This window comes from Pseudomonas gessardii (genome assembly GCF_001983165.1).
GTDB classification, from domain to species: Bacteria; Pseudomonadota; Gammaproteobacteria; order Pseudomonadales; family Pseudomonadaceae; genus Aquipseudomonas; species Aquipseudomonas gessardii.
In genome coordinates this window covers 56861-159533 of the sequence record NZ_MNPU01000009.1, presented here as the reverse complement: position 1 = coordinate 159533, position 102673 = coordinate 56861, and the positions used below count along the sequence as shown (strand labels likewise).

91 protein-coding genes, 1 tRNA gene and 1 pseudogene (1 of these 93 only partly in view) are annotated in these 102673 nt (G+C 62.0%); 42 read left to right on the top strand and 51 right to left on the bottom strand.

The genetic code is table 11. The features are described from left to right. Positions 1-151: 151 nt before the first annotated feature. The 10 genes from BLL38_RS09500 to betI form a co-directional block, all read right to left on the bottom strand. Positions 152-1330, bottom strand: a complete 1179-nt coding sequence (locus BLL38_RS09500) for a BaiN/RdsA family NAD(P)/FAD-dependent oxidoreductase (protein WP_076962327.1) — start codon at positions 1328-1330, stop codon at positions 152-154. A 142-nt stretch (positions 1331-1472) separates the two neighbouring features. Then, complete coding sequence (dbpA, locus tag BLL38_RS09495) at positions 1473-2810, bottom strand: ATP-dependent RNA helicase DbpA (RefSeq protein ID WP_232243967.1); 1338 nt, start codon at positions 2808-2810, stop codon at positions 1473-1475. A gap of 130 nt (positions 2811-2940) precedes the next feature. Continuing rightward, entirely contained in the window at positions 2941-4368 is a 1428-nt protein-coding gene (mdtD, locus tag BLL38_RS09490) for a multidrug transporter subunit MdtD (RefSeq protein WP_076962325.1), read from the bottom strand. A 35-nt stretch (positions 4369-4403) separates the two neighbouring features. Beyond that, on the bottom strand, positions 4404-5294 hold the full coding sequence (locus tag BLL38_RS09485; RefSeq protein ID WP_076962324.1) for an alpha/beta fold hydrolase: 891 nt from the start codon (positions 5292-5294) through the stop codon (positions 4404-4406). 164 nt (positions 5295-5458) lie between these two features. Then, positions 5459-6775 carry a TldD/PmbA family protein gene (locus BLL38_RS09480; protein WP_076962323.1) on the bottom strand — a complete coding sequence of 439 codons (1317 nt, stop codon included), beginning with the start codon at positions 6773-6775 and terminating at the stop codon, positions 5459-5461. Beyond that, positions 6775-8217 carry a TldD/PmbA family protein gene (locus BLL38_RS09475; protein ID WP_076962322.1) on the bottom strand — a complete coding sequence of 481 codons (1443 nt, stop codon included), beginning with the start codon at positions 8215-8217 and terminating at the stop codon, positions 6775-6777. Before BLL38_RS09475 ends, BLL38_RS09480 begins: the two co-directional genes overlap by 1 nt. A 106-nt stretch (positions 8218-8323) precedes the next feature. Continuing rightward, entirely contained in the window at positions 8324-9019 is a 696-nt protein-coding gene (locus BLL38_RS09470) for an RraA family protein (RefSeq protein ID WP_029297314.1), read from the bottom strand. A 246-nt stretch (positions 9020-9265) separates the two neighbouring features. Then, the gene (gene betA / locus BLL38_RS09465) at positions 9266-10966 is read right to left on the bottom strand and encodes a choline dehydrogenase (protein WP_076962330.1); all 1701 of its coding nucleotides are present in this window, start codon (positions 10964-10966) and stop codon (positions 9266-9268) included. A gap of 132 nt (positions 10967-11098) precedes the next feature. Further along, positions 11099-12571 (bottom strand): betaine-aldehyde dehydrogenase, encoded by a 1473-nt coding sequence (betB, locus tag BLL38_RS09460; RefSeq protein ID WP_076962321.1) that lies wholly within the window; start codon positions 12569-12571, stop codon positions 11099-11101. Between the two features lie 94 nt (positions 12572-12665). Next, a complete protein-coding gene (gene betI / locus BLL38_RS09455) occupies positions 12666-13259 on the bottom strand; it encodes a transcriptional regulator BetI (RefSeq protein ID WP_032858683.1) in 594 nt (197 codons plus the stop codon). A gap of 378 nt (positions 13260-13637) precedes the next feature. Between betI and BLL38_RS09450 the strand changes: the two genes are divergently transcribed. Continuing rightward, entirely contained in the window at positions 13638-15575 is a 1938-nt protein-coding gene (locus BLL38_RS09450) for a BCCT family transporter (protein WP_236309905.1), read from the top strand. Positions 15576-15694: 119 nt separating this feature from the next. Here BLL38_RS09450 and choV read toward each other — a convergent pair whose 3' ends face one another. The 3 genes from choV to BLL38_RS09435 form a co-directional block, all read right to left on the bottom strand. After that, complete coding sequence (choV, locus tag BLL38_RS09445) at positions 15695-16873, bottom strand: choline ABC transporter ATP-binding protein (RefSeq protein WP_076962319.1); 1179 nt, start codon at positions 16871-16873, stop codon at positions 15695-15697. Then, positions 16870-17715, bottom strand: a complete 846-nt coding sequence (gene choW, locus BLL38_RS09440; RefSeq protein WP_076962318.1) for a choline ABC transporter permease subunit — start codon at positions 17713-17715, stop codon at positions 16870-16872. Before choW ends, choV begins: the two co-directional genes overlap by 4 nt. Before the next feature lie 67 nt (positions 17716-17782). After that, entirely contained in the window at positions 17783-18730 is a 948-nt protein-coding gene (locus BLL38_RS09435; protein ID WP_076962317.1) for a choline ABC transporter substrate-binding protein, read from the bottom strand. Positions 18731-19157: 427 nt separating this feature from the next. Here BLL38_RS09435 and BLL38_RS09430 point away from each other — a divergent pair, with 427 nt between their 5' ends. Both BLL38_RS09430 and gbdR read left to right on the top strand, forming a co-directional pair. Beyond that, on the top strand, positions 19158-20534 hold the full coding sequence (locus BLL38_RS09430; RefSeq protein ID WP_076962316.1) for an L-serine ammonia-lyase: 1377 nt from the start codon (positions 19158-19160) through the stop codon (positions 20532-20534). A gap of 484 nt (positions 20535-21018) precedes the next feature. Further along, on the top strand, positions 21019-22122 hold the full coding sequence (gene gbdR, locus BLL38_RS09425) for a choline metabolism transcriptional regulator GbdR (protein WP_076962315.1): 1104 nt from the start codon (positions 21019-21021) through the stop codon (positions 22120-22122). Between the two features lie 254 nt (positions 22123-22376). Here gbdR and BLL38_RS09420 read toward each other — a convergent pair whose 3' ends face one another. From BLL38_RS09420 to BLL38_RS09400, 5 genes are all read right to left on the bottom strand, one after another. Continuing rightward, positions 22377-22640, bottom strand: coding sequence for a hypothetical protein (locus tag BLL38_RS09420; RefSeq protein WP_076962314.1), 264 nt, complete (start codon positions 22638-22640; stop codon positions 22377-22379). Between the two features lie 247 nt (positions 22641-22887). Further along, on the bottom strand, positions 22888-23361 hold the full coding sequence (locus BLL38_RS09415; RefSeq protein WP_076962313.1) for a thioesterase family protein: 474 nt from the start codon (positions 23359-23361) through the stop codon (positions 22888-22890). Between the two features lie 117 nt (positions 23362-23478). Further along, on the bottom strand, positions 23479-24444 hold the full coding sequence (locus BLL38_RS09410; RefSeq protein WP_076962312.1) for an L-carnitine dehydrogenase: 966 nt from the start codon (positions 24442-24444) through the stop codon (positions 23479-23481). 142 nt (positions 24445-24586) lie between these two features. Next, positions 24587-25474, bottom strand: coding sequence for a 3-dehydrocarnitine:acetyl-CoA trimethylamine transferase CdhC (gene cdhC / locus BLL38_RS09405; protein WP_076962311.1), 888 nt, complete (start codon positions 25472-25474; stop codon positions 24587-24589). Positions 25475-25552: 78 nt separating this feature from the next. Further along, a complete protein-coding gene (locus BLL38_RS09400; protein ID WP_076962310.1) occupies positions 25553-26491 on the bottom strand; it encodes a choline ABC transporter substrate-binding protein in 939 nt (312 codons plus the stop codon). 193 nt (positions 26492-26684) lie between these two features. Here BLL38_RS09400 and BLL38_RS09395 point away from each other — a divergent pair, with 193 nt between their 5' ends. Further along, positions 26685-27629: a GlxA family transcriptional regulator gene (locus BLL38_RS09395; RefSeq protein ID WP_076962309.1), complete on the top strand. Its 945-nt coding sequence runs from the start codon at positions 26685-26687 to the stop codon at positions 27627-27629. Positions 27630-27791: 162 nt separating this feature from the next. Here BLL38_RS09395 and BLL38_RS09390 read toward each other — a convergent pair whose 3' ends face one another. Together BLL38_RS09390 and BLL38_RS09385 are read right to left on the bottom strand one after the other, a co-directional pair. Continuing rightward, positions 27792-28199 carry a DUF3010 family protein gene (locus tag BLL38_RS09390; protein ID WP_076962308.1) on the bottom strand — a complete coding sequence of 136 codons (408 nt, stop codon included), beginning with the start codon at positions 28197-28199 and terminating at the stop codon, positions 27792-27794. A gap of 42 nt (positions 28200-28241) precedes the next feature. Further along, positions 28242-28643 (bottom strand): lysozyme inhibitor LprI family protein, encoded by a 402-nt coding sequence (locus BLL38_RS09385; protein ID WP_076962307.1) that lies wholly within the window; start codon positions 28641-28643, stop codon positions 28242-28244. Between the two features lie 220 nt (positions 28644-28863). On the opposite strand from BLL38_RS09385, the gene BLL38_RS09375 reads away from it, so the two are divergent. The 6 genes from BLL38_RS09375 to etfB all read left to right on the top strand — a co-directional run bounded on the left by BLL38_RS09375 (position 28864) and on the right by etfB (position 36646). After that, the gene (locus BLL38_RS09375; protein WP_032858660.1) at positions 28864-29841 is read left to right on the top strand and encodes a dipeptidase; all 978 of its coding nucleotides are present in this window, start codon (positions 28864-28866) and stop codon (positions 29839-29841) included. 69 nt (positions 29842-29910) lie between these two features. After that, a complete protein-coding gene (locus BLL38_RS09370; RefSeq protein WP_076962305.1) occupies positions 29911-30441 on the top strand; it encodes a 4-vinyl reductase in 531 nt (176 codons plus the stop codon). Positions 30442-30456: 15 nt separating this feature from the next. Beyond that, positions 30457-32517, top strand: coding sequence for a dimethylglycine demethylation protein DgcA (gene dgcA, locus BLL38_RS09365; protein WP_076962304.1), 2061 nt, complete (start codon positions 30457-30459; stop codon positions 32515-32517). 185 nt (positions 32518-32702) lie between these two features. Further along, a complete protein-coding gene (gene dgcB, locus BLL38_RS09360) occupies positions 32703-34640 on the top strand; it encodes a dimethylglycine demethylation protein DgcB (RefSeq protein WP_076962303.1) in 1938 nt (645 codons plus the stop codon). Continuing rightward, entirely contained in the window at positions 34640-35860 is a 1221-nt protein-coding gene (gene etfA / locus BLL38_RS09355) for an electron transfer flavoprotein subunit alpha (protein ID WP_076962302.1), read from the top strand. The genes dgcB and etfA overlap by 1 nt, the downstream gene beginning before the upstream one ends. 15 nt (positions 35861-35875) lie before the next feature. Beyond that, positions 35876-36646, top strand: a complete 771-nt coding sequence (gene etfB, locus BLL38_RS09350; RefSeq protein WP_076962301.1) for an electron transfer flavoprotein subunit beta — start codon at positions 35876-35878, stop codon at positions 36644-36646. 869 nt (positions 36647-37515) lie between these two features. Here the strand turns inward: etfB and gbcA are convergent. Next, complete coding sequence (gbcA, locus tag BLL38_RS09345; protein WP_076962300.1) at positions 37516-38811, bottom strand: glycine-betaine demethylase subunit GbcA; 1296 nt, start codon at positions 38809-38811, stop codon at positions 37516-37518. A 281-nt stretch (positions 38812-39092) separates the two neighbouring features. Here gbcA and gbcB point away from each other — a divergent pair, with 281 nt between their 5' ends. After that, positions 39093-40193: a glycine-betaine demethylase subunit GbcB gene (gene gbcB / locus BLL38_RS09340; protein ID WP_076962299.1), complete on the top strand. Its 1101-nt coding sequence runs from the start codon at positions 39093-39095 to the stop codon at positions 40191-40193. Positions 40194-40488: 295 nt separating this feature from the next. Here the strand turns inward: gbcB and BLL38_RS09335 are convergent, their stop codons facing one another. The 3 genes from BLL38_RS09335 to BLL38_RS09325 all read right to left on the bottom strand — a co-directional run bounded on the left by BLL38_RS09335 (position 40489) and on the right by BLL38_RS09325 (position 42551). Further along, positions 40489-41022: an REP-associated tyrosine transposase gene (locus BLL38_RS09335; RefSeq protein WP_076962298.1), complete on the bottom strand. Its 534-nt coding sequence runs from the start codon at positions 41020-41022 to the stop codon at positions 40489-40491. A 73-nt stretch (positions 41023-41095) separates the two neighbouring features. Then, positions 41096-41296 carry a hypothetical protein gene (locus BLL38_RS09330; protein ID WP_076962297.1) on the bottom strand — a complete coding sequence of 67 codons (201 nt, stop codon included), beginning with the start codon at positions 41294-41296 and terminating at the stop codon, positions 41096-41098. Positions 41297-41510: 214 nt separating this feature from the next. Then, positions 41511-42551 (bottom strand): threonine aldolase family protein, encoded by a 1041-nt coding sequence (locus BLL38_RS09325; RefSeq protein ID WP_076962296.1) that lies wholly within the window; start codon positions 42549-42551, stop codon positions 41511-41513. 90 nt (positions 42552-42641) lie between these two features. Between BLL38_RS09325 and BLL38_RS09320 the strand changes: the two genes are divergently transcribed. The 8 genes from BLL38_RS09320 to fdhA all read left to right on the top strand — a co-directional run bounded on the left by BLL38_RS09320 (position 42642) and on the right by fdhA (position 52474). Next, complete coding sequence (locus BLL38_RS09320) at positions 42642-43370, top strand: TraX family protein (protein ID WP_076962295.1); 729 nt, start codon at positions 42642-42644, stop codon at positions 43368-43370. Positions 43371-43544: 174 nt separating this feature from the next. Beyond that, on the top strand, positions 43545-44798 hold the full coding sequence (locus BLL38_RS09315) for a serine hydroxymethyltransferase (protein ID WP_076962294.1): 1254 nt from the start codon (positions 43545-43547) through the stop codon (positions 44796-44798). A 22-nt stretch (positions 44799-44820) separates the two neighbouring features. Continuing rightward, positions 44821-46071, top strand: a complete 1251-nt coding sequence (locus tag BLL38_RS09310) for a sarcosine oxidase subunit beta (protein ID WP_076962293.1) — start codon at positions 44821-44823, stop codon at positions 46069-46071. A gap of 15 nt (positions 46072-46086) precedes the next feature. Beyond that, positions 46087-46389, top strand: a complete 303-nt coding sequence (locus tag BLL38_RS09305) for a sarcosine oxidase subunit delta (protein ID WP_076962292.1) — start codon at positions 46087-46089, stop codon at positions 46387-46389. Further along, a complete protein-coding gene (locus tag BLL38_RS09300; protein ID WP_076962291.1) occupies positions 46386-49403 on the top strand; it encodes a sarcosine oxidase subunit alpha in 3018 nt (1005 codons plus the stop codon). The genes BLL38_RS09305 and BLL38_RS09300 overlap by 4 nt, the downstream gene beginning before the upstream one ends. 132 nt (positions 49404-49535) lie before the next feature. Further along, the gene (locus tag BLL38_RS09295; RefSeq protein WP_076962290.1) at positions 49536-50168 is read left to right on the top strand and encodes a sarcosine oxidase subunit gamma; all 633 of its coding nucleotides are present in this window, start codon (positions 49536-49538) and stop codon (positions 50166-50168) included. A gap of 69 nt (positions 50169-50237) precedes the next feature. Next, on the top strand, positions 50238-51095 hold the full coding sequence (gene purU / locus BLL38_RS09290) for a formyltetrahydrofolate deformylase (RefSeq protein WP_029296961.1): 858 nt from the start codon (positions 50238-50240) through the stop codon (positions 51093-51095). Between the two features lie 179 nt (positions 51096-51274). Continuing rightward, complete coding sequence (gene fdhA / locus BLL38_RS09285) at positions 51275-52474, top strand: formaldehyde dehydrogenase, glutathione-independent (RefSeq protein WP_076962289.1); 1200 nt, start codon at positions 51275-51277, stop codon at positions 52472-52474. 291 nt (positions 52475-52765) lie between these two features. Here fdhA and BLL38_RS09280 read toward each other — a convergent pair whose 3' ends face one another. Beyond that, positions 52766-53224, bottom strand: a complete 459-nt coding sequence (locus BLL38_RS09280; RefSeq protein ID WP_076962288.1) for an anti-sigma factor domain-containing protein — start codon at positions 53222-53224, stop codon at positions 52766-52768. 182 nt (positions 53225-53406) lie between these two features. On the opposite strand from BLL38_RS09280, the gene BLL38_RS09275 reads away from it, so the two are divergent. Next, positions 53407-53976 (top strand): DUF2780 domain-containing protein, encoded by a 570-nt coding sequence (locus BLL38_RS09275; protein WP_076962329.1) that lies wholly within the window; start codon positions 53407-53409, stop codon positions 53974-53976. 140 nt (positions 53977-54116) lie between these two features. Further along, a complete protein-coding gene (locus tag BLL38_RS09270) occupies positions 54117-54365 on the top strand; it encodes a hypothetical protein (RefSeq protein WP_076962287.1) in 249 nt (82 codons plus the stop codon). Between the two features lie 39 nt (positions 54366-54404). On the opposite strand, the gene BLL38_RS09265 is transcribed toward BLL38_RS09270, so the two are convergent. Continuing rightward, positions 54405-55283 (bottom strand): 1-acylglycerol-3-phosphate O-acyltransferase, YihG family, encoded by an 879-nt coding sequence (locus tag BLL38_RS09265; protein WP_076962286.1) that lies wholly within the window; start codon positions 55281-55283, stop codon positions 54405-54407. A gap of 175 nt (positions 55284-55458) precedes the next feature. On the opposite strand from BLL38_RS09265, the gene rloA2 reads away from it, so the two are divergent. The 4 genes from rloA2 to creD are packed head-to-tail and all read left to right on the top strand — an operon-like array spanning position 55459 to position 59544. Next, a complete protein-coding gene (gene rloA2 / locus BLL38_RS09260) occupies positions 55459-55959 on the top strand; it encodes a retropepsin-like aspartic peptidase RloA2 (RefSeq protein WP_076962285.1) in 501 nt (166 codons plus the stop codon). 58 nt (positions 55960-56017) lie between these two features. Further along, positions 56018-56695: a two-component system response regulator CreB gene (creB, locus tag BLL38_RS09255; RefSeq protein WP_076962284.1), complete on the top strand. Its 678-nt coding sequence runs from the start codon at positions 56018-56020 to the stop codon at positions 56693-56695. Further along, the gene (gene creC / locus BLL38_RS09250; RefSeq protein ID WP_076962283.1) at positions 56695-58134 is read left to right on the top strand and encodes a two-component system sensor histidine kinase CreC; all 1440 of its coding nucleotides are present in this window, start codon (positions 56695-56697) and stop codon (positions 58132-58134) included. The genes creB and creC overlap by 1 nt, the downstream gene beginning before the upstream one ends. Positions 58135-58185: 51 nt before the next feature. Beyond that, on the top strand, positions 58186-59544 hold the full coding sequence (gene creD, locus BLL38_RS09245; protein WP_076962282.1) for a cell envelope integrity protein CreD: 1359 nt from the start codon (positions 58186-58188) through the stop codon (positions 59542-59544). 141 nt (positions 59545-59685) lie between these two features. Here creD and BLL38_RS09240 read toward each other — a convergent pair whose 3' ends face one another. The 8 genes from BLL38_RS09240 to BLL38_RS09205 form a co-directional block, all read right to left on the bottom strand. Beyond that, a complete protein-coding gene (locus BLL38_RS09240) occupies positions 59686-60315 on the bottom strand; it encodes a glutathione S-transferase family protein (protein ID WP_076962281.1) in 630 nt (209 codons plus the stop codon). Between the two features lie 164 nt (positions 60316-60479). Next, positions 60480-60659 (bottom strand): hypothetical protein, encoded by a 180-nt coding sequence (locus BLL38_RS09235; RefSeq protein WP_076962280.1) that lies wholly within the window; start codon positions 60657-60659, stop codon positions 60480-60482. Next, positions 60656-61759 (bottom strand): PepSY-associated TM helix domain-containing protein, encoded by a 1104-nt coding sequence (locus tag BLL38_RS09230; protein ID WP_076962279.1) that lies wholly within the window; start codon positions 61757-61759, stop codon positions 60656-60658. The genes BLL38_RS09235 and BLL38_RS09230 overlap by 4 nt, the downstream gene beginning before the upstream one ends. A gap of 63 nt (positions 61760-61822) precedes the next feature. Beyond that, on the bottom strand, positions 61823-64261 hold the full coding sequence (locus BLL38_RS09225) for a TonB-dependent siderophore receptor (protein WP_076962278.1): 2439 nt from the start codon (positions 64259-64261) through the stop codon (positions 61823-61825). A gap of 197 nt (positions 64262-64458) precedes the next feature. Continuing rightward, positions 64459-65439: a FecR domain-containing protein gene (locus BLL38_RS09220; protein ID WP_076962277.1), complete on the bottom strand. Its 981-nt coding sequence runs from the start codon at positions 65437-65439 to the stop codon at positions 64459-64461. Continuing rightward, on the bottom strand, positions 65436-65954 hold the full coding sequence (locus tag BLL38_RS09215) for an RNA polymerase sigma factor (RefSeq protein WP_076962276.1): 519 nt from the start codon (positions 65952-65954) through the stop codon (positions 65436-65438). The genes BLL38_RS09220 and BLL38_RS09215 overlap by 4 nt, the downstream gene beginning before the upstream one ends. A gap of 97 nt (positions 65955-66051) precedes the next feature. Further along, positions 66052-66759: a 3'-5' exonuclease gene (locus BLL38_RS09210; RefSeq protein WP_076962275.1), complete on the bottom strand. Its 708-nt coding sequence runs from the start codon at positions 66757-66759 to the stop codon at positions 66052-66054. Then, positions 66756-68678, bottom strand: a complete 1923-nt coding sequence (locus tag BLL38_RS09205) for a putative nucleotidyltransferase substrate binding domain-containing protein (protein WP_076962274.1) — start codon at positions 68676-68678, stop codon at positions 66756-66758. The genes BLL38_RS09210 and BLL38_RS09205 overlap by 4 nt, the downstream gene beginning before the upstream one ends. 248 nt (positions 68679-68926) lie before the next feature. Here BLL38_RS09205 and BLL38_RS09200 point away from each other — a divergent pair, with 248 nt between their 5' ends. Both BLL38_RS09200 and BLL38_RS09195 read left to right on the top strand, forming a co-directional pair. Beyond that, positions 68927-69373, top strand: a complete 447-nt coding sequence (locus tag BLL38_RS09200) for a response regulator (protein WP_076962273.1) — start codon at positions 68927-68929, stop codon at positions 69371-69373. Between the two features lie 131 nt (positions 69374-69504). Next, positions 69505-69903 carry a hypothetical protein gene (locus BLL38_RS09195; protein WP_076962272.1) on the top strand — a complete coding sequence of 133 codons (399 nt, stop codon included), beginning with the start codon at positions 69505-69507 and terminating at the stop codon, positions 69901-69903. A gap of 68 nt (positions 69904-69971) precedes the next feature. On the opposite strand, the gene BLL38_RS09190 is transcribed toward BLL38_RS09195, so the two are convergent. Then, the gene (locus tag BLL38_RS09190) at positions 69972-72149 is read right to left on the bottom strand and encodes a malate synthase G (protein WP_076962271.1); all 2178 of its coding nucleotides are present in this window, start codon (positions 72147-72149) and stop codon (positions 69972-69974) included. Positions 72150-72594: 445 nt separating this feature from the next. On the opposite strand from BLL38_RS09190, the gene BLL38_RS09185 reads away from it, so the two are divergent. Beyond that, a complete protein-coding gene (locus BLL38_RS09185; protein WP_076962270.1) occupies positions 72595-73113 on the top strand; it encodes a glycine cleavage system transcriptional repressor in 519 nt (172 codons plus the stop codon). Between the two features lie 110 nt (positions 73114-73223). Here the strand turns inward: BLL38_RS09185 and rarD are convergent, their stop codons facing one another. The 4 genes from rarD to BLL38_RS09165 form a co-directional block, all read right to left on the bottom strand. Further along, complete coding sequence (gene rarD / locus BLL38_RS09180; protein WP_076962269.1) at positions 73224-74108, bottom strand: EamA family transporter RarD; 885 nt, start codon at positions 74106-74108, stop codon at positions 73224-73226. Positions 74109-74230: 122 nt separating this feature from the next. Then, positions 74231-75205: a serine/threonine protein kinase gene (locus BLL38_RS09175; protein WP_076962268.1), complete on the bottom strand. Its 975-nt coding sequence runs from the start codon at positions 75203-75205 to the stop codon at positions 74231-74233. 119 nt (positions 75206-75324) lie between these two features. Further along, the gene (locus BLL38_RS09170) at positions 75325-76089 is read right to left on the bottom strand and encodes a TOBE domain-containing protein (RefSeq protein WP_076962328.1); all 765 of its coding nucleotides are present in this window, start codon (positions 76087-76089) and stop codon (positions 75325-75327) included. Positions 76090-76153: 64 nt separating this feature from the next. Then, positions 76154-76891: a ComFC family protein gene (locus BLL38_RS09165; protein ID WP_076962267.1), complete on the bottom strand. Its 738-nt coding sequence runs from the start codon at positions 76889-76891 to the stop codon at positions 76154-76156. A 91-nt stretch (positions 76892-76982) separates the two neighbouring features. Here BLL38_RS09165 and bioB point away from each other — a divergent pair, with 91 nt between their 5' ends. From bioB to BLL38_RS09110, 10 genes and pseudogenes are all read left to right on the top strand, one after another. Continuing rightward, positions 76983-78038: a biotin synthase BioB gene (gene bioB, locus BLL38_RS09160; protein ID WP_076962266.1), complete on the top strand. Its 1056-nt coding sequence runs from the start codon at positions 76983-76985 to the stop codon at positions 78036-78038. A 156-nt stretch (positions 78039-78194) separates the two neighbouring features. Further along, entirely contained in the window at positions 78195-79373 is a 1179-nt protein-coding gene (gene bioF, locus BLL38_RS09155; protein WP_076962265.1) for an 8-amino-7-oxononanoate synthase, read from the top strand. Continuing rightward, positions 79366-80097, top strand: coding sequence for an alpha/beta fold hydrolase (locus BLL38_RS09150; protein WP_076962264.1), 732 nt, complete (start codon positions 79366-79368; stop codon positions 80095-80097). The genes bioF and BLL38_RS09150 overlap by 8 nt, the downstream gene beginning before the upstream one ends. After that, positions 80090-80902, top strand: coding sequence for a malonyl-ACP O-methyltransferase BioC (gene bioC, locus BLL38_RS09145; RefSeq protein WP_076962263.1), 813 nt, complete (start codon positions 80090-80092; stop codon positions 80900-80902). The genes BLL38_RS09150 and bioC overlap by 8 nt, the downstream gene beginning before the upstream one ends. Then, positions 80899-81579, top strand: coding sequence for a dethiobiotin synthase (bioD, locus tag BLL38_RS09140; RefSeq protein ID WP_076962262.1), 681 nt, complete (start codon positions 80899-80901; stop codon positions 81577-81579). The genes bioC and bioD overlap by 4 nt, the downstream gene beginning before the upstream one ends. Positions 81580-81686: 107 nt before the next feature. Continuing rightward, entirely contained in the window at positions 81687-81968 is a 282-nt protein-coding gene (locus tag BLL38_RS09135; RefSeq protein ID WP_076962261.1) for a pyrroloquinoline quinone biosynthesis protein PqqE, read from the top strand. 241 nt (positions 81969-82209) lie between these two features. Beyond that, positions 82210-84015, top strand: a complete 1806-nt coding sequence (locus tag BLL38_RS09125; protein WP_029296902.1) for a phenylacyl-CoA dehydrogenase — start codon at positions 82210-82212, stop codon at positions 84013-84015. A gap of 208 nt (positions 84016-84223) precedes the next feature. Then, positions 84224-85516 carry a GGDEF domain-containing protein gene (locus BLL38_RS09120; RefSeq protein WP_076962259.1) on the top strand — a complete coding sequence of 431 codons (1293 nt, stop codon included), beginning with the start codon at positions 84224-84226 and terminating at the stop codon, positions 85514-85516. A gap of 91 nt (positions 85517-85607) precedes the next feature. After that, positions 85608-85789 (top strand): annotated as a pseudogene (locus tag BLL38_RS09115) (acyl-CoA dehydrogenase); the annotation flags it as partial. Positions 85790-85999: 210 nt separating this feature from the next. After that, positions 86000-87778 carry an acyl-CoA dehydrogenase C-terminal domain-containing protein gene (locus BLL38_RS09110; RefSeq protein WP_076962258.1) on the top strand — a complete coding sequence of 593 codons (1779 nt, stop codon included), beginning with the start codon at positions 86000-86002 and terminating at the stop codon, positions 87776-87778. A 227-nt stretch (positions 87779-88005) separates the two neighbouring features. Here the strand turns inward: BLL38_RS09110 and BLL38_RS09105 are convergent, their stop codons facing one another. Continuing rightward, positions 88006-88926 carry a LysR family transcriptional regulator gene (locus tag BLL38_RS09105; RefSeq protein WP_057960806.1) on the bottom strand — a complete coding sequence of 307 codons (921 nt, stop codon included), beginning with the start codon at positions 88924-88926 and terminating at the stop codon, positions 88006-88008. A gap of 206 nt (positions 88927-89132) precedes the next feature. On the opposite strand from BLL38_RS09105, the gene BLL38_RS09100 reads away from it, so the two are divergent. The 4 genes from BLL38_RS09100 to BLL38_RS09085 all read left to right on the top strand — a co-directional run bounded on the left by BLL38_RS09100 (position 89133) and on the right by BLL38_RS09085 (position 91564). Next, entirely contained in the window at positions 89133-90404 is a 1272-nt protein-coding gene (locus BLL38_RS09100; RefSeq protein ID WP_076962257.1) for an aminotransferase class III-fold pyridoxal phosphate-dependent enzyme, read from the top strand. A gap of 234 nt (positions 90405-90638) precedes the next feature. Further along, entirely contained in the window at positions 90639-91004 is a 366-nt protein-coding gene (locus tag BLL38_RS09095) for a type II toxin-antitoxin system RelE/ParE family toxin (RefSeq protein ID WP_076962256.1), read from the top strand. Beyond that, complete coding sequence (locus BLL38_RS09090) at positions 90988-91308, top strand: helix-turn-helix domain-containing protein (RefSeq protein ID WP_076962255.1); 321 nt, start codon at positions 90988-90990, stop codon at positions 91306-91308. Before BLL38_RS09095 ends, BLL38_RS09090 begins: the two co-directional genes overlap by 17 nt. A 97-nt stretch (positions 91309-91405) precedes the next feature. Next, on the top strand, positions 91406-91564 hold the full coding sequence (locus tag BLL38_RS09085; RefSeq protein ID WP_076962254.1) for a YqaE/Pmp3 family membrane protein: 159 nt from the start codon (positions 91406-91408) through the stop codon (positions 91562-91564). A gap of 4 nt (positions 91565-91568) precedes the next feature. Here the strand turns inward: BLL38_RS09085 and pqqE are convergent, their stop codons facing one another. The 11 genes from pqqE to BLL38_RS09030 all read right to left on the bottom strand — a co-directional run. Continuing rightward, a complete protein-coding gene (gene pqqE, locus BLL38_RS09080) occupies positions 91569-92699 on the bottom strand; it encodes a pyrroloquinoline quinone biosynthesis protein PqqE (RefSeq protein WP_154220470.1) in 1131 nt (376 codons plus the stop codon). After that, positions 92692-92967: a pyrroloquinoline quinone biosynthesis peptide chaperone PqqD gene (pqqD, locus tag BLL38_RS09075; protein WP_076962252.1), complete on the bottom strand. Its 276-nt coding sequence runs from the start codon at positions 92965-92967 to the stop codon at positions 92692-92694. The genes pqqE and pqqD overlap by 8 nt, the downstream gene beginning before the upstream one ends. Then, positions 92964-93716, bottom strand: coding sequence for a pyrroloquinoline-quinone synthase PqqC (pqqC, locus tag BLL38_RS09070; protein ID WP_076962251.1), 753 nt, complete (start codon positions 93714-93716; stop codon positions 92964-92966). The genes pqqD and pqqC overlap by 4 nt, the downstream gene beginning before the upstream one ends. 10 nt (positions 93717-93726) lie before the next feature. After that, positions 93727-94638: a pyrroloquinoline quinone biosynthesis protein PqqB gene (pqqB, locus tag BLL38_RS09065; protein ID WP_076962250.1), complete on the bottom strand. Its 912-nt coding sequence runs from the start codon at positions 94636-94638 to the stop codon at positions 93727-93729. Positions 94639-94713: 75 nt separating this feature from the next. Continuing rightward, positions 94714-94788: a pyrroloquinoline quinone precursor peptide PqqA gene (gene pqqA / locus BLL38_RS09060; RefSeq protein ID WP_003194766.1), complete on the bottom strand. Its 75-nt coding sequence runs from the start codon at positions 94786-94788 to the stop codon at positions 94714-94716. Between the two features lie 168 nt (positions 94789-94956). Then, positions 94957-97341, bottom strand: coding sequence for a pyrroloquinoline quinone biosynthesis protein PqqF (pqqF, locus tag BLL38_RS09055; RefSeq protein WP_076962249.1), 2385 nt, complete (start codon positions 97339-97341; stop codon positions 94957-94959). Positions 97342-97391: 50 nt separating this feature from the next. Continuing rightward, complete coding sequence (locus BLL38_RS09050; RefSeq protein ID WP_076962248.1) at positions 97392-98186, bottom strand: carbon-nitrogen hydrolase family protein; 795 nt, start codon at positions 98184-98186, stop codon at positions 97392-97394. A gap of 11 nt (positions 98187-98197) precedes the next feature. Further along, a complete protein-coding gene (locus tag BLL38_RS09045) occupies positions 98198-99889 on the bottom strand; it encodes a flavin monoamine oxidase family protein (protein WP_076962247.1) in 1692 nt (563 codons plus the stop codon). A 146-nt stretch (positions 99890-100035) separates the two neighbouring features. Beyond that, positions 100036-100497, bottom strand: coding sequence for an Lrp/AsnC family transcriptional regulator (locus tag BLL38_RS09040; protein WP_076962246.1), 462 nt, complete (start codon positions 100495-100497; stop codon positions 100036-100038). Between the two features lie 112 nt (positions 100498-100609). Further along, a tRNA-Ile gene (locus BLL38_RS09035) sits at positions 100610-100686 on the bottom strand. Positions 100687-100701: 15 nt separating this feature from the next. Beyond that, positions 100702-102673 carry the 3' portion of an EAL domain-containing protein gene (locus BLL38_RS09030; RefSeq protein ID WP_076962245.1) on the bottom strand. The gene runs 1772 nt beyond the window's last position, so 1972 of the gene's 3744 nt are visible here — the last part of the coding sequence; its start codon lies beyond the right edge, outside the window; the stop codon is at positions 100702-100704.

Below are 102673 nucleotides of genomic sequence, written 5' to 3'. Positions count from 1 at the left end.
ACGACTCAAGCCCTGGTCATCATTGGTCGCAAGCTGGCGCGTATCGCCTTTTCGCTCATGAAAAATCTGAGCGAATACCAGTCAAAAGCGGTTTTGGGGGCTTCCCCAAAACCATAGAATCTCCCACATTTTTACCGCGTACACCCTTGGTTCAGGCGTACTGCGCTGCCGCATACCCTGAAGCCCAGGCCCACTGGAAGTTGAACCCGCCCAGGTGCCCGGTCACGTCCAGCACTTCGCCGATAAAATACAGGCCGGGGCTTTTCAGCGACTCCATGGTCTTGGACGACACTTCCCGCGTATCCACCCCGCCCAGGGTGACTTCGGCGGTGCGGTAGCCTTCGGTGCCGGCCGGGACCAGTTGCCAGTTGCCCAGCTGGGTGGCGATGTCTGCCAGTTCGGCGTGGGTGTACTGCTTCATCGGCTTGGACACAAACCACGTCTCGGCCAGCAGGTTGGCCATCTTCTTGGTGAAGATCTCGCCCAGCAGGGTCTTGAGCTCGCTGTTGGGGCGCTCGGCCTGTTGCTGTTGCAGCCAGGCGTGGGCGTCGTGGTCGGGCAGCAGGTTGATCTCTACCGTGTCGCCGGGCTCCCAGTACGAGGAAATCTGCAAAATCGCCGGCCCGCTCAGGCCGCGATGGGTAAACAGAATGTTCTCGCGAAAGCTCTGCCCATTACAGCTGACCAGGCAATCGACTGAGGTTCCGGACAGCTCGCCACACAGCGCCTTGAGCTGATCGGTGATGGTAAACGGCACCAGCCCGGCGCGGGTCGGTAGCAGCTCATGGCCGAACTGCTTGGCCACCTGGTAGCCAAAGCCGGTGGCGCCCAGGGTGGGAATCGACAGGCCGCCGGTGGCGATCACCAGGGACTCGCAGCGCAATTCGCCGAGGGTGGTCTGCAACTGATAGCCGCTGTCGAGTTTGCTGATCGCCTGGATCGAGGTGTCCAGGTGCAGGCTCACGCCGGTCTGGATGCACTCGTCGAGCAGCATGCCGAGGATGTCGCTGGATTTGTTATCGCAAAACAGCTGGCCGAGTTTTTTCTCGTGGTACGGCACGCCATGCTTGGCCACCAGGCCGATGAAATCCCACTGGGTGTAGCGGGCCAGGGCGGATTTGCAAAAGTGCGCATTGTGCGAGAGAAAGTTGGCCGGCTCGGTGTACATATTGGTGAAGTTACAGCGGCCACCGCCGGACATCAGGATCTTCTTGCCGGCCTTGTTCGCGTGGTCGATCAACATCACCTTGCGCCCACGCCCGGCGGCGGTCAGCGCGCACATCAAGCCTGCGGCGCCAGCGCCAATGATCACAACTTCGGTCGAGCGCACAGCAATGTCCTCACAAAACCTGATGATCGTTCCCACGCTCTGCGTGGGAACGCCTCATGGACGCTCTGCGTCCGCTTGATGACGCAGAGCGTCACGGGATGCGCTCCCACGCAGAGCGTGGGAGCGATCGGGAGTGGTGTGCTTACAGGATCCGCACGCGCAACGAACGGCCCTTGATCTTGCCGTCGTTCAAGCGCTGCAGCGCCTGCTTGGCGACGCTACGCTCCACCGCCACGTAGGCCTGGAAGTCAAAGATCGCGATCTTGCCGACCTGGGCGCCCGGGATCCCGGCTTCACCGGTCAGCGCGCCGAGGATGTCGCCTGGGCGAACCTTGTCTTTACGGCCGGCAGCAATGCACAGCGTGCTCATCACCGGCAGCAGCGGCGCGCCGCCCTGGGATTTGAGGTTGCTCAGTTGGTCCCAGTTCAGCGGGGCCTTTTGCAGCAGTTCGATGGCCTGGGCGCGGTGCGCCTCGGACGGTGCCACCAGGCTGATGGCGATCCCGGTCTCACCGGCACGACCGGTACGGCCCACGCGGTGGATGTGGATTTCCGAGTCGCGGGCCAGTTCGACGTTGATCACCATGTCCAGCGAGTCGATGTCCAGGCCACGGGCCGCCACGTCGGTGGCCACCAGTACCGAAGTACTGCGGTTGGCAAACATCGCCAGCACCTGGTCACGGTCGCGCTGTTCCAGGTCGCCATGCAGGCCGACCGCAGAAATGCCCTTGGCGGTCAGGTGATCCACGGTTTCTTGCACTTGCTGCTTGGTAAAGCAGAAGGCCACGCAAGAGGCGGGACGGAAGTGCGACAGCACCTTGGTCACCGCGTCCATGCGTTCATCCGGGGAGATTTCGTAGAAACGCTGCTCGATCTGCTCGTCGGAGTGGAACGCTTCGGCCTTGACCTGCTGTGGCGCGCGCATGAATTTGGAGGCCAGTTGCTTGATGCTCACCGGGTAGGTGGCCGAGAACAGCAGGGTCTGGCGACGGGCCGGGGTCTTGCTGATGATGTCTTCGATGGCGTCGTAGAAACCCATGTCGAGCATGCGGTCGGCTTCATCGAGGATCAGCGTGTTCAAGCCGTCCAGCACCAGCGAACCCTTGCGCAGGTGTTGCTGGATGCGGCCCGGGGTGCCGACGATAACGTGGGCGCCATGCTCCAGGGAGGCGATCTGCGGGCCCAGGGACACGCCGCCGCACAGGGTCAGCACCTTGATGTTGTCTTCGGCGCGGGCCAGGCGGCGGATTTCCTTGGCCACCTGGTCAGCCAGCTCGCGGGTCGGGCACATCACCAGGGCCTGGCAACCGAAGTAGCGCGGGTTGATCGGGTTCAGCAGGCCGATACCGAAGGCGGCGGTCTTGCCGCTGCCGGTCTTGGCCTGGGCGATCAGGTCCAGCCCCTTGAGGATCACCGGCAAGCTTTGCGCCTGGATCTGCGTCATCTCGGTATAACCCAGCGAGTCGAGGTTAGCCAGCATGGCGGCGGAGAGCGGCAAAGTATTAAAAGCGGTGGCGATGGTGGTCACGGGACTGGCTCTGCAAAACAAAATGTCGCGCAGTGTACCAGTCCCGTGGGAATTTCCCTGCAAGTTCTAGACGAGTCGCTGCTTAAGGCTCAATGTCGTGCTCGCGGCTGACCACCCGTTTGCCATCTTTTGGCGACAATTGCAGGAAGATCGCCGCCGCCAGCATCGCCATGATGCCCACGGTCAGGAACGTCAACTGGAACGCCTCAAGCACCGTATTGACTCCATCGTTACCGGCTTGGGCAGTAAACCCGCCGAGCAGGGCGCCGGCACAGGCCACCCCCAGGCTCAGGGCCAGTTGTGCCACCACCGACAGCAGGCTGTTGCCGCTGCTGGCCTGGGCGTCGTCGAGGTCGATCAGGGTCACGGTGTTCATCGCGGTAAATTGCAGGGAGTTGATCGCCCCCAGCACGGCGAGCATCGCCAGCAGCAGCGGGTACGGCGTCTGTTCGCTGACCAGGCCCATGCTCGCCAGCATGATGCCCAGCGCCAGGGTGTTGCCGGTGAGCACGAGGCGATAGCCCAGGCGTTCGATCAGCGGCCGGGCGATGGACTTGGCAACCATCGCCGCCGCCGCCAGGGGCAGCATGCTCATCCCGGCCTGGGACGGCGAGTAGCCCAGGGCGATCTGCAGCAGCAAGGGCACGAGGAACGGCAGGGCGCCGCTGCCCAGGCGCGCGAACAGGTTGCCGAGAATGCCCACGGCAAAGGTGCGGGTCTTGAACAGCACCGGCGAGAACAAGGGGTTGTCGACATGCCCGGCGCGCAGCCAGTAGGCCGCCAGGCACGCCATGCCGCCGAACAGCAGCAACATCACGCGCAAGTGCGGCAGGTGCAGCTCGCCCAGGCCTTCCATGGCAATGGTGATCAGTACCATCGCTGCGCCAAACAGCAAAAAGCCCAGGCTGTCGAAGCGTGTACGCTCGCTGCCGCGCAGGTCGGGGATGAATTTCCACACGGCGTAGCAGCCGATCATGCCCACCGGCAGGTTGATCAGGAAGATCCAGTGCCAGGTCAGGTACTGCACCATCCAGCCACCCATGGTCGGGCCGAGCAGGGGGCCGAGCAGGCCGGGAATGGTGATAAACCCCATGATCCGCACCAGCTCTGAGCGCGGGTAGGCGCGCAGCACCACCAGCCGGCCCACCGGCAGCATCAGCGCACCGCCCAGGCCCTGGATCACCCGTGCACCCACCAGCATGCTCAGGCTGCTGGACAGGGCGCACAGCAGCGAGCCGATGCTGAACAGCATGATCGCGCCAAAGAAAATCTTCTTGGTGCCGAAACGGTCGGCGATCCAGCCCGAGGCCGGGATCAGCAAAGCCACGGTAAGCATGTAGGCGATGATCACGCCCTGCATGCGTAGCGGGTTTTCTGCCAGGTCTTCGGCCATGGCGGGCAGTGCCGTGTTGAGAATCGTGCCGTCGAGCGATTGCATGAAGAAGGCAATCGCGACCACCCAGGGTAACCAGCGGGCGGTCTTGGCATCGAGCACGACACGATTGGGCATGGGATCCCTTTTGTTAGCAGGCTATGTGTTGCCGATTATGCGCCAACCTCTGCCGGTTTTCCCACTGGCGGTTCGTCTATATCGGCGATGGCCACGTCCTGGCCCACCAGGAAGTCGATCAGCGCCCGATGCACCGCCAGCGCCGCCTCCCGCGACTCCAGGTCGAGCAAATGGCCGGTGTGCTCGGCGCTGGCGAAGCTGCTGCGGCCCACGTACTGTTTGAACAGTTGGGCTTCATTGGCCGGGGTGTATTCGTCCAGGGTGCCGTTGAGAAAGTGCACCGGGGTTTCGATCTGGCGCAATTGCGGCAGGTAGTTACCATCACCCAGGGCCAGTACCTGGTGAATATGAAAGCGCGCCTGGCGGTATTCGGTGGTGGCCATGGTCGACAAGTGCCGATGGTTATTGCGCTTGAGCCGGCTGGAGAGGAATTTGCCGACCGTCTCATTGAGCAAGTGGCCGACGGCGGACTTGTCATCGGCCTCGATCAGCACCCGCACGCGCTCCACATATTCGAGCATCGCCGGGTTGAGGTTGGGCGCCAGGGCCATGACCACCGAGCTTTCGATGGACGGCGGGTTGCGCGCCAGGGTCAGCAGGGTCGAGATGCCGCCCCAGGAGGCCGACACCAGGTGGTTGACCTGGAAGCGTTCCACCAGCGCCCGCAGGATCTCGACTTCGTCGTCCTTGGTCACCAGGTCCAGGTCGGTGTTGTAATGGCGCGAATAGCCGGAAAACGGTAGGTCGAACATCAACACATTGAAGTGCTCGGCCAGGCACTTGCTGGTGCGGGCGAATGAGCGGGTGGTGGACAGCGCGCCGTTGACCAGCAGCACGGTCTTGCGTTGCGGATCGTTGCCCAGTTGCTCTACGTGAACGTTGTAGTGCTTGAACAACTTATCAATGACAAAACTTCCTTGGTACATGTCAACGCTCCGGCTCGCCCTATCCCGGGCGAGGTCATGCATCATTTGCGAACAAATGGGTTGAGAGTGGCGGGATGCCACTAACCTTTATAACGAGGTTTTGGAGTGTCGACAACAGCCCGCCAGACAATGGGATTTTTCATCAAGATGCAGGGCGCTTACTCCTACAACGTTAGTGTGAGGCGTTTTACCAACGCGCCGGGCAGCAAGTTGGACGAGGTGTTGCGCTCGCCATAGGTGCTGGCCGACAGCAGCAACTCGCGCTCGGCCGTCAGCGCTTCCAATTGCGAACCCAACAGGTGATATACGCTGTCATCAAAACGCATGGTGCTGACCGGCGCCTTGATCTTGCCGTCTTCCACCCAGAAGGTGGCGAAACGGGTCATGCCCGTCAGGCGCGCCGCCGGTTGGTCGGAGTAGTTCAGGTACCACAGGTTGCTGATATACAGGCCGGTGCCCAGTTGCTTGAGGATATCGGCCTGGGCCAGGTTGCCGGCCGCCATCTGCAAGGCGCTGGGCGACTCATCGCCGCTGGCGCCGTTGGTGCTCAAGCCGTATTCGGCGGCGCTGCGCGAGTTGACCAGTTGCCCTTGCGCCTGGCCCTTGGCGATCAAGGTCACGTCGCTGCGCGGGTAACCGTCCCGGGAAAACGCCGGGCTCAGGGAGGTCGTGATCTGTTCGCCCAGGCCCACCAGCGGGCTTAGCGCCTGGTCGCCGGCATACAGGCGCTGCAACGGGCTGCCCTTGCTGGCGATGGCCTGTGCAGAAAAACCACCCCAGGCCAGCAGGCCGATGATTTCTTCCATGGCCGCCGGTGCCAGGTAGGCGCGGTATTGGCCGGGCGCCAGGGGGTGTAACGGCCGGCCAAGGAACGCCAGTTGTTCGCGGGCTTGCTGCAAGCGCTGGGCAAAGGCCGCGCTGTCCCAGGCAGCGCCGGCGTAGCTGGCCTTGACCGCTTCGCCATTGGCATGGAATAGGCTGAAATCAAAGTTGAAGCTATTGGCCTGGTGCCAGCCAAAAGCCCCCGCCGAGCTGGCGAACCCACGGCTGATTGGCCCGGCGGCATAAATGCCGACCAGGTCGAGCCCTTGGGCGCCCTGGCTGATGTCGGACAGCACCTGATCGAGGGCCGGCAGTGCCTGGGCCTGCTCGCTGGTGGTTTGCCAGGCCGTGCGGTTGAGCAGCAGGTAAGGATCCCTGGGCAGCAACGGCAAGGTGTCGCGCAGTTGTTGCAGGCCCTCGGCCAGGCGCTGGCGGTCCACCTCGGGGGTGCCAGCCAGGGTGATAGCGAGGTCGGCGTGCCGGCCATCGTTGATCAGCTTGAGGTTGAGGCTGGCCTGCTGCACCTGGCCGGCCTGGCGTACTTTGGCGTGGTTGAAACGCACGAATTCGGACGACTCCGCTGCGTAGCCCAGGTGAAACTGTTCCTCGTCGGTGATGGCCTGCTGGAGCCACTGCACCAGGTCCTTGAAAGCCTTCATCAGGCGTCTCCTCCAAACACATCCACATTGCTGAAGACACACGCCGGCGAGGCATGGCCGACGCGGATCACCTGGTTCGGCTCGCCCTTGCCACAGTTGGGCGTGCCCAGCACCTTGAAGGTACTGGTATCGCCCACGGCACTGAGCTTGCGCCAGAACTGCGCGGATATCGCCCGGTAGTTGGGGTTCTTCACCACGTCCTTGAGCTCGCCGTTCTCGATCAACCGGCCCCATTCGCAGCCGAACTGGAACTTGTTGCGGGCGTCGTCGATGGACCAGGAACGGTTGGTCGACATCAGGATGCCGTGTTCGATGCCGCCGATCAGTTGCCCCAGGCTCTGGTCGCCAGCCTCGATATTGAGGTTGGCCATGCGGTCGATGGGGGCGCGGTTCCAACTGCTGGCACGGCTGTTGGCCACGCCGCCCAGGCCTGAGCGGTATTGCGACAGCGCCCCGCCCAGGGGCCTGAGCAGCAGGCCGTTACGGATCAGGAACTGCTTGCTGGCGGGCGTGCCGTCATCGTCGTGGGCGTAACTGGCCAGTTGCTCGGGGATATCCGGGTCGAAGGTCACGTTCAGCAGATTGGAGCCGTATTGCAGATGGCCGAAGTCGCTGGCCTTGACGAAGCTGGTGCCGGCGTAATTGCGCTCGTCCCCGAGGATGCGGTCCAGCTCCAGCGGGTGGCCGATGGATTCGTGGATCTGCAGGATCATCTGGTCGGGCATCAGCAGCAGGTCGCGCGGGCCCTGGGGTGTGTTGGGGGCCAGCAGCAGTTGCAGGGCCTCGTCGGCCACCCGTGGCGCGGCGCCTACCAGGCCGAAGCGGCTGATCACATCAAAGCCGCCTTGCTGGCCAAAGTTGCTGCCGCCCAGAGTGCGGGTCTGGCTGTCGGTGCCGTCGTAGGCGGTCACGTTGACGCCGGGGAACATAAAGCGTTGGGCCTGGCGCAACTCGGCGCCAGCACTGTTGAGGTAGATCTGTTCAACATGGGTGGTGCCCAGGCTGACTTCCCAGCTCACCAGGCGCTCGTCCTTGGGCACGGCGGCCGATTCGGCGCCGAGCAGTTGGTAGCAGTCGCTCAGGGACGGGAAGGGTTGGTCGAGCTCTGGCGACAGGTAGTCGGCAATGTCACTGGACACCGGCTGGTCGCGCAGGTCGAGCAGGGCATGGGGCCTGATCCGCCGGGCTTGCTGTTCGGCGCGCTCCAGGGCGGCTTGCAGGCCGGTCAGGGAAATATCGTGAGTGGCCGCGTAGGCTTCGACACCGTTGAGGCGCACGGTGAGCATGGCGCCTTCGTCACGGCTCAGGTGCGGCGGTTCGGCGACGTTCTTGCGCACCGACAGGTACTGGCCGGACTCGCGCACGTAGCGCAGGGAGAAGAATTCGGCGCGGGTGCGCAGGGCGGCGAAATGTTGTTTGAGTTGCGGGTGTTTGTCGAACATGGGGACCTCCTTGTTGGCCTTGAGGGCCCCATCGCGGGCAAGCCCGCTCCCACAGGGGGAACGCATTCCAAATGTGGGAGCGGGCTTGCTCGCGATGCTTTTGGCTTTAGACCGGGCAACCCTTGGCGCGCAGGATGGCGTCAAAGCGATCAGGGTCCAGGGTGCCGGCTTCGATGGCGGCCAGTGTGGCTTTCTCGCGGGCCAGCAGGTCATGGCAGCGCACCAGCAATTCCGGCAGTTCGCTGCGCGAAGCGGCGACCACGCCGTCACCATCGCCGATCATCAGGTCGCCAGGGGCAACCAGCATGCCGGCGCAGGAGATCGGCACGTTGATCTCGCCACCGCCGTCCGTGCTCGGGCCACGATGCACGCCGCCGATGGCGTAGGCCGGCAGTTCGCCGGTCTGCCATTCGTCGAGGTCGCGCAGGGCGCCGTTGATCACCACGCCCACAATGCCGGCCTTCAGGGCCATGGCGCGCATGATGCCGCCGAACACGGCGCGGGTCAGGTCGGCGCTGCCGTCGATCACCAGCACATCGCCCGGGCGGGCCATCTGCATGGCTTTGAGAATCATCAGGTTGTCACCGGGGCGCACCCGCACGGTCAGGGCGCTGCCGAGCATCGGTGCATTGCCGTGGAAGGCCTTCAGGCCCAGGCCACCGACGTTACGGCCCAGGCAATCGCTGACGGCCGCGGCCGGGATCTTGCTGAATTCCTTCAGCCATTTTGGATCCAGCGGTTCAACGTTTGGATTGATCAGGAAGCCGGTAGGCCATTTGCTCGAAGAAACGACATCAAACATGAGAAAGCCTCGTGGCCAGGCAGAAGCCGGCGTGTCGGTAGGAAGGTGAAACGTTTGCGCGAGGGGCTAGATTAGGCCGGCGCGGGGGGTGGGATCAAGGGCGGGGCGGTGTAGGAAGAGTCTGGGAAGATGTGTGTTGGCTGGTCGGGCCTTATCGGGAGCAAGCCCCGTCCCACATTTTGCTGTGTGAATACATTCAAATGTGGGAGCTGGCTTGCCTGCGATAGGAGCGCCGCGGTGTAACGGTTACTGCGCGGTAGGACCCACTTCACGCAACGGCTTGCCACGCACCGGCGCATCGCCAGCCACGTAGTAGTCCGCGGTGCTGCGCGGCAACTGGCGGCCACGCATCTTGTCGGCGATTTTCTCGGCGATCATGATGGTGGGCGCGTTCAGGTTGCCGGTGGTGATGATCGGCATGATCGACGCATCGACCACCCGCAGGCCCTGCATGCCATGCACGCGGCCTTCGCCATCGACCACCGCCATTTCGTCGGTGCCCATCTTGCACGAGCAGGACGGGTGGAACGCGGTTTCGGCGTGCTCGCGGATGAACTTGTCCAGTTGCTCGTCGGTTTGCACCTCGATGCCCGGGCTGATCTCGCGGCCACGGTAGGGGTCCAGTGCCGGCTGCTGCATGATTTCACGGGTCAGGCGGATGCCATCGCGAAATTCCTGCCAGTCCTGCTCGGTGGCCATGTAGTTGAAGAGGATGCTCGGGTAGTCCCGTGGGTTCTTCGACTTCAGCTGGATGCGGCCACGGCTCGGCGAGCGCATGGAGCCCATGTGCGCCTGGAAACCGTGCTCTTTTACACCGTTGCTGCCGTTGTAGTTAATCGCGACCGGCAGGAAGTGATACTGGATGTTCGGCCACTCGAACTCTTCACGGGTACGGATAAAACCGCCCGCCTCGAACTGGTTGCTGGCGCCGATGCCGGTGCCGTTGAACAGCCATTCGGCACCAATGGCCGGCTGGTTGTACCAGAGCAGCGACGGGTACAGCGAGACCGGCTGGGTGCAGGCGTATTGCAGGTACAGTTCCAGGTGGTCCTGCAGGTTTTCACCGACGCCCGGCAGGTCGTGGACCACCGGGATGTCGAGGCTTTCCAGGAGTTTGGCCGGGCCCACACCGGAACGTTGCAGCAGTTGCGGCGAACCAATGGCGCCGCTGCAGACGATGACTTCCTTGCGAGCACGGGCTTCAACGCGCTCTTCGGCAGCGCCGATCAGGTAACGCACGCCGACTGCGCGCTTGCCTTCAAACAGCACTTTGTCGCTGAGGGCATGGGTGACGATGGTCAGCGTGGAGCGCTGTTTGGCGGTGTCCAGGTAGCCACGGGCGGTACTGGCGCGACGGCCTTTGGGCGTCACAGTACGGTCCATCGGGCCGAAGCCTTCCTGCTGGTAGCCGTTCAAGTCTTCGGTGCGTGGGTAACCGGCCTGCACGCCGGCTTCAACCATGGCGTGGAACAGCGGGTTATTCCCGGCTTTAGGCGTGGTCACACTGACCGGGCCGTCGCCACCGTGGTAGTCGTTGGGGCCGATGTCGCGGGTTTCGGCCTTGCGGAAATACGGCAGGCAGTCGAGGTAGCTCCAGTTTTCCAGGCCTGGCAGTTTCGACCAGTTGTCATAGTCCATGGCGTTGCCACGGATGTAGCACATGCCGTTGATCAGCGACGAGCCGCCCAGGCCCTTGCCGCGCCCACATTCCATGCGGCGGCCGTCCATATGTGGCTCTGGATCGGTTTCGTAGGCCCAGTTGTAGCGGCGGCCTTGCAGCGGGAACGCCAGGGCGGCTGGCATCTGGGTACGGAAATCGAAACGGTAGTCCGGGCCGCCGGCTTCCAGCAGCAAAACGGTGACGCCTTCGTCTTCGGTCAGACGGGTCGCCAGGGTGTTACCGGCGGAGCCGGCACCCACAATGATGTAGTCGTATTCTTGGGACATAAATGCACCCTCTTTGGAGTTGGTCAGGTCGGGGCCCATCGCGGGCAAGCCCGCTCCCACAGGGGAACGCATTCCAATGTGGGAGCTGGCTTGCCTGCGATGGCGGCCCCGCAGGCAATACAGAACCCGGGTTTAGAACACCGAGGCGTAGTCGCCCAGCTCAACCTGTACCGATTTGATGCGGGTGAAGTTGTTCAGCGAACTGATGCCGTTTTCACGGCCCACACCCGACTGCTTGTAGCCGCCCACTGGCATCTTGGCGTCGGACTCGCCCCAGGCGTTGATCCAGCAGATACCCGCTTCGAGCTGGTGAATCACGCGGTGGGCGCGGTTCAGATCCTTGGTGACCAGGCCCGCGGCCAGGCCGAAGTCGGTGTCGTTGGCGCGACGGATCACTTCTTCTTCAGTCTCGTAGGTGAGGATGCTCATCACCGGGCCAAAGATTTCTTCACGCACGATGGTCATTTCGTCGGTGCAGTCAGTGAACACCGTCGGTGCCACGAACGCGCCCTTGGCGAAGTCGCCAGTGGTCAGGCGGTCGCCGCCACACAGCAGGCGTGCGCCTTCTTCCTTGCCCTTGGCGATGTAGCCGAGCACGCTTTCCATGTGGGCGAAGCTGACCAGTGGGCCGAAGTTGGTGTTTTCGTCTTCTGGGTTGCCGACGCGGATGCGCGCAACACGCTCGACGATCTTGGCTTCAAAGGCGGCCTGCAAGTGCTTTGGAATAAACACACGGGTGCCGTTGGTGCAGACCTGGCCGGAGCTGTAGAAGTTGGCCATCATCGCGGTGTCGGCGGCGCGATCCAGGTCGGCGTCGTCGAAAATGATCAGCGGGGACTTGCCGCCCAGTTCCATGGTCACGTCTTTGAGCGAGGAGCTCGAAGCGCTGGCCATGACCTTCTTGCCGGTGTCGGTGCCGCCGGTGAAGGAGATTTTCTCGATGCGTGGGTGCTCGGTCAGCCAGGTGCCGACTTCACGACCGCTGCCGGTCAGGACGTTGAACACACCATCCGGTACGCCGGCTTCGGTGTAGATCTCGGCCAGTTTCAGGGTGGTCAGCGACGTCACTTCACTTGGCTTGAAGATCATGGCGTTGCCGGCAGCCAGGGCTGGAGCGGACTTCCACAGGGCGATCTGGATCGGGTAGTTCCACGCGCCGATACCGGCGACCACACCCAGCGGCTCGCGGCGGGTGTAGACGAACGAGGTGGTGCGCAGCGGAATCTGCTCGCCTTCGATGGCGGGCACCAGGCCGGCGTAGTATTCCAGCACGTCGGCACCGGTGACGATGTCGACGTACTTGGTTTCGGAGAAGGATTTACCGGTGTCCAGGGTTTCCAGGGCGGCCAGTTCATCGTTGCGCTCGCGCAGGATTTCCACGGCGCGACGCAGGATGCGCGAACGCTCCATGGCGGTCATCGCGGCCCAGATTTTCTGGCCTTTTTCGGCGCTGACCACGGCACGCTCAACGTCTTCAAAAGTAGCGCGTTGCACATTGGCGAGAACTTCACCGTTAGCCGGGTTGATGGCCTCGAAGGTGGCATCGCTGCCAGCGTCGCTGTAGCGGCCGTCAATGTAGAGTTTTTGCAGGTCGAAACGGGCCATAAAGTCCTCGCAAGTGCATAAGTGGTTGGCGTTAACCACTGAAGGGGCGTAGCCCGCTCAGTAGCCGTTCAGGGGTTGAGCGTTTATGTGTGCTCTAACTCACCTGCTTGGCCAATTGGAAATCCATGTATTCGTAAGCGATCCGTTGCGCCTGCTCCGTGTCGAAAGCGTCTCCCGACAGGGCGCCGCGCAACCACAAGCCGTCGATCAGGGCCGCCAGGCCTCGGGCTGCGCTGCGTGCATCTTCCAGCGGCAGCACACGGCGGAACTGGCAGCACAGGTTGGAATACAGGCGGTGATCGTTGATCCGCTGCAACCTGTGCAAAGACGGGTGGTGCATGCTGGTGGCCCAGAAGGCCAGCCAGGTTTTCATTGCCGGGCCATTGACCTGGCTGGCGTCGAAGTTGCCGCCGATAATCACTTGAAGGTGGGCCCGTGGGCTGTCTTCCTTCAAGGCCTGCCGGCGTTCATGGACGTTCTCGATCAGCACATTCATCAGGTACCGCATCGTGGCGGCGATCAGGCCATTCTTGTCCTGAAAGTAGTGACTGATGATGCCGTTCGAGACACCGGCCAGACGGGCGATCAGCGCAATGCTGGCATCCCCCATCCCGACCTGATCGATGGCCGTCAATGTGGCTTCGATCAACTGCTGGCGGCGTATGGGTTGCATACCGACCTTGGGCATGTAGCACCTCTCCTTAGGCCTGCCGACGGGCGTAAACGCTCGTCGGCTTGAGGGCCAGTCTATTTTGTTTTGATTGAACGTTCAATCAACAAAGAATAAGATCTGCGGCAAATGGTCGCTGCCTACAGGTATTTCCTACATGGCGGCAGGCACATCTGACATCCATAAAAACCCTTGAAACAGCCCATGACAGCGCGTCGCTGGGGTGCGGGGATTTTCGGGATGTCTTTATAACACCCGTCCGTCGACTGCCGAAAAATCGATGGCGCGGGTCAAGCGCTGCCTTGTGTCCCCTCTCGCACTGCCCGGAGCCTCTGTGCCATGAGTTCTGCCTCTCTTATAAAGACCCCACCGGAAAAGGTGCGGGTCAACGGTTGGGTGTTCTACACCTCCACCGCGCTGATCCTGCTGTTGACCGCCATTCTGATCATCGCCCCGCAAGAGGCCGGCAGAATGCTGGGAGTCGCCCAGACCTGGCTCTCGAAAAGCTTTGGCTGGTACTACATGGTGGTCATCGCCGCCTACCTGGTATTCGTGGTGGGGCTGGCGTTTTCGTCCTACGGCAAATTGAAGCTGGGCAGCAAGGCCGATACCCCGGACTTCAGCTACGGCGCCTGGGCCGGCATGTTGTTTTCCTCGGGCATCGGCATCTCGTTGCTGTACTTCGGCGCGTCCGAACCGCTGGACCACTACTTCAACCCGCCTGAAGGCGCCGCCGCTACCCAGATGGCCGCGCGCCAGGCGTTGCAGCTGACCTTCCTGCACTGGGGCCTGCATGGCTGGGCGATCTATGCGCTGGTCGGCCTGGCCGTGGCGTACTTCGCCTACCGGCATAACCAGCCGCTGGCCCTGCGCTCGGCCCTGTACCCGCTGATGGGCGAGCGTTGGGTCAAAGGCGCGGCCGGTCACGCGGTGGACGGCTTCGGCATGTTCGTGACCCTGCTGGGCCTGGTGACGAACCTGGGGATTGGTTCGATGCAAGTGTCGTCCGGGCTGGAAAACCTGTTCGGCATGGAGCACAGCAACACCAACCTGCTGATTGTGATCATCGTGATGAGCACCGTGGCGACCATCGCCGCTGTGTCGGGCGTGGAGAACGGCATTCGCCGCCTGTCCAACCTCAACATCGTGCTGTTCAGCGGCCTGCTGATTTTCGTGCTGCTGTTTGGCCCGACCTTGCACCTGCTCAACGGCTTTGTGCAGAACATCGGCGACTACATGAACGGCCTGGTACTCAAGACCTTCGACCTGTACGTGTACGAAGGCGATGGCGAGAAGTCCGAGCGCTGGATGGGCCTGTGGACCCTGTTCTACTGGGCCTGGTGGATTTCCTGGGCGCCATTTGTGGGCATGTTTATCGCGCGTATTTCCCGGGGCCGTACCGTGCGTGAACTGGTAGCGGGCGTGCTGCTGATCCCGTTGGGCTTTACCCTGGCGTGGCTGTCGATCTTCGGTAATTCGGCCCTGGACCTGGTGCTCAACCATGGCGCCGTGGAGCTGGGCAAGACCGCGCTGGAGCAGCCCTCCATGGCGATCTACCAGTTGCTGGAGTACTACCCGGCGTCGAAAGTGGTGATCGGCGTGTCGATCTTTGTCGGCTTTGTGCTGTTTTTGACGCCGGCGGATTCCGGCGCGGTGATGATGGCCAACCTGTCGTGCAAAGGTGGCAATGTGGATGAAGATGCGCCGCACTGGCTGCGGATCTTCTGGTCGGCGGTGATCACCCTGGTGACCATCGGCTTGCTGTTTGCCGGCAACTTTGAGGCGATGCAGACCATGGTGGTACTGGCGGGCCTGCCGTTCTCGGTGGTGCTGATCTTCTTTATGTTCGGTTTGCACAAGGCCATGCGCCAGGATGTGGCCATCGAACAGGAGCAGGCGCAATTGGCCGAACGTGGCCGTCGCGGTTTCAGCGAGCGCCTGAGCGCCCAGGACCTGCAACCGAGCCAGGCCGTGGTACAGCGCTTTATGGACAAGAAAGTCACCCCGGCGCTGGAAGAAGCGGCCGTGGCATTGCGCGCCCAAGGGCTGGATGTGCAGACGCTGCTGGGTAAATCCAAGCGCTGCATTGGCGTGCGGATCGAGATGGAAGGCAACCCGTTTGTCTACGAGGTAAGCCTGGATGGCTACCTGGCGGCGCCGAGCGAGTCGATCGAGGCCGAGGAGGAGCGTGCGCGCTACTACCGCGCTGAGGTCTACCTGCACAACGGCGGTCAGGAATATGACCTGATGGGCTTCACCCAGGAGCAGATCACCCGGGATGTGCTCGATCAGTTTGAAAGCCATCGGCAGCTCCTTGGCCGTGTCTATAGCTGACAGTGAATGATCGTTCCCACGCTCCGCGTGGGAACGCCTCCTGTGACGCTCCGCGTCACGCTTTGGGACGCAGAGCGTCCAGGGCTGCATTCCCACGCAGAGCGTGGGAACGATCAGTCTTAGCCCAGGTTCTTGCCCAGCAGGGCGTGGTACAGCTCGCTGTCCCCCAGAATCCCCACCACCTTGTTGTTGTCGTGCAGCACCAGCTTGTTGCCGGTCTGGTAGCGAATCTGCAATGCATCGCGCATGCCGATATTGGAGTCCACCAAGGTCGGCAGCCGCCCCAGGCCTTCCACGGCTTGCCCCGGTGCCCAGTTCTGCAGGTTCATCGCCACGCCATTTTGCCGCGCGCCCTGGATGGTGTTGCCTTCGGCCAGATCCAGCCACGAGTCGCCGCCCGGGTCCAGGCACACCGAGCCGTTGACCCGCTTGCAGTTGTCCAGGGTGCGCATCAGGCTGCGGCCGCACAACACGTTCAGCGGGTTGGTATGGGCGACGAAGGTGCGCACATAGTCATCCGCCGGGTTCAGCACAATTTCTTCCGGCACGCTGTACTGGATGATCTTGCCGTCCTTCATGATCGCGATACGGCTACCGAGCTTGAGCGCTTCATCCAGGTCGTGGCTGACGAACACAATGGTCTTGCTCAGCTTGCGTTGCAGCTCCAGCAACTCATCCTGCAGGCCTTGGCGGATCAGGGGGTCGAGGGCGGAGAAGGGTTCATCCATCAGCAGGATATCGGCGTCCATCGCCAGGGCGCGGGCCAGGCCGACACGCTGTTGCATGCCGCCCGAGAGCTCGTCGGGCTTCTTGTTGCGCCATTGGGTCAGGCCCACCAGCTCCAGCTTCTCGTCTACCAGCTTGCGCCGTTCCTTTTCGGGGCGGCCCTGCATCTCCAGGCCAAAGCTGATGTTTTCCCGCACCGTCAGCCAGGGCATCAGGGCGAACTTCTGGAACACCATGGCGATGCGCTGGGTGCGCATCATTTTCAACTCTGCCGGGGTGCACGAAGCAATGTCGATTTGCCGACCTTCATGCTCGACAAACAACTGGCCACGGCTCACGGTGTTAAGCCCATTGATACAGCGCAACAGGCTCGACTTGCCGGAGCCGGACAGGCCCATCAGCACGCAGATCTCGCCTTTCTCGATATCCAGGCTGGCCTTTTCCACACCGACGATCTGCCCGGTCTTTTTCAGGATTTCGTTGCGGTGCATGCCCTCGTCCAGCAGCTTGAGGGCTTCGCGTGGGTCTTTGGAGAAGATCACATCGACATTGTCGAATCGGATAATGCTCATGCATCACCCCCTACTTTGGCGTCGGGTTGTTTGCAAATGCGGTCGAGCATGATGGCCAGCAGCACAATCGCCAGGCCGGCTTCAAAGCCCAGGGCGATGTCAGCGGTGTTCAGCGCGTTGACCACGGGTTTGCCCAGGCCATCGGCGCCCACCAGGGCCGCGATCACCACCATCGACAACGACAGCATGATGCATTGGGTAATGCCGGCAGCGATGCTCGGCATGGCGTGGGGCAGTTCGATGCGCGAGAGCAGTTGGCGGCGCGAGCAGCCAAAGGCCTTGCCGGCATCCATCAACTCTTGCGGTACATCGCGGATGCCCAGGTAGGTCAGGCGGATCGGCGCGGCAATCGCGAACACCACCGTGGAGATCAGGCCGGGCACCACACCCAGCCCGAAGAGGGTCAGGGTCGGGATCAGGTAGACGAAGGTCGGCACGGTCTGCATCAGATCGAGCACCGGCCGCATCATGGTGTAGAACATCGGTTTGTGCGCGGCAACAATGCCCAGCGGCACACCGATCACCACGCAGACCAGGGTGGCGAACAGCACCTGCGCCAGGGTCTCCATGGTTTCTTGCCAGTACCCCAGGTTGAGGATCAGCAGGAAGGAGGCAATCACAAAAACAGTCAGCCCCCATTTACGTTGAATGAAGTGAGCAAGCAGCGCAATCAGACCGATCAATGCCAGCGGATTGAACCAGGTCAGCGCAAACGTCACGCCATGGATCATCGTTTCCAGTGTCGATGCGATCGCGTCGAAATAATCGGCGCCATTCTGCGTCAACCATTCGACGAAGGCAGCGATGTACTGGCCTAGGGGGATTTTCTGTTCAGTCAGCATGGTAGTGAATGTCCACATGCGAAGAGGGAAAACATCCCGGGCCGGCACGCCGGCCCAGGGTCAGCGGTTACTTGTCGAGGTAGGCTTTCACGGCGGCAAGTCCTGGTTGGCCATCAACGGTGGTGACCCCGGCGAGCCAGGTGTCGAGCACTTGCGGGTTCTTCTTCAGCCAGGCCTTGGCGGCGGCGTCGGGCTTCATCTTGTCGTCGAGGACGTTGCCCATCAGGGTGCTTTCCATGTCCAGGGTGAACGACAGGTTTTTCAGCAGTTGGCCGACGTTGCTGCATTCCTGCACGTAGCCCTTGCGGGTGTTGGTGTAGATGGTGGCCTGGCCGTAGTTGGGGCCGAATGAAGTGTCCCCGCCGGTCAGGTACTTGAGTTTGAAACGGGTGTTCATCGGGTGCGGCTCCCAGCCGAGGAACACAATGGCCTGGTCCCGTTTGGTGGCACGTTCCACTTGCGAGAGCATCCCGGCTTCGCTGGACTCGACCACCTTGAAACCGGCGTCCTTCAAGCCGAACTGATTCTTGTCGATCACGCTCTGGATCGTACGGTTGCCGTCGTTGCCCGGCTCGATGCCATAGATCTTGCCGCCCAGCTCCTTCTTGAACTTGGCGATATCGGCGAAGTCTTTCAAACCCTTGTCGTACAGCGCTTGTGGCACTGCCAGGGTGTACTTGGCGTTTTCCAGGTTGGCGCGCACGGTTTCCACGGTGCCGGCATCACGGTACTGCTTGATGTCGTTTTCCATGGTCGGCATCCAGTTGCCGAGGAAGATATCCATGTTCTTGCCATCGGCCAGGGACTTGTAGGTCACAGGTACGGAAATCATCGTGGTGCGGGGCTTGTAGCCCAGGCCCTTGAGGACTTCGCTGGTGGCGGCGGTGGTGACGGTGATATCGGTCCAGCCGACATCGGAGAAGTTGACGGTGCTGCATTGCTCAGGCTCTGCAGCGTGGGCCGCAAGGGGAAGACTCAGCATGGCTGCCAACAACAACGGGGGGGAACCTTTCATGGGTTTGGACTCCTGGTGTTTTTCCGGCGGTGCTTGACCGCGCTTATAAGTGTTGCAGTTGGGGCGTGCGAGTGACGCGCAACCTCGGTGCCTTGCAAACGAGTCGAGACTGATCATGTACCAGTGAAAATCTGACGCCTACAGGGTGGGTCGTATCCAGTACAGGGATGGTCGTATCCAGTGTCGGTGACGTCGCATACAGGTTTTTCCACAGGCAAAACTGCACTTTTTCTCGATCTGCACCGCAAAAAACGGCGATTACGCCCCATTGCACGGGGACGACGCTGGTGAGCATGGGTATGTCGGTGTCAGACGCCGGACGGCGCAACGAAAGCTTGATGATGCCGCCATCTGGGCGACTTGAGCGTAGCAGCTCCGCCACCAGGCGTTATTGCGCCTGGCCTGTGCTATCGAGGAGTTTCGCACAATGGCTATCAGCGTTTTCGACCTGTTCAAGATTGGCATCGGGCCGTCCAGTTCCCACACCGTCGGGCCCATGCGCGCCGCGGCGTTGTTCGTCCAGGGCTTGCGTGAACGTGCTCTTTTGGAACAGGTGCGGCGCGTCGAAGTTCAGCTGTATGGCTCGTTATCGGCCACTGGCATCGGGCATGGCAGCGACAACGCGGTGATCATGGGGCTGATGGGCGAGTGGCCGGACGCGATTGATCCGTCGCAGATCGGCCGGCGTATCGAGACCCTGCGCCAGACGCAGACACTGCTGCTGGACAACCGTGTGCCGGTGCCCTTTGTGTGGTCGCGGGACATGCGCCTGATCGACGAAAACCTGGCGTTCCATCCCAATGCCATGACCCTGGTGGTGTATGGCGCCCAGGCCGAGTTGCACCGCGATACCTACTATTCGGTGGGCGGCGGTTTTGTGGTGGATGAAGCCCAGGCGCGCAGCGGCGTGGCCGATCTGGATCGCACCGAGCTGCCTTATGATTTTTCCAGCGCGGTGGAGTTGTTGCAGTTGTGCAAGCGCCACAACCTGCGCGTCGCCGACCTGATGCTGGCCAATGAAAAGGTGTGGCGCACCGAGGAAGAAATCCGCAGCGGCCTGATGACACTCTGGCGCGCCATGCAGGACTGTGTCGAGCAGGGCCTCAAGCACGAAGGCATCCTGCCCGGCGGCCTGAACGTGCGCCGCCGCGCCGCCAAGTTGCACCGCAGCCTGCAGGAGTTGGGCAAGCCCAATGTGATCGGCTCGACCTTGAGCGCCATGGAGTGGGTCAACCTGTTCGCCCTGGCCGTCAACGAAGAAAACGCCGCCGGCGGGCGTATGGTCACCGCCCCGACCAATGGTGCGGCGGGGATCATCCCGGCGGTGCTGCATTACTTTATGAAGTTCAGTGAGGTGGTCACCGAGGCCAATGTGGTGGACTACTTCCTGGGCGCGGCGGCCATCGGCATCTTGTGCAAGAAGAATGCTTCGATCTCCGGTGCCGAAGTCGGTTGCCAGGGCGAAGTCGGCTCGGCCTGCGCCATGGCGGCGGCGGGGCTGGCAGAGATTCTTGGCGCGACCCCGGAGCAAGTGTGCAACGCCGCCGAAATCGGCCTGGAACACAACCTGGGCCTGACCTGCGACCCGGTGGGCGGCCTGGTGCAAGTGCCGTGCATCGAGCGTAATGCGATTGCGGCGGTCAAGGCGATCAATGCGGCGCAGATGGCGTTGCGTGGCGACGGCCAACACTTTATCTCCCTGGACCGGGTGATCCGCACCATGCGCGATACCGGGGCGGACATGCATGACAAGTACAAGGAGACCTCGCGGGGTGGGTTGGCGGTGAGTGCTGTCGAGTGCTGAGACCGCATCGCAGGCAAGCTCCCACATTTGAAGGTATTCGCAGCTCAAAATGTGGGAGCTGGCTTGCCTGCGATAGCTATGGGGCAAACACCACTGCGCATAAAGTGAACACCCCAACCAAAATCGCCACCTTTTAGCGCGTCGCAAACAGATAAGTAGCCCCCAAACGATCTCCCTCCCGACCCCCCGTCGCCCGTGCGTGCGGTGACACCCGTTTCCTACGCCCTGAAAGCGCCTTCCCACAAGTGCTACCGATCTGCTCACGGACCTTGAGCGTAGGCTTTTTCCGAGGCATATCCTCACGCCGGGCGCGGGCTTATATAGACACCTCAACAGGTCGTTTTCAGGAGTTATTGAATACCTATTCAACTTTAGGCATGGCATTTGCTCTGTCAATTCAAAGCCTCTCTCCTGATGGATGAAGAGTGCAATAACAAGAGCCTCGCCTGAGGCCATCCACTGCTTTGTGTGAGGAGATACCGCGATGACGTCGTTCAACTCCGGGGCCCAGCCCCAGAACCGTGCGCCTCAATCCATCGGCTTTTTGCTGCTGGACAATTTCACGCTGATTTCCCTGGCGTCCGCAGTCGAACCGCTGCGCATGGCCAACCAGTTGTCCGGCCGCGAGCTGTATCGCTGGAGCACCTTGAGCGTTGACGGCAACCAGGTCTGGGCCAGCGATGGCCTGCAAATCACTCCCGATTGCTCCATGCACAAAGCCCCGGCCCTGGACACCGTGATTGTCTGCGGTGGCGTGGGTATCCAGCGCACCGTGACCCGCGAACATGTGTCGTGGCTGCAAAGCCAGGCGCGCCAGTCCCGCCGCCTTGGCGCGGTGTGCACCGGCAGTTGGGCCCTGGCCTGCGCCGGCCTGCTCGACGGGTTTGATTGCAGCGTGCACTGGGAATGCCTGGCGTCGATGCAGGAAGCCTTCCCACGGGTGTCGATGAGCACGCGCCTGTTCACCCTCGACCGCAACCGCTTCACCAGTTCCGGTGGCACCGCGCCGTTGGACATGATGCTGCACCTGATCAGCCGCGACCACGGCCGTGAATTGTCGGCGGCGATTTCCGAGATGTTCGTGTACGAACGTATCCGCAACGAGCAGGACCACCAGCGCGTGCCACTCAAGCATATGCTCGGCACCAACCAGCCGAAGCTGCAGGAAATCGTCGCGTTGATGGAGGCCAACCTGGAGGAGCCGATCGACCTCGACGAACTGGCGGTCTACGTCGCCGTCTCGCGGCGCCAGCTGGAGCGGCTGTTCCAGAAATACCTGCACTGTTCGCCGTCGCGCTATTACCTCAAGCTGCGCCTGATTCGCGCCCGGCAGTTGCTCAAGCAGACGCCGATGTCGATCATCGAAGTGGCCTCGGTGTGCGGGTTTGTGTCCACGCCACACTTCTCCAAGTGCTACCGCGAATACTTCGGCATCCCGCCACGGGATGAGCGCGTAGGCTCCAACACCACCCAGCAAGTGGCGATGCTGCCGATTCCGCAGGCGCTGGTGTTGTCACCGTTGGCGGGGCCGCTGTCGGCGTTGAGCCAGGCGCGTAATGAGTCGACGTTTGCCAGCGTAAGGCTGTAGACCGAGGCGCCTGCATCGCAGGCAAGCCAGCTCCCACATTTGCAATGCATTCCCCTGTGGGAGCGGGCTTGCCCTAATGCCAGTCAGTTAAGCCTTTTTGTAGGAGCGAGCTTGCTCGCGAAGAACTTGAGAGCGCCGCGTTTACCTAGCAAACACGCGTTATCGTTGACGTCCTTCGCGAGCAAGCTCGCTCCTACAGAAAGCAGAATCCGCTTAACTGACTGGCATTAGGGCTTGCCCGCGATAGCGATCTATCAGGCCCCGGAATTCTGTTTGAACTGCATCAGGGCCGGCAACAACTGCTTATCAATCGCCTGGCGCACCGCCGGCAGAATCGTCGCGCTGCTGGTGTACATCTGTTCAACCATGCCCTTGAGCGCCTTGGCCCGCGCTTCACTCAACCCGCGCACCGCGCATTCACAGGCCTGTTCGGCGGTGGCGTCGCTGGCTACTTCAAAACCCAGGGAGCGCAGCTGGCTCAGCAGGTCATCCTGATCAATCAAATCCGCGTGCATCATGATGTTCATCCTGGCTAGGGGAGACTTCGATCAACCTCGATTCTGGTGGGCCGTCAGCGGGTCGGCAAGGCCTGAGTGGCACAATGGCTGGAACGACTATGAACAGGTCGTTTTCGGGCCAGTTGTCGAAGGTGGTTGCGGGCACACTTAGGTTCAAGCAGGCAGATTGAAGGTTTGGTCACCCTCGGCCCGCACGCTCGCACAAAGCACTCTGCCCCGATCCTGTCACGGCTTGATCGGGGCTTTTTTATTGGGCGGGCAGGCCGATGACGCGACCGAGCAACGCGGGCCTGGGCAAGTCGGACTGCCCGGCACTGATTGCCGCCAAACGCTGGGCAACCCCTTCGCTGAACGGTGTCGAGTGTGGCCCGGCGAGATCGACATGCAGCAGCATCTGTTCATTGCCCGCCAGCTCCCGTGCTGCGCCGACCAGATGCAGGCTGTGATACAGATGCAGGCGTTTGCTGTCATGGGCGATCAACTGGGTGTGCACCTCGACCTCGGCGCCCAGCTTCACTTCGTGTAGGTAATTGAGGTGCAGTTCCAGGGTGAACAGCGAATGGCCGCTGGCCTCGCGGTTATCGCTGTCCAGGCCCAGGGTGTCCATCAGCGCATCGGTGGCGTAGCTGAAGATCAGCAGGTAGAACGCATCGCGCAGGTGGCCGTTGTAATCGACCCAGTCGGGGAGGATGTGGGTGGTGTAGGTGGTCAGCGTCGGCACTTCATAAACTCCATATCTGTACTCGGTCAACTGTGGGAGCTGGCTTGCCTGCGATGGCGGTGTTGGATTCACCACCGCCATCGCAGGCAAGCCAGCTCCCACAGAAATCAACAGCTGTTATTCGGCGAAGCTCATGCCGTGTTTTTCCTTGGTGGTCTTCACCGCTTCCAGCACCGCCAGCAGGCAATCATCACGATAGCGCTCCAGCGCCGCAATGCTATGGCTGCCCAACTGCTCACGGGTGCCATCGACCACATCATCAATCAGCTTGTCCGTCAGTTCCGGTGCCGGCAGATACGTCCACGGCAGTTGCAACGCCGGGCCGAACTGCGCCATGAAATGCCGCATCCCGGCGTCGCCGCCGGCCAGGGTATAAGTGAGGAAGGTGCCCATGAACGACCAGCGCAACCCGGCGCCAAAGCGGATCGCATCGTCGATCTCGCCGGTGGTGGCCACACCGTCGTTGACCAGGTGCAGTGCCTCGCGCCACAGCGCCTCAAGCAAGCGGTCGGCGATAAAACCGGGGACTTCCTTGCGCACATGCAGCGGGCGCATGCCCAGGGCTTGATACACCTTGATCGCCGCCTGGATCGCTTCGGGCGCGGTGTGTTTACCGCCGACCACTTCCACCAGCGGCAGCAGGTACACCGGGTTGAACGGGTGGCCGACCACGCAGCGTTCCGGGTGTGTAGAGCCTTCATAAAACTCACTGGGCAATAGCCCCGACGTGCTGGAGCCGATCAAGGCATCGGGCTTGGCCGCCGCGCTGATCTTGCTGTGCAGTTCCAGCTTCAGCTCCAGGCGTTCGGGGGCGCTTTCCTGGATGAAATCGGCGTCTTGCACGCATTCTTCGATGGTCGCGACAAACCGCAGACGGTCCTGGGAGGCGCCCGGTGCCAGGCCCTGCTTTTCCAGGGCGGCCCAGGCATTGGCGACACGCTTGCGCAGGGCCGCTTCGGCGCCGGGCGCCGGGTCCCAGGCCACCACATCCAGGCCATGGGCGAGGGCGCGGGACACCCAGCCGCTGCCGATAACACCGCTGCCCAGGGCGGCGAAGGTTTTGATTTCGGTGATAAAGCTCATTTCGGTAATTTCCAGTGCTAAAGAGGTTCATTGTGGGAGCTGGCTTGCCTGCGATAGCGGTGTGCCAGTTGATGCATTTGGCACTGACACACCGCTATCGCAGGCAAGCCAGCTCCCACATTTTTTGATCCGGTTTCGACAGTTAGCTACGTTTGGTCAGGCCCATTTTTACTCGGCCTTCAGCCGGGCTCAGAACCCGCGCCCCCAGGCGGCTGAGGATTTCCCCGGCACGCTCCACCAGTTGCCCATTGGTCGCCAGCACGCCCTTGTCCAACCACAAGTTGTCTTCCAACCCAACCCGCACGTTGCCGCCCAGCAGCACTGCCTGCGCCGCCATCGGCATCTGCATGCGGCCGATGCCAAAGCCGGCCCACACCGCGTCGGCGGGTAAGTTATCGACCATGGCTTTCATGGTGGTGGTGTCGGCCGGCGCGCCCCAGGGGATGCCCAGGCACAGCTGGAACAACGGGTTGTCGAGCAGGCCTTCCTTGATCATTTGCTTGGCGAACCACAAGTGGCCGGTATCGAAAATCTCCAGCTCGGCCTTCACCCCCAACTCTTGGATGCGCTTGGCACCCGCCCGCAACTGGGCCGGGGTGGACACATAAATGGTGTCGCCATCGCCGAAGTTCAGGGTGCCGCAGTCCAGGGTGCAGATTTCCGGCAGCAGTTCTTCGACGTGGGCCAGGCGGGTCAACGGGCCGACCAGGTCGGTGTTGGGGCCGAACGCCATGGGATTCTCGCCGCCGCCGATTTCCAGGTCGCCGCCCATGCCGGCGGTGAGGTTGACGATGATGTCGATATCCGCCTCGCGGATGCGCTCCATCACTTCGCGGTACAGCGCCACATCGCGGCTGAACTTGCCGGTGTGCGGGTCACGCACATGGCAATGCACCACAGTGGCACCGGCTTTGGCCGCTTCTACTGCTGCCGCGGCGATTTGCTTGGGGGTGACCGGCACGTGCGGGCTTCTGGCGGTCGTGTCGCCAGCACCGGTGAGTGCGCAGGTGATGATGACGTCGTGGTTCATGGGACGGGTTCCTTACAGGCAGGCGTAGTGATGCCGTTCGCAGCCGGTATCAGCTGCGAAGCGGTGCTTTGAAAGAGGTTATTTGCGGCTCAGTTGCAGGTTTTCCGCCGCCGGCTTGCCATCGAAGGTGGTCACACCTTCCAGCCAGCGCTGCTGATCCTGGGGGTGATCCTTGAGCCATTGCCGGGCGGATTCGAGCGCGTCCTTGTGCTCGAGCAGCGGTTGCATCATCCGGCTCTCGTCGGCGGCGGTGAAGGTCAGGTTGGTCAGCAACCTGTGCACATTCGGGCATTGCTCGGCGTAGGTCGGCGTGGTGACGGTCCAGACCGTGGCCATGCCTTCGTTGGGGCCCAGGGCGTCCTCGCTGCCGGACAGGTAAGTCATCTGCACATTGACGTTCATCGGGTGCGGCGCCCAGCCGAAGAACACCACGGCCTCCTTGCGGCGCACGGCGCGGTCCACGGCGGCGAGCATGCCGGCCTCGCTGGACTCCACCAGTTGGAATTTGCCCAGGCCGAACTGGTTCTTGGCGATCATCGCCTTGATCTGGATATTGGCCCCTGAACCGGGCTCGATCCCGTAGATCTTGCCGCCCAGCTCTTTCTGGAACCTGGCGATGTCGGCGAAGGTTTTCAGGCCCTTGTCGGCGAGGTAGGTCGGCACCGCGAGCGTGGCGCGGGCATCTTTGAGGCTGGGTGAGTCGAGGACTTTTACCTGCCCGGCGTCGACGAACGGGGTGATGGTCTGGGTCATCAACGGGTTCCAGTAGCCAAGGAACAGGTCCAGGCGCTGGTCGCGAATGCCGGAAAAGATGATTTGCTGGGATGCGCTGGTTTGCTTGGTGCTGTAGCCGAGGCCGTCGAGCAGCACCTGGGTCATGGCGCTGGTGGCGATCACGTCGGTCCAGTTCACCACGCCCATGCGCACGTTCTTGCAGGAGGCGGCATCGGCGGCCCAGGCGCTGGTGCTCAACATGGCGCTGAGTGCGAGCACACAGCGGCTGATCAGTCGGTTCATGATGGATCCCTCGGCAGGTCGTTATTGTGGGTTCCGGCGTCTTTGTGCGCCGTGCCGCCAAGTTACCCAGCTTGCTGCCCGGCAAAACGCACGGCGGCGACCCACTTTTGCACTGGTGCGACCTGCGCCCTTGAATGGGCGCTGGAACTGGCGTATCACAGGGGCCACGCTGCCCGTCCCGCGAGTGCGCACCATGTCCCAGGATTTCTACTTTCTGTTGATGCCGGGGTTCTCGGCCATCGGCTTTATCTCGGCCATCGAACCGTTGCGCGTGGCCAACCGTTTTCGCGGCGAGCTGTATCGCTGGCACGTGCTGAGCGCCGATGGCGGCGCGGTGCTGGCGAGCAATGGCATGTCGGTCAATGCCGACGCCGGGCTGGAGCCCCTGAAAAAAGACGCGACCTTGTTGGTAGTGGCCGGTTTTGAGCCGCTGGAGTGTGCGACGCCGGCCCTGGAGCACTGGCTGCGCCGCCTCGACCATGACGGTGTGACCCTTGGCGGCATCGACACGGGCAGCTTCGTCCTGGCCCAGGCCGGCCTGCTCGACGGCTACCGCCTGACCCTGCACTGGGAAGCCATCGATGCCTTCAAGGAGTCCTATCCCGCTCTGACGGTGACCCAGGAACTGTTCGAGATCGACCGCCGGCGCATCACTTGCGCCGGTGGCACCGCGTCCATCGACCTGATGCTCGACCTGATCAGCCAGGCCCACGGCCCGGAACTGGCGATCCAGGTGTCCGAACAGTTCGTACTGGGCCGCATCCGCCCGCGCAAGGATCACCAGCGCATGCAGATTGCCACGCGCTACGGCATCAACAACCAGAAGCTGGTGCAGGTGATTGGCGAGATGGAGCAACACACCGAGCCGCCCCTGAACACCCTGGCGCTGGCGCAGATGATCAAGGTCACACGGCGCCAGTTGGAGCGCCTGTTCCGCCTGCATCTGAATGACACCCCAAGCAACTTCTACCTCGGCCTGCGCCTGGAAAAAGCCCGGCAGCTATTGCGCCAGAGCGGCATGAGCGTGCTGGAAGTGAGTATCGCGTGTGGGTTTGAGTCGCCGTCGTACTTTACCCGCAGCTACCGGGCGCGATTTGCCAAGTGCCCACGGGAGGATCGGCGGCGGGAGGTGGTGTAAGTCTATTGGGCATACGCCGACCCCATGTGGGAGCTGGCTTGTGTGGGAGCTGGCTTGCCTGCGATGCAAGCACCGAGGTGTGTCAGTCACACCGCAGTGATGCTATCGCAGGCAAGCCAGCTCCCACACAAGCCAACTCCCACATTGGATTTGTGGTGGGGCTTACTTTTTTACCAAGGCCGAACATGCCGCCTTGAAGGCTTCATGCTGATACTTGTTCAGCGTCGCCGGCAACGCAAAGTCATGCTTCTTGTTCTGCGCATTGATGGTCTGCGGCGACAGCAGCGTCACTTCAACACCATCGAGCAACTGCAGCACCCCTTCAATCTTGAACGTGGTCGGGCCACCGGCGAATTCGCCTTTTTTGCTGCGTTTTTTGATTGCAATGCGGGTGATGCCGTTGTCGCGTACAAACGCCGCCACTTGGCTGGCGAAGGCTTTGACGTTGGCCGCCTCGTCATCGTCCTCGAGGGCGATTTTCTTGGTGGCCAGGGCGATGTGGGTCAGGTCCGGGGCGGCAACGGCGATGATGGCTTCGCTGCCTTTGATTTCGATGCCGCAGAGCGTCATGGGGTGGCCTTGGTTCAGAGGAAAGAAGGGCGCGATTGTCGCTTATTCCTGGCCAATCGACTCCAAAAACTCCGACCGCTCATCACTCATCCGCGCCAGGCAGTCATTTTGCGCAATGGCGTAGGCCTTGGTGCCGGTGACTGCCGGGAAGGTGTCCACCGCGCAATCGGCATCCCGCAGTTTTTCCCACTTCTGCTGGGCATCCTTCAGACGAGCGGTGATGTCCGCCAGCTGCGCCTTGTTGCTGGCGTAGGTAGAACCCATGCGTTCCAGCAGGCCCTGGTAGTTATCCTTGAGCAGCTGTTCGGCGGTGGTTTTGTTGTAGGCGGCGCATTCGATGGTCTGTTTGTCGTTTTCGATGCCATCACACGGGGTGCTGTCGGTGTCTTCGGCCGCGTGGACGCCGGTGGCGAGGAGTGCCAAAGCCAGGAAAATCGGTTTCATTGCGCCTTCTCATATCAGTGGATGGGTCGAATTCTGGCTCAAGCGTAGGCCAAAGAACAGATGCAGAACAGACACGTCCGTGCACCCTTTGTCGTGGATTGACGCTTTCGGCAATTCCCCTGTCGTTTTTGCACCCGGCTCCGTCAGCCCCTGGGCATATGCTGGCCCCAAAGCGCCGGCAGACGATTCGGCGCATGAATCGCCAATAAGGGGACGCCTGATGAGCCCAGCCGAACTGCACGCCGACAGCATCGTTATCGACGGGCTGATCATTGCCAAGTGGAACCGCGACCTGTTCGAGGACATGCGCAAGGGTGGCCTGACCGCCGCCAACTGCACGGTGTCGGTGTGGGAAGGCTTCCAGGCCACCATCAATAACATCGTGGCCAGCCAGACCCTGATCCGCGAGAACAGCGACCTGGTGATCCCGGTGAAGACCACCGCCGATATCCGCCGCGCCAAGGAGCAAGGCAAGACCGGCATCATCTTCGGCTTCCAGAATGCCCATGCCTTTGAGGACCAGCTTGGCTATGTGGAGATCTTCAAGCAGCTCGGCGTCGGTGTGGTGCAGATGTGCTACAACACCCAGAACCTGGTGGGCACTGGCTGCTACGAGCGCGATGGCGGCCTGTCGGGCTTCGGGCGCGAGATCGTCGGTGAGATGAACCGTGTCGGCATTATGTGCGACCTGTCCCACGTCGGCTCCAAGACCAGCGAAGAAGTCATCCTCGAATCGAAGAAACCGGTGTGCTACTCCCACTGCCTGCCGTCGGGCCTGAAAGAACACCCGCGCAACAAATCCGATGCCGAACTCAAGTTCATTGCCGACCACGGCGGTTTTGTCGGCGTGACCATGTTTGCGCCGTTCCTGGCCAAGGGCATCGACTCGACCATCGATGACTACGCCGAAGCCATCGAATACACCATGAACATCGTTGGCGAAGACGCCATTGGCATCGGCACCGACTTCACCCAGGGCCATGGCCAGGATTTCTTTGAAATGCTGACCCATGACAAGGGCTATGCCCGCCGCCTGACCAGCTTCGGCAAGATCATCAACCCGCTGGGCATCCGCACCGTGGGCGAGTTCCCCAACCTGACCGAGACCCTGCTCAAGCGCGGCCACAGCGAGCGCGTGGTGCGCAAGATCATGGGCGAGAACTGGGTCAACGTCCTCAAGGACGTCTGGGGCGAATAAGCCCTGCTTTCTTTCCCGCTGCCATCCGTGTGGCGGGCACTAAACCGAATTTTCTGGAGTTGAGTTTCCATGGCCAAGATCGCCCCGCAATTGCCTATCGAAGTCGACAGCGAAACCGGTGTCTGGACTTCCGACGCCCTGCCGATGCTGTACGTGCCGCGTCATTTCTTCGTCAACAACCACATGGGCATCGAAGAGGTGCTGGGCGCTGATGCCTACGCCGAAATCCTCTACAAGGCCGGCTACAAATCCGCCTGGCACTGGTGTGAAAAAGAAGCCGAATGCCACGGCCTGGAAGGCGTCGCGGTGTTCGAGCACTACATGAAACGCCTGTCGCAACGCGGCTGGGGCCTGTTCAAGATCCAGGACATCGACCTCGACCAAGGCACCGCCAGCGTCAAGCTCGAACACTCGGCCTTTGTCTATGTGTACGGCAAGGTCGGGCGCAAAGTGGACTACATGTTCACCGGCTGGTTTGCCGGCGCCATGGACCAGATTCTGCAAGCGCGCGGCAGCAACATCCGCACCGTCGCCGAACAAGTCTACGGAGGCTCCGAAGAGGGCCACGACGACGGTCTGTTCATCGTCAAGCCGTTGTAAGCCGAGGACCGTGCCATGGCTTTTGAAGCAATGTTTGCGCCGATCCAGATCGGCAAACTGACCATCCGTAACCGCGTGCTCAGTACTGCCCACGCCGAGGTCTATGCCACCGACGGCGGGATGACCACCGAGCGCTACATCAGGTATTACGAAGAGAAAGCCAAGGGCGGCATTGGCCTGGCGATCTGTGGCGGCTCCTCGGTGGTGGCGATCGACAGCCCGCAGGAGTGGTGGAGTTCGGTGAACCTGTCCACCGACCGCATCATCCCGCACTTCCAGAACCTGGCCGATGCCATGCACAAGCATGGCGCCAAGATCATGATCCAGATTACCCATATGGGCCGCCGCTCCCGCTGGGACGGCTTTAACTGGCCGACGTTGATGTCGCCCTCCGGCGTGCGTGAGCCGGTGCACCGTGCCACCTGCAAGACCATCGAGCCGGAAGAAATCTGGCGGGTGATCGGCAACTACGCCAGCGCCGCCGCCCGGGCCAAGGCTGGTGGCCTGGATGGCGTGGAACTGTCGGCGGTGCACCAGCACATGATCGACCAGTTCTGGAGCCCACGGGTCAACAAGCGTACCGACGAATGGGGCGGCAGCTTCGAGGGGCGGATGAAATTCGGCCTGGAAGTACTCAAGGCCGTACGCGCCGAAGTCGGCCCGGATTTTTGCGTGGGCATCCGCCTGTGCGGCGACGAGTTCCACCCCGATGGCCTGTCCCACGAGGACATGAAGCAGATCGCCAAATACTACGACGACACCGGCATGCTCGACTTTATCGGCGTGGTCGGCTCGGGGTGCGACACCCACAACACCCTGGCCAACGTGATCCCCAACATGAGTTTCCCACCGGAGCCGTTCCTGCACCTGGCCGCCGGGATCAAGGAAGTGGTCAAGGTCCCGGTGCTGCACGCGCAGAACATCAAGGACCCGAACCAGGCCACACGCATCCTCGAAGGCGGCTACGTGGACATGGTCGGCATGACCCGCGCACACATGGCCGACCCGCACCTGATCGCCAAGATCAAGATGGGCCAGATCGACCAGATCAAGCAGTGCGTCGGCGCCAACTATTGCATCGACCGCCAGTACCAGGGCCTGGACGTGCTGTGTATCCAGAACGCGGCAACCTCCCGTGAATACATGGGCGTGCCGCACATCATCGAGAAATCCACCGGGCCCAAGCGCAAAGTGGTGGTGGTCGGTGCCGGCCCGGCCGGGATGGAAGCGGCGCGGGTGGCTGCCGAGCGCGGCCACGACGTGACCCTGTTGGAGAAAAAAGACTTTATCGGCGGGCAAATCACCACCGCCTCCAAGGCACCGCAGCGCGACCAGATCGCCGGTATCACCCGTTGGTTCCAGCTGGAACTGGCGCGGCTGAATGTCGACCTGCGCCTGGGCGTGGCGGCGGATGCCGCGACCATCCTCGATTTGCGCCCCGATGTGGTGGTGCTGGCGGTGGGCGGGCATCCGTTTATCGAGCAGAACGAACACTGGGGCGCGGCCGAAGGCCTGGTGGTCAGCAGCTGGGACGTGCTCGACGGCAAGGTGGCACCGGGCAAGAACGTGCTGGTGTACGACACCATCTGCGAATTCACCGGTATGTCGGTGGCCGACTTTTTGGCCGACAAGGGCTGCCAGGTGGAGATCGTCACTGATGACATCAAGCCGGGCGTGGCCATCGGCGGGACGTCATTCCCGACCTACTACCGCAGCATGTACCCCAAGGAAGTGATCATGACCGGCGACATGATGCTGGAGAAGGTCTACCGCGAGGGCGACAAGCTGATCGCGGTGCTGGAGAACGAATACACCGGCGCCAAGGAAGAGCGGGTGGTGGACCAGGTGGTGGTGGAAAACGGCGTGCGTCCGGATGAAGAAATCTACTACGCCCTCAAGCAAGGGGCGCGCAACAAGGGGCAGATGGACGTCGAGGCGCTGTTCGCGATCAAGCCGCAACCGTGCCTGAGCGAGCCGGGGGAAGGGTACTTGCTGTTCCGCATCGGTGACTGTGTGGCCCAGCGCAATACCCACGCTGCGATCTACGACGCCCTGCGCTTGTGCAAGGATTTCTGACCCAACACCGAACCAATGTGGACTCGGTCAAAAATGTGGGAGCTGCTTTATGTGGGAGCCGGGCTTGCCCGCGATGCAGGCAACTCGGTCTTGAGTGAGACCTGGGTGAGGCCATCGCAGGCAAGCCAGCTCCCACATTGAGCCGGGTCCCACGCGAGACTTGCGTGGTCTGTGGGAGCTTCACCATGTTGAACACCTTGCTTGCTGTTCTTTTGTTCGCAGCGATAGGCCTGGCCGTCCTCGGCGCTGTGCGCCGGATGAACATGTGGCGCCGTGGCCGTGCCGCCAAGGTCGACCTGCTGGGCGGCCTGCTGGCCATGCCCAAGCGCTATAGGGTCGACCTGCACCACGTGGTCGCCCGCGACAAATACATCGCCAACACCCACGTCGCCACGGCCCTGGGATTTTTGTTGTCGGCGTTGCTGGCGCTCCTGGTCCACGGCTTTGGCCTGCATAACCGTCTCCTCGGCTACGCCTTGCTGCTGGCCTCGGTGCTGATGTTTGTGGGTGCCATCTTCGTCTATCTGCGCCGGCGCAACCCGCCGTCGCGGCTGTCCAAAGGCCCCTGGATGCGCCTGCCGAAAAGCCTGATGGCGTTCTCGGTAAGCTTCTTTGTGCTGACGTTGCCGGTGGCCGGGATCCTGCCCGCCGACTTCGGTGGCTGGCTGCTGGCCGCGCTGCTGGGTGTGGGGGTGCTGTGGGGCGTGTCGGAGATGTTCTTCGGCATGACCTGGGGCGGGCCAATGAAACATGCGTTTGCCGGTGCCCTGCACCTGGCCTGGCACCGCCGCGCCGAGCGCTTTGGCGGTGGCCGTTCCACCGGTCTGAAGCCACTGGACCTGAGCGACAAACGCGCGCCCCTGGGCGTGGAAAAACCCACGGATTTCACCTGGAACCAACTGCTGGGCTTCGACGCCTGCGTGCAGTGCGGCAAGTGCGAAGCCGCGTGCCCGGCGTTTGCTGCCGGCCAGCCACTGAACCCGAAAAAGCTGATCCAGGACATGGTGGTCGGCCTGGCCGGTGGCACCGATGCCAAGTTCGCCGGCAGCCCTTACCCGGGCAAGGCCATCGGCGAGCACAGCGGCAACCCGCACCAACCGATCGTCAATGGCCTGGTGGACGCCGAGACCTTGTGGTCGTGCACCACCTGCCGCGCCTGTGTCGAAGAATGCCCGATGATGATCGAGCACGTAGACGCCATCGTCGATATGCGCCGCCACCTGACCCTGGAAAAAGGCGCGACCCCGAACAAGGGCGCCGAAGTCCTGGAGAACCTGATCGCCACCGACAACCCCGGCGGGTTTGCCCCGGGTGGGCGGATGAACTGGGCGGCGGACTTGAACCTGCCGCTGCTCGGCGATAAAGGCAGCACCGACGTGCTGTTCTGGGTCGGCGACGGCGCCTTCGACATGCGTAACCAGCGCACCCTGCGCGCCTTCGTCAAAGTGCTGAAGGCGGCCAAGGTCGACTTCGCCGTACTGGGCCTGGAGGAGCGTGACAGCGGCGACGTGGCCCGGCGTCTGGGCGATGAGGCAACGTTCCAGCTGCTGGCCGCGCGCAATATCCAGACCCTGGCCAAGTACCGCTTCCAGCGCATCGTCACCTGCGATCCCCACAGTTTCCATGTGCTGAAAAACGAATACGGCGCCTTCGACGGCCACTACCAGGTGCAGCACCACAGCACCTACATGGCCGAGCTGATCGACGCAGGCCTGCTGAACCTGGGCCAGCACAAGGGCAACAGCGTGACCTATCACGACCCGTGCTACCTGGGCCGCTATAACGGCGAGTACGAGGCACCGCGCCAAGTGCTGCGGGCGCTGGGGATCGAGGTCAAGGAGATGCAACGTTCGGGTTTCCGTTCCCGTTGCTGCGGTGGCGGGGGCGGCGCGCCGATCACCGATATTCCCGGCAAGCAGCGCATCCCCGATATGCGCATGGACGACATCCGCGAGACCGGCGCCGAGCTGGTGGCCGTGGGTTGTCCACAGTGCACGGCGATGCTCGAAGGGGTGGTCGAGCCCCGCCCACTGATCAAGGACATTGCCGAGTTGGTGGCGGACGCCTTGCTCGAAGAGGCGGCACCGGCCAAGAACACACGTGTACCTGCGGAGGTTCACTGATGAGCGACATTATCCGCCGCGACCCACGGGCCGAATGGATCGCCCGCAACCGCTTGCACCCGCTGCATGCGGCGATGCAACCAGAGCAGCACAGTTGGATGGGGCCTAACGGCATCCTGCGTAAAAATGTGCATGGCATCGGTTTTATCGGCCCCAACGGCATCAAGCGTATCGACCGCAGCGGCGCCCAGCAGGGCGGCGCGAGCAAACGTACAGCAGCGGTGCAAGTGCAGTTGCCGCTGCACCAGGTGCCCGCCCCGGCGTTCTACATCAACGTGGTGCCGGACATGGTCGGCGGCCGCCTGAGCAGCCACGACCGCGACTTGCTGGGCCTGGCCCGGCAACTCGCTGGCAGCGACGGCGCGGTGCTGGCGGTGGTATTTGGCGAGCATAAGGAGAGTGCCTTCGACACGGCCGGCGTGGACCGTCTGCTGGTGCTGGAGGGCAACGAATTCGACGGTTATTCACCGGAGCAGCGGGTGCAAGGCCTGCGGGCTGTGGATAACCAGTTCCGCCCGCGCCATTGGCTGCTGCCCGACAGCCGCAGCGGCGGTGGCGAACTGGGACGACGCTTTGCCGCCAGCCTCAAGGAACGCCCGGCGACCCGGGTGTGGCAGATCAAGGGCCATGAGTGCATCGGCCGTGCCGGTGCGGGCCAGCAAGACCTGGCGCGAGCGCTGCCACGGCTGATCCTCGCGGCGGTGGAATGTGCCGATCCGGTCAGTGAGACGCGCCATGCCGTGTTGCCGGTGGAGTTATCCACAACCCTGGCGCGCAGTTTGCCGCGTATCGAGGATTTGGGCGCGGTGGCGGTGGATCCCGGTGCGATCCCCATGGCCGAGGCCGAGTTTATTTTCTCCGGCGGCAATGGGGTCAAGGACTGGGACCTGTTCCACCAGACCGCCGCCGCCCTGGGTGCTACCGAAGGTGCGTCGCGGGTGGCGGTGGATGATGGCTTTATGGCCCGTGATCGCCAGGTCGGCGCCAGTGGTATCTGGGTCACCGCGCGGGTGTACGTGGCAGTGGGGATTTCCGGGGCGATCCAGCACCTGCAAGGCATCGGCGCCTGCGACAAGGTGGTGGCGATCAACCTCGATCCGGGTTGCGACATGATCAAGCGCGCTGACTTGTCGGTGATCGGCGACAGCGGTGACATTCTCCGGGCCTTGATCGCGGCGGTCCAGGCCCACCGCAACGGCGCCAAGCGCGATGCGGCTTAAACAAAGGATATGGCCATGACCACCCATGTAATCAGCCTGGTCTCCATAGGCGCCCACCCGACCTCCGGCCGGCCGCGCCGCGCCGAACAGGATGCCCGCGCCGTCGAGCTGGGGTTGCAACTGGCTGGGGATAACCTGCAAGTGCTACATGCCGGCGATATCGCCGAGCCGACCCTGCGCGCCTACCTGGGCATGGGGCTGGCGCAGTTACACGTGTTGGAACAACCGGCCGGCGCCGATGCCCTGCCAGTGCTCGGCGACTACCTGCGGGACGCTGGCGCCCAGGTGGTGCTCACCGGCAGCCAGGCCGAAACCGGCGAGGGCTCGGGCATGTTGCCGTTCCTGCTGGCCGAGCAGTTGGGCTGGCCGCTGATTGTCGGCCTGGCCCAGGTGGAGTCCATCGACAGCGGCGTAGCCCAGGTACTGCAAGCCCTGCCGCGCGGTCAGCGGCGGCGCCTGAAGGTACGCCTGCCGTTTCTGGCCACGGTGGATAACGCCGGGCCCAAGCCACGGCAAAGCGCCTACGGCCCGGCCCAGCGTGGCGTGTTGCAGGAGCACGAGGTGCAGGTGGTGGACGATGAGTTATTCACAGGCGCCGTGCTGCAACCGGCCAAGCCTCGGCCCAAGCGGCTCAAGGTGATCAAGGCCAAGAGCGGCGCCGACCGCATGAAAGCTGCCACGGCCAAGGCCAGCGGCGGCGGGGGGCAGGTGCTCAAGGGGGTGAGCTCTGAGGCGGGGGCCGAGGCGATTCTCAAGCTGTTGGTCGAAGAGGGCGTGGTGCGCTGACCCTGTGGGAGCTGGCTTGCCTGCGATGCAGGCACCGCGGTTTTTCAGTTACACCCAGGTGATGCCATCGCAGGCAAGCCAGCTCCCACAGGGTTTACGGTGTTACCCACAATCCCTGTTAACCCACCTGTGGATAACCTGTTCGCGGCTGTCCACACCCCATGTAAATCGTGCCCTGTAGCCCTCTGTACGAAAAACAACCAACCTAAGCGACGGTTTTTACTGGGCTTTTTCTGTGGATAAGGAAAAAGCCCGGGCCAGAGTTGCCCCCAAAGTCTGTTGGTGCTTCTGTGGATAAGATGTTCGCTACCCGCTACAGGCCATGTGGATAGAGGCTTGTAGTGAATTGGTTGAAATATGATCAATATCGCCATTTCAATCGCTTTACGCGCGTAAAGCCTCGATTTTGCTCGGTTGCAGACGGTTTTCCACAGAACGGCCAAAGTTGCCCCCAAAGTCTGTTGGCGCTTCTGTGGATAAGGTGTTTGCGATCCTCTGGAGGCCATATAGAACGTGGTTTTCAAGCTAATGATTAAAAATTGATCAATGTTGGATAAAACCCGGTGCTTTGAATAAGTCACGGATTTTCTTGGTTTTATTTCGAGGGTAAAGGGGAGTTGCGCACAATTACTGTGGGTGGCTTTGTGGATAAGTTGTTGGGGGATGGCTGGAGGGCAGGACAGTAGTGGGCTGGAGCAGTGATGATCAATTTATGAACAGATAAAGAACCGATGTGGGAGCGGGCTTGCCCGCGATTACGGTGGGTCAGCCAACAAATCTGTGACTGATACACCGCAATCGCGGGCAAGCCCGCTCCCACACAAGCCCACTCCCACACAAGCCCCACAGTTTGATCTCTGGTGTGTCCGTTATTCGTGTGCGGCGACACCTTTAAGGTACGGCGCCGGTGCCGCCCCCAGGTTGTTGAGCATGCGCTCGCTGTACCAGTCCACAAAATTCACCACGCCAAATTCATAGGTCTTGGAGTAGGGCCCGGGCTGGTAAGCGGTGGAGTTGATCCCGCGCTGGTTCTCTTCGGCCAGGCGCCGGTCCTGGTCGTTGGTGGCGTCCCACACCTGGCGCATGCGCTCGACGTCGTAGTCCACACCTTCCACGGCGTCCTTGTGCACCAGCCACTTGGTGGTGACCATGGTTTCCTGGGCGCTGATCGGCCACACGGTGAAGACGATGATGTGATCGCCCATGCAGTGGTTCCACGAGTGCGGTAGGTGCAGGATGCGCATCGAACCCAAGTCGGGGTTCTGGATGCGGCCCATCAGTTTCTTGCAGCCCTGCTTGCCATCCAGGGTCATGGACACGGTGCCCTTGAGCAGCGGCATGCGCACGATGCGGTTGCGCAGGCCGAAGCTGGCGTGGGCGTAGGGGATCTTCTCGGCGTCCCAGGCGGCGGCGGACGCGGCCACATGGTCCTTGAAGGCCTGGTCGGCCCGGGGGTCGGTGACGTCGTCCCATTCCAGCAGGGTTTTCAGCAATTCGGGGTGCGAGGCGTTGCAGTGGTAGCACTCGCGGTTGTTTTCCAGCACCAGTTTCCAGTTGGCTTTTTCAAACAAGGTGGTCTGGATCGCCACCTTGGTGTTTTCCATGTCATAGGGTTCCATGTAGTGGTTGAGCGTCGACAAAAAGTCATCAATGGCCGGCGGGTTCTCGGCCAGGCTGATGAAGATGTAGCCGCCGGCGGTCTTTACGTTCACCGGTTTTAGGCCGTACTGCTTCATGTCGAAGTCGGCGCCCATCTCGGTGCCGGCGAACAACAGGCGCCCGTCCAGTTCGTAGGTCCACTGGTGGTAATGGCACACCAGCTTGGCGACCTTGCCCTTGTCACTGGTGCACAAGCGCGAGCCGCGGTGGCGGCAGACGTTGTGGAAGGCATGCACCACGCCTTCGGCGCCACGGATCACGATGATCGGGTTCTTGCCGATCTGCAGGGTCAGGTAGTTGCCCTTGCTGGGGATTTCGCAGGTCATGCCGGCGATCAACCATTCCTTCTGGAAGATCTCCTGCATATCGATATCGAACAGCCGCTGGTCCGAGTAAAACGGCTGGGGCAGCGAGAAAGTGCGCTCACGCTCTTGCAGCATTTGCGCGGTGGCCTTGCGTGCGGGTTCCAGCGGATCGCCCAAGCTCAAGGTTGCGGTGACGTCCATCGTGTGTGTCCTCAAGGCCATTCTGTGTGGCCGCGATAAGTGGCTGATCAGGTTTGCAGCAAGGCGTAAAGAAAGCGTCGTTGTTGGCTGCGAGTGTGGGCCCGGCGATGCCCGCAACCTTATCCATTAACGACATGGCCCACTCTGTTCCCGACGCGCAACCCCAGTGGCATGGGGGCTGGTCGCGATAAGTATGCGAATGTCGCAGATAGGTAAATGGCAGGTGGCGGCCTTACGCAGAATCGCCAGCATCAAGCCGAACTACGGCCGTGGAGAACAGCATGTCCAACAGCTTCCTGAATCCTGTCACCACCCAGACCTGGGCCAATGGTCGGCACATTGTCCGTTGCGTCAAAGTCATCCAGGAAACCTGGGATGTGCGCACCTTCTGCTTTATGGCCGACCAGCCGATCCTGTTCTTTTTCAAGCCGGGGCAGTTCGTCACCCTGGAACTGGAGATCGACGGCCAACCGATCATGCGTTCATACACTATTTCCAGCTCGCCGTCGGTGCCCTACAGCTTTTCGGTGACCATCAAGCGCGTGCCGGGCGGTAAGGTTTCCAACTGGCTGCACGACACCCTGCATGAAGGCCAGGAGCTGGCGGTGCACGGGCCGGTCGGGCTGTTCAATGCCATCGACTTCCCAAGCCCGAAGGTGCTGTACCTCAGCGGCGGTGTCGGCATCACCCCGGTGATGTCCATGGCGCGCTGGTTCTACGACACCAACGCCAACGTTGACATGACGTTTATCCACAGCGCCCGTTCGCCCAAAGACATCATCTACCACCGCGAGCTGGAGCATATGGCGTCGCGGATCGATAACTTCAGCTTGCATCTGATCTGCGAGAAGCACGGCCTGGGCGAACCCTGGGCCGGTTATCGTGGGTACCTGAACCACAAGATGCTGGAATTGATGGTGCCGGACTTCCTTGAGCGTGAAGTGTTCTGTTGCGGCCCCACGCCGTACATGAATGCGGTCAAGCGCCTGCTGGAAGCCAATGGCTTCGACATGAGCCGTTACCACGAGGAGTCTTTCGGCGCCACGCCACCGGAAGCTCGGGCCGATGCGGTAGAACAGGCTGAGCAAGCTGCGGATGCGCCGGAAATCGACCTGGCGGATTTGCACCAGGTGGAATTTATCTCGTCGGGCAAAAGCATTCGTGTGGCGCCCGGGGAAACCGTGCATGCGGCGGCGGCCAAGCTCGGCCTGCTGATTCCCAAGGCCTGCGGGATGGGCATTTGCGGCACATGCAAGGTGATGAAGCTGGGTGGGGAAGTGGAGATGGAGCACAACGGCGGGATTACCGAGGAAGACGAAGCCGAAGGCTACATCCTGTCGTGCTGCAGTGTGCCGAAGGGTGATGTGCGGATCGAGTTCTAACCCCCCTGATGATCGTTCCCACGCTCCGCGTGGGAATGCCTCCTGGGACGCTCCGCGTCCCTTATGCGTGATGTGACGCGGAGCGTCACGGGCTGCGTTCCCACGCGGAGCGTGGGAACGATCTTCAAAGGCGATGTACGGATCGAGTTCTGCCCCCCCCCCTGACAATCGTTCCCACGCTCTGCGTGGGAATGCCTCCTGGGACGCTCCGCGTCCCTTATGCGTGATGTGACGCGGAGCGTCACGGGCTGCATGCCCACGCAGAGCGTGGGAACGATCTTCATCTTCACGAGCTTCAGGACCAGCGCTGGATATCGATCAACCCCTCCATGCCCACATAGTTACGAGCACTGGAGTACCTCCAGTGTTCAGCAAGGTCCACATAACCCCGCTTCACCGGGTTGTGGTGGATGTAATCAAGCTTCTGGCGCATCACCGCCTCGCTGTACACCAACTCGGCATGTGAGCCTTCCTGCCAGAGTTGATAAACCCGATCTACCTTGTGTGCACGTTTGCAAAAGCGCAGGCGGTGTAATACCCGTTCAGCGCCTTTGCGGTGCAGGTCATCGATGATGGTTCGAGCGGTGAAGGATTTGAATTGGCTGACGCATTTGTTCAGGTCAGGCGCCTGAGCGATGAAGTGCAGGTGGTTTTCCAGGACGACGTAGCCATACAGGCTAAGGGCATGGTGGTTTTGTTGATATCGCCAACAATCCAGGAGATGGCTGACGAGGTAGTCACGGGTGAACAGTGGTAGCCATTCCATGACGGTACACGTCAGGAAGTGTGGTTTTTCGGGTTCGGTGATGACGTAGCGGCTTCTACCCATAGGCTCATCCTTGAGGGACGCGGAGCGTCCTGAGAGGCGTTCCCACGCGGAGCGTGGGAACGATCATTAGGGGTTAGCGAGCGTAGATATGAATTGCGAACTGTTCGCCTGAAGCTGTCGGTTCAAAGACTTTTTCGGTGATTCTCAAAGCCCTGCCAGGTTCCTGGATGATGTCACCGACTTTTGCCAGTTTCCTGAACTCATCCCAGCCGACGAGGGTGGTCGAGAGTGGGGTGTCACTTTGCAGGATGTTACCGAAGCTTTGATTTTCCATGATGTAGCCCTCTGCTGGATTTCCGTTTCCGGCCGATTATTCGGCAGGCAGTATGGCCCGGAAGGTGGCCTCTGCAGCGGCCATTTCCTTCCGGGTTCCAAGAGGCTAGACCATACAGTCCGGGTTTGAGGCTGTCAGAAATATCAAAAAACAGTCTCGGCAATCCGCCAGTATCCGTGGCCGGATCAGGGGCAGGTCGGCCACCCGGATGAGATCAGGCGCCCATCACCTCACGAATATCCGCCGCCAGCTCACGCACCCGCTCTTCCTCGGTGTCCCACGCGCACATGAAGCGCGCGCCGCCCTTGCCGATGAAGGTGTAGAAGCGCCAGCCCTTGGCCGTCAAGGCGGCGATGGCCGGTTCCGAGAGTTGCAGGAACACGCCGTTGGCCTGCACCGGGAACATCAATTCCACACCCGGAATATCCGCCACCAGGCTGCTGAGCAACTGGGCGCAGTGGTTGGCGTGGCGCGCATGTTTGAGCCAGGCGTCGTGTTCCAGCAGGCCCACCCACGGTGCTGACAAAAAGCGCATTTTCGACGCTAACTGGCCGGCCTGTTTGCAGCGGTAGTCGAAGTCTTCCGCCAGCTTGTGGTTGAAGAACAGGATCGCTTCACCCACCGCCATGCCGTTTTTGGTGCCGCCAAAACACAGCACGTCCACGCCGGCTTTCCAGGTCAGGTCCGCTGGCGAGCAGCCGAGGAAGGCGCAGGCATTGGAGAAGCGTGCGCCGTCCATATGCAGGTTCAGCCCCAGTTCCTTGCAGGTGGCGCTGATGGCGCGGATTTCAGCCGGGGTGTACACGCTGCCCACTTCGGTAGCCTGGGTCAGGGTCACGACGCGCGGCTTGGGGTAGTGGATATCCTGGCGCTTGAGGGCGATCTCGCGGATCGACTCGGGGGTCAGCTTGCCGTTTTCGGTGCGGGCGGTGAGCAGCTTGGAGCCGTTGGAGAAAAACTCCGGCGCGCCGCATTCGTCGGTCTCGACGTGGGCGGTTTCCGAGCAAATCACGCTATGGTAGCTCTGGCACAGGGAGGACAGGGCCAGGGAGTTGGCCGCTGTGCCGTTGAAGGCGAAGAATACTTCACAGTCGGTTTCAAACAGTTTGCGGAAACCGTCGGCGGCGCGGTGGGTCCATTCATCGTCGCCATAGGCGCGCTGATGGCCCTGGTTGGCGAGTTCCATGGCGGCCCAGGCTTCCGGGCAGATACCGGAATAGTTGTCACTGGCAAATTGTTGGCTCTTGTCGGTCATGGCCCGTTCCTGTGGTCGATGTTGGTGCGCACTGTAACCAAGAATATCCGGCGGGCGCACGCACTGTTAATGCAAAGTCACTGGGGAATTATGCACGGTACTGAAACGATTCCTGTAAGGCGCGTGCGCGACGGCGCCCTCGACCTGCTCAAATGGCTGGCGCTCTTGAGCATGGTGCTGGACCACCTGCGCTATGTCGGTTTGAGCCTCGATGGCCTGTACGTGCCGGGGCGCCTGGCGTTCCCGTGGTTTTGCCTGGCGATTGCAGCCAATTTGCAGCGGGTCCGGGGTGCGCCTGTCACCGGGCAGTGGCGTTACCTGGGGTGGTTGTTGCTGTTTAGCGTGATCAGCGAGGTGCCGTATCGGCTGTTTATCGAGGATGCCGATACATTGAATGTGCTGCCGACCCTGGCGTTGGGTTTACTGGTTGCCCGGGGATGGCAGCAGAAGACGCTGTTTGATCGTGGATTGGCGCTGATTGCCTTGTTATTGGCGGCGCTATTTTCGTCGAATCTGATGTTCGGTTTTTTTGGTGTATTGCTGCCGTTGGCGATGCTGTTGGTGTTCAGTCGCCCCTGGTATTTCAGCGTGTTGCCGGGGTTGGTGTGTGTGGCGGCCAATCAATGGCAGGTATTGCTCGATAGCGGCAACCTCGTGGCGCTGCTCGGGTTGGCTACATGCCTGATTGCGCCATTGGCTGGGCTGGTCTTATTGCGACATGCCCAAGGCGCCTCGCCCCCGGCCATGCGCCGCTGGGCCTACGCCCTTTACCCCCTGCATTTCCTGCTGCTGCTACTCGTGCGCCAGATCATCGCCTAATCCTTGTGGGAGCAGGCAAGCCAGCTCCCACATTTGTTCAGTGGCGCTCATGCAATGTCGTAAACGCACCTTTGCGTGGCGTGCGCAGGCATTTGGTCGATTTGCGCCAGCCCTACCATCGCATCAAAGGGCCCTGCACGGGCCTCAACAATACGAAAGGCTGGGAGAGACGCGATGTTCAGCAAACAAGACCAGATCCAGGGATATGACGATGCACTGCTGGCGGCCATGAATGCCGAGGAGCAGCGCCAGGAAGATCATATCGAGCTGATCGCGTCGGAGAACTACACCAGCAAGCGCGTGATGCAGGCCCAGGGCAGCGGCCTGACCAACAAATACGCCGAAGGCTACCCGGGCAAGCGCTACTACGGTGGCTGCGAGCATGTGGATAAAGTCGAGGCCCTGGCCATCGAGCGCGCCAAGCAGCTGTTCGGCGCCGATTACGCCAATGTGCAGCCGCACTCCGGCTCGTCCGCCAACAGTGCGGTGTACCTGGCGCTGCTGAACGCCGGTGACACCATCCTCGGCATGAGCCTGGCCCACGGCGGCCACCTGACCCACGGCGCCAAGGTGTCGTCCTCGGGCAAGCTGTACAACGCGGTACAGTACGGCATCAACACCGACACCGGGCTGATCGACTACGACGAAGTCGAGCGCCTGGCCGTGGAGCATCAGCCGAAGATGGTCGTTGCCGGCTTCTCCGCCTACTCCAAGACCCTGGATTTCCCACGCTTTCGCCAGATCGCCGACAAGGTCGGCGCGCTGCTGTTCGTCGATATGGCCCACGTCGCCGGCCTGGTGGCGGCGGGCCTGTATCCGAACCCGCTGCCCTACGCCGATGTGGTCACCACCACCACCCACAAGACCCTGCGCGGCCCCCGTGGCGGGCTGATTTTGGCCAAGGCCAACGAAGCGATTGAAAAGAAACTCAACGCCGCCGTATTCCCCGGCGCCCAGGGCGGCCCGCTGATGCATGTGATCGCCGGCAAGGCGGTGTGCTTCAAGGAAGCCCAGGAGCCTGGCTTCAAGGCCTACCAGCAACAGGTGATCGATAACGCCCAGGCCATGGCCGAGGTGTTTATCAAGCGCGGCTACGATGTGGTGTCCGGCGGCACCGATAACCACCTGTTCCTGGTCAGCCTGATCCGCCAGGGCCTGACCGGCAAGGACGCGGACGCCGCCCTCGGTCGCGCCCATATCACCGTCAACAAGAACGCCGTGCCCAATGACCCGCAGTCGCCGTTCGTGACCTCGGGCCTGCGTATCGGCACCCCGGCGGTGACCACCCGTGGTTTCAAGGTGGCGCAATGCGTGGAGTTGGCTGGCTGGATCTGCGACATCCTCGACAACCTCGGCGACGCCGATGTCGAGGCCAACGTGGCCAAGCACGTGTCTGCCCTGTGCGCGGATTTCCCGGTTTATCGCTGAGCGCGGTTTTGGAGTAATGCCTATGCAACGCTACTCGGGCTTCGGCCTCTTCAAACACTCCCTCAGCCATCACGAAAACTGGCAGAAGATGTGGCGCACGCCGACCCCGAAAAAGGTCTACGACGTGGTCATCGTCGGCGGTGGCGGGCATGGTCTGGCCACTGCTTACTACCTGGCCAAGGAACACGGCATCACCAACGTGGCGGTGGTCGAGAAAGGCTGGCTGGGCGGCGGTAACACCGCGCGCAACACCACCATCGTGCGTTCCAACTACCTGTGGGATGAGTCGGCGCACCTCTATGAGCATGCGATGAAGCTCTGGGAAGGGTTGTCCCAGGACCTGAACTACAACGTGATGTTCTCCCAGCGTGGCGTGTACAACCTGTGCCACACCCTGCAGGACATCCGCGATTCCGAGCGCCGTGTCAGCGCCAACCGCCTCAATGGCGTGGATGGCGAGCTGCTCAATGCCAAGCAGGTCGCGGACGAGATCCCGTACCTCGACTGCTCGAAAAACACCCGCTACCCGGTACTGGGTGCCACCGTGCAACGGCGCGGCGGCGTGGCCCGTCATGATGCCGTGGCCTGGGGCTTTGCCCGTGCCGCCGACGCTCTGGGCGTGGACCTGATCCAGCAGACCGAAGTCATCGGCTTTCGCAAGGACAACGGCGTGTGCATCGGCGTGGAAACCAACAAGGGCTTTATCGGCGCCAAGCGCGTCGGGGTGGTCACCGCCGGTAACTCCGGGCACATGGCCTCGCTGGCCGGGTTCCGCCTGCCGATCGAGTCCCACCCGCTGCAAGCGTTGGTGTCGGAGCCGATCAAGCCGATTATCGACAGCGTGATCATGTCCAACGCCGTGCACGGTTACATCAGCCAGTCCGACAAGGGCGACCTGGTGATCGGCGCCGGTATCGACGGCTATAACGGCTACGGCCAGCGCGGCTCGTACCCGGTGATCGAACACACCATCCAGGCCATCGTCGAGATGTTCCCGGTGCTCTCGCGGGTGCGCATGAACCGCCAGTGGGGCGGTATCGTCGACACCACGCCGGACGCGTGCCCGATCATCTCCAAGACCCCTGTGCCGAACATGTTCTTCAACTGCGGCTGGGGCACCGGTGGCTTCAAGGCCACCCCCGGTTCCGGCAACGTATTTGCCGCGAGCCTGGCCAAGGGTGAGATGCACCCGCTGGCGGCGCCTTTCTCCATCGACCGTTTCCACAACGGTGCGTTGATCGACGAACACGGCGCTGCGGCCGTCGCCCACTAACAGGAGAAATTCCCTATGTTGCATATCTTCTGTCCTCACTGTGGCGAACTGCGCTCCGAAGAGGAATTCCACGCTTCCGGCCAAGCGCATATCCCGCGCCCGCTGGACCCCAATGCCTGCACCGACGAGGAGTGGGGCGACTATATGTTTTTCCGCGATAACCCCCGTGGCCTGCACCACGAACTGTGGATCCATGCCGCCGGTTGCCGCCAGTACTTCAACGCCACCCGCGACACCCTGAGCTACGAAATTCTTGAAACCTACAAGATCGGCGAGAAGCCGCAATTTACCGCCAAGGCCTCTGGAGAGAAGGTATGAGCCAGATCAATCGCCTGTCCAACGGTGGCCGCATCGACCGTAATAAAGCCCTGACGTTTACCTTCAACGGCCAGAGCTACAAAGGCTTTGAAGGCGACACCCTGGCCGCTGCCCTGCTGGCCAATGGCGTGGATATCATCGGCCGCAGCTTCAAGTATTCGCGCCCGCGCGGCATCTTCGCCGCCGGCGCCGAAGAGCCGAACGCGGTGCTGCAGATCGGTGCCACCGAAGCCACGCAGATCCCCAACGTGCGCGCCACGCAACAGGCGCTGTACCAGGGCCTGGTCGCCACCAGCACCAACGGCTGGCCAAGCGTGAACAACGACATGATGGGCATCCTCGGCAAGGTCGGCGGCAAGCTGATGCCGCCGGGTTTCTACTACAAAACCTTCATGTACCCGCAATCGTTCTGGATGACCTACGAAAAGTACATCCGCAAGGCCGCCGGGCTGGGCCGCTCGCCGACCGAGAACGACCCGGACACCTATGACTACATGAACCGCCATTGCGATGTGCTGATCGTCGGCGCCGGGCCTGCGGGCCTGGCGGCGGCGCTGGCCGCTGCGCGCACTGGGGCGCGGGTGATCATCGCCGATGAGCAGGAAGAATTCGGCGGGTCGCTGCTCGACTCGCGCGAAAGCCTCGACGGCAAGCCGGCGGCCGAGTGGGTCGCCAGCGTGGTCGCTGAGCTCAAGGCCCTGCCGGACGTGGTGTTGCTGCCTCGCGCCACTGTCAATGGCTATCACGACCATAACTTCCTGACCCTCCACGAGCGCCTCACCGACCACCTCGGCGACCGTGCGCCGATTGGCGTGGTGCGCCAGCGTATCCACCGGGTGCGTGCCAAGCGTGTGGTGCTGGCGACCGGCGCCTGCGAGCGTCCGCTGGTGTACGGCAATAACGATGTGCCGGGCAATATGCTCGCGGGTGCGGTCTCGACCTATGTGCGCCGTTATGGCGTGGCGCCGGGTAAAAAACTGCTGCTGTCGACCAACAACGATCACGCCTACCGTGTGGCGCTGGACTGGTTTGACGCCGGCCTTAGCGTGGTCGCGGTGGCCGATGCACGCCACAACCCACGCGGTGCGCTGGTGGAAGAGGCCCGCGCCAAAGGCATTCGCATCCTTACCGGCAGCGCCGTGATCGAAGCCCGTGGCAGCAAGCACGTCACTGGCGCCCGCGTGGCGGCCATCGACGTCAAAGCCCACACAGTCACCAGCCCTGGCGAGTGGCTGGACTGCGACCTGGTGGCCAGCTCCGGTGGCTACAGCCCGGTGGTGCACTTGGCTTCGCACCTGGGCGGCAAGCCGACCTGGCGTGAAGATATCCTCGGGTTTGTACCGGGCGAGGCACCGCAGAAACGCGTGTGTGTGGGCGGTATCAACGGTGTCTACGGCCTGGGTGATTCCCTGGCCGATGGTTTTGAAGGTGGCGTGCGCGCCGCCAGCGAAGCCGGGTTTGCCCCGGTGGAAGGCACGCTGCCCAAGGCCCTGACGCGCCTGGAAGAGCCGACCCTGGCGCTGTTCCAGGTGCCCCACGAGAAAGCCACTGCCCGGGCGCCCAAGCAATTTGTCGACTTGCAGAACGACGTCACCGCCGCCGCCATCGAACTGGCGACCCGCGAGGGCTTCGAGTCGGTGGAACACGTCAAGCGCTACACCGCGCTGGGCTTCGGCACCGACCAGGGCAAGCTGGGTAACGTCAACGGCCTGGCGATTGCCGCGCGCTCGCTGAACGTGAGCATCCCGCAGATGGGCACCACCATGTTCCGCCCCAACTACACACCAGTGACTTTTGGCGCCGTGGCAGGCCGGCACTGTGGGCATATCTTCGAGCCGGTGCGCTACACCGCGCTGCACGCCTGGCACGTGAAAAACGGCGCCGAGTTCGAGGATGTCGGCCAGTGGAAACGCCCGTGGTACTTCCCGCGCAACGGTGAAGACCTGCACGCGGCAGTCAAGCGCGAATGCCTGGCCGTGCGCGACAGCGTCGGCCTGCTGGACGCCTCGACCCTGGGCAAGATCGATATCCAGGGCCCGGATGCCCGCGAGTTCCTCAACCGCATCTACAGCAACGCCTGGACCAAGCTCGACGTGGGCAAGGCGCGCTACGGCCTGATGTGCAAGGAAGACGGCATGGTCTTCGACGACGGCGTGACCGCCTGCCTGGCCGACAACCACTTCCTGATGACCACCACCACTGGCGGCGCGGCGCGGGTGTTGCAGTGGCTGGAAATCTACCAGCAGACCGAATGGCCGGACCTCAAGGTGTACTTCACCTCGGTCACCGACCACTGGGCGACTATGACCTTGTCCGGGCCCAACAGCCGCAAACTGTTGAGCGAAGTCACCGACATCGATCTGGACAAGGACGGCTTCCCGTTCATGACCTGGAAAGAAGGCTTGGTGGGCGGCGTGCCGGCGCGGGTGTTCCGTATCTCGTTTACCGGTGAGCTGTCGTATGAAGTCAACGTGCAGGCCGACTACGCCATGGGCGTGCTGGAGCAGATCGTCGAGGCCGGCAAACAGTACAACCTGACCCCGTATGGCACCGAGACCATGCACGTGCTGCGGGCCGAGAAGGGCTTCATCATCGTCGGGCAAGACACCGATGGTTCGATGACCCCGGATGACCTGAACATGGGCTGGTGTGTAGGCCGTACCAAACCGTTTTCGTGGATCGGCTGGCGTGGGATGAATCGCGAGGATTGCGTGCGTGAAGAGCGCAAGCAACTGGTGGGCTTGAAGCCGATTGATCCGAAGGTGTGGCTGCCAGAGGGCGCGCAACTGGTGCTTGATCCGAAGCAGAGCATTCCGATGAAGATGGTCGGTCATGTCACTTCCAGCTATGCCCACAACTCCCTCGGCTATTCGTTTGCGATGGCGGTGGTCAAGGGCGGCTTGAAGCGTATGGGCGAGCGGGTGTTCTCGCCCCAGGCCGATGGCAGCGTGATCGAGGCCGAGATTGTGTCTTCGGTGTTCTTTGACCCGAAAGGCGAACGGCAGAACATCTGACACCTGATCATTCCCACGCTCCGCGTGGGTATGCATCCCGGGGCGCTCTGCGCCCCAAGAGCGGACGCAGAGCGTCCATGGCGGCATTCCCACGCAGAGCGTGGGAACGATCAAATTCAACACAGGTGCTTTATGACCGCAGCCAATGTTTACCAACAACGCCCCACCACCGGCGCCAAGGCCGAGTCGTCGCTGCACCATGCCGACCTTGCCAGCCTGGTTGGCAAGGGGCGCAAGAACGCCGGTGTGACCGTGCGTGAAAAGAAACTGCTGGGCCACCTGACCATTCGTGGCGATGGCCATGACGCAGCTTTCGCCGCCGGCGTGCACAAGGCCCTGGGTATCGAATTGCCCGGCGCGTTGCAAGTCATCGTCAAAGGCGAAACCAGCCTGCAATGGCTTGGCCCGGATGAGTGGCTGCTGGTGGTGCCCAGCGGTGAAGAATTTGCCGCCGAGCAAAACCTGCGCGCAGCCCTGGGCGATCTGCACATCCAGGTCGTCAACGTCAGTGGCGGCCAGCAGATCCTCGAACTCAGCGGCCCGAACGTGCGTGACGTGCTGATGAAGTCCACCAGCTACGACGTGCACCCCGACAACTTCCCGGTGGGCAAGGCGGTGGGCACGGTGTTCGCCAAGTCGCAGCTGGTGATCCGTCATACCGCGCAAGACACCTGGGAACTGGTGATTCGCCGCAGCTTCTCGGACTACTGGTGGTTGTGGTTGCAGGATGCCTCGGCCGAGTATGGCCTGAATGTCCAAGCCTGATGACGGACGCAGAGCGTCCATGGCGGCATTCCCACGCAGAGCGTGGGAACGATCAAGGAGTTACCTAGAATGAGCCGCGCACCCGATACATGGATTTTGACCGCCGACTGTCCCAGCGTGCTCGGCACGGTGGACGCGGTCACCCGCTATCTGTTCGAGCAGGGCTGCTACGTCACCGAGCACCACTCGTTCGATGACCGCCTCTCGGGGCGCTTTTTTATCCGTGTGGAATTCCGCCAACCCGACGGCTTCGACGAGCAAGGCTTTCGCGATGGCCTGGCCACCCGTGGCGAGGCCTTTGGCATGATTTTCGAGCTGACGGCGCCGAACTACCGGCCAAAAGTGGTGATCATGGTGTCCAAGGCCGATCACTGCCTCAACGACCTGCTGTACCGCCAGCGCATCGGCCAACTGTCGATGGACGTGGTCGCAGTGGTGTCCAACCACCCCGATCTCAAGCCCTTGGCCGACTGGCACCAGATTCCCTACTACCATTTCCCCCTCGACCCCAACGACAAACCGTCCCAGGAGCGCCAGGTGTGGCAAGTGATTGAAGAGGCGGGTGCCGAGCTGGTGATCCTTGCGCGCTATATGCAAGTGCTGTCGCCGGAGCTGTGCCGCAAGCTCGACGGCAAGGCGATCAATATCCATCACTCGTTGCTGCCGGGGTTCAAGGGCGCCAAGCCGTATCACCAGGCGTACAACAAGGGGGTGAAGTTGGTCGGCGCCACCGCGCACTACATCAACAACGACCTGGACGAAGGCCCGATCATCGCCCAGGGCGTGGAGGTGGTGGACCACAGTCATTACCCAGAGGATTTGATTGCCAAGGGGCGGGATATCGAAGGCCTGACCTTGGCGCGTGCGGTGGGGTATCACATTGAGCGGCGGGTGTTTTTGAACGCCAATAGAACGGTGGTGCTCTGACTGACGCCATCGCAGGCAAGCCAGCTCCCACAGGGTGATGTGTGAATGTGGGAGCGGGCTTGCCCGCGATGAGGCCCTTACTAACAACGCAAAAACAGCATCTGTAACCCGAGCACTTAAACGCGCTGCCCACCCAAAGGGGCACCGCAGTTCCATAAAAACAACAGCGAGGTGAAAGCATGTCTGGTAATCGTGGTGTCGTGTATCTCGGCAACGGTCAGGTCGAAGTACAGAAAATCGACTATCCCAAAATGCAGGACCCCCGTGGCAGGAAGATTGAGCACGGCGTCATCCTGCGCGTGGTCTCCACCAATATCTGCGGCTCCGACCAACATATGGTACGCGGCCGCACCACTGCCCAGACCGGCCTGGTGCTCGGTCACGAAATCACCGGCGAGGTGATCGAGAAGGGCAGCGACGTCGAGAACCTCAAGCTCGGCGACCTGGTGTCGGTGCCCTTCAACGTTGCCTGTGGCCGCTGCCGCTCGTGCAAGGAGCAACACACCGGCGTGTGCCTGACCGTCAACCCGGCCCGTGCCGGTGGCGCCTACGGCTATGTGGACATGGGCGATTGGACCGGCGGCCAGGCCGAGTATGTGCTGGTGCCGTATGCCGACTTCAACCTGCTCAAACTGCCGGATCGCGACAAGGCCATGGAGAAAATCCGCGACCTGACCTGCCTTTCCGACATCCTGCCCACCGGTTATCACGGTGCCGTTACCGCCGGCGTTGGCCCCGGCAGCACTGTGTACATTGCGGGCGCCGGTCCCGTGGGCCTGGCGGCGGCCGCTTCGGCGCGTTTGCTGGGCGCGGCGGTGGTGATCATCGGCGACGTCAACCCGATCCGCCTGGCCCACGCCAAGGCCCAGGGCTTTGAAATCGCCGACCTGTCCCAGGACACGCCGCTGCACGAGCAGATCGCCGCGCTGCTGGGCGAGCCGGAAGTGGACTGCGCCGTCGATGCCGTGGGCTTTGAAGCCCGTGGGCATGGGCATGAAGGGGCCAAGGCCGAAGCCCCGGCCACGGTGCTCAACTCATTGATGGGCGTGGTGCGCGTGGCGGGCAAGATCGGTATCCCCGGCCTGTATGTCACCGAAGATCCAGGGGCAGTGGACGCGGCGGCGAAAATGGGCAGCCTGAGCATCCGTTTTGGCCTGGGTTGGGCCAAATCCCACAGCTTCCACACCGGCCAGACCCCGGTGATGAAGTACAACCGCCAGTTGATGCAGGCGATCATGTGGGACCGCATCAATATCGCCGAGATCGTGGGGGTGCAGGTGATCAGCCTGGATGATGCACCGCGTGGGTACGGCGAGTTCGATGCCGGTGTGCCGAAGAAGTTTGTGATTGACCCGCACAAGCTGTTCAGCGCGGCGTAATCCAGGCAACACCTACCTAATGTGGGAGCTGGCTTGTGTGGGAGCCGGGCTTGCCCGCGATGCAGGCACCTCGGTTATTCAGTTAGACCGGGGTGATGCTATCGCAGGCAAGCCAGCTCCCACACAAGCCAGCTCCCACATTGGTTTTAGGGTGTTTGAGGTTTAGCGGATCGCCAGCGCGCCCTGATACACCGTCGGGCCGGTAGGCTGCTTGCTCACCGAGCCACCCTTGGTTTCCGAGCTGACCATCAACTCTACCGGCTCCCACATTGGTTTTAGGGTGTTTGAGGTTTAGCGGATCGCCAGCGCGCCCTGATACACCGTCGGGCCGGTAGGCTGCTTGCTCACCGAGCCACCCTTGGTTTCCGAGCTGACCATCAACTCTACCGGCTGGCTGATGGTTTCCTGCTGGCGTGGGTTGAGGCCGATGATGCCTTTGCCGTCTTCCGGCAACAGGCCCAAAGACACCGGTGTGCCGCCGGCCGGCAGGGCCCACAGTTCGAGGCTGCGGTCCGGTTGCGGGGCGGTGGTGGCGATCGGTTGGACTTCCAGGTAATCCTTGTGCGCCATGATTTGCGCAGCCGGTTGTTGGGTGGTGCTGACCAGGGTCGCGGCGGACTTGACGCTGTCCTGGGTGTAGAGCGCGCCGCCGATACCGGCAACCACCACCACGCAGACGCCGATGAACAGGCGCGGGCGGGTCCAGAATGAGGGCTTGTGCTCGATCACTGGAGGTTGGGACGCAGTCATAAGGCTCTTCCTGACAAGTTTTGTAGTGTGTTGATTGACCCTGTGGCGGGCGATGGGTTCCTAGTGGCAGTTTGATGGTGTGGGCTTTCGGGGCTTTCCTGAACAAATCTGTGACGTGGAACAAGCGGCTGGATGCTCAGTCAAACGGCTGCTTTAGCTCCTACACCTACGAGGTTATCTCGATGAAGATTTCACGCGGTTTTGCCCTGTCCTGCCTCCTGAGCGTGGCGGCCAGCCCGGTATTTGCAGCAGGTTTCAGCCTGGGCGATGTGGCCAACGCCGTTTCCGGCGCCCAGGGCACCAACAAGGCCGCCGCCGCGGCGCCGAGCTCACAAACCGCCGGCTTGCTGGGGGCACTGACCAAGCAGTTGAATGTCACTCCCGAGCAGGCCATCGGCGGTACCGGTGCGATGCTGGGCCTGGCCAAGAACCAACTCAGCAGCACTGATTATTCGCAGTTGGGCAAAAGCGTACCGGGCCTGGACAAGCTGTCGGGCAACAACGCATTAGGCAGCCTCGGCGCCCTGAGCGGCCTGCTCGGCCAGAACGGTGGCAGCAAGACCAGTGGCCTGGACAGCGTGCTGGGCAACGTCAAGGACACCAACGACCTGAACACCGCCTTCAGCGCCCTGGGCATGGACAGCGGCATGATCGGCCAGTTTGCCCCGGTGATCCTGCAGTACTTGGGCGGGCAGGGGGCCAACACTTCTGTACTGGGCAAGCTTGCTGGCATCTGGGGGGCTGGGAGCTGAGAGATACGTGGGTGTGAGGGGGGCAGGGAACTGATTGGTTGGTCCGAGCCACTGATCAATACCCGCCTGGAACCCAGCGCTCTCCAGCTCCCGTGAGGGCACGCCAGGATGGGTGTTATTCCCTTTATGGAGATCTTTCAATGAGCGATTCAACAATATCATCGCGCAATTTAAACCCAGCATTTTGGCAACGCGAGGGTGCCGACAGCAAAATGACCAAGGAGGAGGCTGAGAAGGCCACCGGTATGAAGTTCATGACTTATTCCGAAATGGCAGGCGGCAAAAAACCTGAAGCCGAGACGGGTAGCGCCTCCGGCGGTGTGCAGGCCTCTGCTGGCGTCGGCGATGTCAGTTTCAGCGCAGGCAACAGTGCTTCGATCTCGTTTTAAGTACGTGAGCTCGCCAGGCCTGGCCCTGGCGGCGGCGAGTCAGCGGATGAGCTCATCAATGCGCGCATCCTTCTCCATCCAGAGCTGGTTGACCCAGCTCTGGATGCTCTGGCGAAACGCCGGGTCCTTCTCGTAATCCCCCTGCCACAATGCAGGATCCAGCTCGCGGGTGCGGATATCGACAATCACCCGGGGCACCGCGCCACTGATCAAATCCCAGAACCCTGGAGTCTTCTCCTGTGGATACACCACGGTCACGTCGAGGATCGCATCCAGTTGTTCGCCCATCGCTGCCAGTACAAACGCCACGCCACCGGCCTTGGGCTTGAGCAGGTGGGTGAAGGGTGATTGCTGCTGGGCCCGCTTGGCCTCGGTAAAGCGTGTGCCTTCCAGGTAGTTGACCACCGTCACCGGCTGGCGCTTGAACAACTCGCAGGCCTGTTTGGTGATCTTCAGGTCCTGGCCCGCCAGTTCCGGGTGCCTGGCCAGGAATGCCTTGCTGTAGCGCTTCATGAACGGGTAATCCAGGGCCCACCAGGCCAGGCCCAGGAACGGCACCCAGATCAGTTCCTTTTTCAGGAAGAACTTGAAGAACGGCGTGCGCCGGTTGAGGGTCTGGATCAGCGCCGGGATATCCACCCAGGATTGATGGTTGCTGATCACCAGGTACGAGGTATCGACCCGCAACCCGGTGTCGCCGCGAATATCCCATTGGGTGGGGATGCACAGGGCAAAGATCAGCTTGTCGAGCTCGGCCCAGGTCTCGGCAATCCACATCACGGCCCAGGAGGCGTAATCGCGTGAGCGTCCGGGCGCCACCAGCTTGAGCAGGGCGAAGACCATCAGGGGGCCGATCAGGATCAGCGTGTTGAGTAACAGCAGCAGTGTGACAAAACAGCCGGTGAGCAGGCGGCGCATAAGGAACTCTTGCAAGCGGGTGGACGGGCCATGATAAGCAGCTTGAGTCTAGAGGCCAAATCGCAATTCACCTGACGAATGTTTCACGTTGTGTTGCGTAGGCTGGGGCATGATCCAACTTCGGGCTGTATTTGCAGTCTAGTATTGGCCTACTTACTTCAAGGAATCCCCCTAAGTGAAATATCTCCTTGCCCTGTCAGCCCTTATTGCCCTGCCGGTGATGGCCGCCGAGCCGACCCTGTACGGGCGCTACGAATATATTCAGTTGCCGGAAATCGGCGAGACCTTCAAGGCCAAGATGGACACCGGCGCGCTGACCGCTTCGCTGTCGGCGCGTGATATCGAAACCTTTACCCGTGATGGCGAGGACTGGGTGCGCTTTCGCCTCAGCGGCAAGGATATGAGTAACAAGGTCTACGAACACAAAGTGGCGCGCATCAGCAAGATCAAGAACCGCGCCGACGAAGACGAAGACAAGGAAGACACCAGCGTGGCCAAGCGCCCGGTGGTAGAGCTGGAAATGTGCCTGGGCAAGGTCAAGCGCACGGTGGAGGTCAACCTGACCGACCGCAGCAGCTTCAACTACCCGCTGCTGATCGGCGCCAAGGCCCTACGCGAGTTCGGCGCCGCAGTGAACCCGGCCCGCCGCTATACCGCCGACAAGCCTGGCTGCTGATTGACGCCGCACCAGGCATGGGGCACCGTTCACCTTTAGCTCCCTGTGCTCGGACGCCATGCCCCATATCCTGATTGTCGAAGACGAAGCGGCCATAGCCGATACCCTGATTTTTGCCCTGCAGGGCGAGGGTTTCACCACCACCTGGCTGACCCTCGGCCAGTCTGCCCTGGAGCATCAACGGCAAACCCCGGCGGACTTGCTGATCCTCGATATCGGCCTGCCGGACATCAGCGGCTTTGAAACCTGCAAGCAACTGCGCCGCTTCAGCGAAGTACCGGTGATGTTCCTCAGTGCCCGCGACGGCGAGATCGACCGGGTGGTGGGCCTGGAAATCGGCGCCGACGACTATGTGGTCAAGCCCTTCAGCCCACGGGAAGTGGCGGCGCGGGTCAAGGCGATCCTCAAGCGCGTGGCACCGGTGGCAGCGCCGGCCAGCGGCGGGCTGTTCCAGGTGGATCACGAGCGGGTGCAGATCCAGTATCGTGGCCAGCCACTGGGCCTGACCCGCCATGAATTCCGCCTGCTCAACTGCCTGCTGGAGCAGCCCGAACGGGTGTTCAGCCGCGAGCAACTGCTGGATGCCGTCGGCGTGGCCGCCGATGCCGGCTACGAGCGCAATATCGACAGCCATATCAAAAGCCTGCGCAGCAAGTTGCGTGGCGTGGCCGCCGAGGCCGAGCCGATCCAGACCCATCGCGGCCTGGGCTACAGCTACAGCCCGAGCCACGCCTGATGCGCCTGGGGCTGCGGATTTTCCTGGTGTATGCGCTGTTTATCGGCCTCACCGGCTACTTTGTGCTCAACACGGTGATGAAGGAAATCCGCCCCGGCGTGCGTCAGTCCACCGAGGAAACCCTGGTGGACACCGCCAACCTGCTGGCGGAAATCCTGCGCGATGACGTGAAGAACGGCACCCTCGGCCAAAGCCACTGGCCCACCGTGCTTAAGGCCTACGGCGAGCGCCAGCCGGGTGCAACCATCTGGGGCCTGGCGAAAAATCAGGTCAACCACCGCATCTATGTAACGGACGCCAAGGGCGTTGTATTGCTGGACTCCAGCGGTACGGCAGTGGGCCAGGACTACTCGAAATGGAACGATGTGTACCTGACCCTGCGCGGTGAGTACGGCGCCCGTTCGACCCGCAGCGAGGCCGATGACCCGGCGTCGTCGGTGATGCACGTGGGCGCGCCGATCCGCGATAACGGGCAGATCATTGGTGTGGTCACCGTGGCCAAGCCCAACAGCTCGCTGCAGCCCTATGTCGACCGTACCGAGCGCCGCCTGTTGTGGTATGGCGCCGGTCTGGTGGCGCTGGGCCTGTTGCTGGGGGCACTGTTGTCCTGGTGGTTGAGCGCCGCGCTACGGCGCCTGACCACCTATGCCCAGGCCGTCAGCGAAGGGCGCCGCGCCGAGTTGCCACACTATCGCGGCGGTGAACTGGCGCAGTTGTCCACCGCGGTGGAGCACATGCGCACACAACTGGAAGGCAAGGCCTACGTCGAGCGTTACGTGCACACCCTGACCCATGAATTGAAAAGCCCGTTGGCGGCGATTCGCGGCGCGGCGGAGCTGTTGCAGGGGGAAATGACCCCGGCCCAGCAGCAGCGGTTTGTCGGTAATATCGCCAGCGAAAGCGCGCGTTTGCAGCAGTTGATCGAGCGCCTGCTGAACCTGGCCCAGGTCGAGCAGCGCCAGGGGTTGGAGCAGCAAATCCCGGTGCCTTTGGCCGCCTTGGTCGATGAGGTGCTCAAGGCGCAATGCGCGCGGATCGAGCAGGCCGGGTTGCAGGTCGAGCGCCTGATCGAGGCCGACGTCAAGTTGTATGGCGAGCCGTTTTTGCTGCGCCAGGCCCTGGGCAATCTGCTGGAGAACGCCCTGGACTTCACCCCACCCGGCGGCACGCTGCGTTTTAGCGCCCAGGTGCGGCATCACGCGGTGGATGTGCGCCTGTTCAACCAGGCCGAGCCGATCCCCGAATACGCCCTGCCACGCCTGAGCGAGCGCTTCTACTCCCTGCCGCGCCCGACCAGCGGGCGCAAGAGCACCGGCCTGGGCCTGAACTTTGTCGAGGAAGTGATGAAGCTGCACGGCGGCTCATTGCAGATCGGCAACGTGCCGGGGGGCGTGGAGGCGGTGCTGCATCTCCACACAGTCTCCACATTGCCCTCATAAATCCCCCACAGGGCCCGGCCAGACTCTCCCCATCAAAACAGGGAGAGACCCATGAACCGCAGCCTGCTATTCAAACTGGGCGCCATCGCGCTGCTGATCCTGCTATTGCTGATTCCGTTGCTGATGATCAACGGCATCATCACCGAGCGCCAGGAACTGCGCGACGGCGTGTTGATGGACATTGCCCGCAGCTCCAGCTACAGCCAGCAAGTCAGCGGGCCGTTGATGGTGGTGCCGTATCGCAAGACCGTGCGTGAGTGGAAGCTCAACGAAAAACTCAACAAGCGCTATGAAGTACTCAGCGAAGAACAGGGCCGCCTGTACTTCCTGCCGGAGCAGTTCGAGCTTGACGGCCAGGTGCAAACCGAACTGCGGGCCCGGGGGATCTACCAGGCGCGGCTGTTCCATGCCGACAACCGCATCAGTGGCCGCTTTGTGCTACCGGCGCAGATGGGCATCAAGGAAGATTTTGCCGATTACACGTTTGAGCAGGCGTTCCTGGCGGTGGGGGTCAGCGACATCCGCGGGATTGAAAACGCCCTGAAACTGGAGCTGGGCAGCCAACGCCTGGAGTTTGCCCCGGGCACCCAGGTGAGTTTTCTCGGCGCCGGCGTGCACGTGATGTTGCCGGCCCAGGACAGCAAGAACCCCACACCGCTGGATTTTGCCTTCGACCTGCGCCTGCAAGGCACCGAACAACTGCAAGTACTGCCGGTGGGCAAGACCACCAAGGTCAAGCTGGCCTCCAACTGGCCCCATCCCAGCTTTGTCGGCAACTTCCTGCCGGCGCAGCGCGAGATCAACGACCAGGGCTTTAGCGCCAACTGGCAGACCTCGTTCTTCTCCACCAACCTTGAGGAGTCGTTGTCCGGCTGTGTGGTCGGCAGTCGCTGCGAGGACTTCAACGAGCGCAGCTTTGGCGTGAACTTCATCGACCCGGTGGACCAGTACCTCAAGAGCGACCGCGCGATCAAATATGCGCTGTTGTTCATTGCCCTGACATTCGCCGGTTTCTTCCTGTTTGAAGTGCTCAAGAGCCTGGCGGTGCACCCGATCCAGTACGCATTGGTGGGGGTGGCCCTGGCGTTTTTCTACCTGCTGCTGTTGTCGTTGTCCGAGCATATCGGCTTTGCCCTGGCGTACCTGGTCTCGGCCAGTGCCTGTGTGTTGTTGATCGGTTTTTATGTGTGCCATGTGCTGCGCAGCGTGGCCCACGGCCTGGGGTTTTCGGCGGGGTTGGCGGCGTTGTACGGCTTGCTGTACGGGCTGTTGAGTGCCGAGGACTACGCGCTGTTGATGGGCTCGCTGTTGCTGTTCGGGCTGTTGGGCACGGTGATGGTGCTGACGCGCAAACTGGACTGGTATGGCGTGGGCAAACGCAAGGCTGACGGGCTGGAGGTGATGCAATGATCGGGCTGCGGGAGGATCAGCGGGAGAGGGGAGAGTTGCTGGCAATGATTCGGACATTGCTCCCCATCCCCTGTCGGCACGAGCTGGCTCGTGAAAAAGGGAAGACCTTCGTGAGCCCGCTCGCTCCAGGGCGGGCGACGGTCAGGCCGGTGGCTGAGTCGCCAGCATCGAAGGCCGCTGGCTGACCTCGGCGTACCAGGCGGCCAGCTTGGGGTTGCTTGAACGCCACCGCAGGTCCGGGTGGCGCAAGTCCAGGTAACCCAAGGCACAGGCGACACTGATCGCGGCGATGTCGAAATGGCTGGCCAACTCGGCGATGGTGTCCTGTTCCAACTCGGCCAGGGTGCGGCGGATCTTGTTGCGCTGCTCTTGCAGCCAGCTGTCCCAGTGTTTATCCGCCGGGCGCAGGGCGGTTTCGTAACGCACCAACACGGCGGCGTCCATGATCCCATCGGCCATCGAGGCCAGGGTCAGGCGCCGCCAGCGGGCCGAGCCGTCACGGGGGATCAACGGGGTGCCGACATGCTGGTGGTCGAAGTAATCGAGGATCACCCGGCTGTCGTGCAACAGATTGCCATCGGCCAGGCGCAGGGCCGGGATCTTGCCTACCGGGTTGCCCTCGTTCAGCGCGGTGACCGGGCTGACCGGCGTGACCAGCACGGTTTCCAGGGCCACCCGGTCCTGCTGGCCGGTTTCGTGGAGCAGCACCAGGACTTTGCGGACAAACGGCGAAGCGGGGTTGTGGAACAAGGTCATGCTGGGCGCGAACATGGGCAATCCTCGGAAAGGGTCGGCCATAGACTAGACAGTTGTAGTGGGGCTGGCGAGGGGGATCTTGGTTGTTTTTGCGGGCCAGATCGCAGGCAAGCCAGCTCCCACATTTTGATGGGTGAACACCGTCAAATGTGGGAGCTGGCTTGCCTGCGATGGCGTCCTCACGGCCGCCGCAGCAACCCCCCGACACCGATGACCGCCGGGACACCCAGCCCAATCCAGCTCAGGGAATCCCAACCCCCATCCCCCAGCAACGCCGCAAACAACCCGGCGGCGCTAAGCAGCCCGATCCCCAGCGGCACCCCGAACACCTTCCAGAAATTCGACTGCCGCGGCCTCATGGCCTGGCCGCCTTGCGCCGCACCCGCCACAGGTACACACCGCTGCCCAGCACAATGATGGTCAGCACATCCATCACCGCCCAGAGGATCTTCATCGGCATGCCGCCGTAGTCGCCAAAGTGCAGGGGCTGGGACATGCCCATGGCGTCCATGTACCACGGCCGCTCGGCGACGGCGGTGACGCGCAGGTCGCTGGCATCGATCAGCACCGGGGTCAGCAGGTGCGAGGTCAGGTGCGTGCTGCCTTTCATAAACACCGCGTAGTGGTGTTCGCTGGAAAAGCGCGTACCCGGGAAGGCAATAAAGTCCGGGGTCATGCCCGGCGCGGCCTGCTCGGCGATTTTCAGCAGGTCGGTGGCCGGCGCGCGCAGGGTCAGCGGCGCGGCGTTCTTGTACGGCTCGATCATGGCGGTGAGGCTGTCATTGCGCCACGCAGCGATGATCAGGTCGGCACAGGCGCTGATCACCCCGGTAACGCCCACCACCAGGGCCCAGGTCAGGGTGACGACGCCGATCAGGTTATGCAGGTCCAGCCAGCGCAGGCGCGTGGACTTGTCCTGGCGCACCGTGGCGAACTTCAGGCGCCGCATAAACGGCAGGTACAACACCGTGCCGGAAACAATCGCCAGCACAAACAGCACGCCCATCAAGGCCAGCAGCAACTTGCCCGGCAGGCCGGCGAACATATCCACATGCAGGCGCAGCAGGAACATCGTCAAGCCGCCATTGGCCGACGGCATCTCCACGCTTTCGCCGGTGCGCGCATCAAGCATGAAGGTGTGGGACGAATTGGGCTCGGTGCCGGCGGTGGCCGCCATGATCGCAATCACACCGTTCTTGTCGTCTTCGTCCCAGGCCAGGTATTGCATGGCTTCGCCAGGGCGATGGGCCTGGGCCTTGGCCACCAGTTGCTCAAGGTTGAGCTGCGGGGTATCGGCTGGCATCTGCTTGAGCTCGGGTTCGTTGCCCAGCAGGTGATCGATCTCATGGTGAAAGATCAACGGCAGGCCGGTCAGCGCCAGCATCAGCAGGAACACGGTGCAGATCAGGCTGGTCCAGGTGTGGATGAAGGACCAGCGGCGGATGGTTGTGCTTTTCATCACGGCTCCAAGAGGCAAAAGGGCCGCAATTGGGCGGCCCTTTATCTGCGGTTTTTAACCGTCTTAGAATTTGTAGTTCACGCTGGCGACGACGTTACGCTGGTCGCCGTAGTAGCAGTAGAAACCGTCACAGGTAGCCAGGTAGTCCTTGTTGAAGATGTTCTTGGCATCGACAGCCACCGTGACACCTTTGAGGGTGTTGCTGACGCGGCCAAGGTCGTAGTGGGCCGAGGCGTCGTATACCGTGTAGGAGCCCACATGGCCCCAGTCGGTGTTGGCGGCATTGCCGTAGGTGTCACCTACATAACGCACGCCTGCGCCAACGCCGAAGCCGTCCAGCGGCCCGCTGCGCCAGGTGTAGTCGGCCCAGGCGGTGGCTTGGTTGCGAGGTACCTGATTCATGCGGTTGCCTTTTTCTTCGGCAGCCCCTTTGGTGATCTCACTGTCGTTATAGGTATACGAACCCACGAGCTTGAGGCTTTCAGTGACGTCAGCGCTGGCCTCCAGTTCCAGGCCTCGCACCTGTACTTCACCCACTTGCCGAGTGACGCCACCCTCGGTAACCGAGGTATTGGTCTGGGTCAGGTCGAACACGGCGGCGGTCAACAAGGCCTTGGTGCCAGGAGGCTGGTACTTGATACCGGCTTCGTATTGCTTGCCCTCGGTGGGCTTGAACGCGCCCGTGCTGAGCACTTGGGTGCCGGAACCGGCCTGGAATGATTCGGCGTAGGACAGGTAGGGCGTGATGCCATTGTCGAACACATAACTGAGCGCTGCGTTACCGCTGAATTGCTTGTCGCGCTGGGTGTTGGTGGCACCGTTCTGGTTGTGGAAGGTTGTACCGGTATGTACCCAGTCTTCACGCCCGCCGAGCGTCAGGCGCCAGTTGTCGAGGGCCATTTGGTCTTGGAAGTAGAGGCCGGTTTGCTGAGTCTTCTGGGTATAGTCATACATGCTGAAGTACTGGACTTTGGAGAAGTCCTGGCCGTACACCGGGCGATTGAAGTTGATGGTAGGAACCCCAGCAGAGCCCCACAGCCAGCGGGCATCGGCATCGGAACGTTGGTGGTCCAGGCCCAGCAACAGGGTGTGGCTCACGGCGCCGGTCTGGAAGTCCGCCTGGAAGTTGTTGTCTACGGCAAATTGACCGATGTTTTCGTCGACCTTGCCGGCAGAACGGCTTACGTTGCCATCGGCGTCAACAGCCAATTCAGGACCGTTTGGCCAAAAGCTGCCGCCCGCAGTGATGCCCTGGAATGACAAGTCATTTTTGGTGTAGCGTAGGTTCTGGCGAAACTGCCAGGTGTCATTCAGTCGTGTTTCAAAGGCATAGCCGAGCGCGTAGTAAGTTCGGTCGTAGAACTCCCAGTCAGGATCACCGAGGTTCTTGTGATGGGAAATTTTACCGGCTGGCGAATTCAGCTTAGTGCCTTGCAGCGGCAGGAACTGCCCAGTGATCCCGGTATCGTCGCGGGTGAACTGCGAAAGCAGGGTTAACTTGGTGTCGTCGTTGATGTTCCAGGTCAGACTGGGCGCGATGTTATAGCGCTTGTCCGGGATATGATCGACCGGAGTGCCACTGTCTCGTACCACGCCGCTGACACGATAGAGAAACTGCCCTTCATCATCGATCTTGCCGGTGCTGTCGAAGTTGATTTGCTTGTGGTTGTTGCTGCCGGTTTGTACTGCAATCTCATGGCTGCTTTCAGCCTGTGGACGGCGGCTGACCATATCCAGCAGGCCGCCGGGAGGGGTCTGGCCGTAGACGGATGAAGCGGGGCCGCGTAGTACGGCGATACGCTCCAGATTCCAGGTATCGACTTTTGGTGTGGCGTAGTTACCTTTTGGCAGCGGTAAGCCATCAAGGAATTGGGTCGGTACAAAACCACGCACCAGCAACCAGTCGCTGCGCGAGTCGGAACCGTAGCCGCTGCTCTGCACGCCAGCGGTGTAGCGCAGCGCGTCATTAAGATTGAGAACGGAGCGGTCTTCCATTTGCTTACGGGTGATTACCGTCACTGAGCGTGGCAACTCGGCAATCGGCGTATCAGTCTTGCTCCCCGCCGCCGTACGCGTAGCCACATAACCCTCCACCGGCCCCCACGCACTTTCATAATTGCCCTGCCCGGTGATGTTGGTCTCTGGCAGCGCTAGCACGCCCTCTGGGAGTGCCACCAGGCTGTAGGTGCCGGCGCTGCTCTGTTCCAACTGCAAACCCGTGCCGCGCAAGGCCTCGCGCAATGCGCTCGGGGCATCGAACTGGCCCTGGACCGGGGCCGAGGTCTTGCCGGCTGCCAGCGCTGGGCTGAGGGTCAGTGCGAGGCCGGCCTGGCTGGCGATCTGGTTCAGGGTGCTGGTCAACGGTGCGGCCGGCAGGTTGTAGGCGCGTACGCTAGATGCCTGTTCGGCGGCGAACAACGAGGTGCTGGCCAGCGGGGCGCTGAGGGCAATGGCCACGGCTAACAGGCTGGGGCGCAACAAGGTGTCTAGCGTGCGGGACATAGGGTGGCTCCTGAATGGAAATATTTCTCAATTGCCTGTGTGCCGAACGAGAATCAAAAAGTGATAGGGGAGGTGGAAATATTTTTTGCCTGGGGGGAATGGGGGGGCTTTGAGGGCCTCATCGCGGGCAAGCCCGCTCCCACATTTTGATGGGTGAGCACTGTCAAAGGTGGGAGCTGGCTTGCCTGCGATGGGCCCTAAGGGTTGCCCGCAACCTTTGGCAGCACCGTCACCCACCACGGCGTACGCTGGCGGATCTGTACTGGCAAGGTTGGCAGCAGCGCATTCAAGGCCAGGTTGGTGTCCTGCAGCGGAAAACTGCCGGTGATGCGCAGGTCGGCCACTTGCGGGTCCACGCCCAGGTAGCCGGTGCGGTAGCGCCCGAGTTCCCCGATCACATCCCCCAGGCGCGCGTTATCGACCACCAACATGCCACGGGTCCAGGCATCGGTGCCGGGGGTAACGGCCAGCAGCGGGCCAAGGCCGTCACGGCGCATCAGTACCTGCTGGCCTTCCTTGAACACCTGCTCCTGCTGCAAGGCCCCGGGCTGCGCCGCCACGGCCGACTGCAACACGCTGAGCCGCGTGCCGTCTGCCTCGCGCTTGACGATAAAGCGCGTACCCAGGGCGCGCAGGCTGCCTTCGCGGGTCTCGACGACAAAGGGGCGGGCATCGTTGTGGCCGGTTTCGACGAGAATCTCGCCTTCCTGCAACACGATCACCCGGCGCTTTTCATCGAAGCGCACATCAATGGCGCTGTGGGTGTTGAGGTTGACCAGGGTGCCATCGGCCAGTTTCAGCGTGCGCTGTTCACCGGTGGCGGTGCGTTGGTCGGCCAGCCAATAGTGGATCGGCACGTAGCGCTGGCCGGCGAACAGCGCCAGGCCGCAGACCAGCACCACACTGGCCAGGCCGCTGCCGAGCTTGCGCACCCGGCGCCGAATGCCTTCGCGCGATTGCAGCAACGCCGCCCGGGCCGGGCCGTTGGCCACGCTGAAGCGCTGGTCGAGCATGCCCAGCTGGCGCCAGGCGCGGGCGTGTTCTTCGCTGCTGGCCAGCCATTGATTGAAGGCTTCATGCTCGACGGCGCCGCCGTCCCCGGAGTCCAGGGACAGTTGCCAGGCAATCGCCGCATCCAGCACCCGCGCGCTGACCGGCCTGGAACTGACCTGGCTCACAGCGGCTGGCCATACAGGGCGATATAGCACTGGCGAATGCCCTGGGCCAGGTACTGCCGCACACGGGGCACGGAAACCCCCAGGCGCTGGGCGATTTCGGCATGGCCCAGGCCGTCGAGGCGGTTATAGAGGAAGGCGGCGCGGGCCTTGCTGGAGAGTTTGCCGAGCAGGCGGTCGATGGCCTTGAGGTCTTCGAGGATCAGGTGCTGCGCTTCTGGGGATGGGTGTTCGCTTTCCGGGAGCAGCATCAGTTCGCTGAGGTACGCCTGTTCCAGCGCGGCGCGGCGGAAATAGTCGAACAACAGGCCCTTGGCGATGGCCACCAGGAATGCCCGGGGTTCGCGGGGTTCGCGCAGTTCTGCACGGCCCAGCAGGCGCATGAAGGTGTCCTGGCTCAGGTCCTCGGCCCGGCTGGGGCAGGCCACGTTGCGCCGCAGCCACGCCAGCAGCCAGCCGCGATGGTCACGGTACAACGTGCCAACGAGCTCACGGTGGGGACTTTGGGCTGACGACAAGGCATCACCAATCGAGATGTTTAAACTAACGAGAATTATTCGCGATTGTGGCAGAGGCAGCGCATGGGTGCAATTGGCGTTGGTCGGCTGATGCTGCCTATAGGGAGGGGGCCTGCTTGCGACGTTTCCACTGGCCCAGGCGCTGCTGCAACGCGCCAGGGCTGTCCAGCCCTTGCTGGCGGGCGCGGCTGAACAGAATCAACATCAGTTCGGCAGTGGCCAGGGCATCGGCGCTGGCATGATGGCGCTCACCCACCTGCAGGTTGAAATGGGCGAGCCAGTCATCCAGGCCCGCTTCGCGGATATGCGCTTGCGGGCACAGCAGCGGCGCCAGGTCCGCCACGTCGAGGAATGGATGAGCCAGGCGATAACCCAGGCTGTCCTTGAGCGCGCGCCCAAGCATGTGTTGGTCGAACGGGGCATGGAACGCCAGCAGCGGGCTGTCGCCGACAAAGGCCATGAAGTCCAGCAACGCCTCGACCGGATCGCACCCGGCGGCGATTGCACTGGGGCCGAGGCCGTGGATCAGTACGCTGGGGCTGAGTTTGGTTTCCGCCCGCTGCAGGGTTCGTTCAAACTGCTGGGAAAAGTCGATGGCGCCGTCTTCGATCACCACCGCGCCAATCGACAGTACCTGGTCGCGATTAAGGTTCAGGCCGCTGGTTTCCAGGTCCAGCACCACCCAGCGCTGCTCGCGCAGACTGTGCTCACCGAGCGCCTTGGGGGCGGCCAGCTGTTGCAGGCGCGCCTGTTGCCGGGCATCCAGGCCTGGCCGGGCAGGGCGCAGCCAATTGAACAGGCTCACAGCTGATACCTCAGGGCCAGGCTGCTTTGCAGGCGTTGGGCCTGGCGCAGGGATTCGCGCAGGATGCGCCGGTCCAGGTGGTTGAGGCTGTCGGGATCGACCCGATTGGAGTACGGCAGGTTCTCGCGGGTCTGCAACTGGTGCTGTTGCATGCGGGTTTGCTGGATAAAGTGGTAGGCCTCTTCATAGGCCGCGCCGTCCAGGCGTTCGATCACGGCCTTATCCACCAGTTGGCGCAAGCGCTCCAGGGTGTTGTTGGCGGCGATACCATTGGCCAGGGCCAGCAGGCGGGCGCCATCGACGAAGGGCGTCAGGCCCTGCACCTTAAGGTCGAGGGTGGCCTTGTCCGCGCCTTTGCGCGTCAGCACAAAATCGCGGAAACGCCCCACCGGCGGGCGCTGGCGCAAGGCGTTCTCGGCCAGCATCCGTTGGAACAGACGGTTGTCCGCCACCTGCTCAAGAATGCCCTGGCGCAGTTGCTCGCAGCCTTGTTCATCGCCCCACACCACCCGCAGGTCGAAGTAGATGCTGGATTTGAGCAGGTTCTCTGGCGTCGCCTCGCGGATCATCGCGGCAAAACGCCGGGCCCATTCGGCACGGGACAGGCACAGCTCGGGGTTGCCGGCCATGATATTGCCTTTGCACAGGGTAAAGCCGCACAGCGCCAGGCTCTGGTTGATCTGCTGCGCCAGGGGCAGCAGCAGGCCGCGAATCTCGGCGGCATGGGCGGCGTCGCGGGCCTCGAACAGGATGCCGTTGTCCTGGTCGGTATGCAGGGTTTGCTCGCGGCGGCCTTCGCTGCCGAAACACAGCCAGCTGAAGGGCACACCGGGGTCGCCTTTGTCGGCGATGCTCAGTTCGATGACCCGGCACACCGTGTGATCGTTGAGCAACGTGATGATATGGGTGATCTGGGTCGAGGACGCGCCATGGGCCAGCATGCGTTCGACCAACTGGCCGATCTCACCCCGGATCGCCACCAGGTTGTCCACCCGGGGCGCATTACGGATGGTGCGCGCCAGGTGCACCAGGTCGACCCGTTGCAGGGAAAACAGATCGCGCTCGGACACCACGCCACACAGGCGCTGATCCTTGACCAGGCACACATGGGCGATATGCCGTTCGGTCATGGCAATCGCCGCGTCGAAGGCACTGTGATCCGGGCTGAGGAAGAACGGTGCCTGGGTCATATGCTGTGCGATGGCCTGGGTGAAGTCACTAGTGCCGTCGGCCACTACATGGCGCAGGTCACGCAGGGTGAAAATCCCCAGGGGCGCCTTGTGCTCATCGACCACCACAATGCTGCCGACCTGCTGCTCATGCATCTGCGTGACCGCCTCACGCAGCGGCGTCAGCGGGCCGCATGTCACCGGATGGCGCATGGCCAATTCGCCGAGGCGGGTGTTCAGCGAATACTGGGTGCCGAGATTTTCCACGGCTTTCTGCTGGACTTGCTGGTTGACCTGGTCCAACAGGCTGCTGACCCCGCGCAAGGCAAAGTCACGGAACGGGCCGGACAGGGCAAACAGCTTGATAAACGCCGGCTTGTTCAATTGCAGGCAGAAGGTGTCTTCGGCGGCCTTGTGTTCGGTGCGGGTCGCCCGCTCCCCCAGCAGCGCGGCCAGGGGGAAGCATTCGCCGGTGGTGATCTCGAAGGTGGTTTGCGCCGAGTCCGGCCGTTCACCGATCACGCGCCCCTGCTTGACGATATAGAAGTGCTCCACCGGGCCTGCCGATGGCTTGAGAATGCTCTCGCCGGGGCCGTAGAAGCGCAATTGGCACTGCTCCACCAGAAACGCCAGGTGGGCGTTTTCCATCTGGTTGAAGGGCGGGAAGTGTTGCAGGAACTGCAGGGTGCCGTGAATGTTCTGCAACACCGCAGTTTTCCCTGCCTGGGTGAAAGCGTCAGCTTTACTCATAACCATGACCGCAGTTTTTTTGTCGTTATCGTCCCTCATGGTCGGTCCCTACGCGGCGGGTGCCCATTGGACGTAAGTCTAGGTAGCTATCCGGCCTTCAAAAACTAGGGAAAAACCTTACATGAAAATCGTCCCGAACCCGTAGAACGCCCACTAGGAAAACTTTCCGACGAAGTGCACATTGTTCGCCCTTCCGGCGATGTCTGACTTCTGTGCCGGGAGAGTGATAAAAATGACCTGAGAAACGTATGTCCGACGACGATATTTTGAGTGAGGCCGAGCGCGAGGCGCTGAGCGCCGTGATGCTGGAGCCTGATTTGCCGCCGCAACGGGTATTGATCGTGGACGACGATAAAGACTCCTGTGAACTGCTGGCGCAAATTCTCGGGATGGATGGTATTCGTTGCATGACGGCGGCCAGTGGCCAGGCCGCGTGGGATTTGTTGAGCGCCAACACGTCCATCGGTTTATTGATCACCGATCTGCGCATGGCACCCAGCAATGGCCTGGAATTGATTCGCCAGGTGCGCAACTCTCCCCGGGCGGCATTGCCGATCATCATCATGTCGGGGGACGCCGACGCACCGGATGTGATCGACGCCATGCATTTGAGCGTGGTGGACTTTTTGCTCAAGCCGATTGATAGCGTGAAGTTGGCGAAGATGGTCAAGCGTGAGTTGGGGATGGCGCAGTAGGCGGGGGTTGACCGTTGGTCGGCACTGTCAGATTTCACAGTATCGGCGGTTTTGGGGGGGCCTGTTTAATCGTTGGGAGGGTGCTGGTTTGGGATCAGTGCCTCTACTAACTAAACGAACAGGAGTTCACCATGAGTGATATTTGTAGTGGTAATGGCCCAACAGTAGTCGAAGCAAAAATAAACGCGGATATAGATGATAACCGGGACCCTTTTCATCCGGATGAGTTTCGTGGCCAAAAATTTATGGTCAGGTTCGACGACACAGGTGGTGCTACTTATCTGGAAATTGACTATCGCACACCCTTGGGGCAAGGGACCCATACGCTAACGCACACGCAATATGGCATAAAGTATAAAAGTACTTTTGGAGGCGATTTTGAGCACCCGGTTGGAGGCACCATCACAGTGATCGTCCTCGGTAATACACAGAAGGGCACATTGACCGGCGTAAGAGTTTCTGGAAGGCCTGATACTGCGCCTAATATGGAACTCACACTTACGGGGACTTACACCATGGTGGTCAACTAAGCGTTGATACCCGCGATATAAAAAAGCCCCGGCCATATGACCAGGGCTTTTTTCATTTCAATGACCAGTTACAAACCATTCCTGGCCTTGAACTCCCGCCTCCGCCGATGCAACACCGGCTCGGTATAACCATTGGGCTGTTTGGTCCCTTCAATCACCAACTCCACCGCGGCCTGGAACGCGATATTGCTGTCGAAATCCGGAGCCAGCGGGCGGTACAGCGCATCACCGGCATTTTGCCGATCCACCACCGGCGCCATGCGCTTGAGGCTTTCCAGCACCTGGGCTTCGTTGACGACGCCATGGCGCAGCCAGTTGGCAATGTGCTGGCTGGAGATACGCAGGGTAGCGCGGTCTTCCATCAGGCCCACATCGTGGATGTCCGGCACTTTCGAGCAACCCACGCCCTGGTCGATCCAGCGCACCACATAACCGAGGATGCCCTGGGCGTTGTTGTCCAGTTCGTTGCGGATTTCTTCCTCGGACCAGTCGGTGTTCTGCGCCAGCGGGATGGTCAGGATATCGTCCACCGAAGCCCGTGCGCGCGTGGCCAGTTCGGCCTGGCGGGCAAACACGTCGACCTTGTGGTAATGCAACGCGTGCAAGGCCGCGGCGGTCGGCGACGGCACCCACGCGGTGTTGGCGCCGGCCAGCGGGTGTGCGATTTTCTGTTCGAGCATGGCCGCCATCAGGTCGGGCATGGCCCACATGCCTTTACCGATCTGCGCGCGGCCTTGCAGGCCGGTGCTCAGGCCGATATCGACGTTCCAGTTCTCGTAGGCGCCAATCCATTTTTCGGCCTTCATCGCGGCTTTGCGCACCATCGCGCCGGCTTCCATGGAGGTGTGGATTTCGTCGCCGGTACGGTCGAGGAAGCCGGTGTTGATAAACACCACGCGCTCGCTGGCCGCCTTGATGCAGGCCTTGAGGTTGACCGTGGTGCGGCGCTCCTCGTCCATGATCCCGACCTTGAGGGTGTTGTGCGGCAGGTTCAGCACGTGTTCAATGCGGCCGAACAGCTCGTTGGTGAACGCCGCTTCTTCCGGGCCGTGCATTTTCGGCTTGACGATATACACCGAGCCGGTACGACTGTTCTTGCGGCTGTTGTTGCCATTGAGGCTGTGGACCGCGGCCAGGCTGGTGATCAGGCCATCGAGGATGCCTTCAGGCACTTCATTGCCCTGGGCGTCGAGGATCGCGTCGATGGTCATCAGGTGGCCAACGTTGCGCACGAACAACAGCGAGCGACCGTGCAAGGTCACGGCATTGCCATCGACACCGGTGTAGGTGCGGTCGGCGTTCATGGTGCGGGTGAAGGTCTTGCCGCCCTTGGCCACTTCTTCGGCCAGGTCGCCCTTCATCAGGCCGAGCCAGTTGCGGTAGATCACCACTTTGTCATCGGCATCGACGGCGGCCACCGAGTCTTCGCAGTCCATGATGGTGGTCAGCGCGGCTTCCATCAGGATGTCTTTGACGCCGGCGGCGTCGGTCTGGCCGACCGGGGTGCTGGCATCGACCTGGATTTCAAAATGCAGGCCGTTGTGCTTCAACAAGATGGCGATGGGCTGGGCGGCATCGCCCTGGTAGCCGATCAACTGGGCGTCGCTGCGCAGGCCGCTGTTGCTGCCGCCCTTGAGGCTGACCACCAGCTTGCCTTCGACGATCTTGTAGGCGGTGGAATCGGCATGGCTACCGGCGGCGAGCGGGGCGGCTTCGTCGAGGAAGGCACGGGCGAAGGCGATAACCTTGTCACCGCGCACCTTGTTGTAGCCCTGGCCTTTCTCGGCGCCGTTGGCTTCGCTGATGGCGTCGGTGCCATATAGCGCGTCGTACAGCGAGCCCCAGCGCGCGTTGGAGGCGTTGAGGGCGAACCGCGCATTCATCACCGGCACGACCAACTGGGGGCCGGCCATGCGGGCGATTTCGTCATCGACGTTTTGGGTGGTCGCTTGGAAATCCGCCGCTTCTGGCAGCAGGTAGCCAATATCTTGCAGGAAGGCTTTGTAGGCCACCGCGTCGTGGGCCTGGCCGGCGTGGGTCTGGTGCCAGGTATCGATCCGCGCTTGGAAATCGTCGCGTTTGGCGAGTAGGGCTTTGTTCTTCGGTGCCAGGTCGTGGATGACCTTGTCGGCACCGGCCCAGAACTGGTCGGCGGTCAGGCCGGTACCGGGAATGGCTTCGTTGTTCACGAAGTCGAACAGGACTTTGGCGACCTGCAGGCCACCGACTTGAACGTGTTCAGTCATTGCTTGCCTCACTCTGCGGAGCTAATTCGCTTTTCAGCTTTTCAATTTACCAATGAAGCCTCTGGCCATTTAAACCACAAACCCGGCACCAGTACATGCCATCACGGCGGCTGGGTGGTTCCAATCAACGGCGCAAGGCAGGCTGACGGGGTGTTCGGGGTTACGACGGCGCCTGGGCAGACATCGACCTAACGTTATGTAGTGCGCGCCGAGGCATACTACATGATGAGTTGCGGTTGTGAAAATTAGACTAAATACGTCGTTTAGCGACCCACTTTGGCTGTACGGTCACAGCGGGGTACAGGATGTTCTCAAAAAACCAATGGATTGTTCCAGATAAATATAAAAATGGTACACGATTTGTTTTTCTTCACCGGCCTGCGGTCAAGGTGGGAGCCGGCGTATCTGCCTATACTGGCTAGTCCACAACAAGAGGGCTGTCGCCATGGAGCATCTCGTACTCACTGTTATCGCCGCCGACAAACCCGGCGTGGTTGAACGTGTCGCCCACTGCATTGCCGAGCGCGGTGGTAACTGGCTGGAAAGTCGTATGGCCCATATGGCCGGGCAATTTGCCGGGATCCTGCGGGTCAGTGTACCGATGGAGAACCGCAGTGAGCTGGTCAGCGCCCTGGAGGACCTGTCCACCCATGGCATCCGGGTGCTGGTGGGCGAGAGCAGCGGCACGCAGGCGTCGGCCAGCAAGCCGATCCTGATGACCCTGGTGGGCAATGACCGACCCGGCATCGTGCGTGAGATCACCGCGCTATTGAGCAAGCAAGGGGTCAACCTGGAGCGCCTGAGCACCGACGTGCGTCCGGCGCCCATGAGCAGTGACCCGTTGTTTCACGCCGAAGCCGCGCTGGCGGTGCCTTCCAGCCTGGCATTGGATGAGTTGCAGGCGGCCCTGGAAACCCTGGCCGATGATTTGATGGTGGAACTGCAACTGCGCAGCGAGGAATAACCCTCCACAGGGTTGTTCATGGAAATCTTGCATGGGCCTGTGGATAAACTGTAGAGAGCCGGCGCCAGGCCACGGCAGCCGTGGCCTGCAAAGCTTTGTACATTATTTGATCAGCGTTTGCGCAGGCTGAGCCACGCATCGATGCTGTACACCGCCAGCCCTGCCCAGATAAACACAAAGGCCACCAGGCTGGCGGGGCTCATGTGCTCATCGAACAGCAGCACCGCCTGCAGCAGCACCAGGGTCGGCGCCAAGTACTGTAGGAAGCCGAGGGTGGTGTAGGGCAAATGCCGCGCTGCAGCGTTGAAACACACCAGCGGAATCAATGTCACCGGGCCTGCGGCCACCAGCCACCAGGCCTCGGACGTGCTCCAGAACGCCATATTGGCGCTATGGGCGGCGGGGTTGAGCAGCAGCCATGCCAGGGCAATTGGCACCAGCATCCAGGTTTCCACCACCAGCCCGGGCAGCGCCTTGACCGGCGCCTGCTTGCGGATCAAGCCATAGAAGCCAAAGGTCAGCGCCAGCACCAGCGACACCCACGGCAAACTGCCGACCTGCCACACCTGTTGCATCACCCCCACGGCGGCCAGCCCGACCGCCACCCATTGCAGGCGCCGCAGGCGTTCGCCGAGGATCAGCATGCCCAGCAGCACGTTGACCAGCGGGTTGATGTAGTAACCCAGGCTGGCTTCGAGCATGCGCCCGCTGTTGACCGACCATACATAGGTCAGCCAGTTGCCGGCGATCAGCGAGCCGCTCAACGCCAGGATCGCCAGGCGCTTGGGGTTGTCCCGCAGTTCGCGCCACCAGCCGGGATGTTTCCACACCAGCAGCAGCAAACCGCCGAACAGCGCCGACCACAACACGCGGTGGACGATGATTTCGGCGGCCGGCACGCTGGCGATGGCTTTGAAGTAGAGGGGGAACAGGCCCCAGATGATGTAGGCACTGAGGCCCAGGATATACCCGCGACGCGGGTTGGCGGCTTGCATGCAGAATCCTTGCTTAGGCAGCTAACAATGCTGCGATTGTAAGGATGTTTATCAGCAAATGTGTGCTGAAAACGTAATCACCGCAAAACGTGTATGAGCCGGCTTGCCGGCTCATACAAGGGTCAGAAGAGTTTCAGGGGCTCTTCGTTAAGCGCCGACAATTGCTCGCGCAGGGCCAGTACCTGATCGCCCCAATACCGCTCGCTGCCAAACCACGGGAAGCTGTGGGGGAACGCCGGGTCATCCCAGCGCCGCGCCAGCCACGCGCTGTAGTGCATCAGGCGCAGGGCGCGCAGGGGTTCGATCAGGGCCAGTTCGCGGGGATCGAAGTCGTGGAACTCCTGGTAGCCGTCCATCAACTCTGACAGCTGCCCCAGGCATTCCTGGCGATCGCCGGCGAGCATCATCCACAAATCCTGTACCGCCGGGCCCATGCGGCAGTCGTCGAGGTCGACGATATGGAACATCTCGTCGCGGCACATCATGTTGCCGGGGTGGCAGTCGCCATGCATGCGGATGTTCTTGTGCGGCGTGGCGCTGTACACATCCTCCACGCGCTTGAGCAGGTCGCGGGCCACGGATTCGTAGGCGGGCAACAGGCTCTTGGGGATGAAATTGCCGTCGAGCAGGGTGTTCAGGGAGTCATGGCCGAAGTTCTTCACGCCCAGAGCTTCGCGGTGCTCGAAAGGGCGGGTGGCGCCCACCGCATGCAAGCGCCCGAGCAATTGCCCAAGGCGGTACAACTGATCGAGGTTGCCCGGCTCCGGCGCCCGGCCACCACGGCGGGGGAACAGGGTAAAACGAAAGCCCGCGTGCTCGAACAGGCTTGCGCCGTTATGGATCATCGGGGCCACGACCGGCACGTCGCACTCGGCCAGTTCAAAGGTGAAGCGGTGTTCTTCGAGGATCGCCTCGTTGGTCCAGCGCTGGGGCCGGTAGAACTTGGCGATCAGCGGCTCGCTGTCTTCGATGCCGACTTGATAGACACGGTTTTCGTAGCTGTTGAGCGCCAATACGCGAGCATCGCTGAGGAAACCGATGCTTTCGACTGCGTCGAGAACCAGGTCGGGGGTCAATGTTTCAAACGGGTGGGCCATGCGAACTCCTGCGCGCAGCAGGTCGCCGCGTCCGGCCGGGTATGGTAGCGCACCGGGCCCTGGATAGGTGGTGTGTGTGGTGGGAGCGGGCTTGCCCGCGATGAGTCCCTAAAGATCACCTACACCGGCGTGCCCAACAGCACATTGCTCGGCGCAAACTGCACCTGGACCTGCTTCCCCTCACCGGCCCCCTGCGCCTTGAGTTGCTCGGGCGCCACCAGCGCGCACAGCACCAGGCCACTGGGCAAGGCGATGCGCACCTCGCTGGGGCCATCATCGGCCTCAAGAACCGCCTCGACCTGGCCGCCCATGCAGTTGAACCCAGGCGTCGGCGCCTGGTCGGCAGCAATCAGCTCCAGCCACCCGGCCTTGATCAATGCCACCACCTGCGTGCCGATTTCCAGCTCCAGGCGCAGGGTGCTGTCATGGGTGATCTGCGCATCGAGGGTCAAGCCGCCGGCCAGTTCCAGGCGCACCCGATCATTGCGGCCGTGGCGGTTGATGGCGATCACCTGGCCATGCAATTGGTTGCGCGCGCTGGTGCGCAGCATCAGGCGGCCCAGCAGGTTGAAGTCGCTGGCATCTTCGGCTGCCGCCAGCACCTGGGCTTGCAGGGTTTGCAGGCGTTGATACAGGCGCAGCACCCGTTCGCCCTCTGCCGATAACCGCGCACCGCCGCCGCCCTTGCCGCCCACACTGCGTTCGACCAGGGGCTTTTGCGCCAGGTTGTTCAACTCATCGATGGCGTCCCAGGCCGCCTTGTAACTCAAGCCGGCGCTTTTCGCGGCACGGGTGATGGAGCCCTGCTCGGCGATATGTTGCAGCAAGGCGATGCGCTGCGGGCGACGGACGATATGTTGGCTCAACAGGGACGGTAACGGCATGGCGAACGGCTGCACACTGGCTGGGGTGCACAGGACGTTGCGGGCAGGCGGCGCCAGAGTCAAGTCATGTGCCAGGCTTGGGCGTGCGCGCCAGGCAATACACGTCGACCTGACGCGCACCGGCATGCAGCAGTAAGCGGGCCAGGCTGTGGGCGGTGGCGCCGGTGGTCAGCACATCGTCTACCAGCGCCAGGTGCTGGCCCTGCACCTGTGCGCCAGGGGCCAGGGCAAAGGCCTTGAGCAGGTTGCGCTGGCGTTGTTTGGCGTCCAGTTGTTGCTGGGCGATGGTGGCATGGGGGCGCAACAGCAGGTGTTCATCCAGGGGCAGGTCGAGGTCCCGGCTCAGCCAGCGGGCGAGCATAGCGGCCTGGTTATAGCCGCGTTGGCGCAGGCGTTTGGCGGCCATCGGCACCGCAAGCAAGCGGTCGGGCCGCGTCAGTTCGGCGTTGTCGAAGCGGTCTTGCAGGCATTGCCCCAACAGGCTCGCCAGCAGGTGGCCCAGGGGCCATTTGCCCTGGTGCTTGAAGCGGCTGATCAGGCTGTCCAGCGGAAAACTGTAGCGCCAGGGCGCAACCACCTGTTTGAACGCGGGTGGCGACCGCACGCATTGGCCGCAGATCAGGCCGCTCGCCGGCAAGGGCAGGGCACACACCTGGCAGCCGTGCGTCAGCCACGGCAGGTCGATTTCGCAGGCGTTACACACGGTCGAAGATGAATCCGTGGCTTCATCGCAGATCAAGCAGGTTTGATTGCTTTTTAACCAGATGTAAACTTCGTGTTTGTAGTCAGGTTGACAGTGCATGAATCTTCCTTAAATATGCCGAACATCCGTGTCGTGCCTGTGGGTATTCCCTCCCCACAGCGCTTGCCCAAGCATAAACAAGGAATCGCCCATGAGCGCCAGCCTCACTGCCACCTTGCGTCATGACTGGTCTTTGGCCGAAGTCAAAGCCCTGTTCGTCCAGCCGTTCAATGACCTGCTGTTCCAGGCGCAGACCGTGCACCGCGCGCATTTCGATGCCAACCGCGTGCAGGTGTCCACCTTGTTGTCGATCAAGACCGGCGCCTGCCCGGAAGATTGCAAATATTGTCCGCAGTCGGGCCACTACAACACCGGCCTGGAAAAAGAAAAGTTGATGGAGGTGCAGAAAGTCCTCGAAGAGGCGGCGCGCGCCAAGGCCATCGGCTCGACCCGCTTCTGCATGGGCGCCGCCTGGAAGCACCCGTCGGCCAAAGACATGCCCTACGTGTTGCAGATGGTCAAGGGCGTGAAGGCCATGGGCCTGGAAACCTGCATGACCCTCGGCCGTCTCGACCAGGACCAGACCGAGGCCCTGGCCCAGGCCGGCCTGGACTACTACAACCACAACCTGGATACCTCGCCGGAGTTCTACGGCTCGATCATCACCACCCGCACCTACAGCGAACGCCTGCAGACCCTGGCGTATGTGCGTGACTCGGGGATGAAGATCTGCTCGGGCGGCATCCTCGGCATGGGCGAGTCCCTGGACGACCGCGCCAACCTGCTGATCCAACTGGCCAACCTGGCGGAGCATCCCGAATCGGTGCCGATCAACATGCTGGTCAAGGTGGCCGGTACGCCCCTGGAGAATGCCGAGGATATCGACCCGTTCGACTTTATCCGCATGCTCGCCGTGGCCCGTATCCTGATGCCGCAATCCCATGTGCGCCTGTCTGCCGGCCGCGAGGCGATGAACGAGCAGATGCAGGCCCTGGCGTTCTTTGCCGGTGCCAACTCGATCTTCTACGGCGACAAATTGCTGACCACCGCCAACCCGCAGGCGGACAAGGACATGCAACTGTTTTCGCGCCTGGGCATCCTGCCCGAAGCCCGCGAAGAACATGCCGATGAAGTGCACCAGGCGGCGATTGAGCAGGCGTTGGTCGAGCAGAAAAGTAGCGAGCAGTTCTACAACGCGGCCGTCTGACCCCCATCCCCCTATTGGAATGCAATCCAAATGTGGGAGCTGGCTTGCCTGCGATAGCGACCTATCAGTCACCTCATGTATTGGCTGACCCACCGCTATCGCAGGCAAGCCAGCTCCCACAGTGGGTCGAGTTCAACCTGATCTACCGAGGCCAGCATGTCTTTCGATCTCGCCGCGCGCCTCGCTGCCCGCCGTACAGAGCATCTCTATCGCCAGCGCCCACTGCTGCAAAGCCCTCAGGGCCCGCAAGTGGTGGTGGACGGCCAGCCGCTATTGGCCTTTTGCAATAACGACTACCTGGGCCTGGCCAATCACCCACAAGTGATCGAAGCCTGGCAGGCCGGCGCGGCCCGCTGGGGCGTGGGCGGTGGCGCCTCACACTTGGTGGTCGGCCACAGCACGCCACACCATGCGTTGGAGGAGGCCCTGGCCGAATTCACCGGCCGCCCACGTGCCTTGCTGTTCACCACCGGCTATATGGCCAACCTTGGAGCCGTCACCGCCTTGGTGGGGCAGGGCGATACGGTGCTCGAAGACCGGCTCAACCACGCGTCCCTGCTGGATGCGGGCTTACTCTCTGGCGCACGCTTCAATCGTTATCTGCACAACGATGCGGTCAGCCTGGCCAAGCGCCTGGAAAAAGCCTGCGGCAATACCCTGGTGGTCACCGACGGCGTGTTCAGCATGGACGGCAACCTGGCGGACCTGCCGGCGCTGGCCCGCGAGACCCGGGCCAAGGGCGCCTGGCTGATGGTGGATGACGCCCATGGCTTCGGGCCGCTGGGCGCCACGGGCGGCGGGATTGTCGAGCATTTCGGCCTGAGCCAGGAGGATGTGCCGGTATTGGTCGGCACCCTGGGCAAGGCCTTTGGCACCGCCGGGGCGTTTGTGGCTGGCAGCGAGGAACTGGTCGAAAGCCTGATTCAGTTCGCCCGCCCATACATTTACACCACCAGCCAACCGCCGGCGCAGGCCTGCGCCACCCTGAAAAGCCTGGAGCTGCTGCGCAGCGAGCACTGGCGGCGCGAGCATCTGCACGCGCTGATCCGCCAGTTCCGTCAGGGCGCGGAGCAGATCGGCCTGGCGCTGATGGACAGCTTCACGCCGATCCAGCCGATCATGATTGGCGACAGTGGCCGGGCGATGCGCCTGTCCCAGATGCTGCGCGAGCGCGGGATCATGGTCACGGCCATCCGCCCGCCCACGGTGCCGGCTGGCAGCGCGCGCTTGCGCGTGACCTTGACCGCTGCCCACAGCGAGGCGCAGGTACGGCTATTGTTAGAGGCATTGGACGAGTGTTTCCGCTTGTCTGGCCGGGAGTCCGACCATGCGTGATCGACTGATATTGCTCCCCGGCTGGGGCCTGGGGGTCTCGCCGCTGGAACCCTTGGCCGCCGCCTTGCGCGGCCTGGACGAGCGCCTGCGGGTGGATATCGAGCCGTTGCCGGCGCTGGTGGGCAGCGACCTCGACGAATGGCTCGACGAACTCGACGCCACCTTGCCCGATAACGCCTGGCTGGGCGGCTGGTCGTTGGGCGGGATGCTTGCGTCCGAGTTGGCGGCACGGCGCGGCGAGCGCTGCTGCGGCCTGCTGACCTTGGCCAGCAACCCCTGTTTTGTAGCGCATGAGGGCTGGCCCAGCGCGATGCCAGCGCAGGCGTTCGATGGGTTCCTGGCCGGCTGCCATGCCGACTCGCAAGTCACCCTCAAACGCTTCGGCCTGCTGTGCGCCAAGGGTACGCACGACCCACGGGGCATTGCGCGGCTGCTGGTCAGCAGCGCGCCGGCGGCCCCTTCCAGGGTGCTGATGAGCGGCCTTGAGCTGCTCGCGCAACTGGATACTCGCGAGGCCTTGCAGGCCTTTCGTGGCCCGCAGTTGCACCTGTTTGCCGGCCTGGATGAGTTGGTGCCCTGTGAGGCGGCTATTGAGTTGTTGAAGTTGCTGCCAGATGTCGAAGTCGGTCTGATTGAACAGGCCGGCCACGCTTTCCTACTGGACAACCCCCACGGAGTGGCGGGGGCGATCCAGGCTTTTTTGCATGAGTGCGGTGATGACTGATTTGTCCCATCCTCCCCTGCCGGGCGCCTTGCCCGACAAGCGCCAGGTCGCGGCGTCGTTTTCCAGGGCGGCGGCCAGTTATGACAGTGTGGCCGCGTTGCAGCGTGACGTGGGCGGCGCGCTGATCCAGCGCCTGCCGCCGGCGCTGATACCCGGGCGCTGGCTCGACCTGGGTTGCGGCACCGGGTTTTTCAGCCGCGCATTGAACAGCGTGTTTCCCCAGGGCCAAGGCCTGGCGCTGGATATCGCCGAAGGCATGCTCAACCACGCACGGCCCCTGGGCGGTGCCGAGCACTTTATCGCCGGGGATGCCGAGCGCTTGCCGCTACGCGATGCAAGCTGCGAGTTGATCTTCTCCAGCCTGGCAGTGCAGTGGTGTGCCGATTTTGCCGCGGTGCTCAGTGAAGCCCGGCGCGTGCTGCAGCCTGGCGGGGTGCTGGCGTTTGCCAGCCTGTGCGTCGGCACGCTGGATGAGCTGCGCGAAAGCTGGCGGGCGGCGGACGGGATGGTGCACGTCAATCGCTTTCGCCTGTTCAGCACGTATCAACAGCTGTGCGCGGCCAGTGGTTTGCGCGTGGTGAGCCTGGAGCAGCGCCCCCATGTGTTGCATTACCCGGATGTACGCAGCCTGACCCACGAATTGAAAGCCTTGGGGGCGCACAATCTGAACCCGGGGCGCCCTGGAGGCTTGACGGGCCGGGCACGGATTGTTGCACTGGTGCAGGCCTATGAGCAGTTCCGCCAGGCCCAGGGCCTGCCGGCAACCTATCAAGTCGTGTACGCCGTATTGGAGAAACCACTATGAGCGCTGCCTATTTCATTACCGGCACCGACACCGATGTCGGCAAGACCACCGTCGCCGCTGGCCTGCTGCATGCCGCACGGCAAGCGGGCAAGAGCACGGCTGCCGGCAAGCCGGTGGCCTCGGGCTGCGAAGTGACCCCCCGCGGCTTGCGTAACGCCGATGCCCTGGCCTTGCTGGCCGAGTGCTCGTTGCCGCTGGCCTATGCGGAAGTCAATCCACTGGCCTTCGAGCCAGCCATTGCGCCGCACCTGGCGGCCCGCGAAGCCGGTGTGGCGTTGACCGTGCAGGCCCTGCTCAAGCCGATGCAGCACATCCTTGGGCAACACGCGGACTTCACGTTGATCGAAGGTGCAGGCGGCTGGCGCGTGCCACTGGCCGGCCAGGACAACCTGTCGGACTTGGCCAAGGCCTTGCAATTGCCGGTGATTCTGGTGGTGGGCGTGCGCCTGGGCTGTATCAATCATGCGTTGTTGAGCGCCGAAGCCATCGCCCGGGACGGGTTGCCGCTGGCCGGGTGGGTGGCCAATATCATCGACCCGAAGACCTCCCGTCTGGAAGAGAACCTCGCCACCTTGGCCGAACGCCTGCCGGCGCCGTGCCTGGGCCGAGTGCCAAGGCTCAAGCAGGCCACGGCCGAAGCGGTGGCCGAGTACCTGCAACTGGACTTGCTTGATTAGTTTTGGCTAACGCTAAGGCATAATGCCATTAGTGTTATTGACGGGCCTTTTGCAAGATTGTCTGCTTCAATAAGGGTTCACGATTGATTGCAAGGCAGGTGCACGCCATGGACATCTCTGGAAGCAGTGCGTTTTATTCAGGCCTGAGCACTATCCAGGCCGGGCAGAACCGCGTCGACCAGGCCGCCGGCAACATTGCCAGTGCCGCCACCGGCCAGCCTTCGGATGCCCAGAATGACCGCTTGCAGGCGGTCAATCGCGGCCAGCCGACCGACTCGGCGAGCAATATGGTGGAACTGGCCGAGGGCAAGTTTCAGGTGGAGCTGGGGGCGAAAGTTGCCAAGGCTTCCGACGAAATGCTCGGCACGCTGATCGACACCTACGCCTGATCCTCCCCCCGACTCTCCTGTAGGCGCCAGCCGGCGCCTACCTTTATCCCCCCTTGGAATTTGTGCGGCATCACGCTGCAGGCCTCGTCGCGCCTGGCGTTGACCTGCGTCATGACAAACGGCAGCCGCTGGGCGCTTGACAAGGATTGGGCGTAAACGTATGTTTCAAACAACTGTTTGACCGCTACAACAAATCCACGCGGTTGTTCATTCCAGGATTCATCAGCAGAGGTTTATCGCTATGCCTGACTACAAGGCCCCCTTGCGTGATATTCGCTTCGTTCGTGACGAACTGCTCGGCTACGAAGCGCACTATCAGAGTCTGCCGGCTTGCCAGGACGCTACCCCAGACATGGTTGACGCCATTCTTGAAGAAGGCGCCAAGTTTTGTGAGCAAGTGCTGGCCCCGTTGAACCGCGTCGGTGACATCGAAGGGTGCACCTGGAGCGAGTCAGGCGTTAAAACCCCTACTGGTTTCAAAGAAGCCTACAAGCAATTCGTCGAAGGCGGCTGGCCGAGCCTGGCCCACGACGTCGCGCACGGCGGCCAAGGCCTGCCGGAATCCCTGGGCCTGGCCGTCAGCGAGATGGTCGGTGAAGCCAACTGGTCGTGGGGCATGTACCCAGGCCTGTCCCATGGCGCGATGAATACCATTTCCGAGCACGGCACCCCCGAGCAGCAAGATGCCTACCTGACCAAACTGGTCTCGGGCGAGTGGACCGGCACCATGTGCCTGACCGAACCGCACTGCGGCACCGACCTGGGCATGCTGCGCACCAAGGCCGAGCCTCAGGCCGACGGTTCCTACAAAGTCTCCGGGACCAAGATCTTCATCTCGGCCGGTGAGCACGACATGGCCGACAACATCGTCCACATCGTACTGGCCCGCCTGCCGGATGCTCCGGCTGGCACCAAAGGCATTTCGCTGTTTATCGTGCCTAAGTTCCTGCCCAACGCCGATGGTTCGGTGGGTGAGCGCAACGCGGTGTCCTGTGGCTCCCTGGAACACAAGATGGGCATCCACGGCAACGCCACTTGCGTGATGAACTTCGACGCGGCCACCGGTTACCTGATCGGCCCAGCGAACAAAGGCCTGAACTGCATGTTCACCTTTATGAACACCGCTCGCCTGGGGACCGCGCTGCAAGGCCTGTCCCACGCCGAAATCGGTTTCCAGGGTGGCTTGAAATATGCGCGTGATCGCCTGCAAATGCGTTCCCTGACGGGCCCGAAAGCGCCGGACAAGGCCGCCGACCCGATCATCGTGCACCCTGATGTACGCCGCATGCTGTTGACCATGAAAGCCTTCGCCGAAGGCAACCGTGCGATGGTGTACTTCACCGCCAAGCAAGTGGACATCGTCAAGTACGGCACCGACGACGAAGCCAAGAAACAGGCGGATGGCCTGCTGGCCTTCATGACCCCAATCGCCAAGGCGTTCATGACCGAAGTCGGTTTTGAATCCGCCAACCACGGCGTACAGATCTACGGCGGCCACGGTTTTATCGCCGAGTGGGGCATGGAGCAGAACGTTCGCGACAGCCGCATCTCGATGCTGTACGAAGGCACCACCGGTATCCAGGCCCTGGACCTGCTCGGTCGTAAAGTGCTGATGACCCAGGGCGAAGCGCTCAAGGGTTTCACCAAGATCGTGCACAAGTTCTGCCAGGCCAACGAAGGCAACGCAGCGGTCAGCGAGTTCGTCGCACCGCTGGCGGCACTGAACAAGGAATGGGGCGAGTTGACCATGAAGGTCGGCATGGCCGCCATGAAGGACCGTGAAGAAGTCGGTGCCGCGTCGGTGGACTACCTGATGTACTCCGGTTATGCCTGCCTGGCGTACTTCTGGGCCGACATGGCGCGCCTGGCTGCCGAAAAACTGGCTGCCGGCACCAGCGAAGAAGGCTTCTACACCGCCAAGCTGCAGACCGCGCGCTTCTACTTCCAGCGCATCCTGCCGCGTACCCGCACCCACGTCGCTACCATGTTGTCGGGCGCCAACAACCTGATGGACATGAAAGAAGAGAACTTCGACCTGGGCTACTAAGCCTCGGCGGGTTCCCTGCCAAGCCGCCGCTCTTTCGGGAGCGGCGGCTTTTTTGTGGGAGGGTGAAAAAACCTGAGTGGCGCGCTCAGGGATTGCGCCTTGCTGCCGTTACAGTGATGGCAATGTGACGTAGGTCACATTGAGTGTGCTTAACTGTGAGCAGCGAAGGCACTGTGCCATCTTTTTTTTGTGGGTCGGAGCTTTACCCTTGTCGCGCGCGTCTGCTGTACGTTTCAGTCATTTCCTACCATCGTTGCTGTTATTGCTGGCGGGGTTGTCGGCTGCTTACGTCAAGGACCTCAGCGTCTTCTTCACCTCGCTGTTCAATGTCCTGCCGACCCTGGTGCTGTTGCTGGGCGGTGCCTATTGCGCGGTGTACCGCCGCCAGCGTGAGCTGTTCCTGATGGTGACGGTGTACGTTGCCTACTTCCTGCTGGACACCCAGACCGATTTCTATCGTGACCATGGCCGCGTGCGCGAAGACGCCGCCGTGGTGTTCCATCTGGTGTGCCTGCTGTTGCCGATGTTGTTCAGCATCTATGCCCTATGGCAGGAAAAAACCCACTTGTTCCGCGACTTTATCGCACGCTGTGCGGTGCTGCTCGCCGTAGGCAGCGTGGCCCTGGGCCTGGAGCAGAGTTACCCGGAGCCGTTGCTCAACTGGCTGGCGGAAATTCGCTGGCCGGCACTGCATGGGGCGTGGATGAGCTTGATCCAGCTGTCATACCCGGTGTTCCTGCTGGGCTTTGTTGCACTGGCGGCGCAGTACTGGCGCGAGCCTCGGCCGTTGCATGCCGCGCAACTGGTGGGGTTGCTGGGGATATTCTGGATGTTGCCGCAGACCTTTATCCTGCCGTTCACCCTGAACATCATGTGCAGCCAGGTGATGTTAATGATTGCCGCGGGGGTGTCCCATGAGGCCTATCAGATGGCCTTTCGCGATGAACTCACCGGCCTGCCGGGACGCCGCGCCCTCAATGAGCGCATGCAGCGCCTGGGCCGCAACTATGTGCTGGCGATGAGCGACGTCGACCACTTCAAGCGGTTCAATGACACCCACGGCCATGACGTCGGCGACCAGGTGCTGCGGTTGGTGGCCAGCAAACTGTCGAAAGTCGGCGGCGGCGGCCGGGCCTATCGGTATGGTGGCGAAGAGTTTGCCGTGGTGTTTGCCGGCAAGACCCTGGACGAATGCCTGCCGCACCTGGAAGCAATCCGCGAGATTATTGCCAACTACCACATCAAGTTGCGCAACCCGGACAGCCGCCCTCAGGACGATCAGCAGGGGCGCCAGCGCCGTTCGGGCACGGGGGCGTCCAGTGTGTCGGTGACGGTGAGCATCGGCGTCGCCGAGCGCCAGGCCGAGCAGCGCACCCCGGAAGAGGTGCTCAAGTCCGCTGACCAGGCGCTGTACAACGCCAAGGGCGCCGGGCGTAACTGCGTGGTTGCCGCCGGGCAGAACCGCCGTGGCGCGGTGCGCATGCAGGGCGCTGCCGGTTGAGTGATGGCGGTGTATTCAGCGCCTGTACAGTGATTGTCCGGGGCCACCGGCGCCAGTAGGTTTAAGCCATCTGCTGCCGGAGACCTCCCCATGCCTGGGGGAGGCGAGCTTCCAGGGTGCGATCAAATATGCCAACGAGCGCCTGCAAATGCGCTCCCTGAGCGGCGCCAAGGCCCCGGACAAACCGGCAGACCTGATCATCGTGCACGGCGCATGTTGCTGACCATGAAAGCCTTCAACGAAGGCAACCGCGCCCTGACGTACTTCACCGCGCACCAGTGCCCATCGTGCGGCGGTGGAGGCGGGCAGTGATTGCCTGATGAGTTTGCCCGCCGAGCTGTTCGCCTTGTAGCTGTCGGTGTGACTGTGAAATACCAATTGGTCACAAGCAGACCCTATGTGTCACAAAAGTTGTTCGGTTACACTCAGGGTCTGTGAAACCGATCCTACCGAATCACTTTTAACGTTCCTACGAGGTTTGCCATGGCTGACTACAAAGCGCCGCTGCGCGATATGCGCTTCGTCCTCAACGAAGTATTCGAGGTTGCCAAGCTGTGGGCGCAACTGCCGGCCCTGGCCGAGACCGTGGATGCGCAAACGGTCGAGGCGATCCTTGAGGAAGCCGGCAAAGTCACCGCCAAGACCATCGCCCCGTTGAGCCGCAGCGGCGACGAGGAAGGTTGCCGCTGGGACAATGGCGTGGTCACCACCCCGGCCGGGTTCCCCGAAGCCTACAAGACCTATGCCGAAGGCGGCTGGGTGGGCGTGGGTGGCGACCCGGCCTACGGCGGCATGGGCATGCCCAAGGCGGTCTCGGCCCAGGTCGAAGAAATGATCAACTCCTCGGGCCTGGCGTTTGGCCTGTACCCAATGCTGACGTCCGGCGCCTGCGTGTCGATCAACACCCACGCCAGCGACGAACTTAAAGCCACCTACCTGCCGAATATGTACGCGGGCGTGTGGGCCGGTTCCATGTGCCTGACCGAGCCCCATGCCGGCACCGACCTGGGGATTATCCGCACCAAGGCCGAGCCACAGGCGGACGGTTCCTACAAGGTCAGCGGCACCAAGATTTTTATCACCGGTGGCGAACACGACCTCACCGAGAACATCATCCACCTGGTGCTGGCCAAGTTGCCGGACGCCCCGGCCGGTCCCAAGGGCATCTCGTTGTTCCTGGTGCCCAAGTTCATGGTCAATGCCGATGGCAGCCTGGGCGCGCGCAACCCGGTGAGCTGTGGCTCGATCGAACACAAGATGGGGATCCAGGCCTCCGCGACCTGTGTAATGAACTTCGACGAAGCCGTTGGCTACCTGGTCGGCGAGCCGAACCGTGGCCTGGCGGCGATGTTCACCATGATGAACTATGAGCGCCTGGGTGTCGGTATCCAGGGCCTGGCAACCGGCGAGCGCTCCTACCAGAACGCTGTCGAATATGCCCGTGACCGTCTGCAAAGCCGTTCGCCGACCGGCCCCAAGGCCAAGGACAAGATCGCCGACCCGATCATCAACCACCCCGACGTACGTCGCATGTTGCTGACCATGAAGGCGGCAAACGAAGGCGGCCGGGCGTTTTCCACTTATGTGGCGATGCAACTGGACACCGCCAAGTTCAGCGAAGACGCCGCGACCCGCAAGCGCGCGGATGACCTGGTGGCGCTGCTGACCCCGGTCTCCAAGGCGTTCCTCACCGACCTGGGTTTGGAAACCACCGTGCACGGCCAGCAGATTTTCGGCGGCCATGGCTATATCCGTGAGTGGGGCCAGGAGCAGTTGGTGCGGGATGTGCGCATCACCCAAATCTACGAAGGCACCAACGGTATCCAGGCGCTGGACTTGATGGGGCGCAAGATCGTTGGCAGCGGCGGGGCGTTCTACACCCTGTTTGCCGATGAGATCCGCCATTTCATCACCACTGCCAGCAGTGACCTGGCCGAGTTCACCCAGCCGCTGAGTGCGGCGGTGGACGAGCTCGACACCTTGACTGCCTGGGTCCTGGACCGCGCCAAGACCAACCCGAATGAAATCGGCGCGGCCTCGGTGGAATATCTGCATGCCTTTGGCTATATGGCCTATGCCTATATGTGGGCGCTGATGGCCAAGGCTGCCTTGGGCAAAGAGGCCGAGGAAGACTTCTACGCCAGCAAGCTGGGGACGGCGCGCTTCTACTTTGCCCGCCTGTTGCCGCGCATCCACTCCCTGAGCGCCTCGGTGAAGGCCGGCAGTGAATCGCTGTTCCTGCTGGATGAAGCGCAGTTCTAAGCCAAGGAGGGCGTGTAAGCATTCTCTTACATGACGTGCTGCTAATCGTCCTCTATCGCCAGATTGGATCCACAGCTAATCTACTTCACATGGACGTCGCGCAGGAAGCGCAAAGCAACAACAGGGACACGTAGGATTCTGCCAGGATGGCGGAGTGAAATGGATGTCAGGGAAACAGTCTGCAAAGCCCCGCTTCGGCGGGGTTTTCTTATTGGGCGCGAAAAAGTTCAGGCCAGCCCGTCTACCGTGGCGGTCGGCCCATGTGGACCATTCATCACGTCTTCGAGCAAGGTGCGCAGCAACGCCAGCGTCGCTTGTTGGCGTTGTACATCGCGGCACACCAACCCCACTTTCAGCGGCACCCGTGGCTCACTCAAGGGCTTCCATAGCAGCGCCTGGCTGCTGTGTTCGTCCTGTGAACGGCCGGGCAGTACCGTCGCCAGTTTGGTATGGGGCAGGCTGTCGAGAATCCCCACCATGGTGTTCAGCTCCGCTTGCACCTGTGGCCGACGCCCCAGGTTCGCCAGCTGCGCCTGCCAAATCTGCCGGACCTGGAACTCTTCCCCCAACAGCAGCATGGGCAGCTCCGCTGCTTGCTTGAGGGAGACCTTCTTGAATTCACGCAAGGGATGGTCAGCCGGGATGACCACTTTCAGTTCATCTTCATACAGCAACACACCGTGCAACCCGGGTTGGCGTGCCGGCAAGTAACTGATGCCAATGTCCAGCGAGCCATTGAGCAGGCGGCGTTCGATCTCCAGGCCCGTCAACTCGTAGATCTGCACCACCAGGTGCGGCTGGGCTTTGCGTACCCGCTCCAGCATTTGCGGCACCAGGCTGGTATGCACGGTTTGCAGCACGCCGATGGCCAGGGTACGCAGGGCCTGGCCCTTGAAGTGGCGCAGGGCCTCGACGGCTTGCTGCATGCCATCGAGCAATGGCAGGGCGTGGTTGTACAAGGTGTGTGCGGCCAGGGTTGGCAGCAGGCGCTTGCTGCTGCGCTCGAACAGGCTTACGTCCAGGTGCTGCTCCAACTGGCGGATCTGCTGCGACAGCGCCGGCTGGGAGATCGACAGACGTTCAGCGGCCCGGCCGACATGACCTTCCTCGTACACCGCGACGAAATAACGCAGTTGCTTAAAATCCATAAGTAACGCTTATCGAAAAAGCTGCAAAATCGAAATGGCTGAACGCCCCCAAGGCGCCTAGTCTAGCGCCTATTCACAAGGCTTACAGGGCCAGAAAGCGCGATGAATACCGTTTACAGCGATGGTGTTTACATAGGCAAGGCAAAAAACGACAGACCGGACTCCCGGAAACCCGGAGTTGCCAACACCCTGCGGGGTGTGCAGGCATGAACCTGTTCAACCTGCGCCGCCCGGCACCGAGCTTGGATGATCTGCTCCTGGACGCGAAAACCCCGATGCTGTGCGATGAGTTTTCCAGCCAATCCCTGATGCCCACCGTGGCCCGGCCACCTCAGGTCTTCGTTCGTGGCCAGGGTTCCTGGTTGTGGGACAGCGAAGGCCGTGCCTACCTGGACTTTACCCAGGGCGGCGCTGCCAACAGCCTTGGCCACAGCCCTTCGGTGCTGGTGCGCGCGCTGGCCGACCAGGCGCAGGCGCTGATCAACCCTGGCATAGGGCTGCACAACCGCAGCCAACTAAACCTGGTAGACCGCCTGTGCCACAGCACCGGCAGCGACCAGGCCTACCTGCTTAACAGCGGGGCAGAAGCCTGCGAGGCGGCCATCAAGCTGGCGCGCAAGTGGGGCCAACGGCATCGTGGCGGCGCCTATCGCATCATCACCGCCAGCCACGCTTGCCACGGCCGCAGCCTGGCGACACGGGCGGCTTCTGGTGACAATTGTTTCGAGCCGCAACTGCCGGGCTTCTGCCACGTACTGTTCAACGATCTGCCGGCCTTGCATGCCGCCGTCGACGCGCAAACCGTGGCGATTATGCTGGAGCCGATCCAGGGCGACGCCGGGGTGGTTCCGGCCACCGAGCATTACCTCAAGGGCGTGGAGCGGCTGTGTCGGGAGCTGGGCATCCTGCTGATCCTTGACGAGGTGCAGACCGGGATGGGGCGTTGCGCCACCTTGCTAGCCGAACAACACTACGGCGTGCGCGCCGACATCGTGGCCCTGGGCAAAGGCCTGGGCGGCGGAGTGCCATTGGCTGCGCTGCTGGCCCGCGGCACAGCCTGCTGCTTTGAACTCGGTGAGCTGGAAGGCACCCATCACGGCAATGCCCTGATGGCGGCAGCCGGCGTTGCCGTGCTCGATAGCGTGCTGGGTCACGGCTTCCTCGAACATGTGCGTGATACCGGCCAGTACCTGGGCGAAGGCCTGGCGCGCCTTGCCCACCGCTATGGCCAGGGCGAGCTGCGGGGCCAGGGCCTGTTGTGGGGCCTGAGTTTGTCAGATGATTCGGCGGATGCCGTGGTAAAGGCGGCACTGTATGAAGGCCTGATCCTTAATGCCCCCCAACCCGACTGCCTGCGCTTTACCCCGGCGCTGACGTTAAGCAAGAGCAATATTGACGAAATGCTACTGCGTCTGGCCCGTGCCTTTTCCCGCGTGCACACCGCTCAATTGCAATGCCGCAAGGGCATCGCTGTTTAACCCTTATTTCTGAACCGTCTCGCGGTATACGCGGCGCCTCCAGCCTGATTCTTTTGGCTGGGGGCGTTTTTTTGTGTGTCATTTTTGGATTGAAAAGGAGGCTTGAGATCCGTCGAAAAAAATGGCTTTTTAGCGGGCGCCGGCAGGGAGTGCCGGTAGGGTGCAGAGATTTTTGTGTGTGCCCTATTTCTAATATCTACCACTGAGTGGTATGTTTATGGGGAAGGGATGCCTATGAAGCTCAGACTGTTCAAAAGCCGGCATTTTGCTGATGCCGCCAGCAAAGCCTGGATCTGCGATTCGGAGTTGGGAGAGGCATTTGGCGAAATGCTCAGGGGCCAAGCGGATAACTTGGGCGGTGGCGTCTGGAAGAAACGCCTCAATCACAACCGGCATCGTTCCATCGTTTTGGCAAAGGGCAGGCATTACTGGGTTTATCAGTTTCTGTTCGCCAAGCAAGATCAAAGCAATATCAGCCACAAGGAATTGGCTGGGTTTAGGGCATTGGCAAAGGCCTATGAAGGCTTGAACGAAATACAGATCCAGCAATTACTGGATCTCAGGGAGTTTGTGGAGATACATCATGAGCAAAAAATATGAAAGTGAAGCGCTGGAATCCATTCACCAATCGGCCAGCGCGCTGCATTCGATCGGTGCCATCAGCAAGACCACCCTTCGGGAGTTCGATGAGCTATGCATTGCGCCTGTGCCGGCGCAGATACCTGCCGCCCAGATCAAGCAGCTGCGCGAACGTAGCCATGTCAGCCAGCCAGTGTTCGCCCGCTACCTGAACACCAGCGCCTCGACAGTCAAGCAATGGGAATCCGGCGAGAAGCAGCCCAGCGGCATGGCGCTCAAGTTGCTGAGCATCGTGCAAAAGCACGGGTTGGAGATCCTCGCCTGAGGAGGATGGCCCGGTGCCAGATTCCACTGAACCCTCACGCGCGGCCAGGGTCGATTAGCTGTACGGCTCACACGAGCCGATTTTTTGGAGCTGACCCATGGACTTCATTCGTATCATCATCGCCATCCTGGTCCCGCCATTGGGTGTGTTCCTGCAAGTGGGCTTCGCCGGCGCGTTCTGGCTGAATCTCCTGTTGACCCTGTGTGGCTACATCCCGGGCATCGTGCATGCGGTGTACATCATCGCCAAGCGCTGATCCGTCAGCCTTTGGCGATCAGCCGCGAGTTGCGCTCATTGCGAAAGGCCAGTTGCTCGATGGTCTGTGTGGCGTGCTCGGCTTCGAGCCGGGCATTGAGGATGATGCCGTGATCGGCGGATTTGCTGCACACCGGGTCGGCGTTGCTGGCGTCGCCGGTCAGCATGAAGGCCTGGCAGCGGCAGCCGCCGAAGTCCTTTTCTTTCTCGTCGCACGAGCGGCACGGCTCGGGCATCCAGTCGTAGCCGCGAAAGCGGTTGAAGCCAAACGAGTCGTACCAGATGTGCTGCATGCTGTGGTCGCGCACATTGGGAAACTGCACCGGCATCTGTCGGGCGCCGTGACAAGGTAGGGCGGTGCCGTCTGGTGTGACTGTCAGAAAGATACTGCCCCAGCCATTCATACAGGCCTTCGGGCGTTCCTCGTAGTAGTCCGGTGTGACAAAGATCAGCTTGCAGGGGTGGCCTTCGGCTTGCAGCTTGGCGCGGTATTCGTTGGTGATGCGCTCGGCGCGGGTCAGTTGTGCCTGGGTGGGTAGCAGGCCGACGCGGTTGAGCTGGGCCCAGCCATAGAACTGGCAGGTGGCGAGCTCGACAAAGTCTGCTTCCAGGGCGATACACAGCTCGATGATGCGGTCGATCTTGTCGATATTGTGTCGATGAGTGACGAAGTTCAGCACCATCGGATAGCCATGGGCTTTGACCGCCCGGGCCATTTCCAGCTTCTGCGCGAAGGCTTTTTTGGAGCCGGCCAGCAGGTTGTTCACCTGTTCGTCGCTGGCCTGGAAGCTGATCTGGATATGGTCCAGGCCAGCTTTCTTGAAATCGCTGATCTTCTGCTCGGTCAGGCCGATGCCGGAGGTGATCAGGTTGGTATAGAACCCCAGCTTGCGGGCTTCACTGATCAGCTCGGCAAGGTCCTGGCGCACCAGCGGCTCACCGCCGGAAAAGCCCAGTTGTGCTGCACCCATCTCCCGGGCCTCGCGAAACACCTTGATCCACTGTTCGGTGCTCAACTCCTTGCCTTGTTCGGCGAAGTCCAGCGGGTTGGAGCAATACGGGCACTGCAGCGGGCAGCGGTAGGTCAGCTCGGCGAGCAACCATAGCGGCAGGCCAATCTCGGGCTTGTCAGGCAAGTTCGATCCAGTGCTGTGCACGTGCGACCTCCATGAATTGCTCGATGTCTTCCCCGAGTTCGGGCACGCCGGGGAATTGCCGCTCCAGCTCGCCAATGATCGCCGCCACACTGCGCTCACCGTCGATCAAGCCACCAATCAATGCGGCACTGTCGTTGAGCTTGATCATGCCTTCGGGGTACAGCAGCACGTGGCCCTTTTGCGCCGGCTCGTACTGGTAGCGATAGCCCTGGCGCCATGTCGGTTTTTTGCTGCGATCGAAACTCATAGGGTGATCCCTTTATGCCAGACCCGCTGCGCGGTCACGCTGTGATAAGGCGGGCGGTTCAGTTCGTAGGCCATGCTCATGGCATCGAGCATGCTCCACAGGATGTCCAGTTTGAACTGGAGAATCTCCAGCATCCGCTCCTGGCCGGCGCGGGTGGTGTAGTGCGCCAAGGTGATCGCCAGCCCGTGCTCGACATCACGCCGGGCCTGGCCCAGGCGGGTGCGGAAATACTCGTAGCCGGCGGGGTCGATCCACGGGTAATGCTGGGGCCAGCTGTCGAGGCGCGATTGGTGGATCTGCGGGGCGAACAGCTCAGTCAGTGAGCTGCTGGCGGCTTCCTGCCAACTGGCCCGGCGGGCGAAATTGACGTAGGCATCGACGGCAAACCGCACGCCGGGCAGCACCAGTTCCTGGGAGCGCAGTTGATCCGGGTCCAGGCCCACGGCCTGGCCCAGGCGCAGCCAGGCTTCGATGCCGCCGTCTTCGCCGGGGGCGCCGTCATGGTCGAGCAGGCGCTGGATCCACTCGCGGCGGATTTCCCGGTCCGGGCAGTTGGCCAGGATCGCGGCGTCCTTCAGCGGAATGTTCACCTGGTAGTAGAAGCGGTTGGCGACCCAGCCCTGGATCTGCTCGCGGGTGGCCCGGCCGTCATACATCGCCACGTGGTAGGGGTGATGGATATGGTAGAAGGCGCCCTTGGCCCGCAAGGCCTGTTCAAAGTCGGCGGGGCTCAGCGGTGTATCGGTCATTGGGGCTCTCCTACAGTTCAATGCTCATGCCGTCGTAGGCTACTTCTACATTGCGCCGCGCCAACTCGGCGCGCTCGGCGGAGTCTTCGTCGAGGATCGGGTTGGTGTTGTTGATGTGGATAAGCACTTTGCGCTGCCGGGGCAGTTGCTCCAGCACTTCCAGCATGCCGCCGGGGCCGTTCTGTGCCAGGTGGCCCATTTCGCGGCCGGTGCGGGTGCCGACGCCACGGCGCTGCATTTCATCGTCATCCCACATCGTGCCGTCCACCAGCAGGCAGTCGCTGCCGGCCATGACTTCCAACAGCGGCGCGTCCACCTTGCCCAGGCCGGGGGCGTAGAACAGTTTGCCGCCGGTGCGCAGGTCTTCGACGATCAGGCCGATATTGTCACCGGGGTGCGGGTCGAACCGATGGGGCGAGTAGGGTGGCGCGGCACTGCGCAGGGGCAGCGGGGTGAAGCGCAGGTTGGGGCAGGCGGGAATGGTGAAGCTGGTATCCAGCTCGATGCGCTGCCAATCCAGGCCGCCATTCCAGTGGGTCAGCATGGTGAACAGCGGGAAACCGGTGCTCAGGTCTTCATGGACCATATCGGTGCACCATACCTGGTGCGGGCAGCCTTCGCGCAAGCTGAGCAGGCCGGTGGTGTGGTCGATCTGGCTGTCCATCAAGATGATTGCGCTGATCCCGCTATCGCGCAGTGCGCGGCCGGGTTGCATCGGTGCAAAACTTTGCAGTTGCGCGCGGATATCCGGCGAGGCGTTGCACAGCACCCAGTTCACGCCATCATCGGAGAGGGCGATGGACGATTGGGTGCGGGCCTGGGCCCGCAGGCTGCCATCGCGAAAACCGGCGCAGTTCACGCAGTTGCAGTTCCACTGCGGGAAACCACCACCGGCCGCCGAACCTAGAATCTGGACAAGCATCGCCGCTCCTTCACACAAGACTCAAAATAAAAACGCCCCGGCGAGCCGAGGCGTTGCATTGCAATACAAAAGCAATCAGCGGCTGGCGAAGTACATGGTGACTTCAAAACCGATACGCAGATCAGTGTAAGCAGGTTTGGACCACGTCATATTCATACTCCTACTAAGGGATGGGGCGATTACTACCAAGTAATACATATAGTCCATCTCCAGGCGGAGATGTTCAGATGTGTGGCGCAATATTACGCATTTCTCCTCAAGCTAGCGCTGTCTTGGTGGAAAAAGCCTGTTGCAACATCGGCAACGATCAACGCTGTCTTACTGGAAAGCGCCCACTGCTGCGCCATTGGCCAGGCATTGCCAGCCGCCAGCGGCCTGGTTGAGGCGCTGCGCCGCATCGATCAGGTGCTGGCGTGTGCGGGTCTGGATCAACTGTTGCAGTGGCTCAAGATAGTCTGCGCCATGCCCGGCCAAGTGCGCCTGCCAGAGCAGTTCGGCGGCTTGGGAGGTGGGCAGTGTCTGTGGCGAAAACTGCTGGGCCAGGGGCGTGTTGCCCAGGTCTTCGCTGCCCTTGATCAAGGCGGGCAGTTGCTTGAGAAAGGCCTGGATAGGGTCGAGCAGCCCCGCAAGCGCCACATTGGGCGACTGCACGCCAAACAGCAGGCCGGTTTGCCCATTGAGTTGTCGGATACCGCTGAATACGGCGTAGCCCAGTTGTAACTCGACGCGTAGGCGCTGGTAAAACGGGGTCTGGGCCAGGTGTGCGAGCAATCGCCAGTCGGCCTCGTCGGCGAGGGACTGGCTCGGTGCCGGGCAAAACAGCAGCAAGGCGGCTTCGTTGCCGTCGGTTGCTACGGTTTGCCAGCGATGCTGGCCGTTGATGGGCTGGGTTTTATGTCCACTCTCGGCACATTGTCCGGGCAGACGTGCCGCCGCATTGTTGATCGCCATTTCGCACGCCGCCGGCAGGCCCATGCCCAGGCCTTGCCAGCGGGCGGTGGCCCAGAGATCGGGTGACGCGTTGACATCCGCGCTGCGCCCGGTGTCGGCCATGCAGGTTGGCAATGCCTTGAGCAACTCGCGAATGGCCATCTGTGGCGGCGGACTGCTGGGCGCCTGTTGCCAAAGGTCGGGTTGGGCCAGGTCGCGTGCCAGTTGCTCGACGATGGCGGGCATCGGTTCATGCAGCCCGCTCATTTTCAGCAGCCAGTCATTGCCTGCGGCTTCAAAGGATAATTCCACGCCGGCCTGACGGGCGTTGGTCCGCAGCGCTTGCAGGGGGTTGCCCAGGCAAGGCGCGGGCGAGTTCAGTTGCCAGCGTAGGTAAAGGGCGCCTTCGTCGCTATCGGCGGGCAAGGCTTGGCTGAACGACAGGCCTGGCAGTTCGCGCCGGCCACGGGAGCGATCCTGGGCAAAGGTCCGCAAGCCGCGATGGGCGCTGGTCTGGCCGCGAATCAGTCCGGGGCGCTGTTTCTGGGGGGCTTGTTGCAGGAATGGATTACCCGGCGGCAGTTGCCAGGCCTGTTGTGCGGGCGCCGATTGCAGCGTGTTCAGCAGGCTCTTGAGGGCTTGGCAATGCGGCTCGGACACCTGCGTTGCGAGGTTTTCACTGTCCTGGCGGGCCAGGGTCAAGGCGCCACTGATTTGCCGCTGGCGCTCGATCAGCAGGGCATACTCTTCGCGCAGCCCAGTCCAGTCGCTGTCGGCGAAAAAGCGCAACCAGTCATTTAAGAGCCCTTCGATTGCTTGGGGCTGCTGCGAACCCTGGGGTTGCAGGGTGAATCCGATATCCAGCAGCGCCTGCCCGGCGAACAGGTACAGCACCCTGGCGTGCAGCGCGCTTGCCCAGCCCCGTGCTTGCAACTCGGCGAGCAAACCACCGGGGGCCGTGGCATTCAGCCAGGTGCAGAGGAACTCCAGGGCTTCGCGGGGCGCGTTGCAGGCAATGAGGTGATGCAGTTGCTGCTTATGGAGGTATGGATAGCGATGGTTATCGTCGCCCATCAATGCCGGCGGTGCCTGCTGCGGGCGTCGCGGGCCTGCCCGCAGGCTATCGGCAAAGTGCTGGGCCAAGGCTTGCAGCTCTTGCAGCGACTGGGGGCCGGCAAGGCTCAAGGTCATTTGCCCGCTTTGATAGAAGTCCTGATAGAACCCTCGCAGCCCTTGTTGGAAGTTCTCCCGTGGCACCGGCAGGCTGTCACGATTGCCCGCATGAAACCCCCGCAACGGATGCCCGGCAGCGAGGCCTTGGAGGATCGCCACCTGATGCTGTGCCTCGGCATCCTGGGACCAGGCGATAAACTCTGCTTGTAACACCTCACGCTCGCGCAGTTGCTCGTCCATGGCCAGGCGCGGATGAGCAAGCATATCGCCCAGGCGCTGTAGCGCGTCGCCAAACACGGGGGTGGGCACTTCAAAGAAGAAGTCGGTGGTGCGTTCGCGCGTGCTGGCGTTGACCTGCCCACCGTGGCGCTGCACGTAGGCCATCAAACCGTCCGTTGCAGGAAAAGCCTCGGTGCCGAGAAACAGCAGGTGCTCAAGAAAATGTGCCAGCCCCGGCCAGGCCAACGGCGCGTCATGGCTGCCGGCCGCTACCCGCAAGGCCGCTGCACAGCGCTTGAGACGTGGGGCATGACGCAGGGAAACCCGCAGGCCATTGGCCAGGGTCAGTTGCAAATGATGAGGGTGGGCCGGCACAGGCATGAGCACTTCCAGAACGTAGGAAGTGCCTATGCTAGCGCAAAGCGCGCTGATCAGTGCTTATGCAGCGCTGCGTAAAGCTCGGGGCGCCGGTCTGCCAGGTAGTGATTGGCCGCTTGCGCGTTGTGTATCACCTGGCGGTCGAGGGTGGCGACGATCAGCGCCTCATCCAGCCCCGCCTGGGCAACGCGTTGGCCATTCGGCGCGGCGATGCTGCTTTGCCCGCAATACTGGATCTGGTCTTCATGCCCGCAATAGTTGGCGTAGGCCACATAACACTGGTTTTCAAAGGCCCGTGCCCGCACGGTGACATCGGCGACGAAGTCGAAGGGCACCATGTTGGCCGTCGGCACCAGGATCAGCTCGGCACCGGCCAGGGCCAGGCGCCGGGTGTTTTCCGGGAACTCCAGGTCGTAGCAGATAAGGAACCCCAGCTTCCAGCCGTTCAACTCGACGATGGGGAGCTCATCGCCGCCAGCGCTGAACATCGAGTGATCAAGGTCGCCGAACAGGTGCGTCTTGCGGTAGTTGCACAGGCGCTGGCCCCTGGCGTCGATCAGTTGCACGGCATTGTAGATCTGCCCATCTTCGGCCCGCTCCGGGTAGCCGTACAGAATTGCCAGGCCCGCGTTCTGAGCCAGTTCGGCAATGGTTTGTGCCGATTGCCCATCCTGCGCTTCGGCCAGCGCGCCCACGGCTTCAACACCGATGTTGTAGCCGGTGAGGAACATCTCCGGCAGCACCAGCACATCTGCGTCGGACGCTTCATGGGCGACGGTATGCAGGCGCTTGAGATTGCCGGCCACATCCAGCGGCAATGGCGGGCATTGGTACAGGGCGACACGCATGGCTTGGCTCCTTATTCGGCCAGGGCGATAGGGCCGATCTCATCGAACACATCCCCCGGCCCCGGGTTTTGCGGGTGGGTACTGCCACCGAAGTGGGTCATGATGCCCCAAACCGCGTTCAGCGAGGTCTGCACTGCGCCTTCGACCCAGGCTGGGGTCCAGGATACGTCGTCGCCAGCGATGAAAATCCCGCGCTGCTCGGCCGGCATATCCTTTTGCATAAAGTGCGCGTACATGCGCTGGTTATAGCGGTAGTGGCCCGGCAACGCGCCCTTGAATGCGCCGAGGAAGTGCGGGTCGGCCTCCCAGGAAACCGTGATCGGGTCGCCAATGATGCGCGCCTTGAGGTCGACTTTCGGGTAGATTTTTTTCAGCGCATCAAGGGCCAGCTTCACCCGTTTATCGATGGGCTGCGGCAGCATTTTCAGGGCGTCGCTCATCCACGAGTAAGACAGGCAAATGACCCCCGGCTTGTCGTCGCCGTTGTCGAACAGGTAGGTGCCGCGGGTCAGGCGGTCGGTGAGGGTCATGCTCATCAGGTCGCGGCCGGTTTCCGGGTCTTTGTCCTTCCAGAAAGGCCGGTCGACCATGACAAAGGTTTTCGACGACTGCATATAGCGCGTGCGGTCCAGGGCCATCCACATTTTTTGCGAGAACAGGCTTTCGTCGCATTCGATCTGGGTAGTCAGCAGCCAGCTCTGGCAGGTGGTCAGCACGGCGGCATATTCCCGGGTATCGCCGTAGTTGTCGGTGACCGCAAAACGCCCGTCGGCAGCATGGGCTATACGCTTGACCCCGGCCCGTGGCGCGCCATGGTGCAGGGAACTGAGGCTGGTGCCGGCAGGCCAATGGGCGCAACGCTCTGGCACATGGCGCCAGATACCCATGGGCACCTGGGCCACGCCACCGACTACCAGGTGCTGGTGGTCGTCGCAGTTGGTCATCACCACGCGGAAGATTTCCAGCATCGAGTTGGGGAAGTCCGAGTCCCAGCCACCGGTGCCGAAGCCCACCTGGCCGAACACTTCGCGGTGATGGAACGACAACTTGGCGAACGCCTTGGACGTGGCGACGAAGTCGTAGAACGTGCGGTCGTCCCACAGCGGCACCAGGGTATTCCACAGCGCCTTGAGGCGTGGCACATCGCGGTCGCGGATGGCCTGCTGGATATCGCTGAACTGCGAGCCGGCTTCCAGGGCATCGGCCCAGGCGTCAGCCACTTCCTGGAACAGTGCAGGAAGGTCGGCGAGTTTCTGTGCGTAATGGGTCTGGCCTTCCAGATCGATCACGGTACTGCCGGAGGCCGGCGTCAACGGGTTGGGGAAGGGCTTGGTCTCCAGGCCCAGCTTGTCCACATAGTGGTAGAACGCCGTCGACGACACCGGGAAGCGCATACCGCCCAGTTCGGCGATGATGCCTTCGGCCCCTTCAAAAGCCTGGGAGCGCAGGCGCCCGCCCATTTTCGAGGCCTCGTACACCACTGGCTTGAGGCCCAGCTTCATCAGCTCGTAGGCGGCCACCAGCCCGGCAATACCCGCCCCGACAATCGCCACTTCGGCCCCATGGCTGGCGGCAGGAATACTGCCCAGCCCGGCGGGGTGCTCGATCCAGTCATCGAAGGCGAACGGGAAATCCGGGCCAAAGATGGTGATGGGTTTTTTACCGTCTGCAGGGTGGCGATTGTTCTTGTGGGTGGCGTTCATGGCTGACCTTGCTGGCAACTGCACGGGGCACGACCCGTGAAGTATAGGAAAAGATGGCAGCCATTCTAGGGAGCGTAGCGCTCGTTAATAAGACGCAATGTGTCGTCGGATTGAATTGTTTTTAGTCGAAATGACGAAGTTAGTGGTCAGATTGGCTGGCCACGATCCAATTTGTTACTGAGGATGATCGAGGTGGTGGTCTTTTCTACCCCATCGACACTGCCAATCTGGTCCAGCAGTTGATCCAGTTGCTCCGGCGAATCGGTGCGCAGCCAGGCCACATAGTCAAACTCCCCACTGACCGCACACAACTGCTGGACCTGGGCCATGGCGCTGAGGCGACGCAGCACTTCCTTGCCAGAGCGCGGTTGCACCGTGATCCCCACATACGCCTGCAACCCGCCATCCACCACGCGCTGGCCAAGGCGCACGCCGTAGCCGGTAATCACCTGGGTCTTTTCCAGGCGCGCCAGGCGCGAGGTCACGGTGGTACGGGCAATCCCCAGTTGGCGAGCGAGCATGGCCACGCTTTCGCGGGCGTTGAGCTGCAAGGCGGCGATCAACTGGCGGTCGATTTCATCAAGGACGGGAGGGCGGGTGGCGGACAAGTTGGGCTCCGGCGCGGATGGCAGTGGGGGAGCATGTTACAGGCTCATGGCCAGTGGTGCCTGGGGTGACTGGCAGAAACGCAAAAGCCGCGCAGTGCGCGGCTTTCAGAGATGGTGGGCCCAGTAGGACTCGAACCTACGACCAAGGGATTATGAGTCCCCTGCTCTAACCAACTGAGCTATAGGCCCTCAGTAGGTCGCGGATTATAACGATGGTTTCTCCACTGTGCTATCCGAAAAATCCGAATGGGTCATGTGAAGGAAGGTCGCGGCGAAGATGTCGGGAGGCAGGGGCAGGCTGACGATGTAGCCTTGCATTTGTTCGCAGCCTTCGTCGGCGAGGAAGGCTTGCTGGGCGGGGGTTTCCACGCCTTCGGCGATGATGGTGAATTGCATGCTGTGGCCCAGGGCAATGATGGCGCGCACGATGGCGGCGTCGTGGGGGTCGTCTGGCAGGCCGCGGACGAAGGACTGGTCGATTTTCAGGAAGTCCAGGGGCAGGCGCTTGAGGTAGCTCAAGGAGGAATAGCCGGTGCCGAAGTCGTCGATGGCCAGTTGTACGCCCAGGCGCTTGAGTTTATGCAGCACTTCCAGGGCTTCTTCGGCCTGGCTCATGATGAAGTTCTCGGTGATCTCCAGTTGCAGGCAATTGGGTTGCAGGCGGTTGTCGCGCAGCAGTTGCTCGATGCGCCCCAGCAGGTTGGGGTGGCGCAGTTGGGCGCCGGCGAGGTTGACGGAGAGCGGGCCAAAGTCGTCGTAGGACTTGCGCCACTGATGCAGTTGCCGACAAGCCTGTTCCAGGACCCAGTCGCCGATTTGCAGGATCATGCCGTTCTCTTCGGCCAGGGCGATGAAGTGTTCGGGAGGCACGTCGCCAAAGGTGGGATGGCGCCAGCGCAGCAGGGCTTCGGCACCGATCAGTTGTTGGGTCTCCAGGCTCCACTTGGGCTGGTAATACAGAAACAATTCTTCGCGTTCCATGGCCCGGCGCAGTTCGTGTTCGAGGGCGACGCGCTCGTTGGCCTGGGCGGTCAGGTCCTGGGTGTAGCGTTCGACCCGGTTGCGGCCCTTGGCCTTGGAGCGGTACATGGCGGCATCGGCGTTTTTGACCAGGGTGGCGACGTCGATGCCATCCTGTGGGTAGAAGCTGGTGCCGATGCTGGCGCTGATAAAGAACTCGTGTTCGCCAGCCTGGAAGGGCAGGGTGAAGCAGGCCAGCAGTTTATTGGCCAGGTGCTGGGCGTCGCTGGCTTGTTGCAGGCCGGGCAGCAGGATGATGAATTCGTCACCGCCCAGGCGCGCCACGGTGTCGATATCGCGCAGTTGTTCCTTGAGGCGCAAGGCGATGTCTTTGAGCAGCAGGTCGCCAATCGGGTGGCCGAGGCTGTCGTTGATGTGTTTGAAGCGGTCGAGGTCGAGAAACAGCACTGCGCCCTGGCTGCCGGTTTCCTGTTGGGTGTTGAGGGCGGTCTGCAGGCGGTTTTCAAACAGGGTGCGGTTGGGCAGGCCGGTGAGCGGGTCGTGGTGCGCCTGGTAGTCGAGCCGTGCCTGGGCGTGCTTGAGGCTGGAGATGTCGGCAAATACCGCCACGAAGTGGGTGATGGACTGCTCGTGGTTGCGCACGGCGCTGATGGTCAGCCAGCTGGGATATAGCTCGCCGTTCTTGCGCCGGTTGGATATCTCGCCTTGCCAGTGGCCGTTGGCGGTCAGTTGATGCCACATGGCTGCGTAGAATGCGCTGTCGTGCATGCCGGAAGCCAGCAGGCGCGGGGTATGGCCCAGGGCTTCGGCTTCGCTGTAGCCGGTGATTTCGCTGAAGGCGCGATTGACCGCGCTGATGTTCTGCCGGGTATCGGTGATCAAGACGCCTTCGGCAGTGCTCTCGAAAACCGTCGCGGCCTGTTGCAGTTTTTCCTGCATCAACTGGCGCTCGGTAATGTCGCGAGCGATGGTCAGCATGCAGTCGTCATCCCCGATGGGCAGTGGGCGACTGGACACTTCGCACAGGCGGATCTGCCCGTCACTGCGGCGGATATGGCAGACGAAATCACGCACCAGGCCGTCGCGCTGCAGCAGGTCGAGCATGTGCTTGCGTTCATTCAAGTCCACCCAGATCCCCAGGTCCAGGGTCGATTGGTCCAGGGACATCGCACTGTTGAAACCGGTGATGCGGCTA

What these genes read in the sequence shown, in the direction of transcription:
- dbpA (WP_232243967.1), bottom strand. Translation starts at nt 2,810, where the DNA reads ATGCTGGCTAACCTCGACTCGCTGGGTTATACCGAGATGACGCAGATC.
- mdtD (WP_076962325.1), bottom strand. Translation starts at nt 4,368, where the DNA reads ATGCCCAATCGTGTCGTGCTCGATGCCAAGACCGCCCGCTGGTTACCC.
- BLL38_RS09485 (WP_076962324.1), bottom strand. Translation starts at nt 5,294, where the DNA reads ATGTACCAAGGAAGTTTTGTCATTGATAAGTTGTTCAAGCACTACAAC.
- BLL38_RS09480 (WP_076962323.1), bottom strand. Translation starts at nt 6,775, where the DNA reads ATGAAGGCTTTCAAGGACCTGGTGCAGTGGCTCCAGCAGGCCATCACC.
- BLL38_RS09475 (WP_076962322.1), bottom strand. Translation starts at nt 8,217, where the DNA reads ATGTTCGACAAACACCCGCAACTCAAACAACATTTCGCCGCCCTGCGC.
- BLL38_RS09470 (WP_029297314.1), bottom strand. Translation starts at nt 9,019, where the DNA reads ATGTTTGATGTCGTTTCTTCGAGCAAATGGCCTACCGGCTTCCTGATC.
- betA (WP_076962330.1), bottom strand. Translation starts at nt 10,966, where the DNA reads ATGTCCCAAGAATACGACTACATCATTGTGGGTGCCGGCTCCGCCGGT.
- betB (WP_076962321.1), bottom strand. Translation starts at nt 12,571, where the DNA reads ATGGCCCGTTTCGACCTGCAAAAACTCTACATTGACGGCCGCTACAGC.
- betI (WP_032858683.1), bottom strand. Translation starts at nt 13,259, where the DNA reads ATGCCCAAGGTCGGTATGCAACCCATACGCCGCCAGCAGTTGATCGAA.
- choV (WP_076962319.1), bottom strand. Translation starts at nt 16,873, where the DNA reads ATGAGCATTATCCGATTCGACAATGTCGATGTGATCTTCTCCAAAGAC.
- choW (WP_076962318.1), bottom strand. Translation starts at nt 17,715, where the DNA reads ATGCTGACTGAACAGAAAATCCCCCTAGGCCAGTACATCGCTGCCTTC.
- BLL38_RS09435 (WP_076962317.1), bottom strand. Translation starts at nt 18,730, where the DNA reads ATGAAAGGTTCCCCCCCGTTGTTGTTGGCAGCCATGCTGAGTCTTCCC.
- BLL38_RS09430 (WP_076962316.1), top strand. Translation starts at nt 19,158, where the DNA reads ATGGCTATCAGCGTTTTCGACCTGTTCAAGATTGGCATCGGGCCGTCC.
- gbdR (WP_076962315.1), top strand. Translation starts at nt 21,019, where the DNA reads ATGACGTCGTTCAACTCCGGGGCCCAGCCCCAGAACCGTGCGCCTCAA.
- BLL38_RS09420 (WP_076962314.1), bottom strand. Translation starts at nt 22,640, where the DNA reads ATGATGCACGCGGATTTGATTGATCAGGATGACCTGCTGAGCCAGCTG.
- BLL38_RS09410 (WP_076962312.1), bottom strand. Translation starts at nt 24,444, where the DNA reads ATGAGCTTTATCACCGAAATCAAAACCTTCGCCGCCCTGGGCAGCGGT.
- cdhC (WP_076962311.1), bottom strand. Translation starts at nt 25,474, where the DNA reads ATGAACCACGACGTCATCATCACCTGCGCACTCACCGGTGCTGGCGAC.
- BLL38_RS09400 (WP_076962310.1), bottom strand. Translation starts at nt 26,491, where the DNA reads ATGAACCGACTGATCAGCCGCTGTGTGCTCGCACTCAGCGCCATGTTG.
- BLL38_RS09395 (WP_076962309.1), top strand. Translation starts at nt 26,685, where the DNA reads ATGTCCCAGGATTTCTACTTTCTGTTGATGCCGGGGTTCTCGGCCATC.
- BLL38_RS09390 (WP_076962308.1), bottom strand. Translation starts at nt 28,199, where the DNA reads ATGACGCTCTGCGGCATCGAAATCAAAGGCAGCGAAGCCATCATCGCC.
- BLL38_RS09385 (WP_076962307.1), bottom strand. Translation starts at nt 28,643, where the DNA reads ATGAAACCGATTTTCCTGGCTTTGGCACTCCTCGCCACCGGCGTCCAC.
- BLL38_RS09375 (WP_032858660.1), top strand. Translation starts at nt 28,864, where the DNA reads ATGAGCCCAGCCGAACTGCACGCCGACAGCATCGTTATCGACGGGCTG.
- BLL38_RS09370 (WP_076962305.1), top strand. Translation starts at nt 29,911, where the DNA reads ATGGCCAAGATCGCCCCGCAATTGCCTATCGAAGTCGACAGCGAAACC.
- dgcA (WP_076962304.1), top strand. Translation starts at nt 30,457, where the DNA reads ATGGCTTTTGAAGCAATGTTTGCGCCGATCCAGATCGGCAAACTGACC.
- dgcB (WP_076962303.1), top strand. Translation starts at nt 32,703, where the DNA reads ATGTTGAACACCTTGCTTGCTGTTCTTTTGTTCGCAGCGATAGGCCTG.
- etfA (WP_076962302.1), top strand. Translation starts at nt 34,640, where the DNA reads ATGAGCGACATTATCCGCCGCGACCCACGGGCCGAATGGATCGCCCGC.
- etfB (WP_076962301.1), top strand. Translation starts at nt 35,876, where the DNA reads ATGACCACCCATGTAATCAGCCTGGTCTCCATAGGCGCCCACCCGACC.
- gbcA (WP_076962300.1), bottom strand. Translation starts at nt 38,811, where the DNA reads ATGGACGTCACCGCAACCTTGAGCTTGGGCGATCCGCTGGAACCCGCA.
- gbcB (WP_076962299.1), top strand. Translation starts at nt 39,093, where the DNA reads ATGTCCAACAGCTTCCTGAATCCTGTCACCACCCAGACCTGGGCCAAT.
- BLL38_RS09335 (WP_076962298.1), bottom strand. Translation starts at nt 41,022, where the DNA reads ATGGGTAGAAGCCGCTACGTCATCACCGAACCCGAAAAACCACACTTC.
- BLL38_RS09330 (WP_076962297.1), bottom strand. Translation starts at nt 41,296, where the DNA reads ATGGAAAATCAAAGCTTCGGTAACATCCTGCAAAGTGACACCCCACTC.
- BLL38_RS09325 (WP_076962296.1), bottom strand. Translation starts at nt 42,551, where the DNA reads ATGACCGACAAGAGCCAACAATTTGCCAGTGACAACTATTCCGGTATC.
- BLL38_RS09320 (WP_076962295.1), top strand. Translation starts at nt 42,642, where the DNA reads ATGCACGGTACTGAAACGATTCCTGTAAGGCGCGTGCGCGACGGCGCC.
- BLL38_RS09315 (WP_076962294.1), top strand. Translation starts at nt 43,545, where the DNA reads ATGTTCAGCAAACAAGACCAGATCCAGGGATATGACGATGCACTGCTG.
- BLL38_RS09310 (WP_076962293.1), top strand. Translation starts at nt 44,821, where the DNA reads ATGCAACGCTACTCGGGCTTCGGCCTCTTCAAACACTCCCTCAGCCAT.
- BLL38_RS09305 (WP_076962292.1), top strand. Translation starts at nt 46,087, where the DNA reads ATGTTGCATATCTTCTGTCCTCACTGTGGCGAACTGCGCTCCGAAGAG.
- BLL38_RS09300 (WP_076962291.1), top strand. Translation starts at nt 46,386, where the DNA reads ATGAGCCAGATCAATCGCCTGTCCAACGGTGGCCGCATCGACCGTAAT.
- BLL38_RS09295 (WP_076962290.1), top strand. Translation starts at nt 49,536, where the DNA reads ATGACCGCAGCCAATGTTTACCAACAACGCCCCACCACCGGCGCCAAG.
- purU (WP_029296961.1), top strand. Translation starts at nt 50,238, where the DNA reads ATGAGCCGCGCACCCGATACATGGATTTTGACCGCCGACTGTCCCAGC.
- fdhA (WP_076962289.1), top strand. Translation starts at nt 51,275, where the DNA reads ATGTCTGGTAATCGTGGTGTCGTGTATCTCGGCAACGGTCAGGTCGAA.
- BLL38_RS09280 (WP_076962288.1), bottom strand. Translation starts at nt 53,224, where the DNA reads ATGACTGCGTCCCAACCTCCAGTGATCGAGCACAAGCCCTCATTCTGG.
- BLL38_RS09275 (WP_076962329.1), top strand. Translation starts at nt 53,407, where the DNA reads ATGAAGATTTCACGCGGTTTTGCCCTGTCCTGCCTCCTGAGCGTGGCG.
- BLL38_RS09270 (WP_076962287.1), top strand. Translation starts at nt 54,117, where the DNA reads ATGAGCGATTCAACAATATCATCGCGCAATTTAAACCCAGCATTTTGG.
- BLL38_RS09265 (WP_076962286.1), bottom strand. Translation starts at nt 55,283, where the DNA reads ATGCGCCGCCTGCTCACCGGCTGTTTTGTCACACTGCTGCTGTTACTC.
- creB (WP_076962284.1), top strand. Translation starts at nt 56,018, where the DNA reads ATGCCCCATATCCTGATTGTCGAAGACGAAGCGGCCATAGCCGATACC.
- creC (WP_076962283.1), top strand. Translation starts at nt 56,695, where the DNA reads ATGCGCCTGGGGCTGCGGATTTTCCTGGTGTATGCGCTGTTTATCGGC.
- creD (WP_076962282.1), top strand. Translation starts at nt 58,186, where the DNA reads ATGAACCGCAGCCTGCTATTCAAACTGGGCGCCATCGCGCTGCTGATC.
- BLL38_RS09240 (WP_076962281.1), bottom strand. Translation starts at nt 60,315, where the DNA reads ATGTTCGCGCCCAGCATGACCTTGTTCCACAACCCCGCTTCGCCGTTT.
- BLL38_RS09235 (WP_076962280.1), bottom strand. Translation starts at nt 60,659, where the DNA reads ATGAGGCCGCGGCAGTCGAATTTCTGGAAGGTGTTCGGGGTGCCGCTG.
- BLL38_RS09230 (WP_076962279.1), bottom strand. Translation starts at nt 61,759, where the DNA reads ATGAAAAGCACAACCATCCGCCGCTGGTCCTTCATCCACACCTGGACC.
- BLL38_RS09225 (WP_076962278.1), bottom strand. Translation starts at nt 64,261, where the DNA reads ATGTCCCGCACGCTAGACACCTTGTTGCGCCCCAGCCTGTTAGCCGTG.
- BLL38_RS09205 (WP_076962274.1), bottom strand. Translation starts at nt 68,678, where the DNA reads ATGAGTAAAGCTGACGCTTTCACCCAGGCAGGGAAAACTGCGGTGTTG.
- BLL38_RS09200 (WP_076962273.1), top strand. Translation starts at nt 68,927, where the DNA reads ATGTCCGACGACGATATTTTGAGTGAGGCCGAGCGCGAGGCGCTGAGC.
- BLL38_RS09195 (WP_076962272.1), top strand. Translation starts at nt 69,505, where the DNA reads ATGAGTGATATTTGTAGTGGTAATGGCCCAACAGTAGTCGAAGCAAAA.
- BLL38_RS09190 (WP_076962271.1), bottom strand. Translation starts at nt 72,149, where the DNA reads ATGACTGAACACGTTCAAGTCGGTGGCCTGCAGGTCGCCAAAGTCCTG.
- BLL38_RS09185 (WP_076962270.1), top strand. Translation starts at nt 72,595, where the DNA reads ATGGAGCATCTCGTACTCACTGTTATCGCCGCCGACAAACCCGGCGTG.
- rarD (WP_076962269.1), bottom strand. Translation starts at nt 74,108, where the DNA reads ATGCAAGCCGCCAACCCGCGTCGCGGGTATATCCTGGGCCTCAGTGCC.
- BLL38_RS09175 (WP_076962268.1), bottom strand. Translation starts at nt 75,205, where the DNA reads ATGGCCCACCCGTTTGAAACATTGACCCCCGACCTGGTTCTCGACGCA.
- BLL38_RS09170 (WP_076962328.1), bottom strand. Translation starts at nt 76,089, where the DNA reads ATGCCGTTACCGTCCCTGTTGAGCCAACATATCGTCCGTCGCCCGCAG.
- BLL38_RS09165 (WP_076962267.1), bottom strand. Translation starts at nt 76,891, where the DNA reads ATGCACTGTCAACCTGACTACAAACACGAAGTTTACATCTGGTTAAAA.
- bioB (WP_076962266.1), top strand. Translation starts at nt 76,983, where the DNA reads ATGAGCGCCAGCCTCACTGCCACCTTGCGTCATGACTGGTCTTTGGCC.
- bioF (WP_076962265.1), top strand. Translation starts at nt 78,195, where the DNA reads ATGTCTTTCGATCTCGCCGCGCGCCTCGCTGCCCGCCGTACAGAGCAT.
- BLL38_RS09150 (WP_076962264.1), top strand. Translation starts at nt 79,366, where the DNA reads ATGCGTGATCGACTGATATTGCTCCCCGGCTGGGGCCTGGGGGTCTCG.
- bioC (WP_076962263.1), top strand. Translation starts at nt 80,090, where the DNA reads ATGACTGATTTGTCCCATCCTCCCCTGCCGGGCGCCTTGCCCGACAAG.
- bioD (WP_076962262.1), top strand. Translation starts at nt 80,899, where the DNA reads ATGAGCGCTGCCTATTTCATTACCGGCACCGACACCGATGTCGGCAAG.
- BLL38_RS09135 (WP_076962261.1), top strand. Translation starts at nt 81,687, where the DNA reads ATGGACATCTCTGGAAGCAGTGCGTTTTATTCAGGCCTGAGCACTATC.
- BLL38_RS09125 (WP_029296902.1), top strand. Translation starts at nt 82,210, where the DNA reads ATGCCTGACTACAAGGCCCCCTTGCGTGATATTCGCTTCGTTCGTGAC.
- BLL38_RS09110 (WP_076962258.1), top strand. Translation starts at nt 86,000, where the DNA reads ATGGCTGACTACAAAGCGCCGCTGCGCGATATGCGCTTCGTCCTCAAC.
- BLL38_RS09105 (WP_057960806.1), bottom strand. Translation starts at nt 88,926, where the DNA reads ATGGATTTTAAGCAACTGCGTTATTTCGTCGCGGTGTACGAGGAAGGT.
- BLL38_RS09100 (WP_076962257.1), top strand. Translation starts at nt 89,133, where the DNA reads ATGAACCTGTTCAACCTGCGCCGCCCGGCACCGAGCTTGGATGATCTG.
- BLL38_RS09095 (WP_076962256.1), top strand. Translation starts at nt 90,639, where the DNA reads ATGAAGCTCAGACTGTTCAAAAGCCGGCATTTTGCTGATGCCGCCAGC.
- BLL38_RS09090 (WP_076962255.1), top strand. Translation starts at nt 90,988, where the DNA reads ATGAGCAAAAAATATGAAAGTGAAGCGCTGGAATCCATTCACCAATCG.
- BLL38_RS09085 (WP_076962254.1), top strand. Translation starts at nt 91,406, where the DNA reads ATGGACTTCATTCGTATCATCATCGCCATCCTGGTCCCGCCATTGGGT.
- pqqD (WP_076962252.1), bottom strand. Translation starts at nt 92,967, where the DNA reads ATGAGTTTCGATCGCAGCAAAAAACCGACATGGCGCCAGGGCTATCGC.
- pqqC (WP_076962251.1), bottom strand. Translation starts at nt 93,716, where the DNA reads ATGACCGATACACCGCTGAGCCCCGCCGACTTTGAACAGGCCTTGCGG.
- pqqB (WP_076962250.1), bottom strand. Translation starts at nt 94,638, where the DNA reads ATGCTTGTCCAGATTCTAGGTTCGGCGGCCGGTGGTGGTTTCCCGCAG.
- pqqF (WP_076962249.1), bottom strand. Translation starts at nt 97,341, where the DNA reads ATGCCTGTGCCGGCCCACCCTCATCATTTGCAACTGACCCTGGCCAAT.
- BLL38_RS09050 (WP_076962248.1), bottom strand. Translation starts at nt 98,186, where the DNA reads ATGCGTGTCGCCCTGTACCAATGCCCGCCATTGCCGCTGGATGTGGCC.
- BLL38_RS09045 (WP_076962247.1), bottom strand. Translation starts at nt 99,889, where the DNA reads ATGAACGCCACCCACAAGAACAATCGCCACCCTGCAGACGGTAAAAAA.